We start from the raw sequence: 106,661 nt of genomic DNA on the forward strand, positions 1-106,661 counted from the left end.
GAGTACGGAGAGGTAATGGGTATCGTTACCCTGGAAGATCTGCTGGAGGAAATTGTCGGCGACTTTACCGCAAGTCCAGTACCCAGCGATGACGAGGAGATAGTCGCCATAGAAGATGGCTGGTACATGATCGAAGGCGGCACTTCTATTCGCGATATTAATCGCACCCTGGGCTGGGAGCTACCCACTGACGGACCGAAAACTTTTAACGGCCTGGCAATGGAACACCTGGAGAGCATCCCCGACGGCAATATCAGCCTGTACATCCTCAATTACCTGGTGGAAATTGAGGAGGTCTCAGACAAGATGATTACCCGGGCCAGAATCAAGCGAATCGATAAATAGCGCTACAGCCGTTAATCACTCAACCTCTTCTAGCAAGCGCCTTACCGGCGCAAAGCTGGTGCGGTGTATTGGAGTGGGCCCCTGCAACTGTAAAGCTTCCATATGCGCCTTGGTGGGATACCCTTTATGACCTGCAAGGCCATAACCGGGATATTCAGAGTCCAGTACCACCATTTCCCTATCACGGGTCACCTTAGCCAAAATAGACGCCGCCCCAATTGCAGCGACACGACCATCTCCCTTTACAACGGTATCGCAAGGGTAATCCCAGTTCGGTTTTTTATTGCCATCCACCAACACAAATTCAGGCTGCACGGATAGCTGCGCAACTGCACGATGCATCGCCAGTAAGCTTGCCTGCAAAATATTTAGCTGGTCAATTTCCTCAACTGTCGCACGAGCTATGGAGTAACTGAGCGCTCGCTCACAAATCTCATCAAACAACTGCTCGCGCTTTTTTTCAGTCAGCTTTTTGGAGTCGGCAAGCCCGGCAATTGGCTTGTTAGGATCAAGAATCACAGCTGCGGCAACTACATCACCAGCTAAGGGGCCGCGCCCAACCTCATCGACACCTGCAATCAAATCACCCTTGAAAGGGCAAACATAGGGGGGCAATTCTGTTTTACTACTCATAACTTACTACTCGGCAGATTCAGGCTTAGCTTCCAGTAGCCCCACCACGGCATCGGCAGCCCGCTCAGAAGCATTGCGTCTCAACTGTTGATGCATTTCGAAAAACTCGCGCTCTAAATGATCCCCAAGAAGCGGATCTTCAAAGTACTGCATCACCGCCGCAGCAAGATTCTCCGGAATAGCATCATTCTGCAAAATTTCCGGTACCAGTTCTTTTTGGGCAAGTAAATTTGGTAGCGAAACCCATGGGGTATGCAGCATCCGCGAGACGATCATAGACGTCAATCTGCCCAGCTTGTAGGTAACGACCATGGGCTTTTTAAGCAACATCGTTTCAAGGGTTGCTGTACCCGATGCAATAAGCACACAGTCTGCCGCTGAAACGGCCCGTCTCGATTGCCCCTCAAGTAAAGTAATAGGGAGCTCAGGGTAATCTTTTAGCTGCTCTTGAATCTCATCCATACGCTGCTTGTTAGCAGCGGGAATAACAAATTTAATATCCGAGTGACGCTGGTGGCACCATCGGGCCGTCTGCAAAAACAACGGCCCCAACATGCGAACCTCTCCTCCACGGCTGCCTGGCAAAAGGGCAATTACCCGGTCGTCTTTCTCAAAGCCCAATGCTTTGCGTTCGCCGGCGATATCCACTTGCAGGGGAATTTCATCAGCCAAAGGGTGGCCAACAAAGGTCACCGGTACTTGGTTATCTCGGTAGAAATTCGCTTCAAATGGAAGCAGGGTCAACATGTGGTCGACAGCCCGCGCAATCTTTTTAATTCGACCCTGCCGCCAGGCCCAAACCGAAGGACTGACATAATGGACGGTGGGGATACCCTCAGCCTTGAGTGCAGCCTCAAGAGTCAATGTAAAGTCCGGGGAATCTATACCAATAAATAGATCGGGAGGGTTATCAGTAAAGTGGCGACGGAGAGATCTGCGGATTTTCAACAGTTCCGGAAGGCGCTTCAAAGGCTCTACCAGCCCCATTACCGACAGCCGCTCCATAGGAAATAAACTTTTAGCACCCAGTTCCAGCATACGCGACCCGGCAATCCCCTCAAATTCTACATTGGGAAGCCGAGTTTTTAATGCGGCCATCAAACCAGAACCGAGGATATCTCCTGACGCCTCACCGACAACGATACCAATTCGTATCGGCTTATTTTTTTCTGACACGCCTAAATCCCTCCTCTTGGGGAGCTGTTTACGTTGGAATTAAATGGGAGTTGCATAAAGTGCAATCGGAGCCGCACGAAACAGCTCCAAAGAGAAGTGAATTAGCGAACAATGCCGCGGGTGGAAGACTGCAAAGACTCTATCCACGGCTGAATAACTGGAGATTGTTCGCGCAACTCCATCAAGGCCTGCAGCGCCTCTTGCATAGTAAGACCGCGACGATAAACGGTCTTGTAAGCTTTATTGATCAGGGCAATATCTTCTCTAGAAAAGCCCCGTCTGCGCAGCCCTTCTGAGTTAATGGTCTTTGCTTCAGCAGGGTTTCCGGCAACCATAACATAAGCAGGGACGTCTTTACCGATAGCAGCGCCCATTCCCAGGAAAGCATGCTCTCCCACAGTACAGTTCTGGTGAACCAAACTATAACCACTCAGAATCGCCCAGTCCTTAACAACAACATGACCGGCCAAACCACAGTTATTCACCATAATAGTGTGATTACCAACAACACTATCGTGGCCAATATGGGCATAGGCCATGATCAGGTTTTCGTCACCAATAGTGGTCTCACCTCGGTCCTGAACGGTACCACGGTGGATCGTAACCCCCTCGCGAATCACGTTATTGTCGCCAATAACGAGTGTCGTCTCTTCACCACGATACTTTTTGTCCGGGGTATCCTGCCCTACGGAAGCAAACTGGTAGATTCGGTTGTTCTTCCCCAGTTTGGTCGGCCCACTAAGCACCACATGAGAGGCAATATCACAGCCATCACCTATCTCTACGCCGGCTCCAACAATGGTGTAAGCACCAATACTCACCCCGGAACCAATTACTGCCGTAGAGTCGACAATAGCTGTAGGGTGGATACTTGTCTGCATTCTGGGATCTACTCCTCGGCATTAATCGTACTGGGTAACCTGTACCCTTAAAAACAAAGGCTACCCGGAAAATCCTGAATCTAACTCTCCAGCGAGCTTTACAGAATTACTGAACCTTTTTGACGGCACATAGGATATCAACAGAAGCTGCCAGCTCGCCATCAACACTGGCTTTACAAGCGAATTTCCAGATATTTCTGCGAACAGATACCGCTTCAGACTCGAGCTCAAGGCGATCACCTGGGATCACCTGACGCTTAAAGCGCGCCTTATCAACCCCACCGAACAGATACAGATATCCATCTTCCGGTTTTTTGCCAAACGTTTTAAAGCCGAGGATTCCCGAGACCTGAGCCAGGGCTTCAACAATCATCACTCCCGGGAAAATAGGCATTTCCGGAAAGTGGCCATTAAAAACTTCTTCATTTCCAGAAATGTTTTTATAGCCTTTTATATACTTCCCTTCTTCGAGTTCTACTACACGATCCACCAACAAAAAAGGATAACGGTGCGGCAGATACTCGCGAATTTCACGTACATCCATCATTCCAAATGCCCCCAGAAACCACTTCGGGGCGTAAAACGCCCCGAAAACAACAAAGCCAAATTAATTAATAACTAAAGTTCAATCGTCTGTCCCACTCTTTTGGGACAGTGCCTGAACCTGTTTTTCCAAATCTTTCAATCTGCGCGCCATTTGATCCAACTGACCAAAACGCACAGCATTACGACGCCAGGTAGAACTATCGGCAAAGGATAGCGCTCCAGAGTAGCTACCAGTATCCTTTATCGACTTAGTAACAAACGTGTTACCCGATACCTGACTGCCATCTGCAATCGTTATGTGCCCGTTAATACGGCTACAGCCACCGAGAAGACAATGCTTCCCTATCTCAGCACTACCGGCAATTACGGCACACCCGGCAATGGCCGTGTAGTCACCAATCTTCACATTGTGCGCGATTTGGACCAGATTGTCGATCTTGACTCCTCGCCCAATCACCGTATCACCCAAAGCTCCACGGTCTATACAGGTATTGGCTCCAATTTCCACATCTTCGCCAATTTGCACCCCACCAAGCTGGTGAATTTTTACCCAGCTGCCTTTATTAGGCGCAAACCCGAAGCCATCGGCTCCAATAACCGTCTGGCTGTGAATAATACCGTGTGCACCGATAGAGCAGTTATGATGAAAAACAACGCCGGCATACAGGCGTGTTCCTGCACCGACTAAACTGCCCTCGCCAACATAGCAGTTAGCACCAACAATCGCTCCAGGCTCCAATTTTGCGTAGGCCTCGACCACAGAGCCGGGCCCCACACTGACACCAGCACCAATCTCTGCCGTGGGGTGAACCACTGCAGAGGGGTGAATACCAATAGGTGCTTCAGGAGTTGTATCGAACAGGGCTGTTGCTCGAGCAAAGGCCAAGTAGGGGTCCGCAACACATAAAGCCGTTACCGGGCACTCTTCAACAAACTCTTCCGATACCAGCACTGCGGCAGCTTTGGTCGTTTTCAGAAAGCGTCGATAATTAGGGCTTGCGAGGAAAGCCAAGTGCTCTGCACCGGCATCCTGCAGTGTATTTAAACCCTGAACTTTTTGATTGGAATCTGAACCGGGCGCCAACCGCAAGTCGGCCCCCAGCTCTTGCGCCAACTGGGCAAGAGAAAAGCTATCTTTCATATAAGACTATCGACTTACTTGGCTGCGTTCATACGCTTAACAACAGCCTCTGTGAGGTCGACGCTAGGACTTACATAGTAGGCAGTATTGGAATCCAGCACTACGTCAAGCTTCTGCTCTTTAATCAGTGCGTCCAGGGCATCCCTGGCCTTTGGTCCCATAGAAGCCTGGATCTCTTGACCCACTTGAGCTTCCATTGCACGCAATTTTTTCACCGTTGTCTCAAAATCTGAGCGCTGGAAATTCATCTTGCGCTGGTACTCAGTCTTCTGCTCATCGGACCAGGTCACACTGTTTTTCTTGGCATCTTCAGCCATTTTTTGCAGCTCAGAACGAATTGACTCGGCACTGCTCTGCAGCTTCGAATATTCAGAGCTGGTCTTCAAGGAGTTAACCTTGGTTTTAGCTGCATCTGTGCTCATGATCGCAGCTTGTAGGTTAAGTACCGCAACCTTGGTTTGCGCCAGCGCTGCGCCGGACAAGGTCATACCTGCAAGTAATACTGCAACAATTTTTACATTCTTAAGCACGTCGGTCTCTCCAATAGATTTTATTTTAATTGCGCTGATATACGCCTAATTCATTTTATCTGACAAATTTAGAAGCTGTTACCCAGGGTGAACTGGAATACTTCCACATCGTCATCATCATTTTTCTTAAGAGCTTTCGCCAAGCTGAATGTCAGCGGGCCAAAACCGGTAATCCAGGTCAAGCCTATCCCCGCAGAGACATTCATCTTACCAAAGTCCACATCGTAACAGTTGATTTGGGTATCACCACAACTGGTATCGAATACATTACCGGCGTCAACAAAGAAAGCGGTTTGTAAGGAACGCTGATCTTTAACAAAGGGCAGCGGGAAAATGACTTCTGCACTACCCTCAACCAGAATGTTTCCACCAAATGGATCAGCATCTCCATTAGTAGATGTCACCAGGTTCCCATCATCATCAACCAAATAGCAACTCTGCGTTATTGTCTCTCCATCTGTTGCGCAAGGAGCGAGATTAGAAGGGAAGCCATCGGGGTCATAGTAAAGACCTAGTATTTCTGCAGGGGTTGAACGAGGCCCCAAAGTATTGCGCTCAAAGCCCCTCACAGAGCCAAAACCACCGGCATAGAAGTTCTTAAAGAACGGCAGCTCATCAAGATCCCCGAAACCGTCGCCATAACCCAAACGAGTACGTAAACGCAGAGTCAAACTCCTTGTTAATGGACGGAAATACTGCCCAGTGTAAACAAGCTTGTAGTACTCCAGGTCACTCCCAGGCACACTGAGTTCCAGAGAAAGATTTTGCGAAGCACCCCGAGTTGCCAAAACTCCCCTATTTAAAGTTGATCGCGCATAAGATGCCGTGAGGCTTAGACTGTTAAAGGCATCTCCATAGCGATCAATAAAACCATCTGGAGTGGGAAATAGGTCATCAGTTAATGACATTGCCAGGTCATTAGCTATACCATCTTGCCAATCGTTAAAAATTTCATCAGCGTCAGCATCGGTAATAACACCGGTCACACCATCAACAGGCTGAGGTGTTGTGGAAATCTCCTGCACAGAGCTACTTGAAGCGGTTAGTTCCAAGTGGTTGAAATTAATATTCAATCCGACACGGGAAATTTCCGACATCGGGTAACCAAAGCTAACGCCACCACCATAAGTCGTGGTGTTGTAGTCAGAAAGGTTAACTTCGGAGTAATCATTCTCTGTGTAGAAGACATTAAAACCACGGCTCACACCATCCGGTGTGAAGTAAGGGTCGAGGTAAGAGAAGTTCACAGAAGTCTGGTAGGTGGAGGCATTCATCCCAATACCTACAGATTTACCGGTGCCTAACCAGTTATTCTCCTGGATATTAGCTCCCAGTACCAAGCCACTGCTCTGGGCCCAACCAATTGTGCCGCCGATAGACCCTGAAGGCTGCTCTTCAACCGTGTATTCAACATCAATTTGATCGGATGTACCCGGTACCTCTGAAGTTTCCACCTCTACTTCCTTGAAGTAACCCAGGCGTTCAAGGCGGACTTTAGACTGCTCTATACGGGCAGAGGAAGCAGAAGCTGACTCCATCTGACGCATCTCGCGGCGCAAAACCTCATCTGTAGTGCGAGTATTACCTCGGAAATTAATTCGGCGAACATACGCCCGCTTGCCAGGATTGATAAAGAAGGTAATTTTTACCGTTTTCTCTTCTTTATTGGGCTCGGGAATGCCATTAACCTCAGCAAATGTATAGCCCTCATTCCCCAGGCGCTTGGTAATATAATCCGAGGTTGTTGTCATACGAACCTGGGAGAAGGTCTGCCCCTCCCGCACCAGCAGCAAGCGCTTAACTTCTTCCTCTGGAACTACAGGATCACCCGCCAGGTCCACTTCACTAATGGTGTAAACATCGCCTTCATATACATTGACGGTGATAAATACACTCTCTTTATCGGGACTCAGGGAAACCTGGGTAGAGTCAATTTTAAAATCCAGGTACCCACGATCCAGGTAATAGGATTCGAGACGCTCCAGGTCGCCGGTCAATTTCTCCCGGGAATACTTGTCATCACTGCGCAGCCACGACAACCAGCCGGTGGTTTGCAGCTCAAAAATCTCTCCAAGCTCTTCATCGGAGAACGCTTTATTGCCGACAATATTGATGTGCTTAATTGCGGCTACTGAGCCCTCATCAACAATTACACGAAGCTCAACCTGATTGCGCGGCAACTCTTTTACTTCAGTTTTAACACTGGCGTCATAGCGCCCCTGGCCAACATATTGACGCTGCAGCTCCTGGGCCAACCCCTCAAGGGTTGCGCGCTTGAAGATCTGCCCCTCTGAAAGGCCATTCTCTTGCATGCCTTTCAACAAGTCTTCTGTCGCAATCGCCTTGTTGCCCGTAATCTCGATCTTGGAAATTGCAGGTCGCTCGCGCACAGTAATGACCAGGACACCATTTTCCTGGCCGATTTGAATATCCTCAAAGTAACCGGTGCGAAACAGTGCCCGAGTGGCACTCTGGATTTCCAAAGTCTCCACCTCATCCCCTACTCGCACAGGGAGAGCTGAGAATACGGTACCGGCAGAGACGCGCTGCAGCCCTTCCACACGGATGTCATCAACTACAAATGACTGTGCTAAAGCACTGAGAGGCAGTGCCAGGCTAAGAGAAGCCGCTTTCAGGAAATGTTTCATCTACTAATTCCAGGTGTTTTTATTCGCAATCCAGGAGTTACAACGCAAACTAGCGCCCCGCTCCCCCAGAATCAGAGGGTTGCCCCTCTACCATGTAATCAACATCGGGCCGGTCTGAGGTGCCGGACACCTTAGTTGTTTCAACTTTCACTACCTTCAAGTATCCAAGGCGCTCAAGACGCACTTTGGATTGTTCTATGCGCGCAGAGGAAGCCAAAGCTGACTCCATCTGGCGCAGTTCACGCCGCAAGACTTCATCTGCGGTGCGAGTGTTCCCGCGAAAACTAATACGTCGCACATAAGTGCGCTTTCCCGGATCAATAAAGAAGGTAATTTTTACTGTACTCTCGTCTTCATTGGCCTCAGGAACACCATTCACTTCGGCAAATGCGTAACCTTTGTTGCCCAAGCGTTTAGCAATATAGTCTGAAGTGGTCGTCACCCTCGCTTGGGAAAACCGCTGACCTTCTCGCACCAATAGCAGGCGGTTGATTTCCTCCTCCGCTACTATCGGGTTTCCAGCAATTTCCACCTCACTAACCGTGTAAACACCACCCTCAACCACGTTAATGGTAATGAATACACTCTTCTTGTCCGGCCCTAGAGATACCTGAGCCGAATCAATCTGGAAACCAAGATATCCACGATCCAGGTAATAGGACTTTAAGCGCTCCAAATCACCAGTGAGTTTCTCACTAGAATACTTATCATCGCTGCGCAACCAAGAGAGCCAGCCAGTAGTTTTAAGCTCAAAAATCTCTTCCAGCTCTCTATCAGAAAAGGCTCGATTTCCTACGATATTAATATGTTTTATCGCAGCAACAGCCCCTTCATCGACAGCAACCCGTAGCTCAACCTGGTTGCGTGGCAGCTCCTTGAGCTCCGCTTTAACACTGGCGCCATATCGACCCTGCGCCACGTACTGGCGTTCAAACTCCTGGGTCAACCCCCTGAGGGTCGAACGCTTTAGGATCTGGCCTTCGGCGAGACCGTATTCCTTCATCGCCTTCAGTAGATCCTCAGTGGCAATCGCCTTGTTCCCGGATATATCTATCTTTGATATAGCCGGCCGTTCTCTCACGGTAATAACAAGAACGCTGTTTTCGTGGCCAATCTGAATATCTTCAAAAAAACCAGTGCGGAACAATACTCGGGTTGCATCCTGAATCTCGCCAGGCTCAACTTCGTCGCCTACCCGAATCGGAAGTGCTGAAAAAACTGTACCTGCAGAAACCCGCTGTAACCCGTCTACTCGGATATCGCTGAGAACGAACGACTGTGCCAAAGCGCTGAGAGGCAGCACCAGGCCCAGAAAGATCGCTTTCAGCAAATACTTCATACCGCTTCCGAGTCGCTTTTACTCACAACAAACTCGTGCCAAGACAAAACGTCTTACACGCATAAAAATCTCACTCACATTATCAGCCCGGAAAAAAGCCAATCCAGGGCACTACAAACGTAAAATATCGTTGTACAGAGCCAGCCCCATAATGCAGAGCACCAGGGCCATGCCCACCTGTAAACCAATCACCTGCACCCTCTCTGACACAGGGGACCCCTTGATCGCCTCAATACCGTAGTAAAGGAGGTGACCACCATCGAGTACCGGGATAGGCAACAGGTTGAGTACACCAAGGCTAATACTGAGCAACGCCAGCAATGACAGGAAAGACTGCCATCCCGCTTCCGCGGAAGTACCCGCCACTTTAGCAATGGTAATGGGGCCACTCAAGTTTTTGGTCGAAAGTTGACCAAATAATAGTTTCTTCAAACTATTCAGGGTAAAGACTGTTTTATCCCAGGTCTCCTGCAAGCCCTTTACTAAAGCGCCGCCCACCCCATAGTGGTAAATCCGTACTCGATCATCCGGCCAAGTCTCTGATACCGGCTGCACTCCGACCTGCCCTATGGTTTCACCGCTGTCCAGCTTGATCTCCGCCGGTGTTACGGACACCGTCAGCGGTTCGCCTCCACGCTCGACAGTGATATCCATTGGAACACCAGCGCGGGCTCTCACATAATCGGTCCAGCTTTGAAAAGATGAAAAGTCACGGCCATCGGTCGAGACAATCTTGTCTCCAGCCTTTAGTCCAGCTGAGGCTGCCGGGCTTCCCTCCACCACATTATGAAGAGTCATACTCACCGGTGGAGTCCAGAGCTGCAGTCCAATCTCCCCGAGCGGATCGGGAACTTCACGGCCGGCAAGCCAGCGATTGATATCCGCCACCATATGGTATTCGAGGTTGGAATCCGGATAGCGCACAGAGAATTCTATGGTGCCACTATCACCCAGGCGGTTTGCCAGGCGCCAATTGAGGGCCTGCCAAGTAGGGGTAGCCTCACCATCAACAGCAACAATTTCCTGCCCGGACTCAAGGCCTGCCGACGCAGCAATACTCCCGGGCTCAACGGATTTCACAATAGGAACCGGGCCCGCTGTTCCACCGAGGAACACAGCCCAGAAAAAGACTACCGCCAAAAGAAAGTTAGCGGCAGGGCCGGCAGCGGCAATCGCCATCCTCGCCCATACGCTCTTGCGGTTAAACGCCTGATCCAGCTCTTCAGCCGCTACAGGCCCCTCGCGCTCATCGAGCATTTTTACGTAACCACCGAGGGGGATAGCGGAAATAGTGAATTCGGTACCGTGGCGATCATAGCGGGAGATCAACCGGCGGCCGAACCCCACAGAAAAGCGTAGCACCTTAACACCACATAGACGTGCTACAAGAAAGTGCCCAAACTCGTGGAAAGATACCAGTACACCGAGAGCCACCAAGGCCCAGATTACCGTCTGAATTAGATCCATACTCAGCTACAACTTCTTGTCATACGCAATTTAGCGGCCATTATACGCCGGGCAATGTGTTTAGAGGGCGGCAAGCGCCTGCTTGGCCAGTTCTCGCGCATTGAAATCAATGGCTTCGACTGCCTCGAGCCCCGACAGTTCAACAACGGGAGCCCTATTCATCACTTTTTCTATCACCAATGCAATATCAGTAAATGCTAAACGCCCCTCCAAGAAGGCTTCTACTGCAATTTCATTCGCTGCATTTAAGACTGTTGGAGCACTTTTTCCCTCATTTACAGCCTCTCGCGCCAAACGCAGACAAGGAAAACGATTAAAATCCGGGGCCTCAAAATCCAGCCTGCCTTGCGCAATCAGGTCCAAAGCTGGCACCCCTGCATCAATGCGCTGGGGAAAAGCCAGGGCATGGGCAATAGGCGTGCGCATATCCGGATTACCCATCTGCGCCAGTAAAGAGCCATCCCGGTACTGTACCATCGAGTGAATAATACTCTGGGGGTGCACGACTATCTCAATCTGCTCAGGGCGCGCATTAAACAAATAGCACGCTTCTATAAACTCGAGCCCTTTATTCATCATTGTGGCGGAGTCAACAGAGATCTTCCGGCCCATCGACCAATTGGGGTGTGCACAAGCTTCATCCGGCGTCACCGCCCCCAACTCATTCGCAGCCCGTGTGCGAAATGGCCCGCCCGAACCCGTAAGCAGTATTTTTTCCACGCCCGCAGCTTCGAGATCCTCACAGGGGAATGGCAAACATTGAAAGATTGCATTGTGCTCACTATCAATCGGCAACAGTTGCGCGCCACTCTTATTCAAGGCCCTCTGAAATATTGGGCCCGCCATAACAAGCGCTTCCTTGTTCGCCAGTAACACTTTCTTGCCCGCATCTACTGCCGCCAAGGTTGGGCGCAATCCCGCAGCTCCTACGATCGCCGCCATGACTGTATCGACCAGAGTATCGGAGGCAACACGACACAAACCCTCCACCCCACTTAGGACTTCCGTATCCACTTCATCGCCAAGCAGTACTCGCAACTCTTCAGCTCGCGCCTCATCGACAACAACAGCATATTGAGGCTTAAACCGCCGACACTGCTGAGCAAGATCGGCAACCCTTTCACGGGCGGTAAGGGCAAAAACAGAATATTTTTCCGGGTGTCGCGCCAACACATCCAGAGTGCTCACGCCGATCGAACCAGTGGAGCCGAGAACGGTAATTTGTTGCGGGGGAATTACTTGCATAGGCCCTTTTCGTACCTCTGATAGCAATATTGCTGCCACCAAACAATTGCACGCCCAGCATTAAGCTGGGCGCTAGCGAATAAAACACAAAACTGGAGCGGAAACGCCCCTACAAGTATTTCGGCAGCTCGCTCGCTAGTGCGGCCATCGTAAACACTGGAAGAGCCGCGGAAAGGCTATCTATCCGATCGAGGATGCCACCGTGCCCCGGTAACATATGACTACTGTCCTTAATCCCTCTGTGCCTCTTAAACATGCTCTCCACCAGGTCCCCAATAACTGACGCCAGTGCAGTAACCAAGACACCAAAAGTGAACAAGACAGTATTTTTCAGTGGAAGCTCAAATAGGTAGGAAGTTACGAGAGCCAAAATCAAGCAAGCACCCAAGCCACCGAAAAAGCCCTCCCAGGACTTGCCCGGACTAACTTCTCTAGCCAACTTCCGCTTACCAAACTTGCGGCCTACAAAATAAGCACCGACATCCGCCGCTGCAACGATCGCCACCACATAAAGAACCAGCCAGGCTCCGTGATCCAAGCCTCGCAAAACTACCAGTGACAACCAGGTTGGAACTAACACAACAAGGCCTATCAGGCCTCGTACCCATCGGTTGCCCCACAGAGCAGCACTGGACGGGTAGCTTTGCACCCACAAGAAAGCGAGCGCCCACCAACCACAGGCCACGGCCAGAATCTGGCGGCCACGATCGATATCTGGATCATCAAAATTCATTGAAAAGACGTATTGAGCCGTGACCATTAGGGTTAACCCCAATGCGGCCAAAAAAACGAAGCGCAAGGCTCGATTCAAATTCGAGAGGTTGGCCCACTCCCAGCCCGCCAGCAAGATAACCGCCACAAATATCAGTGAAAACCACTGCATTGGAAGTAAAAACAATACCCCCATAAACAGTGCCAATAGCACCAAAGCAGTAATTATTCTTTGTTTTAGCACCGCAAACCCCTTTGTTAGTAACTTGACCACTCTGTCTGGATACTCTGTACAGATCAAGAGCGTGTCGGCAAAGATTTCCAACCAATTTGTATCGCAAGCCTGGCGCCGCAGACTTGCCCGGATCACGCCTGAGCGATCGCGTCATCCCCCTCGGCGCGACCGCCGAAGCGGCGATCACGTAACTCATATTCTGCGATAGCCTTATCCAGCTCGGCTTCGTCAAAGTCGGGCCAAAGCGTATCAGTAAAATAGAATTCACTGTAAGCGGCCTGCCAGAGGATAAAGTTGCTAATACGCTGCTCACCGCTGGAGCGGATCAAAAGGTCTACCGGCGGCAGGTCTTGAAGCTGTATGTATTTGCCAAGCCCATCCTCAGTAATCGACTCTGGGGAGCGCGTGCCATCGGCAACCTCTTGAGCCAATCTACGGGCCGCCTGGGCAATATCCCAGCGCCCGCCGTAATCAGCAGCAATTATCAGGTCGCCCTCAGTCCCTGCGCGGGTGATATCTTCCGCTTCGGCTATAGCGCGCTGCAAGCGCGGAGAGAATCGGTCCCGTCGACCAATAACTCTCAGGCGAACCCCCTCCTCCCGCATCCGCCGGGCCTCTTTGCGCAAATAGGAATTAAACAGGCTCATCAGCAGCTCGACCTCCTTCGGAGGGCGCTGCCAATTCTCGCTGGAGAAGGCGAACAGAGTAAGCGCTTTAACACCGCGAGTTTTACAAGCTGAAAGCAGGTCGCGGATACGCTCGACACCGGCCTTGTGGCCGGCTGAAGGGGAAAGGCCCTTGCGGGCAGCCCAGCGCCCATTGCCATCCATAATAATGGCGATGTGACGTGGGCCGGGAGCATGTAGCTCGGTACCACCGATGCTCATTAAATTTCCATCAGGTCTTTTTCTTTCGCTGCCAGTGCTTTGTCCACATCAGCGACAAACTGATCGGTAATTTTCTGAATGTCGTCACTTGCGCGGCGCTCATCGTCCTCAGAAATTTCCTTATCCTTGACCAGTGACTTCACGTCCGCTAGCGCATCGCGACGAATATTGCGAATGGAAACCCGCGCTGTCTCTGCCTCACTTTTTGCCTGGCGAGTGAAGTTCTTGCGGGTCTCTTCGGTAAGCATAGGCATTGGAATACGGATAACCGCACCAGCTGTGCTGGGATTGAGGCCCAAATCGGACTTCATAATGGCCTTTTCGATATCCGGGACCAGGTTTTTCTCCCAGGGAGTTACGGAGAGAGTGCGCGCATCCTCAACAGTAACATTGGCAACCTGAGATAACGGAGTATCAGAACCGTAATAGGAGACGTGGATGCCATCGAGAATACTCGGGTGTGCACGGCCGGTGCGAATCTTGTTGAAATTTCCAGCCAGGGCATCAAGTGCCTTACCCATACGAGCTTTCGCGTCTGTTTTTATATCTTCAATCACGATTTCACTTCCTCTTCAATTAAGGTGCCTTCCACGCCGCCAACCACAATATTTAACAGCGCCCCGCTTTTATCCATGCGGAATACACGTACAGGCATATTGTGCTCGCGACACAGGCAGATAGCGGTCAAATCCATCACGCCGAGCTTCTTGTCGAGAACCTCATCGTAAGTCAACTGGTCATAGCGAGTTGCTGTCGGGTCGAGTTTGGGATCAGCAGAGTAGACGCCATCGACCTTGGTCGCCTTCAAAACCAATTCGGCTTCAATTTCGATACCGCGCAGGCAAGCTGCAGAATCAGTGGTAAAGAAAGGGTTGCCGGTACCGGCAGCAAAAATCAGAACTTCGCCACGCTCCAGGTAGCGAATAGCCGCACGGCGATCGTAGTGATCGACAATACCGCTCATTTGAATTGAGGACATCACTCTCGAGGAGATGTCAGATCTTTCCAGGGCATCGCGTAGCGCCAGGGCATTCATCACCGTAGCGAGCATCCCCATGTGGTCACCAGTAACACGATCGAGGCCGGCCGCACTCAGCGCAGCGCCACGGAACAGGTTACCACCGCCAACAACCAGGCCCACCTGGACCCCGATACCAACCAGCTGCCCAATTTCCAGGGCCATTTTGTCCAGCACCTTGGGACTGATACCGAAACCCTGATCACCCATCAGCTCTTCGCCGCTGAGCTTTAACAAAATTCTCTTGTACTTGCGGTCTTTAATACCGGGCATTCGTTAGTCCCCCTCAATGTACCTGTTAGTGGCCAGGCCTTGCCGCTGAACATTACAACAATTTCAGTCATTTACACAGAGGGGTGCTCCACTGTGGGCAAGAAACCCCAGCGGAAGCACCCCACTGCGATTGAGTGCCCGAGGGCACCCAATAATATGCGATTAAGAAGAGGACTTAACCTGGGCCGCAACTTCCGCTGCGAAATCCACCTCTTCCTTCTCGATACCTTCACCCACTTCGTAGCGAACAAAGGAAACCACATCGGCACCGGCATCTTTAACCAGCTTGCCAATGCTTACGTCCGGGTTTTTAACAAAAGGCTGCTCTACCAAGCTGTTCTCTTTCAGGAACTTCTTGATACGACCGCCCATCATTTTCTCTACGATTTCAGCCGGCTTGCCTTCCATATCCGGCTGAGCCTTGATGATGTCCTTTTCTTTTTCCAGGACGTCAGCAGGCATATCTTCCGGCTTGTTTACCTGCGGGTTAACCGCAGTCACGTGCATGGCAACATCTTTAGCCAGCTCGATCTCTCCACCGCTCAGAGCTACCAGGGCAGCGATGCGGTTGTTGGAGTGAACGTAAGCACCTACAACTGGAGCTTCAACCAGCTCGATACGACGCACGCCGATGTTCTCACCGATTTTCTGAACCAGTGCTTCACGAGCAGTTTCCAGCTCGCCTTCCATCAGGGCAGCTACGTCTTGCTGGCGATCGGCAAATGCCTTCTCTACAACCTTGGCAACAAACGCCTGGAAGTTTTCATCGCGAGCAACGAAGTCAGTCTCGGAGTTCACTTCAACCAGTACGCCGTAGCTGCCATCTTCTGCAACTTTAGCGGCAACAACGCCGTCAGCAGCGGTGCGGCCAGCTTTCTTAGCGGCCTTCAGGCCGGAGGCTTTGCGCAGGTCTTCAATCGCCTTTTCGATGTCGCCATCAGCAGCCGTCAGAGCTTTCTTACACTCCATCATCGGCAGGCCGGTGCGCTCGCGCAGTTCTTTTACCATAGACGCGGTAATCGCCATGATTCAATCCTCGGGGTTCTGTCACTAAAAATTAGAAAAAAGGGGCCGTAATTCGGGCCCCTTTTTGAGTTCGCAGTGTAAAACGACTGTGTTACACCACTTAGCCCTGCAAATTACTCTGCAGCGGCTTCGTCATCGTTAGCTTCGACGTACTCGTCCTTCGCAACGGTGTTACCAGCTTCTGCAGCGCCAGCAAGTACTGCGTCGGCTACAGCTGTGGTGTACAGCTTGATTGCGCGGATAGCGTCGTCGTTACCGGGGATCACGTAATCAACACCAGCGGGATCGCTGTTGGTGTCGACAACACCGATTACGGGGATACCCAGCTTGTTAGCTTCCTGGATAGCGATGCGCTCGTGCTCAACGTCGATTACGAAGATCGCGTCAGGCAGGCCACCCATATCCTTGATACCACCGATGGAGCGCTCAAGCTTATCCATGGCACGGGTACGCATCAGAGCTTCTTTCTTGGTCAGCTTCTCGAAAGTACCGTCCTGAGACTGGGCTTCCAGCTCACGGAAACGCTTGATGGAAGCGCGGATGGTTTTGTAGTTGGTGAGCATACCACCCAGCCAGCGGTTGCTGACGTAAGGCTGGCCACAACGCTCTGCCTGCTCTTTGATAGACTTCTGTGCAGCACGCTTGGTGCCAACAAACATAATCTTTTTCTTTTGAGCAGTCATACCCTTGATGATCTGCAGGGCTTCGTTGAAAGCCGGTACAGTGTGCTCAAGGTTGATGATGTGAATCTTGTTGCGGGCACCAAAGATGAATTGACCCATCTTCGGGTTCCAGTAGCGGGTCTGGTGACCAAAGTGAACACCAGCCTGCAGCATATCGCGCATACTTACTTGCGGCATAATAAACCTCTATATATACGGGTTAGTCCTCCACGTATCCCATGCGTCAACCCCTTTCAGGGCACCCAGACACATGTGTCGATGCGTGTGCGGCTTTTACTCGCCCAGGGAGTATCCCCAGGCGGCGCGCTTTATACCACAAGTGCACCCCATAGTGAAGAATTGGCACCGATTTCGCGCAAATGATCACGCCTCAATGCTGTTGGCGGGACGCCTGAGCCATCCTTGCGCCAATAGCGGCAAAATGTGTCCTACAGCCAGCAATCCGCTACAATAGCCCGCCTCTTGGGCGCTACCCGCCCCAACCCAGAAACAAAGGATACGCATGACCTCAGCCATTAAGACCCCAGAACAAATCGCCAAGATGCGCACCGCAGGCCGCCTCGCCGCAGAGGTGCTGGAAATGATTGGCGAGTATGTCGTTCCAGGAGTCACTACCGAAGAACTGGATCGACGCTGCCACGAACACATCGTGAAGGTACAGAAAGCGATCCCGGCCTGCCTCGGTTATCGCGGCTTCCCAAAATCTATATGCACTTCCGTCAACGAAGTGGTGTGTCACGGTATCCCCTCCGAGAGCAAAATTCTCAAGAAGGGCGACATCATTAATATCGATGTTACCGTTATCAAAGATGGCTGGTACGGTGACACCAGCAAGATGTTCTTTGCCGGCAAGCCCGCCGCCCACGCTGAACGCCTGGTACAAATCACCCAGGAGTGCATGTACAAAGCCATCGAAATTGTCCGCCCCGGCACTACCCTCGGCGATATCGGCCACGTCATCCAGCAGCACGCTGAGAAAAACTATTACTCAGTGGTACGCGACTTCTGCGGACACGGCATCGGCGACGTTTTCCATGAAGACCCACAAATTCTTCACTACGGTCAGCCGGGAACTGGTGAAGTGCTCAAAGAGGGCATGACCTTCACCATTGAACCCATGATTAACGCAGGCAAAGCGGCCACGCGCGTGCTGGGAGATGGCTGGACTGCGGTAACCAAGGACCGCCGTCTCTCCGCACAATGGGAACACACCATGGCAGTCACTAGCGACGGCGTAGAAGTACTCACAGCGCGTAGCGAGGAGAACTTCTAAAGCCGTACCGACGGTGCCGCGAGGAATAAATGCATTACTCCCGGCACCACAGTGTGTTTCTCCGCAAACCGAACCCAAGCCGCCCCCACCTGCGGCAGCCCAAGAGCAAAACGGACTTCCCATGCAGCCGGTCAGCCCTCCCTACTTTGAACGCCCCCTGTTTTTCTTTGATCAGTCCCGTTTTCGCAGGGATTTAAGCTCCGGCGACAAACCCACTCTGGAGATATTTAAAGATGCTGTCGGCGCAGCCGAACGGCAAATGGCAGAGCGCTTTCGCGAGGGAGAGGACGTTGTCACACTGGTACACGAGCGCGCCCTGTTTGTGGACTGCCTTCTGCATTACGCCTGGCACCAGTTCGAGTGGAGAGACGGTATCGGGCTTCTCGCTGTGGGCGGCTACGGGCGCGGAGAGCTACACCCCCACTCCGATATCGATTTACTCATCCTCTCCAACGATCACCCAACCCCGGATACCATCGACAACATAGAGCGCCTGGTGGCCTTTTTATGGGACCTGGGCTTGGATGTCGGCCATTCTGTACGAAATATCGAGGAGTGCCTGGAGTTAGCCGCGAAGGACATCACCGTGGCCACCAACCTCACCGAATCCCGCACAGTTGTCGGCGACAGTACTGTTGGCGAGCAGCTAACTGCGCAAATGGAACACAAAAGGCACTGGCCCACCGAAGAATTCTTCAAGGCCAAGCTCGCCGAACAGAAAAAGCGGCACAGCAACCAGCAGGCTGCTGAATATATTCTCGAGCCCAATATTAAGAACTCTCCCGGGGGCCTGCGGGATATCCAGACAATTGCCTGGGTTGCCAAATATTTTTTCCAAGTGCGCACCCTGAAGCAACTGCAGGGCAAGGCATTTTTTACCGAGGAAGAGTTCGCCATATTACAGTCCGGAGAAACCTTCCTCTGGCGTGTGCGCTACGGCTTGCACCTGCTCGCCGGCCGCGCGGAAGAGCGACTGCTGTTTGACTACCAAAGAGAACTGGCGAAGCAATTCGGTTATGTGGATAGCGACACCCAGCTCGCCGTTGAGCAGTTTATGCACAACTACTACCGCATTGTGATGGCACTGCAGGAGTTGAACGATGTACTTCTCCAATATCTCGGCGAAGCCATCCTTCAGCGCAAAGGCAGCCAGCTGGTCATTCCGCTAAATGAGCGATTCCAGCTGCGCGACGGCAATATTGAGGTTACCCACCCGCAAGTATTTAACCAGGAGCCGTCGGCCCTGCTCGAGATCTTCGTGCTGATGGCCAACAACCCGGATATTAGCGGGGTACGGGCCTCCACCATCCGCCTGATTCGCGAGCACCGACACCTGATCGACGACCAATTCCGCGCAGATCCGAAAAATACCCAGTTGTTTATGCAGCTGCTTCGCTCACCCCGGGGCTTGTCGACCCAGCTATCCCGAATGACCCGCTACCGCATTCTCGGGCGATACCTACCAGAATTTGGGCAGGTAACCGGGCAAATGCAGCACGACTTATTCCATATCTACACCGTGGATGCCCACACCTTGCAAGTTGTGCGCAATATGCGCAGCTTCCGGAGCCCCGAGGCGCAGGAAAAATTCCCGATTGCAGCGGAAATTCTCGAGCGCATGCGCCAACCGGAACTGCTGTATATCGCCGGTCTCTACCACGATATCGCCAAAGGGCGCGGTGGCGACCACTCCAAGCTGGGAGTTGTGGATGCAGCGGAATTCTGCCAGCGCCACCACCTGCCCGCCCGCGACCGGCGTCTGGTTTGCTGGCTTGTAGAAAAGCATCTATTGATGAGCCAGGTTTCACAGAAGCAGGACATCAGTGATCCCGAAGTCGTGCACGCTTTCGCCCGTGAAATGGGTGACCGCGAACATCTGGACTGCCTGTACGCCCTCACAGTCGCAGATATCAATGCCACCAACCCGGAACTCTGGAACAGCTGGCGGGCCAGCTTGATGCGCCAGCTCTACCAGGCCACCCGGCACGCTCTGCGCCGAGGCCTGGAAAACCCCATCGACCGGGAAGAAATCAGCGAGGAAACCCGCTGCCAGGCAATGGAAAAACTGGACGCTATGGGACTTCCGCAAGCCTCGGTGGAAAATATCTGGGCACAAATGGGGGATGACTATTTTGTTCGCGAGACCGCTGACAATATCACCTGGCACACTTCAGCCATCCACGAACTGCACAGCAGCCCCGACGCCAGCCAAAAGGACACCCTGGTTTTAACGCGAAACTCAGGGCCTGGCGAGCACGACGGCGCTACCCAGGTTTTTGTCTACACGCCTGATAGAGCCAACGTATTTGCCGCAGCGGTTACCGGGCTGGATATGCTCAACCTGAACGTTCACGATGCGCGCCTGTACAGTTCTGCCTCCGGTTATACGCTGGATACTTTTTACGTGCTGGATGAAGCGGGCCAACCGCTACTGGACGAACCCCAGCGCCTAGCGCAGATTCGCGACACACTACAGCAGGAATTAGCCCTGGTTGAGGACTACTCAAAGATCATTCAGCGACGTACGCCCCGCCGCCTTAAAATGTTTGAATTGAAGAGCCAGGCTCATCTCTCAACCGAACCCGGCGATCATTACAGCACCCTGGAAATTACCAGTGCCGACAGACCCGGCTTGCTGGCCCGCATCGCGCGAATTTTTATTTCCCACGATCTGCGCCTGCACAATGCAAAAATTTCGACACTCGGCGAACGAGTCGAAGATATTTTTCACATTACCGATGCCGAGGGATCACCACTTACCGACATCGAGGCCAACGGCGCACTGGAAAAAGCCATTTGCCTGGAACTGAACAACCAAGACGCCTAACCGAAAAAACGCCCGAGGCCCGCTCACGACCATGAACCCAAATCTGGAACAGCTGCAGCCCTATCCATTTACCAAGCTGCAAGCCCTGAAAGAGGGCCTCCAAGCGGCGGACAAGCCCCATATTGCACTATCCATCGGTGAGCCCAAGCATGCGCCACCAGAATTTGTCTGTGCAGAGCTTGTTCGACACCTGGACAAGCTTGCCGCCTACCCACTGACCAAGGGAATAGAGCCCCTGCGGCAGGCGATCGCCGATTGGCTGAGCCAGCGCTTTCAGCTCTCCAATGTGAGCGCAGATAACCAGGTGCTGCCAGTGAACGGGACCCGGGAAGCACTTTTTGCATTCGCCCAGGCGACCGTTTCCGCAGGCAGCAAAGTCCTGATGCCCAATCCCTTCTACCAGATCTATGAGGGCGCGGCCCTTCTCGCCGGGGCGCAGCCGCACTTTATTAACTGTGTAGCAGAAAACCAATTCAAACCAGATTTCACCTCGGTGCCGGAATCGGTTTGGCAGCAATGCGAATTGCTTTACCTCTGCTCTCCCGGCAACCCCACCGGCGCTCTTCTCGAAGCTGAAGATTTCAAACAGCTGATAGAGAAGGCAGACCGCTACGATTTCACCATCACCTCCGATGAATGTTATTCGGAGCTGTATTTTGACGAGTCATCACCGCCGGTAGGACTATTACAGGCCTGCGAGGAAATGGGGCGAACAGACTTTCGCCGCTGTGTAGTATTCCACAGCCTATCAAAGCGCTCGAACTTACCCGGGCTTCGCTCGGGCTTCGTCGCCGGTGATGCCGATCTGCTGCAAAAGTTTTTGCTCTATCGAACTTACCACGGCTGCGCCATGCCGCTGCCCAATCAATATGCTTCGATCGCAGCCTGGCAGGATGAGGAACACGTCCGCCAGAATCGCGCGCTTTACAGTGAAAAGTTTTCTTCAGTTCTCGAAATTCTCGACGGCTGCCTAGAGGTACAACAGCCACAGGCAAGCTTTTACCTATGGCCCAAGGTCGGGGATGGTGAGCGTTTTGCCAGGGAACTCTATGAGGCGCAAAATATCACGGTACTTCCCGGTGCATTTCTCGCCCGCGATAGCATCGGCTTGAACCCCGGTCGCGAGTATGTGCGTCTGGCACTGGTAGCGACACTGCAAGAGTGCATCGACGCAGCGCACCGCATAAAGGCATTTTGCAGGTAAGGCCAACTCACTTTTCAAGAACAACTGACAACTCGAGCACATACAGGAACTCCACGCCCAGGCATATCTTAACAATGGCAGTAAAAAATCTACTCAAGCAAGAGCGCGTCACTTATATTTTGCAGCGCCTGGAGGAACTCTACCCGGAAACTCCCGTTCCTCTCGATCACAATGACTCCTACACCCTGTTGGTTGCGGTACTCCTATCCGCTCAATGCACCGATGAGCGGGTCAACCAGATAACCCCTGCGCTCTGGCAGCTGGCAGACAATCCCAGGGATATGGCGCAGGTCCCGGTAGAGGAGATCCAAAAAGTCATTCGCCCCTGTGGCCTCTCCCCGCAAAAATCCAAAGCCATCAGCAAGCTCTCGCAGATCCTGATCAGCGAATACCACGGCGAAGTGCCTGAGAATATGGCTGCGCTGGAGACCCTGCCCGGGGTCGGACACAAAACGGCGAGCGTGGTTATGTCACAGGCTTTTGGACACCCGGCGTTTCCTGTCGATACCCACATTCACAGGTTGGCCCAGCGCTGGGGCCTGACGAATGGCAAAAATGTTACCCAGACTGAAAAAGACCTGAAGCGGCTGTTCCCAAGAGACAAGTGGAATAAATTGCACCTGCAGATTATTTTCTACGGTCGCGAGTTCTGCTCTGCGCGGGGCTGCGATGGCACCGTCTGTGAAATTTGCACAACCTGCTACCCCAACCGTAAAAACCCCAAGAAAACCAAAAAGGCGTAACCGTGATTACTCTGTACGGCATTAAAAACTGTGACACCGTAAAAAAAGCCCGCAAATGGCTGGAGAAAAATGGAGTCGATTATCGCTTTCACGATTTTCGCGTAGACGGCATGGAAGATGTCCCCCTTCAAGCATGGCTGGATAAATTTGGCTGGCAAGAGGTCCTAAATCGCCGCTCAACGAGCTGGCGTGAACTGAGCGATGAACAGAAAAACGAAATGGACAATGCACTCGCCTTAGATCTGGCCAGTGCGACCCCTACCTTAATCAAACGCCCGGTCACCACCACCTCAAAGGAAACCCTTTTCGGTTTTAAAGAGGCGACCTTCGAACAACTGCAAAGCTAGTCGAATTAGGAGATAACCACCATGAGCAATATTTACAGCATCGGTTTTGGTGTCGGCACCTGTAACAGCAAGGGCGACTGGCTCGAAGTTTACTATCCCAAACCCCTGTTTAAACCCAGTGCAGAAATCGCTAACGCGGTTACTGAAACGCTCGGCGTGGCAGAGGGAAATCACAGCCTGCCTCTGGACTCCACCCAGCTACAGAAATTAGCCGATGCTCTCCACAGTGCAGGCGCCGCTGACCAGGCGGAAATCCTGCAGCAATTTGCCAATTCCCAAAGACCACTCGCAGTAGTTATTTTGGCTACTGACGAAGCCCCGCAGTCAGTGCCCGAGGCCTACCTGAAGCTACATCTTCTATCCCACCGCCTGGTAAAACCCCACGAGACCAAACTCGATGGTATTTTTGGCAAGCTGGTTAATGTCGCTTGGACCAACCAGGGGGCCATCGATCTCGAGGAATTACCGCAGCGACAACTGGATGCAAGGCTCAAAGGTGAGTACCTGGATGTCTCCTGCGTGGATAAATTCCCCAAAATGACCAACTACGTAGTACCGGCTGGGGTTCGTATCGCACACACCGCTCGAGTGCGCCTGGGCGCATACCTTGGGGAAGGCACCACAATCATGCACGAGGGCTTTGTTAACTTTAATGCTGGCACCGAAGGGCCCGGCATGATTGAAGGCCGTATTTCCGCCGGGGTATTTGTCGGCGCCGGTTCCGATCTCGGTGGCAGCAGCTCCACCATGGGCACGCTTTCCGGCGGCGGAAATATCGTTATCTCGGTAGGCGATAACTGCCTGCTCGGCGCTAATGCCGGCATCGGCATTCCCCTTGGCGACCGCTGCACAGTAGAGGCTGGGCTCTACATTACAGCTGGAACCAAAATCGCCCTGTTGGATGACAGCGGCAAGCTGGTAGAGCACATCAAGGCCAGAGACCTGGCCGGAAAATCCGATTTACTATTCCGCCGCAACTCCACTAATGGTGCAGTGGAATGTCTCACCAACAAGAGTGCTATCGAGCTCAATGAAGCTCTACACAGCAATTAAAATTGCACAGTGCGGAACTTCGGTTCCGCACTGCTGCATCCCACCCCTCTAGCCGCTTCTTTGCGACCCATCTCCCTATACAAGGAAAGCCCAAGTGACTCCCACCCTCCAACTCGCTTTCGACCTGATTCGCCGCCGCTCTGTCACCCCAGAAGATGCGGGGTGTATGGACCTTATGATCCAGCGCCTGGAAAAAATAGGATTCCAGGTAACAAAATTGCGCAGAGACGACACCGATAATTTTTGGGCTGTACGCGATGGCTCTAGTGAAGGCTCCCTACTCGCCTTTGCCGGACACACCGATGTCGTACCCACAGGCCCAGAAGAAAACTGGAGCTGCCCCCCCTTCGAGCCTGAAATTCGCGACGGTTTTCTATATGGCCGCGGTGCGGCGGACATGAAGGGTTCCCTGGCAGCCATGGTGGTTGCCTGTGAGGAGTTCATTGCGGCACACCCAGACCACAGTGGTCGCATAGCATTTCTGATCACCAGCGACGAAGAGGGCCCCGCAACAAACGGCACCGTTAAGGTTGTCGAGTGGCTCGAGGAACAGGGAGAAAAGATTGACTGCTGTATCGTCGGCGAGCCATCCAGTAGTGAACGGGTTGGCGATATTATTAAAAATGGGCGCAGGGGCTCACTCGGCCTGGAACTAAAAGTTCTCGGCACCCAAGGCCATGTAGCCTACCCTCACTTGGCCGAGAATCCGATTCATACCCTGGCCCCTGCTCTCGCTGAACTCGCTGCCGAAGAGTGGGACCAGGGGAACGAATTCTTCCCCGCAACCAGCTTCCAGGTTTCAAATATCAATGGAGGCACCGGCGCAACCAATGTTATTCCCGGCGAAGTGGATTTACTCTGCAACTGGCGTTTTTCCACTGAATTAACCGCCGAAGACCTTGAGACTCGGGCCCGCGCAATTATGGATAAACACAATCTCAAGTATGAGGCGAATTTTAAATTATCCGGATTGCCTTTTCTCACTGCCGCAGGCCCACTGGTTCGGGCAACTCAGCAGGCAATTCTCACCATCACAGGGGAAAAAACGGAGCTATCGACCGCCGGCGGCACTTCCGATGGCCGTTTTATTGCCCCTACCGGAGCCCAGGTCGTAGAACTGGGACCGGTAAATGCCACTATCCATAAAGTAGACGAAAGGGTTGAGGCCGACCACTTGGATATCCTTAAAGATATTTATCGGGAAGTCTTAAAAGAGTTACTCACTTAAATTAATCCGACTCAACCTAGAGGCTCATAAAGGCGAAAGCTCAAAGTATTCTTTTGAGAGGCCCCGGCTTTCATGGCTGGGGCAGTAAAACTCCAGCAGGTTTATCTTGCCAAAAACTGGCTACCTCTTGAATATTACTATTCAGCGTATTTGCCAACTCTGCCAATACAACACCTCATTGCTCCAGACCGTGCAGGGTGGCTCGGGCCGACACAATTTATCGAGAGCAACATCTATCGCCAAGTTGGATTAGACTACTAAATGAGTTGCGGCAGAGATACTTAGTGAATCGCGCCGACGACCACCAACCGCTCACTGATTCTCGAGTCGCGCGGCTCCTGCCACCAACTCGAGCCCTCGAGAAAGACGCCATGAAAAGCGTAATCAAGTTGGACCCGCACAACCCAAGTGGCGAAGGCCTTGAGTCCTGGGCTGTCATCCCTCCCTCTTTTCTTACCGGCCCGACACCTATCCAGCGAGGGTATAAAGCCTTTGAGCGCAACGGCCTCTGCACTGGGACCTGGGATTGCTCTGGCGGAAGCAGCACAGGGCTCAATCCCTATCCTCTCTTTGAGTTCATGCTTCTGATCGAGGGCCACGTCGGCATTATCGACGAAACAGGACACAAAGAAGTCATCTCTGCTGGAGAGCCGTTTTTCCTCCCACAAGGCCTTAATTGCGCATGGGACATGCCAATATATTACCGCAAGTACTTTATCAATCTTTTCCATGATGAATATCCAACAGAGACTGATCCGTCTAAGCTGAAAGTCGTGCGCCCGCTTCCAAACATTTCAGAAGACGACTGTAGAAAGACCAATCTCAGCGCTCTAGAACCACACCAAGCCCGGCACCTGGCATACGAGTCTGGCGATAGCAGGATCCAGGTCGGCACTTTGATGTCCGGCCCTTGTCATTGCAATATCACAGCTTTCAGCCGGAACGAACTGCTATGTATGCTGGAGGGGGCGGTGCGGGTCACAACATCAAACGGCGAGGAGACCTTCCACGCCGGTGACAGCTTCTTCATACCATTGGATGCCCCAGTAGGGTGGCACGCCGACAAACCTTTTCGCGCATTCTTTTGCGCAGTCTGGCCCTGAGCATCAGTGGATTACATCGATGACTGTCCTCATCTTTGGCGGCTCAGGAAATGTCGGCCGGGAACTCGTGCCGATCTTGCATGCGAGTGGCGCAAAGATCCGTGTCGCCACACGATCGACCGCCTATGCCGCGAGCCTCCCCGATGATATTGATACAGTCATTGCAGATATGGATGATCCTTTCAGCCTGAGGCCCGCATTTAAGGGGGTTGAGAGTGTCTTTTTGCTCATCGCGAATAGCCCCAAGGAGACCCAGCAAGGCCTCTCCACGCTGGCGATCGCCGCTGAATCCCCCCCCAGGCACATCGTTTACCTATCGAGCGATCTTGCAGTTCGCGCACCGATGATCCCCCATGCGGGCGGAAAATTTGCCATTGAAACAGCGCTGCGAGCTAGTGGGATCACGCACACGATACTACGGCCCACCTACTTCGCTCAGAATGATCTTGTTCAGAAGGATGTGATCACTGCAGGTGCTTATGCAACGCCGTTGGGCCCCCACCCGGTTGCACGCATCGATACCCGTGATGTTGCGCTCGCAGCAGCGTCAGCACTCTTAGACATAAGGGCTAAGAACGAAGTATTTCTTTTGTCGAGTTTGGATGCCCCTAACGGCAATGAAACCGCCGCACTCTGGTCCATAGCACTTGGTCACGCCGTCATCTACCCTGACCTAACGCCGGAAGAATTTGCCAACAGCATCGAAACCATGGTGCCTCCGTGGCTGAATTTCGATCTTCTGGTCATGCATCGCTGGTTCAAAACAAACGGCCACCCAGTAAATCAGGAAGATCTTGAGGCTCAGGCCGCACTTTTGCCCCAGGGGCCGCGAAGCTATCGGAGTTTCGTAGAAGAAACGGCCAACATATGGCAGAGTAAAACCCAAAGCCGCTAAGTACCGTAGCTCAATCCCTTTTTCAACACAGCCGCTATCGCCTTAGTGGTAGATCGCCCTTTGTGCCGTTAGCCCAATACACACCCTGGCCCCGGCTCTCATTGAAACTGCGCCTACCAGAATTATGATTGCCGAACCAGGACCTGAAAAACCTCTATTCACATAGTGGACGAAAGGATTGAGACCGACCACTTTGATACCCTCGAAGATATTTATCGGAAAGTATTAAAAGAGCTACCACTTCAATTAACCTGGCTTAGTTTGGAGACTCAAAAGGAGCGAAAGCATCAAGTTTATTTTTGAGCTGCCACAGTTCTCCTAGCTGGGAAAGTGAATCTTCAGGAAGTTTATCCACCAAATAAACTGACAACTCCTTCAAAATTGCAATTCAACGTATTTGGCCCCTCTGATACGTTCCCTTCAATATGCTCCGTCAAACAATAATAAGGAGCCCATTGACTATGAGCAGGTTTATAGAGTTTATTGCTGGGGCGATTCAGCCCATTCAAACACAAATAAACCCTTACCCAGTTTTAGTTACGAGGACATATTCGACCACGAGTATGCCAGCGGTCCACAGTTTGGCGCCAACGATAGAAATATTTATTACGTGCACAACTCCCTGGGGTCTGCCTACACTAATCATTCTATCTGTGAAAAGTAAAAAGCTAATAACGAATAGAGAAATTATATCTAGTTTATCAGGTCAAAAAAATCTTCGAAACCCTTTCAACCTTCATGGAGGGTGACATTAATTCAACAATCCAAATGATAAAGCTTTTCACACGGACACTTATAAGGTTGTTTCCGACCCTTCTACCCAGCAACTTATTGTTTTAAAAGGCCAAGCTGAACCATCAACAAATCACTTAACATAAACATCAACAAAATAATCATATCTTTACAAAAATTAAAATTAATATGTAAAACCAGCCTTCTAAAGAGTGCTGCAAACTGGAAAACTAAGCGATTTAAGTAACTGATACCCTCTTATCATTCCAAAACCCAATCTTCTGTAAAGTGAAAATTAAAATCCCAGCTATTGTTACCGTCCTCATAAACCGAGCGATCATTAAAGTTAAAGATATGTAAAGATAAAAACCCTTAATATGAGAGACTTTTTAGCACTCCACTTTCCATAGCATTTCGAGCCCTATATACTGGACCTAAGTAGCCAATACTGCCGTTTCAACTAAAAAACCATCATTGGTTACGTTTCGACATCTAAGAAATGATAGCTTATGAAAAATTTAAAAAACCCCCTTCAAACTATTATCAACTGGAGCTTTTGGTCAATACTCTTTTTATTATTCTCCTGGTGGCATGGAACATTCGAACGCCCTCTTTCCGCAGAAGAAAAACAGTACTACTCCGAAAAGCTGGCAGAATTAAATCCCGATGAATCGCCATCAGAATTTTTGAAGTTACTTGAACGGGATCGCGGTGAACCAATTTTTATTCTGAATGCTATCAAGTACTATGACGAACCTGTTATAACCAAAGATCACAGTAAACCAATGAGCTCAAAGGAGGTCGCGAAAAAATATAATAATTACGTGACAAACTTCTTAATTAAGCGCGGGAGCTATCCGATTTTTTTTGGGGACGCTTTAGGCGTAACTGCAGCAAAGTGGGGTGTTGATTATGAAGGTGACTGGTCTACTGCCGCAGTGGTAAGATATCGCAGCATGCGCACCCTTCTGGATTTAGCAATAGATCCAACCTTCAGGGAAAAACACCACTATAAAAAATCAGCATTAGAGCGCACTATTGCTTACCCTAATGAGGCACGCCTGGTAGCGGGAGGCCTCAACCTAGTGGTCTTTCTTATCCTTTTATGCGGAGCCCTAGTCTCCCAGCTGATCATCAACAGACGGAAGAAATGAAAATGTGTGGACCATCTGTCATTGGCTTTAGGTGGGATCCCTTGGAATTCAATGCTTACAGCAGATAAAACCGTGCCTGGCAATATAAAAAATAGCGTCAATAACTTATATAGTTGGTATCTTTACGCTCCCTCGCTACAAGGGCTAAAGATGTTCGATAGTTTTGAGTTGCACTTTTGACCGAACAAACGGCCATCCAGACAATTAGGAAAATCTCGAGACTCAGGCCGCTCTTTTGCAAGAGGACCTGCGAGGCTATCGGGGTTTTGTAGTAGAAACAACCAACCTATGAAGGAGTGGGGTCCATAGCCGCTAAGTACCGTTACTTAATCTCTTTTTCAATACAGTCTCAATCGTCGCAGTAATAGTTAATCCCCTGCTGCGTAAACCCAATACGCGCCCTGTCCCTGCAAACCAGGGCTGCTAAATACCACCATTCATAATAGTGACGAAAAGGTTAAGGCAAACTTTTGGGTATCCTCAAATATATTTATCAAGAAATATTAAAAGAGATACCTATATAAATTAACCCACCTCAGGCTGGAAGCTCGAAAAGGGCGAAAGCTCCAAGTGTACTTGCGAGGTGCCCCAGATTCCCTGGGTGGAAAGGAAAGATTTCAGTAGATTTATCCGCCAAACAAACTGACTATCCCCTCAATATTGCATTTCAGCGTATTTATCCCCTCTGATACCGCCCCTTCGGTATGCTCCACCCAACAATAAAAAGGAGCTCACTGACCATGGATAGGTTTATAAAGTTTATTGCTGCGGCGATTATTACAAGCCCCGCATTTTCCGCCCCTGAAAATACAAGTGGCCCTTCACCCAATTTTAGCTACGAGGACATCTTCGATCTGGAGTATGCCAGCGACCCACAGTTTGGCACTAACGATAAAAATATTTATTACGTGCGCAACTCCCTGAACAAAATGGCAGATACCACAAGGGCAAACCTTTGGTATATCAGCGATGATGGCAAAGATCACCGCCCCTTAACTTCGGGAGATTTTCACGACCACTCGCCACTTCTATCTCCAGATGGAAAAACTATTGCCTTTATCAGCGACAGGAGTGGAAAGCCCCAGATACATTTGTTGTGGCTGGACAATGGTAAAAGTGAGCAAATTTCCCATCTACCCAGAGCTCCATCAAATATCCAGTGGTCCCACGATGGTCAGCATCTAGCCTTCACCATGTTCGTGCCCGAGAACAAACCGCTGCCAGTGGAGCTTCCCACACCACCAGAAGGGGGCGAGTGGGAGGAAACACCTCAGTTTATCGACAAGAGCTTGTATCGCATTGAGGGCCAGGGATACTTAGAGCAGGGTAATTCACAGGTTTTCATGATTTCCCGTGAAGGAGGCACTCCCCGCCAGCTCACCAGTGGGGACTACGAGCACAACAGCCAACTCAGCTGGGGCAAAAATAATAAGGCCATTTACTTTTCAGCAAATCGCCACCCAAATCATGAAATTGAACTGCTGGATTCAGAAATTTACAAGGTAAATATCAACGATGGAAATATTGAGCAAGTAACCGAGAGATTTGGCCCCGATTTTCAACCTCAAATCTCACCCGACGGAAGAAAGCTGGCATATTTAGGCTATGAAGATCAGCGGTTTTCCTACCACCAAAACACTTTACGAGTGATCGACCTCGCTAATGGAAAAAACCAGCTAATAAAAACTGCCAGCGATCGTAGCGTTTCCGATTTTCAGTGGCTAGCTGACAGTAAGCGTATTGCTTACAGCTATGACGATCATGGCTCAACCAAAATTGCCATTAAGAAAATTGGCGGAAAGGAAACCTTGATAGCGGATGACGCCGGTGGACTGACACTAGGCGCGCCCTATAGTTTTTCAGATTTTGCTGTCTCCAAACGTGGAAACGTAGTTTATACACAAACCACACCTCAAATTCCCGCAGAACTTGCAATTTCTCGTGGCGGCAAGATAAAAACTCTCACGGCGATCAACAGTGATTTGATACCTCTACGCAATATGGCCCATGTGGAAGAGATCAACTATAAATCCAGCTTCGATGGTCGCAATATCCAGGGCTGGATAGTCTACCCCCCAAATTTCGACCCCCAAAATAAATACCCCCTGTTACTTGAGATTCACGGTGGCCCACTATCTAACTACGGCCCGCGCTTTTCTGCCGAAATGCAACTCTTTGCCGCCGCAGGCTATGTCGTGCTCTACACTAACCCTCGTGGCTCTACCAGCTACGGCAATGAGTTTGCCAACCTGATCCATCACAACTTCCCTAGCCAGGATTACGATGACCTAATGGCGGGTGTCGATGCAGTTATCGCCCAAGGCTATATCGATGAGGATCAATTATTTGTCACAGGTGGAAGTGCCGGCGGCACACTGACAGCCTGGATTATTGGTAAAACTGAACGATTCAGGGCTGCGGTAGTTGTCGCACCGGTAATCAATTGGGAGAGCTTTGTTCTAACTGCCGATTACTCCAAAATATTTACTCGCTACTGGTTTTCCGGGATGCCTTGGGAGGCCCCCGAGGAGTATCGACGCCGCTCTCCACTCACATATATTGGCAATGTCACTACACCCACCATGCTATTGACTGGCGAAAACGATTATCGCACCCCGATATCCGAGACCGAGCAGTTTTACCAAGCACTAAAGTTAAATGATGTAGAGGCGGCTATGGTGCGCCTTCCAAACACATCCCATAACTTTTCCGATAGACCCAGCAAGAGAATCTCTAAAGTAGCTTCAACCCTCTACTGGTTTGATCAACACAAACCCGATAGAGAAAATGAAAGCGAGGATTTGGCAACCAACTAATTCAAAATTTTACAGGTATATTCGGCCAAATAACGGAGTAGCAGGTCAGCCATCCTGCTGCTCCATCACGGATTATCCCATCGAGCACACCAGTCAACGGATCACTCCCTTTGTCCCCCCTTCCTCAGGTATCCTCTAGGAAACAAAAAGGAGGAGCCTCAAGATCATGAACCGGCTAATAAAAATTGTCGCAGCGATGTTTATCGCCAGCCCTGCGCTCGCTGATAACCAACTACCCAATTTTAGTTACGAGGATGTATTTGACCTCGAATACGCGAGCAGCCCTCAGTTCAGCAGTGACGGGAAAAGTATTTATTACGTCCGCAACTCAATGAACAAAATGAAAGACGGCAAGCGCGCGAACCTTTGGCGTATCGGTACCGATGGCAAAGATCACCGCCCTCTGACCTCTGGAGACTACTCCGATTACTCCCCACAGCTATCGCCAGACGGGAAGACCATCGCTTTTATCAGCACCCGCAGTGGCAGCCCGCAGATCCACCTGCTGTGGTTAGATAATGGCCAGAATCTGCAGATTACTCACCTGCCAAAATCCCCTTCCAATATCCAGTGGTCACGGGATGGTAAGCAAATAGCTTTCACTATGTTCGTACCGGAGAGCAAACCTCTGCCAGTAAAGCTCCCCAGTGCCCCGGAAGGCGCAGAGTGGGCTAAGCCACCACAGTTTATCGACAGCAGCATTTATCGTTCAGATGGCATGGGCTATTTAAAGCAGGGGCATGTACAGGTTTTTGTGATCCCTCGAGAGGGCGGTACCCCTCGCCAGCTTACCGAAGGCGAGTACGATCACCACAGCAGTCTCGCCTGGAGTAAAAATAACGATGCAATTTACTTCTCAGCCAATCGTCATCCCGATCACGAAATCGAGCTGATGAACTCGGAAATTTACAAGGTAAGCCTACAAAACGGCAGTATCGAGCAAATTACCGAACGTTATGGTCCCGACCATCACCCGCAGATGTCTCCAGATGGTACGAAGCTGGCCTATTTAGGCTTTGAGGATCAAAAGCTCGGATACCAACAACATACTCTGCGCGTCCTGGATCTCAATAGCGGGAAGTCCCGTAAAATAAAAACTGCCAAGGATCGCAGCATCTCCAACTTCCACTGGCTAGACGATAGCAAGCGAATTGCCTATAGCTACGACGATCACGGCTCCACCAAAATTGCCATCAAGAAAATTGGTTCCAGCGAAACCCTAATGGCCAGCGACGCTGGAGGCCTTTCGCTGGGACGCCCATACTCCGGTGCCAATTTTGCAGTCTCCAAACGCGGGGACATCGCCTACACACAAACAACCCCTCAAAATCCCGCCGAACTGGCTCTAGCGCGCAACGGCAAAACCCAGGCACTCACCGAGCTCAATGGCGACCTGATGCCACTGCGCGAGATGGCAAATATTGAGGAAATCAACTACAAATCGAGCTTTGACGGCCGAGATGTTCAGGGCTGGGTCGCTTACCCACCCAATTTCGACCCCGAGAAGAAGTATCCCCTTCTATTGGAAATTCACGGTGGTCCCTTCTCTAATTACGGCCCCAGATTTGCCGCCGAAGTCCAGTTATTTGCCGCTGCTGGTTATGTTGTTCTGTACACTAACCCCCGAGGCTCCACCAGCTACGGCCATGAATTTGCCAACTTAATTCACCATAACTACCCGAGCCAGGATTACGACGACCTGATCTCTGGCGTCGACGCTGTAATTTCTCAAGGTTATATTGATGAAGAGCAGTTGTTTGTTACTGGTGGCAGTGGCGGAGGCACATTGACAGCCTGGATCATTGGTAAAACTGACCGCTTCAGAGCTGCTGTTGTTGCCAAGCCTGTCATCAACTGGGAGAGCTTCGTTTTAACTGCTGATTATTCGAGGTTTTTTACCAGCTATTGGTTCTCAGGGATGCCCTGGGAGAAACCTGAGGAATACCGCCGTCGCTCACCGCTCACCTATGTCGGAAACGTTACCACTCCCACTATGCTCTTAACCGGGGAAGAGGATTACCGCACACCGATGTCAGAAACAGAACAGTTTTATCAAGCACTAAAACTTAATGACGTTGACGCTGCCATGGTTCGCATTCCAGGGGCATCCCACAGTATCGCTGCCAGGCCAAGTCAGTTAGTGGCAAAAGTTGCATCGATTCTATATTGGTTTGATCAGCACAAACCCGATAGGGAAAGTAAAGACTTAGCAAAAAACTAATCATTCGTACCAATTAATTTAACCCCCTCCTGGCGGGCTTTAAAGGCCCGCCCTAATTCACCACTATTTTCCACACTAAATCTAACGCATAATTATCCTTATAATTTACAAGGAGGAATTTATGCGCAGACTAATATTAGTTCTAATTCTCTGGCCTACATTTGTATTTTCCAGTACAGCACCCCTAGAAGATCTCATACGACATGCAAATATTGAAGATGTGAAAATATCTCCAGCGGGCTCCCACCTAGCAGTGAGAAAATTACACGAAGGTGAGCGTATATTGGTATTCATGTCTATTACCCCTCTAAAAATTACTGGTCTTTTACGTTTTAGAGGTAAGGAGGAGGTCGGTGATTTCTACTGGGCAAACAATGAAAGAGTAGTAGCTGAAGTAATGTCACGACAGTCAGCTCTGGAGACTCCTGTTTTTTACGGCTCACTTTATGCTATTAATTACGATGGCTCATTCGGGAAGAATATTTTTGGGCATCTTGCAGGCGAGAACCAAGTCGGATCCTTATTCAAAAAAGCTGAAACTACTCGTGCACATGCAAAAATTATCGATCCACTCCCTCAAAAAAAGAAAGAGATACTAATTTCCACGTACCCTTGGGCAAGGAACCAGGAATCCAGGGGTGAGGTTGCAAAACTCAATATATATACAGGGGTGAAAAAGCGTATTGCAAGGCTTCCACAAGTTGACGGGCGCGCTTACACTGACGGTGCAGGAAACCTTCTCTTCGCAGACGGCACTGACAAAAATAACAAATATCAATTATTTATCAGAGAAAAGAACGATTGGCACAGAATTAAAACTCCTCTGCTAAAATCTGGAACTCCAGTCGGTTTTGACACAAACACCGGCGAATCTTACTTAACCATCCCTCAAAAATCTCAAACCGAAGCCTTAGTAAAGTTAAAACCTGGATCTGAAGACTACTCTTTGGTTTTCCAGCATGAAAGATCAGATATACACGATATCATCTATTCCCCAGCCTCATATAAACCTTTAGGCGTTTATCTACAGCCAGACTACCCAACTGAACATTTTTTTGATGAGGATGACAGTTTTTCTTCACTATTTAGAGGATTGAAACAGGCGTTTCAGGGGTTTCATGTAACGTTTACAAGCTTCACCGCCGATGGTTCTTTAGGTGTAATGAAGGTATACGGTGATCGCTTGCCAGGCGACTATTACTTGGTAAACCTGAAATCAACATCCGTTAATTTTTTAATATCTTCTGCTGAATGGCTAAAACCCGACCAGCTCAATCCAATGCTCGCTGGCAGCTTCACTACAGAGGACAATTTAGAAGTAGGAGTTTACCTCACCTTTCCACAGGGCTCTGAAAAATTAAACCCTATGGTTGTATTACCTCACGGCGGCCCTCATTCACGTGATTATTGGGGGTATGATCGCAATGCACAAATTCTGTCTCAAAATGGATATCTTGTACTTCAAGTTAACTTTCGTGGCTCCACTGGTTATGGCCAGGGATTTTATTCAGCAGGACTCAGGGAGTGGGGAGGAAAAATTCAACAAGATATTGCCGACGCCGTTCATTGGGCCATAGGGAAAGGATATGCAGACCCTGATCGAATTTGCATCTATGGCGCTAGCTTTGGGGGTTATTCGGCTCTGATGAGTCCTATCCGCAACCCTGATTTATACCAATGTGCTGTAGGTTATGTAGGCGTATACGATTTGGAGATGATGTACACAAAAGGGGATATTAAGAGAAGAGATCGCGGCGTTGCTTACCTTAAAAAGACACTTAGTAAAGATAAGGACTTTCTAAAAGTCAACTCTCCTGTACACAATGCCGGCAAACTTAATTTGCCAGTTTTCTTGATTCATGGAGAGGAAGACGAGCGAGCCCCCATTGAGCATGCAGAAATGCTAGTAAAGGAATTTAGAAAAGAAAACAAACCGATTAAAACTCTATTTGTAAAAAATGAAGGACACGGCTTTTATACCGAAGAAAATAGAATGAAACTCTATACAGAACTATTAGAATTCCTGGATCAACATATTGGTGTTGGAGCTAGCGAAAAGCAATCTAGCGAAAGGTAAAGAGTTCAATTAAAATGTAGCCCCAGTTAATTTAGGGGCTACATATTTTCAATTGCTCAGTCACCTCAACCAGGCTACCCACTTAACCGTGATCGCGATACGCCTTCCACTTCTTCATATGACGATCCTTTTTTTCAGCCTTCAGGGTTTCCAGCTTGGCGAGCTGTTCATCTGTTAATACCGACTCAAATTGAGTACGCATCTGGTTGCGGCTCTGCATTTTAGCGACTTCCAGCTTGCCAATCTCCGCCCCCAGGCTTGCCAGTGTTTGCTGATCGGCACCGGAACGAATTGCTTCACGCAACTCTTCATACGCTTTGTGCATTTCTTCGCGCTTAGCTATTTTTCCTTCGCGGTTGGACTCGCGAAGCTCCTTCAGTTGATCCTTTTGAGCTTCCGTCAGCTCCAGCTCTTTAGCAATTTTTTCTGGTCCATGGCCGCGACCTTCCATTCGTCCTTTACCATCACATGCCATGCCAACGGCTGGTACTGCTACAACGCCAGCCAAAGCCAAACTACCTACTACAGTTTTCCAGTTTTTCATCGTTCAACCCTCTCGTTTGCATTCAGTAATTTCATAATAAGTGGGCCCCGTGTAAACGGGGGATAACTGTGGTAAACCTTTGTTAAGAACTCACAACAAGCGCTTTTTATAATAAATGCAGCTTAAAAAATGCACCGACTGTAAAAAAATTTTCAAATTAATGGTTGTGAAGGGAAATAAAAGAGAGGGATAGAATTTAAGTTAGAAATTTAATCCGGAAGTTATACAGGCCTGACTAGTATAACTTCCACAAGATCAAAATCTTTTTAATGGAGAGCGGCTGAGGAGGGATTTTGTTTCGTATCCACATCTTCCAGTGAGTGAGTCAGAACAAAGTAATAAACAACCTGTTCGCGCCCCTGGACTTCTGCTACCAGGTCAAAGTTGTACTCTCCCCGCTCCCCGGGAGAAATACGCACAGCGGCTATATGTTCAGGCTCAATAAACAGCTCGGCGACGGGTCGTTTACCGCGCATTACCTGAACCAACTTGGTACGGGCATCTTCAGCGGTGAAGCGCCAGTGGTAGTCATCATCATCGTATACTACCGAATCACTACTTCCGGCCCTGACGATGCAATTTGTATGCTCTGCCAGCCAGGGCCAAAACTCGCTGAACAACAGGGAGTTTTTCATAACGAATCAGTCATCCAGCTCAAGAACATCACTGTCAAGCGCAAGCTCTTCAGCTATTTGCTGACACCAGCGATTCAGCCGCTCTGTGGTCAGCTCTTCCTGCTGGTCTTCATCAATAGCCAGACCGACAAACTTTGCTCCACTTTCGACTTCAGCTTTTGAGGCTTCATACTCATAGCCTTCAGTGGACCAGTGACCGACTATAGTGGCTCCTTTTTCCACAATAACATCGTGGAGCATGCCCATCGCATCCAGGAAATAGTCGCCGTACCCAAATTGGTCTCCCAGGCCAAATAAAGCGACGGTCTTTCCACTAAAATCGATTTCCTGCACATCCTCCCAGAACTCTTCCCAGTCAGATTGAATCTGACCGAAGTCCCAGGTAGGGATTCCAAAGATCAGATACTGATAATTAGCAATATCCAACTGGGTGACATCGGCAATATCAAACAGGTCTACATTTTCTTCGCCAAGGCGGGCGCGGATGCGCAAAGCTACAGACTCGGTATTACCCTCATCACTGCCATAGAACAAGCCGATTTTACTCACAGTCAACCCTCTCCGCCCAGTCCGGGCCGCTACATACTAAATTACAAGGCGGCGTATTCTCCCAGCAATAACCTGGCTCAGCAAGTTACCTATCTGATCAGGTTTCGGCAGGTATAAAGAAAAATGCCCCCGGGGCAGCGGGGGCTAAGGGTTATGAACCTGCTGGGCCTTGGGGAAGGGTGCACCCAGCGGATCGCACAAGGAGTCTTTGGTTGGGGGGCCTAGGACTCTGAATCCTGGCTTGCAGAGCTTTCATCGCGCCGTTTCATTTGGCGCGCTTTGCGCTCACTCTTTAGCTGCTCTAGCTTGGCCTTCTGCTCATCAGTCAGAATGGCCTTAAACTGTTCTTTCATTTCGTTGCGGCTCTGCATCTCCAGAAGCTTTAGCTTGCCTAGCTCTTCACCCAATTGATCCAGTGTCGCCTGGTCAGCGCCCGACTCAATCGCCGCATTTAATTCCTTGCGCAGCTCGATCATTTGCTCGCGCTGTGCCATTCTCGCCTCACGGTTGCTCTCCCGGTTGGCCTTTAACTGTGCCTGCTGGCCTTCGGTCAACTCAAGCTGGCGGACCATATATTCAAATCCACGCCCCTGACCACCTTCACCACCGCCGAAAGCAAGTGCCGCAGGGGCAACCAGAACACCTACCAAGGCCAAGCTTCCCATTGCTTGTTTCCAGTGTTTCATTCCTACGTCCTCATGTTCGCGTTCAGTGACTACATAGTAAGCCCAGCTTGTGTAAACGGGGGAAAACACCGGTAAACATTTGTTAAGAACGGTAAAAAGCCCTATCGCCAGCGGTAACCAGCGCCAGCGCTTTGCATATAATGGCCACACAGAAACTGAGAGAACGCCATGAGCCGCATCCTTTTAATCGACGATGACACCGAACTCACCGACTTGCTAAGGGAGTACCTTACCGGAGAGGGTTTTCAAGTAACCGCAGCCAATGATGGTGGCCGGGGACTAGAGCTCGCTCAGAGCGAGAGCTTTGACGCTCTGGTTCTGGACGTCATGCTGCCCGTTCACAATGGCTTTGAAGTACTTCGCAAACTTAGGGAGGAGGCGTCAGCAGCAAGCCGCTCCCTACCAGTTTTGATGCTTACTGCAAAAGGGGACACTGTGGATCGTATCGTCGGCCTGGAAATGGGTGCCGACGACTACCTGCCCAAACCCTGTAATCCCAGGGAATTGGCGGCCCGACTGCGCGCAGTACTCCGCCGCGGCCGAGTCGAAGCTGAAGAGAGCGACGACACTCTTAGCAGCGGCCAGATTCGACTACTACCTGCAGAGCATCAGGGTTATTGGAACGACCAGGCTTTGGCTCTGACCGGCGCAGAGTTCGCCGTGCTCAAGGTACTGGTTCAGCATGCCGGCGAAGTGGTTGGCAAAGAGGTTCTCACTGAAAGTGCCCTTGGCCGTAAGCTGATGCCCTACGACCGCTCCATTGATGTCCATGTCAGTAACATTCGCAAGAAGCTCGCGGATAAAGGTGCCAGCCGCGACCTAATTATCAATATCCGAGGTGCCGGATACATGCTCACCCAGAGCAAGCAGTAGGTTTTCCACGATGCGCAGTCTCTTCTGGAAAATGTTCTTTGGGGCCTGGATCACCGCCATGGTGATGGTTGTAGCCGCCATTTACATTACCCACTTCGGTGAATTCGGCGATCCCCGACAAGAGGAACGCTGGGAGGGCCCCGCCCTTTTTCGCGAGGTCATGCGAAATATGCGAATCGCCCGCCGTCACGGTCCCGAACAGTTCCAGCACTGGCTCGAGAAAGCCCCCAAAAAAGTCAAACGGCGGGTTTATGCGGTTGACCAACAAGGCAACGACATCCTCGGTCGCGAAGTGCCATCAAATATGGGCTCGTTAATCGACAGTCTTGATTACCGCAATCGCGAAGCTCACAAACTGGTAAATAACAAGCCCACTGTAGGCTTCTTTCTACCACTGCGCACCGGAGACCCCCTGCGTATCGTCGTCGTTGCTGGGGATAGCAAGGAAGGCCTATTGCTGCGCTTCCTGTGGCGCAACTTTTGGCCGATGTTACTGCTTTCCATGATTGCCTCAGGTTTAGCCTGCTACTGGTTAGCCCGCTACCTGAGCCGCCCTCTTGAACAGTTGCGCGCAGCCACCAAGCGCGTGGCTGCCGGCGAACTGGACTACCGCGTGACTCCATCCCTGAAGTCTCGGAATGATGAACTGACTGACCTGGCCCTGGACTTCGACTCCATGACCGCCCAGCTTCAGGAGTCGATGTCCGAGCAGCGCCGCCTGATCAAGGATGTCTCTCACGAACTGCGCTCGCCACTAGCACGCCTGCAAGTGGCACTGGCCATCGCCCGCCAAAAGCAAATCAACGGGCTCGATACAGAACTGGATAAAATCGGCAAGGCTGCGGATTACCTGGAAGATATTATTGCCGACGTGCTATCACTTCCTATTAGCAGCCAGGAGCAGCGTCCCCTGGATGACGTAGTGGAAGTTAATGCCCTGATAAGCGCCCTGGCGGAAGACCTCCACAGCGAAGCTGCTGACAAAGACCTGTCCTTTGAAATTCGCTCCGAAGGGGAAGAGCTCCTTGTCGCAACCCGGGGCAGCTCCCTGACCGCTGCCCTGGAGAACATCCTGCGCAACGCGATCAAGTACAGTCCCGAGCACGGCCGGGTCAAGGTGTCGATTAAAGAATCCTCAGAATCCTGCACCATCTCAGTCATCGACTCAGGTTCCGGCGTGGCAGATGAGGAATTGGAGGCTATTTTCCGCCCCTTCTATCGCACAGATAGTGCACGCACCCGGGAAAGTGGTGGCTTTGGACTGGGACTCGCTATCGCCCAGCGCACCATCCTACATCACCAGGGAAGCATCAGCGCCAAAAACAGTCGGGATGCGGGCCTGTGTGTTGAGATTAAACTCCCCCTGCTACATATTGCCGACGATTAAGCATCGCAGCAGCTAATATAAGCATCTCTACCGCCAGAGTTTTCTGGCGGTTGCTTCCTTGCACCCGCAAATAGCAAAGGAACCCGCTATGCGCTGGATTATTTATATTCTTATTGCCTTGGTAATTCTCGTGCTCGCGGGATATTTATTCCCACGCGAAGTCACTGTTCATCGCAGCGTATTTATCAACAAACCGCCACAAGTGGTTTTCCCCTACGTTAATAATTTCCACAAATTCAACGAGTGGTCCCCATGGCGCCATATCGACCCCTCGGTACTCTATGAGTACAGCGGTCCCCAGGAAGGCGTCGGCGCCAAAATGAGTTGGCGTGGCGAAAACTCCAAAGCCGGAAGCGGTAGTCAAACTATCTTCGCCAGCAAGCGAGATTCTGTAGTCGCCACCAAGCTGGATTTTGGTGATGGCAGCCAGGCCACGGCAGAATTCCAGCTGGAACCAAAGGATGGCGGCACCCTTCTTACCTGGAACTTCCACAGCGATACCGGCGGTGGTCCCAGAGAACGCTGGATGGGCTTGGCAGTGAAAAAAATGGTGGGAGAGTCTTATGAACAAGGGTTGGAAAAACTTAAAAACCTGGTTGAAACAGCACCGGAAAATAGCACCTCCGACGGAACCTCCACCGATTCAGTTTCAGATATTCCATCCGATGTAGATGATGCAATGGGTGATGGCCCTCAGGGTGTCCCCAGTGAACTGCGAGACCAGAATGAAGAGGAAGCAGGAGAAACACCGGAAAACCAGCAGTAACACTCAGCAATTAAGAGTAGCGATTACTGAAATACAAAAAAGCCCGCAATTTGCGGGCTTTTTCTGTTTAAACCGACTTCGGTCGATTGCGTCGCGCGGCTGGCGCCGGTGACTTGCGCAACTTCCTGCGCTGGCGCTCCAGGTTTTGTTTCTCACCCTGGGTCAATGGGCGCTGGCCCAGTTTCGGCATTCCCGCCGTTACGCAGAGGTCATCGATCTCGCGGGGCTCCATCTCAATCCACTGCCCGACGCGCACATGGGAGGGAATAAAGACGCTGCCGTAGCGCACACGCTTCAAGCGGCTAACTCTAACTCCCTGGGACTCCCACAGACGACGCACCTCGCGGTTGCGGCCCTCCATCACTACGCAGTAGAACCAGCGGTTTTTACCTTCACCACCACTCTCTACGATGTCGGTAAAGCGCGCCGACCCATCATCCAACAACACGCCCTTGAGCAGACGCCGCCTCATTTCCTCATCCACATCACCTTGGATTCGAACCAAGTATTCGCGGTCGATTACCGAGGAGGGATGCATTAATTTATTGGCCAGCTCTCCGCTATTGGTAAACAGCAGCAAACCACTGGTATTGAAATCCAGGCGCCCAACAGAAATCCAGCGGCCGGTTTTCAGTCTCGGCAGGCGATCGTAGACCGTCGGGCGGCCTTCCGGGTCGTGGCGGGAGCATATTTCTCCAACCGGTTTGTTGTAGAGTATTACCCGGCAGCGATTCTGCTCTGCCGAAGGCAGCCGGCTACCATCAAACTCGATATGATCCGCGTCAGTTACGCGCTCGCCAAGCTCCGCCACTTTTCCATTTACGGTTACGCGGCCCGCATCAATTGCGCGCTCCATTTCACGGCGCGAACCGAGGCCGGTGCGCGCTAATACTTTCTGTAATTTCTCGCCTGCTGGCGGGGTACCATCACTCATGGGGTGGTGCTTTCCACTTGTACTACTTCTTTGGAATCTTCATCGACATCAGCATTTGCCTCCACCGACTCCTCGGCGACCTCTTCAACTGTGTCGTCTTCGGCAAACATACTGCTGGGTGGTAACGTTGCCGTTAGAGAGTTCTCGCTCTCTTCTTCTACTTGCAGCGATTCAACGCTGCTTCCCTCATCACTGTGAAGTTCACTCTCTTCACTTAGATCAACATTTACATCCAACTCCGAATTACCTTCAGAGTCTTCCTGCTCCATTTCCCACTGGATCTCTGCTGCCGCAGTTTCCACTGGATCTTCCTGTGCATCCGTCTCGGCGGGCACTGCATCGGCATCTACTCCGGGCTCAGACTCGGTCTCGGTCTCGGTCTCGGTCTCGGCGCCTGATGCTTCAGCAGCAACTTCCTCAGCCAAAGCCTCTACCAGGGCATCGTCTATATCTTCGTGTTCAGCCGCAGGGCCTTCAGTAGAGGATTCTGCCTCGGTGTCTTGCTCTGACTCAGAATCTTCCAAAGCACCATTGTCCACCTCGGACTCTCCCTCCTCGGGAACCGGCTCTGGAGGCAAACCTTCCTGCTCCAGAATCTGGTTCAGACTCTCGATATCGCGGATCTCCGCCAGAGTCGGCAAATCATCCAGGGTGCTCAAATTAAAATAATCGAGAAACTCCCGGGTTGTTGCGTAGAGAGACGGCTTACCGGGCACGTCCCGCTGCCCCACAACTTTAATCCAACCGCGCTCCAGCAGGGTTTTAACAATATGCGAACTCACCGCAACGCCGCGGATATCCTCGATATCACCACGGGTTACCGGCTGTCGATAAGCGATAATGGCGAGGGTCTCCAAGGTTGCACGGGAATACCGTTGCGCTTTTTCCTCCCACAGCCGATTCACCCATGGAGCCAGGTCTTCCGGCACTTGAAAACGCCAACCACTCGCGACTTTCTTCAGTTCAAACCCTCGGTCAGCACAACTCTGGGCGATTTCTTCAAGCACATCTCTCAGGGTAGTCTTGGAGGGTTGCTCTTCCTCGTCCAGCAAAGACAACAGCTTTTCTTCACTGAGAGGCTGGCCCGCGGCCAACAGGGCGCCTTCGACGATTTTGCGCAGTAATTCGGGGGCGATTGTCATCTTCTATTTTCTAACTCGAATACATTTCCGACGCTTTATCCGAGGCCTCTACAGCGTCCTCTGGATCTTCAACCTCTTCGAGAATCTGGTCCTCAGGCTCGCTGTCAGCACCGTCTTCGCTTTCACTGCTGTGGGTAGCAGCGCGAGCGCGCACGTGGATCGGGCCAAAAGCTTCATTCTGCACCAGCTCCACCAGTGACTCTTTTACCAGCTCCATCACTGCCAGGAAGGTCACTACGACACCGAGGCGACCCTCCTCAACGGTAAACAGGCTTACAAAGGGCACAAACTGGCCGTGGCGGATCTTATCCAGCACCTGGGTCATACGCTCGCGGGTGGACAACTTCTCCCGCTCAACCTGGTGGCTCTCAAACATATCCGCACGCCGCAGCACATCAGCCAGGGCGACCAGGACTTCTTTCAAGTCAATTTCAGGGTCGGGGCGTGTGATACTGCGATCGGGAGCCTCTGCATTGGCCTGATGGACATCCCGGCCAACACGGGGGATTTCATCGAGATCCTCAGCCGCAGTTTTGAAACGCTCATACTCCTGCAAACGGCGAATCAGAGCCGCGCGGGGGTCCTCGCCTTCTTCCTCCTCCGCTTCAGGCGGTCGCGGCAACAGCATCCGCGACTTTATTTCCGCCAACATAGCGGCCATTACCAGATACTCGGCGGCCAAGTCAAAGCGAATTGCCGTCATCATCTCCACATACGCCATATATTGATGGGTAATGTCGGAGACGTTGATCTCGAGAATATCCAGGTTTTGGCGGCGAATCAGGTATAGCAGGAGATCCAGAGGCCCCTCGAAAGCCTCCAGAACAACTTCCAAAGCATCTGGTGGAATAAAGAGATCCTGCGGGAGGTCGTTAAAGATTTCGCCCTGCACCAAAGCCAGGGGGGAATCCTCATCCGAGTCCTGGCCCTGCGATTCCGCATCGCCAGCCTGGGCAGGAGCTTCATCATCGCTTGCCGCAACCTCGGCCAGCACTTGCTCCTCGACCTCTGCTAGTAACTCATCACTGGACACCCTGCCCCACCCTCAATCGTGCAAACGCGCGATTATACACGGCGCCGCAGCTTTCAGCCGAGTATTTCGTCAGTTGCCCCACATCCCTGACGAATCAGTTGGGGCTCATCACCCGTCAGGTCGATCACGGTGGTGGGCTCCAACCCGCAGAAACCGCCATCGATAACCAATTCCACCTGGTGCTCCAGGGTATCGCGGATATCGTAAGGTTCGGTTAGGGGCTGTTCTTCGCCGGGCATAATCAGGCTACAGCTCATCAACGGCTCGCCCAATTCTTCAATCAGGGCCAGGGCGATGGGATTATCCGGCACGCGAATACCGATGGTCTTGCGCTTCGGATGAATTAACCTGCGCGGCACCTCGGCGGTCGCCGGCATAATAAAGGTATAGGAACCCGGCGTATGATTCTTTAACAACCTAAACATCTGGTTGTCGACCTTGGCATAGGTCGCCAGCTCCGATAGGTCTCGGCACATCAATGTGAAGTTGTGCTGCTTGTCCAGCTGGCGCACTCCTCGAATGCGCTCAACCGCCAGCTTCTCTCCCAGTCGACAGCCTATGGCGTAAGCTGAATCGGTGGGAAAAACAATAACGCCCCCTTGGGCGACGATCTCTGCTGCCTGAGTGATCAGGCGGCCTTGAGGATTATCCGGATGAATCTGAAAAAACTGCGCCACAAAGCCCCCCAAAAGCCTTACCGATTGAAAATACCTCACTGCCATCCACCAGGCTTAAAGCCGGACGATGGCCCCCAATTCACAAGCCGGAATCAGGGCAGCGAAACGTGACCCCGCTGTTCCCGGTGCAGAGTGTGCCACAGATTCCACACCGGCTCGACGTCTGCGGGCAACCTGACACAACCCAATTCACGCCAGGGCTGCTCCGGCTGGTGAAAATCGCTGCCAAGAGAGCAATATGGCATTGATTTGCCCGCCGCTTCCGCGGCCGAGAGTAACAATTTCTTTAACTCTCGGGTCTGTGTCGGGTTTTGCCGACCGCACAGCAACTCTATCGCATCCCCATTTTTTTCAAGAAAAGCTCCCAGCAGTCGCAATAACTGGGTGCGGGTCAATCCGTACTTAAGCGGGTGGGCCAATACCGCACAACCGCCGGCACTGTGAATAGTAGCGATGGTCTCACCCAACTGGGGCCACTCAACTTTCACATCTCCTACTTTGCCAGCCCCCAGGTAACGCTTAAACGCCTTACCGGTATCATCTATATGCCCAGCTTCCACCAGCCATCGTGCAAAATGGGGTCTACCCAGTACCGAGTCGCCCGCCAGGGCACGCCCACCCTCCAAGGCACCGCTAAAGCCACGCTTTTCCAACTTTTCCGCGATACGCTCTGCCCGCTCCTCGCGCAACTGCTCACGAAGTTGAATGGCTTCTTGCAGAGGCCCCGATTCGGGATTGATGTTCAGACCTACAATATGTACGGGTCTACGCCCCCAAAGACTGGAGAACTCAATCCCCGCCACCACATCTACGCCCAAACAGTCACCTTCCTGTTGAGCCTCAAGCACACCATCCACCGTATCGTGGTCGGTCAGGGCGAGCATCGTCACACCTTGGGATTTCGCTCTCGACACCAGCTGCGCAGGACTTAAAATACCGTCAGACGCGGTACTGTGGCAGTGCAGATCTACCAGGTCTGTATTCAAATCGGCTGAAAGGGTCTTCAACAACAGGCTCTCACTCAGTTCGACGATGAAAAAGATCGCCATATCCGTCTTTTCAGGAACAATCGCCCTATTGCGCTGTCTATGCGGCACTCGGCGTTTTCAGGGATAAGGCCCGGACTAGCAGTCACTCACAGGTGACTCGCCAGGGCCGAAGTCTGACAGTAGTTTTGTCAGCGGGGAAATTGAACGGGCTATCAGCCCCATCAGTTTCCAGCGGGCATTATCACCGGAATTGAGTATGACCGAAACGAATTCGACCACGACATCTCCCGAGAAGCCTAAAAAGGAAGGGTTTCTCAGCAATATCGCCTTCAATGTCATTATTCCGACATTGATACTGACCAAACTTTCCGGGGATGACTGGTTGGGCCCAACCTGGGCATTGATAGTGGCCCTGGCCTTCCCACTGGGTTATGGCCTTCGCGACCTGCTGCGCCTGGGCAAGGTCAATTTCTTCTCAGCCCTCGGGTTTATTGGCATCCTGCTCACTGGCGGCATCAGCTTGCTCAAGCTGGACCCGCAGTATATTGCGATTAAGGAAGCTGCAATCCCTGGCCTACTGGGTGTTGCAACGGCACTATCCGTTTATACCCGCTGGCCGCTGGTCAAAACCCTGCTTTACAACGATCAAATCCTGAATACGACAAAGATCGCCGAGTCATTACAGGCCAATGGTAACCAGCCAGCCTTCGACCGCACCTTGCGCCAGACTTCATGGATCGTTGCCGGGTCATTCTTTTTCTCCTCGGCGCTGAATTACATTCTCGCCAAAATGATCGTCACCAGCCCGCCGGGCACAGAGGCCTATAACACCGAACTTGGCGAAATGACCGCCTATGGATATCTGGTTATTGCGATCCCATCAACCCTGATTCTGATGGGTGCACTCTTTTTCCTGTTCTCCCGTATCGGCAAGCTGACCGGGTTGAAGCTGGAAGAAGTGATGGTCGCGCAATAACACCTTAAAAAAACTAACAAGAGCATTCAAAACAATGTGGTACGCAATCATCAGTGAAGATGTTAGCGATAGTCTCCCTTTACGCAAAAAAGCCCGCGCCGGTCATTTGGCCCGACTCAACCTTCTCAAAGATGAAGGTCGTCTCCTGGCTGCCGGCCCAAACCCCAGCATCGACAGCGAAGAGCCCGGTGAAGCCGGCTTTACCGGCAGCCTGGTAATTGCTGAGTTCCCCTCTTTGGAAGAGGCCAAAGCCTGGGCTGACAGTGACCCCTATATCGAAGCTGGCGTCTATGCATCGGTTACAGTCAAGCCCTACAAGCTTGTACTGCCCTGATAAAAACTCTAACTAACAAGCTGCATCACAATGAAGAAATTACTGTCCGGTGTGCTCGCTGTAGCGCTGCTGAACTCAGCACCAGCGGCACTTGCAGCGGAGACCCGCTATATTACCGACCAACTTCACGTGCCCATGCGCTCTGGCAAAGGCAATGAATTCCGGATTCTGCACCGCGGCCTGGCCAGTGGTACCGAGCTGGCTCTGCTCGAAGATGCCGCCTCGGACGGCTGGGCAAAAGTGCGTACCCCCAACGGCACTGAGGGCTGGATCAGACGCCAATACCTTGTCAGTGAGCCCGTGGCAAAACTAAAGCTGGCAACCGCAGAAGCCAACCTGGCCCGCTTTGAAAAAATGGAAGGTAATCTGGGGGGAGAAGTTCGCCGGTTGGAGACAGAAAACGGCGAACTGAATAGCGCCCTGACCTCTGCCCAGCAGCAGAGCCAGGAATTGGCCGCCGAACTCAAAAGCCTGAAGTCCCTTTCTGCCGACGCAATTTCGCTCAACGATCGCCATCAAAAGCTCCTGCATCAGTACGAGTTGCTGAAACAGGAAAAAAGCATGGCGGAAGCGGAAATTCAGCGCCTATCCGGTAGCGATGCCCGCAAATGGCAATTGTATGGTGCCCTATCCGTTGCATTAGGCGCTATTCTGGCGATGATTGCCCCCCATGTGCGCCCGCGCAAGCGCAATTCCGAGTGGGCCAACTGATCTCCCTCGCTACAACCAAAATCGCTTACTATACGACTGCGGGAGTGCTGAGAAGCACCCCGCAGGCAGCGATATTCAAATACTTTCTCTCTACCTATAACCATTCGCTGGCACAGAGGTAAACCGATTACCCCCGGACACTCAAAGGACACGGATGATGCGTAAATTAGTTATTTTTCTTTTCTGTACTCTATTCTGCCTTCCGCTATTTGCCCAAAACCCTCAGGTGAAACTAGAAACTGATCTTGGGGTTATTCGTATCGAGCTATATGCCAAGCAAGCACCAGTCACCGTAGAGAACTTCCTCGCCTATACCGATAGCGGCTTCTACGATGGAATTATCTTTCACCGTGTTGTGCCTGGATTTGTCGTCCAAGCCGGTGGTTTCACTTTTGATTTCCAAAGAAAAGAAACTCGCGAGGCTATCGCCAACGAGTCAGCTAACGGGCTCCAAAACCTGCGTGGCACCCTTTCCATGGCGCGCACAAACGATCCCGATAGTGCCACGTCCCAGTTTTTTATTAACCTGGTAGATAACACCCGTCTGGATGCCAGCGAGGATAAGCCTGGCTACGCAGTTTTTGGCAAGGTTATCGAGGGAATGGATATCGTAGAAAAAATTGAGCGGGAACCCCGCGGCCTTTATCGCAGGCACCCAGAGGCTCCCAATACTCCGATTCGGATTCTTTCCGCAAAACGAATTACAACCAGCGACAACACAGTCGCTGAACATAGCAAGGGAGAATAAGCATTGATCGCTCTCAGCGTAAATCTCAATAAAATTGCCTTAATCCGCAACTCCCGCGAGGGCAATTTTCCCGACGTAATCGCCCACGGACGCACTTGCCTCGATGCCGGGGCCCAGGGGCTGACCGTACACCCCCGTCCAGACCAACGACATATTCGTCCGGGCGACGTGCGCGACCTGGCAAAACTCTGCGCCAGCCGCAAGAACATAGAGTTCAACGTTGAAGGCAACCCCTTCGCCGCTCCCCTGGGGGACTACCCCGGCCTAATACCACTGGTTTTGGAAACCAAACCGGACCAGTGCACTTTGGTTCCCGACACCAATGATCAGCTCACGTCTGATCACGGATTTGACCTCAAGCAAGATGGCGATCGATTAGTTCCGATAATTGATCAACTTAAAAATGCCGGAATACGTGTCAGCCTGTTTATGGATCCAGACCTGGACCAGATCAGCCTGGCCAAACAGGTCGGCGCTGACCGTATTGAGCTCTACACAGGCCCCTACGCCGAAGCCGTAACCAAACAGAGCCCAGAGCTGGAAACAATTTTCTCTGCCCACTGTGCCGCCGCCGAGCACGCACATCAGCTGGGGCTGGGAATTAATGCCGGCCATGACCTCAACCTGGTTAACCTACCGCGCTATCGCACATTACCGGGCTTGCAGGAAGTCTCCATTGGCCACGCCTTTACTGTCGATGCTATTGGCATGGGCCTGGAAAATGCCGTTAACGCCTACGTCGACTGCCTCGCTGGAAGCTGATGCAAAGCCTCAATATTATTGGCGCAGGCCGCCTTGGCAAAACCCTGGGGCGGCTGTGGCAGGAGAGCGGTGTATTCGGGGTACAGTCAATTTATAACCGCAGTCTCGAAAGTGGACAAAGTGCCTGTCGATTTATCGGTGCAGGCAATGCTGTCGATTCCCTCTCAGCAATGACGTCAGCAGACCTATGGCTGATTGGTTGTATCGATAGTGAAATCGCTATATTTGCGCAGAGACTTGCCGACAGCGGTCTGGTCGACGAGCGCACTATTATATTCCACTGCAGTGGCGCTCTTAGCTCTAAAGAACTAGCCCCCCTGAGACCCGCCCTGGTTGCCAGCGCTCACCCGGTTCACAGTTTTGCCGAACCGGAAACCTCGCTGCAAACATTTGCCAAAACCAGCGTCGCTGTCGAAGGGGATAGCCATGCAGTAGAGGTTATCTCTGCGGCTTTTGCAGCCATTGGCTGTGAAACACTGGCTATTGATCCCCTTAACAAGTCTCTGTACCACGCTGGATCAGTGATCGCCTCCAACTACCTCACCACCCTAATGGACCTGAGCTTACAAAGCTTTGCAGCCGCCGGCATAGAGCGGGACAGTGCTCTTCGTCTGTTGGCGCCGATTGTTTCACAGACTCTGCAAAACAATTTGGCGCTGGGACCAGAAAGGTCGCTGACAGGCCCCATTGCCAGGGGGGATGTGGAAACCGTTGGCGCCCAGGTGGAAAGCCTTGCTTCAGTAGATAGCCAACTGGCACTTTGCTATCGCCATCTGGGCCTCGCCTGTGTAGAGTTGGCGCGGCGCGGCTCGCTCTCACCTGAGAGCGCAGCCAGATTGATCGAACTGCTGAGTGAGCCAACGCGGTGAAAGACTCCTCCGAATACCTGGAAAAGAAAGCCTTCTTCGATAGCCTCCTGACAATTTATGGGCGCAAGCCTGTGCTCGAGGCTCTCGAGGATTTATCTGTACCCGTCCATAAATTACATCTGGCCAGCAGCAACCGGCGCGACCAGCTAATCCAGCGAATGGAAACCCTGGCGGAAGAGCGCCAGATTGAAATTGCTTACTGGGATCGCAAGGGCCTGTCCCGGATTTCGAAGAATTCCCGTCAGGACCAAGGTGTAGCCCTCGACCTGGCCCTGCCTCACTACGGCAGAGCGGAGGACTTTTTACAGAAGGTTGCAGTCCCAGAGCACAAAAACACCTATGAACTTCTGGCCCTGGATGGCATAACCAACCCTCAAAACCTGGGCATGATTATTCGCTCAGCCTGTGCCGGCGGCATTGATGGAATCATCCTGCCAAAGAAAGGCTGTGCACAGATAGACCCCCTGGTTATCAAAGCCAGCACAGGCACACTGTTTAAAACCCGGATTTTGCGCTGTGACAAATTGGCAGCCACCCTGGGGGAGTTCCGCGAAGCGGGGGCTCAGGTTTGCGGGCTGTCATCCCACGCCCAGACGACCTTAAAAGAGGTCTCCAGTAAAGTCTCCACAATTTTTGTGCTGGGCAATGAAACCCACGGCGTTAGCGATGCCGTTGCAGCTCAGTGCAATGAACTGGTACGTATCCCCATGCAAAACGATGTGGAAAGCCTGAATGTGGCGGTCACGGCCGCGCTAATTAGCTTCCGCCGAGAAATTTAGCTCTGCCCCTGTGGGAGGTACCCGCCTCCCACTCCCTCAACTTATCCCACGAGCTCAATCCCAATCTAGCCAGGATTATCCACTACCCACAGATTCTGTGGATATCTCTGTGACTAACTTAGAGTAGTAGGCCGCAAAGGCCCGCCATTTGGTCTTTGTGACAATATGAAGAAAAAATAAACAACCCGGGAAACGCTCAAAAAATCAACGAGTTAGAGAAAACTTAGCTAAGCGTTTAGCGACAATCCGTACCAATTAAAGATCGAATAGAGAGAAGGGGCTGCTGTGGAAAATGAGACGCGAAGCCCAAAACAAAAAAAGAAAGGGGTGCTAAGCACCCCCTCTCGATTCTGCAGTTTACTCCCACTCAATTGTCGCGGGAGGCTTGCTGGAAACGTCGTAGACCACACGAGAGATCTGCTCTATCTCATTGATAATACGGTTGGAGACCTTCTCAATCAGCTCATAGGGGAGATGCGCCCAGCGCGCTGTCATAAAGTCCACGGTCTCTACCGCGCGAAGAGCAACCACGTATTCATATCGACGGCCATCACCGACAACACCCACAGATTTTACCGGAAGGAATACGGCAAAGGCCTGGCTGGTCTTGTGATACCAATCGGCATTGTGCAGTTCCTCGATAAAGATCGCATCTGCCTCTCGCAGAATATCGGCATACTCCCGCTTTACCTCACCGAGAATCCGTACGCCCAGACCCGGTCCCGGGAAGGGGTGACGGTAAACCATGTCGTAAGGCAGGCCCAGCTCCAGGCCGATCTTACGAACCTCGTCTTTGAACAGTTCACGCAGGGGCTCTACCAGCTCAAACTGCATATCCTCTGGTAAACCGCCCACATTGTGGTGAGACTTAATCACATGGGCCTTGCCGGTTTTTGCGGCGGCAGACTCAATAACGTCTGGGTAAATAGTGCCCTGAGCCAGGAATTTCACGTCCTGTAACTTGGAAGCTTCACGATCAAAAATCTCAATAAAGGTATTACCAATGATTTTGCGCTTGGCCTCAGGGTCTTTTTCACCTTGGAGGCGCCCAAGGAAATCCTCTTCCGCATCAGAACGGATAACGCGGACGCCCATATTGTCGGCGAACATCTGCATTACCTGGTCGCCTTCGTTTTTACGCAGAAGGCCATTATCTACAAATACGCAGGTCAGCTGATCGCCAATAGCCTTGTGCAGCAAAGCGGCTACCACAGAGCTGTCGACACCACCGGATAAACCGAGCAGCACCTTGCCCTCGCCCACCTGATCGCGGACTTTAGCAATAGAGTCTTCAATAATGTTCGCGGGAGTCCAGAGTTTCTCACACCCGCAAATATCAATCACAAAGTGCTCATAAATACGCATGCCTTGCAGGGTATGAGTCACTTCCGGGTGGAACTGTACACCGAAGAAATTCTTCTCAGCGTGGTACATACCGGCAATTGGGCAGGAATCGGTGGAAGCCAGCAGCTCAAAGCCCTCTGGCATCGCCACTACCTTGTCGCCGTGACTCATCCAAACATCCAGTAGGGAACTGCCATCATCAGCGATATGATCTTTGATATCGCTCAACAGGTTGGATTGGCCTTCAACTTTTACCTGGGCGTAGCCAAATTCGCGAATATCGCTGCCCTGTACGGTGCCTCCAAGCTGATGAGCCATGGTCTGCATGCCATAGCAAATGCCCAGTACCGGCACGCCCAGGTTATAAACCGCTTCCGGCGCGCGCGGGGAGCCCTCTTCCGGTACCGACTCGGGGCCACCGGCGAGAATAATGCCCTTGGGCTGATACTCACGAATTTCCTCTTCGGTCATATCGAAAGCTCGAATTTCAGAAAATACGCCCAGCTCGCGAACACGGCGGGCAATCAATTGTGTGTACTGGGACCCGAAGTCGAGAATGAGTATTCGGCTGGAATGGATATCTTGGCTCATGACTTACTCGATAACTGGATTAAATAACGGCAAACGGACCTTAAAGGTCCGTTTGCTGCTTGTTCCGTCTAAATTTTTTCACCTGGAGAAGGTCGAAGGCTTAGCGTCGGCCCACCGGGTAGTTGGGGGCTTCTTTGGTAATTTGAACGTCGTGGACATGGGACTCACCCATACCGGCTGCCGTGACCCGCACAAACTCAGGACGAGTACGCATGGTCTCGATATCGACGCTGCCGGTGTAACCCATGGCTGAACGCAAACCACCCATCATCTGATGAACAATGGCTGACAGCGGGCCTTTATAAGGCACTCGACCTTCGATACCTTCCGGTACCAGTTTTTCAGCGCCCTTGCTCGCATCCTGGAAATAGCGATCGGAAGAACCCTGGGTGCGAGACATAGCACCGAGAGAACCCATCCCACGATAGGACTTGTAAGTGCGGCCCTGATAGAGCTCAACTTCGCCCGGCGCCTCTTCGGTACCGGCGAACATGGAACCCATCATGACTGATGAGGCGCCGGCAACAATTGCCTTGGAGATATCGCCGGAGTAACGGATACCACCGTCGGCGATCATGGGCACACCAAATTCTTTAAGGGCTGTGGCAACCTCTGCAATTGCCGTCACCTGGGGTACGCCGATACCCGTTACGATGCGGGTGGTACAGATAGAACCGGGGCCGATACCCACTTTAACCGCATCCGCACCGGCCTCAACCAGTGCACGCGCTGCGTCAGCCGTAGCGATGTTGCCACCGATCACATCCACCTGGGGGTGCATTTCCTTAATGCGGCGCACGCGCTCAATCACGTTGCGGGAGTGGCCGTGGGCGGTATCTACTACCAGCACATCAACGCCGGCTTCTACCAATGCAGCTACGCGATCATCGGTATCCGGGCTGGTACCCACAGACGCGCCCACGCGCAGGCGACCGTCGGAATCCTTACAGGAGTTCGGGTACTGCTCTGCTTTGTTAAAGTCTTTAACCGTGATCAGGCCGCGCAACTCAAAGTTGTCGTTAACCACCAGTACCTTTTCGATACGGTGCTTATGCAGCAGTTCGCGGACTTCGTCGGGGCTCGCATCTTCGTGGGCCGTCACCAGACGCTCTTTCGGCGTCATGATGCTGGCGACACTGACGTCGAGATCAGTTAAGAAGCGAACGTCGCGGCTGGTAACGATACCTACCAAGTCGCCACGATCCATTACCGGTACACCGGAAATATTGTGGTGACTGGTCAGCGCGATCAACTCGCGCACAGTGGCATCGGACTCAATAGTAATAGGGTCTTTTACAACACCGGCTTCAAACTTCTTCACCGCGCGAACGGCAAGAGCTTGCTCTTCTATCGACATACTCTTGTGAATAATGCCGATACCCCCCTCCTGGGCCAACGCAATGGCCAGGCGAGCTTCCGTCACTGTATCCATAGCAGCGGACACAATGGGGATGTTCAGGGTAATGTTGCGGGAGAGTTGGGTTTTTAAACTCACATCCTTGGCCGTGACCTCGGAATATCCGGGCACAAGTAGGACGTCGTCAAAAGTGAGGGCTTCGCGCGCGATGCGCAGATTGGATTCAGACATTGTTGACACTCAAACCTCGAATAGGCGGGATTGGGTATCGGCGCGATTATACCTCTACGCGCCCAAAGCGCAAACATCAATTTGCAGAAAAACGGATTTGTACAGTAAAGCTCTTTACCTATAAGGGCGATACTGCAATATTGCTCCGCCCAATACGCCCGACGAGATTCACCGATGCAGACAATTCCCCCTAGTCAAAATGCCAAGCGCAGCGTGCTGTCGGTCAGTGACCTGAATCGGGAAGTTAAACATCTTCTGGAAAACAGTGTGCCCCTTCTATGGATCAGTGGGGAGATTTCCAATTTTTCCATGCCCAGTTCCGGGCACTGGTATTTTAGCCTTAAAGATGCGCGAGCCCAGGTGCGCTGCGCCATGTTTCGCGGTCGCAATCGCAGTGTCGCCTTTCGGCCGCAAAATGGTCGTGAGGTTTTAATTCGGGCCAGGGTGAGCCTGTACGAAGGGCGCGGAGAATTTCAGCTAATCGTTGAGCATATGGAGGAGGCCGGCTTTGGCGCCCTGATGCGCCAGCTGGAACAGCTCAAAGCAAAACTGAATGCTGAGGGCCTGTTCGAAACAAGCAGAAAACGCTCTCTTCCGTTTTTGCCAACCAATATCGGCATTGTCACTTCGCCGACAGGCGCGGCAATACGGGATATGATTCACGTATTGGGCAGGAGACACCCTTCTGCACAAATTGAAATCTGGCCCGTAGCCGTTCAAGGCCAGGGGGCCGCTCAGCAAATCGCGGCAGCGATTGAAAAAGCGGGCCGCAGTGGTCGCCACGATTTATTAATTGTCGGTCGCGGCGGAGGCTCCCTGGAGGACCTGTGGTCTTTTAATGAAGAAATTGTCGCCCGCGCACTGGCCGCAAGCCCTATTCCCACTATTTCTGCAGTCGGCCACGAAACCGATACGACTATTGCAGATTTAGCCGCAGACCTGCGCGCCCCCACCCCCTCTGCCGCAGCGGAAATAGCCAGCGCCAATGCTGCAGAAATTTTACAGCGGCTTGACCAGGTCCAGCGCAGATTACACCGCGCCATGGACAACCAACTGAAGCATTTATCTCAACAGGTTCAATTGCGACGCAACCGTTTGCGCCATCCCAAGGAGCAGCTCCTCAACCAAGCCCAACGGCTGGATCATTTGGAGATGCGCCTGGTAGCAGCTTGCCAACAACAAATCCAAAGTCGCAAATCCCAATTGGATTCCGCCTCCAGAGCTTTTGCCCACAACCTGCCGACACGCCGACTCGACAATAGTCGAAAGCAGTTAATTCAACTCAAGGGAAACCTGGAGCGTGCGATGCAACTGATATTACAGCGCGGCAGTGACAAACTCTCCCACGGGGCCCAATTACTACAAAACATCAGTCCTCTGGCAGTATTGCAGCGAGGCTACGCCATTGTTCTGGATTCAGAAAATCGCGCAATTCGCGATAGTTCAGAATTGGATACCGACCAGCAAGTCCATATTAAGCTGGCCAAAGGGAACTTCACTGCAGAAGTTAAAACCATCGAAAACTGATTTCTTTAACAATTAAAGGGCGCAAATCAAGCGACACTATAATGGTTGAGGTAGAGTGCCTTCGGAGCAATATATGGATAGTGAATCTACTGCTATCCACCTCAACCAGTGGACCTTGATACTACTTTCAGTACTACTGCTTGCCCTTGCAGCCTGCACGGAACCAGAGCGTGATTCTGGAGTAGCCGAATCAGTCACCATGTCAGCTGCCGAAGCGCAGGATGCCGACAAGCGATCAGGGCAACTGCCTGAAGTAACCCCCGCTAAAGAACAGCAAGTCAACTACATCGAAACCGGTGACCTTAGGGACATAAGAAAACACGGCACAATTCGGTTCGTTAATCTAACCGGTGCTTCCGAGGACCTGTTACCTCGTGACGATGTGGTGAGTCTCCGTCACTTCGAACTGGCCAACAAACTGGCCAAACAGTTAAAGCTGGAACCCAAGTGGATAAAAGCTGAAACGCCCGATGACGCGGTGCAAATGCTGATCGATGGCCAGGCAGATGTAATTGCCTATAACCTGACTGTCACTGACGCCCGTGAAGAAATTATTGACTTCACGGTTCCTCTCCGCCATTCGCGGTTAGTACTCGTCACTGGTCCTGAGGGTCCAGATATTTCAGATGCGAACAAATTAAAGGATCTGGAATTTATTATCCCCGCCGGCTCCTCTATTAAAGAAACTGCAGAGCAACTTGTTGCCGAAAATCCAAACTCAAACCTAACTATTCGAGAAATTGATATTAATGGTAACCGAGATACCTTGCTGGATATCATTAATGGCCAAAAGAACCGTGTTGCTATTTTGGAAGATTTTTCAGCCCAGGATTTGCGCAATTACCGCGATGACATGCGGATTGGTGCAGATGTATCTGAAGTACAAAATATTGCCTGGGGCGTACGCAAAGACTCCAAACGCCTGCATACCACTCTCGATAATTTTTTGACCCGCAACCTGGTTAAATCCCAGGAAGAACGCATTACCGATTGGAAGGGTATTAAAAAATCTGGAGTAATCAGGCTACTCACTTATAACGGGCCGACAACCTATTTCTTATGGAAAGGGGTATTAATGGGGTTTGACTACGACCTGGCCCAGGCTTTTGCCAATAAGCACAAACTCCAACTCCAGGTTATTGTTGTCCCCTACGAAGAAGACCTTGCCGACTGGCTGAGGGCGGGTCGCGGTGACTTTGCCGGGGCCGAACTCAATATTACCAGTGCCCGTGAAGACCAGGGCATGGTATTCACCAAGCCCTATGTCGAATCCACAGACCAGATCGTCAGTGGTAAAGGCAGCCCCCCTATTACCCAGATTCAGGATCTTAATGGCCGCAAATTAACCCTGCGCGCCTATTCATCATTTATTGAAACCGCTGAAACACTGAAAGAAGCAGGTATTGATGTCGATATCCGTGTGGCGCCGCCAGATATTTCCCAGTCACAAATCTTCTCATTAATCGCCGACGGGCTGGTAGATGCGACTATATCCCACTCCGGTCGAGCCAAGATTGAGGCATCCGTTCAGCCACAACTGGTACTCGGAACTCTTATCGGTGACCCGCGTCCACAGGGCTGGATGGTATTAAGACAAAATTGGCACCTGCTACAGAACTTGAATAAGTTTTTGAAAAATTACAGAAAAACGAGCCAATATCAAAAACAATACCAGGCTTATTTTGAGCCGAACAAACGATTTACCCAGCGAGTAAGTTCCCGGGTAATACCGGGAGAAAACCTCTCTCCTTACGATGAGTTGGTGAAGGAATCCGCCTTTAAATACGATTTTGATTGGCGCATGATCGTCGCGCAGATGTGGCAGGAAAGCAATTTCAACCCTAAAGCCGTATCTCCAGTTGGCGCGCAGGGATTGATGCAGGTAATGCCTGCCACAGCCGAGGAAATGGGATTTCCTCCGCCGCTGTTCGAACCTGAAAGAGGTATTAAAGCGGGGGTAAAATATATGGATTGGGTGCGCGATCGCTTTAATCCCGCTTTGCCAACCGTAAATAAACTCTGGTTTACTCTCGCTTCCTACAATGCAGGATACGGCCACTTACTCGATGCCCAGCGGCTGGCTAAAGAACTGGGACTGGATCCCAATGTGTGGTTCGACAATGTGGAAGTCGCCATGCTGAAACTGGCCCAGCCCCAGTACTTTAAGCGGGCTAGATACGGCTATGTGAGAGGCTCCGAGCCCGTGCAGTATGTGCGCAATATCAGCAATCTCTACAAAGCCTATGTGGAAATGATGAGCGATGATGTGACAGTCCGCCCACCTCTACAGCGCCTGCCCGGCAAAATCTATTGTGAACCCGGGGATGTGCCTGAGGGCGTTATTCAGCGGATGCCCACTTACTCCTCGCCCTAGGCAGCCACAAGCCCTCACAAGGTTAAAACGATTTTTCCGGTGATAGTGCCGGACTCCAGTAATTTATGGGCCTCAACCGCCTGCTGCAGCGGAAATTCAGCGGCTAGTTGCGGCCGCACTTTACCCGCTTCAATCAGCGGCCAAACCTTCTGTTCCAGCGATTTCGCAATACCGGCTTTCGCTTCTGGCGAGCGTGCCCTCAGAGTTGAGCCGGTCAATGTAAGTCGTTTCAACATCACCGGCATCATATTTACTTCTACTTTAGCGCCAGCCAGGTAGGCAATATTTACGATTCTGCCGTCGTTTGCGGCCACACGAATATTGCTATTGATATAGCTACCGCCCACCATATCCAAGATAACATCAGCTCCGTGATCATCAGTCATCTCGCGCACAACGGAGACAAAATCTTCATCCCGATAGTTAATCGCCTTCTCCGCTCCCAAAGCCACACAGGCTGCGCATTTATCTTCTGTTCCCGCAGTAGTGAAAACCCGGGCTCCCAATTGATGGGCCAGCTGGATCGCCGTGGTACCAATGCCAGAGGAACCACCATGGATTAAAATCACCTCGCCCGGTTTTAAACCGGCGCGGTCAAATACATTAGTCCATACGGTGAAAAAAGTTTCCGGCAATGCAGCTGCCTCAATAAGACTAAGGCCTTCGGGGACCGGGAGGCATTGCCCCTCTGGAGCTATTGCAAACTCTGCGTAACCTCCACCATTGGTCAGGGCGCAAACTTTATCTCCCACCTGCCAGCGCACAACTTTTTCCCCAACTTCAACAACCTCACCAGCCACTTCCAACCCCAATACCGGCGATGCTCCGGGAGGTGCCGGATAATGCCCTTGGCGCTGCACAATATCAGGGCGATTAACCCCAGCTGCGGCTACACGGATAAGGACTTCGTCTGCGCCGGGAGCAGGCTTATCCATCTCCTGCAATTGCATGACTTCAGGCCCACCAAATGTAGGCAGATCAATAAACCGCATATTTTTCCCCTTTATAGGTTCACTTTTATTGCCACACTATCGACACAAGAGTACCAAAAATCATCAAGCAATTTTTACTCAACACGCAACCCAATAAAAAACGGCCAGCCCCATCACAACATTTAATTGCGAAAAGGAACTGGCCGTTTCGAAGTCTGCTGACTTAAAAAATATTTTCTCTAAGCAGCAAGTTCTCAGCCGAGATTAGAGCTCGTAAATAAACTCAACCCCCATAACACGACCTTTATTCAGCGGAGTAAAGCTGGCACCGATACCACCAAGGGTAACTGGTAGCTGCGTGTCATTACCTTCAGTAACTTCATCAAGCATATTTTTGCCGAATACAGAAACTGTATATTGGCCGCTATCCGCAGTATAACCAATGCTAAAGTCCACCATTTCCACTTCAGACAGCATGCCTCTGTTGTCATCCGTATACGGTGCTTCATCGCGATGATTGTAGTTAATGCGGGAGGTGATTGTTCCGTAGGAACCCAGAGACAAATCGTGCACTAACCCTATACCATAAGTCCATGGCGCCAGGCGTGGGATCTCGAGACCCAGGTCTTCATCATCCACAAGACCGTCACCATTCAGGTCACCGAGTACCTTATCGTAATCGCCATCTACATAGCCCACGTTGAAGGTAAGCAGCAGGTTTTCACTGAGCGCAGCCATGGTCTCCAGTTCAGCACCACGAATTGTCGCATCTGCGGTGTTTCGAATGATTTGCGCCACACCGGTCACTGCGTCAGCGAGATTCTCCTCCCGCTGCATATCATCAATAGTGTTGTGGAATACCGCCATATTGGTACGAACACGGCCATCGAGCCAGTCTACCTTAGCCCCAATTTCGAAGCTGCTTTGCTCTTCCTGGTCCGTTGCCTGCGGGGTATAAGGCATTCCTGTGGTCGGATCTATACCTGCGTTGCGGAAGTTGTACCCTCCACTGCGGAAACCCTTGGTCCAGAATGTGTAGAGCTGCGTCTCGTCTGAAACAGTCCACTGCAAGCCAACTTTGGGAGTGAAGGCATTCCAGCTTTCGCTATCTTCAAAGTCGTAGGCAGCACAGCCGTCCAGCGTACAGAGGTTCAGGGGAATAGAGGCAATCTTCGCGTCTTTCTCCTCACTCGAGTAGCGTCCACCCAGGGTCAACACCCAGGCCTCGTTCAGATCGATATCAGCCTGGGTAAAGAATCCATAAGTGCTGTGATCCTGCACACCACCACCGGTCCAATCGATAATGCCGCCCTCACCGTCGGCCAGCAAACGATTTTCCAGGTAGGTTACATCCTGAGAGAACCAATAGGCACCGGCAGTGATGGCCGTGCGACCGAAACGGCCGGCATAGCGCAACTCGTTACTCAACTGGCTCTGATCCACGCTTGAGTCCGCATGGAAACCGACAAAAGGCAGGGAATCAATATCCCCCAAGCCCCGCGCCTCATATTCACGCCAAGCCAGGATATTTGTGATGGTGCCATCACCGAATTCAACATCTTTATTGAACTCAGTAATGATCTGGGACCACTCGTCTTTTTGATAACCCTCTTCGTCCTGGGCCACCTCAAAAGAATCTTCACTGTTGTCCCAATCAGGAATACCGAAAGCCTCAGCAATCTGGGTTGCACTCGGGTAGGCAACAAAACCGTCATCAGTGGTAACTATGTAAGGTTCATTACCACGGTTTTGCGCAACCACTCCATCGGAGTCCATGCGGCCGTGCTCCATCCGCACAAGCAGCTCTGCCGTTTCATTGAGTTGAACACTAAAGCTTGGGCGAATAAACCAGCTGTCAGAGGCACCGGCATTATCATTGCCGGTGGCAACATTTTCGAACCAGCCACGGTCATCGTTGTAGTAAACGGTCAGACGGCCGTTAACATCGTCAGAGATGGCACCATTAATTGAACCCGCAGTCACCACATCCAGATTATCCGTTGTGGACACCTTGACGCGAGCAGAGAATTCATCAGTTGGGCGCGCTGTTTTAACTACGACAGCACCACCGGTAACATTACGACCAAATAGCAGGCCCTGCGGACCACGGAGAACTTCGATACCCTCCAGGTCAAACACATCGGTAACAACACCCGCATTCACACCGAGGTACATACCATCGACAAAGACCCCTACTGTGGGATCAATTGATGGAATAGAGCTATTCACTCCAAGACCGCGCACAGTGAAGTTTGCCGTATTTTTTACGGTACCCACATCCTCCAGCTGGACGTTGGGCATTTTGAAAGAAAGGCTTTGTAAATCCCTGGTTTGCAGAGCCTCCAGTTGGTCACCGGAATAGGCGGTTGCCGCTACCGGAACATCCTGAAGTAATTCTGCGTCTGCACGCTTACGGGCTGTTACCTGCACTTCTTCCATAAGGGTGCCGACTGCTCCCTCTGCGGCATAACTGGGGCTAATACCACTGGCTAACCAAAGAGTTGCTACGGAACAGGCGGAAAGCAGAGCAGAGTGCTGCTTGGGTTTTGACGGACTTCCCATGTTTTCTCTCCATTGTTTTATTTTTTTTATGTACAACAACGGACTTATCGCAATCGGTACTGCCTGGCTCCACCGCTCTACCTCTATAAAGAGGCTCCGACTAAGTGAAGCTCCGATTCAAGACCGCGCTGATAAAGAGGCACAGATTTCGTAGTGAATCTGTGACATGGACAGGTTACAGGCTCACAACCGTGTGTGGAAGTCTATTTAACGTAAATGTCTGTAAAAATAACTCAATTAGTCTGGAAAGTTCTTTCAACTTGAAGAAAAAAATTAAAGGGAATGGAAAAAATAAAATTATGCACTGTTTAAGGGCGATACCCTAAGTTGCCCTTTTACATAGAAAATTGATTATTTTCAAAAAAGCCAATGACAATATGTATCTAAACCACCCCAAAAACACAAAACTTTTTGTCTATTTTAAATTGATGCGCTCTCAGCTCTTTTAGATCAGGCTGAAAGTGCCCTTCGATATTTCAGGTTATCGGCAATTCAAAACTAATAAACTCAATTAACCTGGTACTTTTAAATACATTAAATTTGACCAGTGGGTCCGCCTGAAAAATAAATTTCCATTAAAGCCAGGAGCTATTTCGGCGCAATAGGTGTGTCATCACCACCCGCAGCCACATGGGAAAGTATTTCATTTATTTCCGCTGCATCGAGGGTTTCTTTTTCCAAAAGAGCCCCAGCCAATGCATCCAATTTCTTGCGATTTTTTGTCAGCAACTGATCTACTTTCATCTCAATACCGCTGATCAAAGCAATAATTTCGTCATCAATAATCTCTGAGGTGTGTTCGCTGAAGTCCTTCTGCTGGGCCATCTCGCGCCCCAGGAATATATGCTCCTCTCCCCGGCGGAAAGCAACGGGGCCTAATTTTTCACTCATCCCCCAGTGCGTCACCATGTGGCGGGCCAGTCGCGTCGCCTGCTTTAAATCTGCCTCTGCACCAGTGCTCACCTCCTTGAATACCACCCGCTCAGCGACCCTCCCTCCAAGCATTACGCCGATACGATCGCGGAGATAACTGACCTGCATACTGTGATGCTCTTCGGTGGGAATCTGCTCGGTAGCGCCGAGACTGTGCCCCCTGGGGATAATAGTCGCCTTCTCCAAGGGGTCTGCATTGGGCAATAGCGTTGCTACCAGCGCATGTCCCGCTTCGTGGTAGGCGATAATCCGCTTGTCCTCTTCACTGATAACCATTTCGCGCTCGCCACCGAGAACCACTTTATCCCTCGCCCTCAATAAACAATCCATATCCACTGCGGACTTATCTTCTCGCCCCGCCAACAGTGCGGCCTCATTAATCAGGTTTTCCAGATCCGCGCCGGCAAAACCTGCAGTCAGGGCCGCGAGCCGCTCCAGATCCACCTTGCCGTGCAATGGAACATCGCGGGAATGAATCTCAAGAATTTCCTTGCGCGCGGCCTTGTCTGGAAGGTCCAGAGTAATTTTTCGGTCAAAGCGCCCCGGTCTTAGCAGCGCCGCATCGAGAACGTCGGGCCTGTTGGTTGCCGCAACCACCACCACCGCTTCCTGGGGATCAAAGCCATCCATCTCCCCAAGGATCTGATTGAGCGTCTGCTCCCGCTCATCGTGTCCGCCACCAACGCCCGTCCCCCTCGCCCGACCGACGGAGTCAATCTCATCGATAAAAATAATTGAAGGGGCATCTTTCTTGGCTTCTGCAAACATATCCCGCACACGGGAAGCACCCACCCCTACAAACATCTCAATAAACTCAGAGCCACTAATACTGAAAAATGGCGCTTCACTCTCACCAGCCAGCGCTTTCGCCATCAGGGTTTTGCCCGTACCGGGAGGCCCCATTAGCAAAATGCCCCGGGGTATCTTCGCTCCGAGCTTGCGATAGTGCTCCGGGTTCTTGAGGTACCCCGCCACTTCTTGCAGGTCCTTCTTCGCATTTGCCAACCCGGCCACATCATCGAAAGTCACTTGAGACTCACTGCGCTCAAACCGCTTTGCTGGTGATCGAGCAAAACCGAAGGGACTGCCGGGAGCTCCACTGGCCATCTTTTCCTGCATTCGCCGCCCCATCCAAACCAGGAGCCCAATAATCAGTATCCAGGGCAGAAGCAGTATCAACATCCGCTGCATAAAGCCCCCTCCCGGGGACTCTGCCAGGATTTCCACCTTCTCCTTTTCCAGAAGGGGGAGCAGTTCGGGGTCTTGAACGGAAGGTAAAATGGTTGTGAAGTGTTCCGGCGGTGGAGCCTTTTTTTCTTTCTCGCCAGTGTTTGACGCCGGCAGCTTGCCCGCCTCCGGCTTAAAAGTGCCGCTGACTCTATCCCCCTCGATAACCACGCTGGCAACTTTGCCTTCGGCGACCTCTTTCTTAAAGTCACTGTAAGCTAACTCAGTCCGCTTGCCAGAAAGCTGTCCGTTAGTGCAGTACTGTACAGTCAGTATTAAAAGGAAAATCCACAGGAAGTACTGAAGCCAATTCAGCGGCCCTTGCGGAACCGGCTTTCCCGATGGCGGTGAAGGAGACTCCCCCTGCGGCAGCTTTCGCTCTTGGTCCTGCTCGTCCGCCATATATTCTCACTATATCTCTGGAGAAGCCTGCCGCCGGAAGATAGGCCGGACCTGGCAATGGGCAATGGAAAAGGTGCGAATCATCGGAATCCCGGTAGAGTAATGAGTATAGTTCGCCGCCAATCACACCGAAGAATTTAATGCCTCGCCCCTGGATCACTGGCGCAATCGGTACTCAAGGCATATTTTTCAAAGTAAGACTTGCAAATTGAGGAAAGGCACGGCAGAATTCGCGCCCTGTCGAGACTGGTCGACCGCTCCCAGAGGGCCCCAGAAACTCGGTAAGTTGCGGATTTTTAAGGATTTTTTCCAAAAAGAGGTTGACGGCAACGAATCAACTCTCTATAGTTCGCACCCATAACGACGCGCTCGTAGCTCAGCTGGATAGAGTACCTGGCTACGAACCAGGCGGTCGGAGGTTCGAATCCTCCCGAGCGCGCCATACAAAGAAAAGGGCTTACGTTTCACGACGTAAGCCCTTTTTTGTTGTAGAACAGCTAGTGCCAAATTGCTCTTTGCACAATTTATTCTTCGCGGCCTCGCCCCACCCCAGCAACCCCCATTCACTTTAAGCAATCACAAACAGCTTCAATGATCCAACGGGGTTAGAAACAATCTCTTTCATTCGTTCCATACAGCAGATAGATATACGCACATCAGTCAGCGGGGGCAATTACACCAACTGTGCAACCTCCAGATACGTTAATCCATTTTCATCTCGCTAGGGTCCTGTGCTCGACTAGAGATTTCGACACACAAAAGAAAGTTAGGAGTTATTACTCCTCACTTGGGCTCGATCGCACTTGGAAAAGGATTGAAGCCCCCTTCCACTTTTGCAGCTGCGCCTACGCCAAGATAGCAATCGATATACTGCAATTCATTCATACCTCAGAGAAGAAAACTCCCACCCACGCAGAGCAACAGCAGGGCAAACAAACGCTTAAGCAATCGCGGAGATAACTTGTGGGCCAGTCGCGCTCCAAAACGGGCGAAGAACATGCTGGTGATAGCGATGCCGACCATGGCTGGCAGGTAGATAAAACCAAAACTCCACTGCGGCAGTTCAGGTTGCTGCCAACCAATAGCCATAAAACTCAGAGCGCCGACGGCAGCAATCGGCAGACCACAGGCTGAGGAAGTTGCCACTGCTTGCTGCATCGGCACGCTGCGCCAAGTCAGAAAGGGAACCGTCAGTGTGCCACCGCCGATGCCAAAGATGGCAGAGGCCCAGCCTGTTACCCCGCCGGCCGCTGTCAGCCCCAGCCTGCCGGGGACAGCGTGGCTGGCCCTGGGCTTAAGCTCCAACCCCATTTGAATGGCAATGGTGATAGCAAATACACCAATAATCTTTTGCAGCATCGACCCCTGGATAGCTGCCGCAGTGAACGAGCCGAGACTTGCACCGAGAAGAATACCCAGACTCATCCAGGCAAAAGTTGGCCATAGCACCGCGCCTTTGCGCTGATGCTCCAGAACCGAGTTAATCGAAGTAAAGACAATAGTCGCTAGCGAAGTACCCACAGCCAGGTGAGTCAGTACATGCGGATCGATACCCTGGGCTGTAAAACTGAACACCAGCACAGGTACAATGATGATGCCACCACCGACGCCAAACAAACCGGCCAACACCCCGGCCACAGCCCCTAGCAGCAGGTAGAGTAGAAATTCCATAAATTCCTCGAATTGATTGATGCGGGTTTCTTCCGGAAGCAGGCGATGGGGCCGCATGTCCGCAACCCGTTGCTCACATGTATTACCCGGCTGGGGACACCGCAGTAAGGTTGCGATATTGACCTTTGAAATACAGAAGTGGCTGCCTTGCAGCAGCTTTTTGTAGGTTTAACGCCTTCACCTCACCAATCACAATCAGGTGATCTCCCGCAGCGTGTTCAGCATGAATTTCACAGTCAAGCCAATGCAGGCTGCCGGCGATAATGGGATTCCCCAGCGGCGATTCCTGCCATTCGACTTCACTCCATTTGTCCGCGCCTTGACGAGCAAACTGGTTGGAAATCGTAACCTGATCATCCGACAGAATATTGACCGAAAATCGGCCTGCCTGGCGAATTTTGGGGTAGCTGTACGAACTCGACATAACGCTGAATGACACTAATGGCGGGCTCGTCGATACGCTATAAAACGACTGGCAGGTGAAGCCTATCGGCTCACCCTCACAGTGCGATGCGATCACCGTAATACCGGAGGCGTAATGCCCCAGCGCTTCGCGAAAACGCAATGGCTCTATAGCCGTACTGGAAAGTGACATGGGAGCACCTGAATATTGGGGACAGCTAAACCGAGAGCTCTCTTCGGACAATTTCTGCACCTGCACTTAATGCATTGAGCTTACCGTTCGCAACTTGACGGGATAGCGGCGCCATACCACAGTTCGTACAGGGAAAGAGATCCTTAGCATCCACATACTTGAGTGCTTTTCGCAAGGTATCGGCGACTTCCTCCGGTGTTTCAATCGTGTTGCTTGCCACATCAATAGCGCCCACCATCACTTTTTTACCACGAATCAGCTCAAGGAGATCCATTGGAACATGGGAGTTGTGGCATTCGAGGGAAATTAGATCGATATTGGATTTTTGCAGTTTTGGAAATGCTTCTTCATATTGCCTCCACTCTGAACCCAGAGTTTTCTTCCAGTCTGTATTGGCTTTGATACCGTAGCCATAGCAGATATGTACGGCAGTTTGGCACTTCAGCCCCTCGATGGCTTTTTCTAAAGTGGCAATCCCCCAGTCATTCACCTCATCAAAAAACACATTAAATGCGGGCTCATCAAATTGAATAATATCAACACCCGCAGCCTCTAACTCACGCGCTTCCTGATTGAGAATTTTGGCAAATTCCCAGGCGAGCTTTTCACGGCTTTTATAGTGGCTATCGTAGAGAGTATCAATCATTGTCATGGGGCCAGGTAATGCCCACTTGATAGCTTGACTGGTTTGCTGGCGTAAGAACCTGGCATCTTGAACAAATACTGGTTGTTGCCTAGATACTTCGCCAACAACTGTCGGCACGCTCGCATCATAGCGATTGCGGATTTTAACGGTTTCCCGCTTCTCGAAGTCAACGCCGTTGAGGTGCTCAATAAATGTAGTTACAAAATGTTGGCGGGTCTGCTCCCCGTCACTAACGATATCGATACCGGCTTGTTGTTGCTCTTGTAATGTCAGGCGCAAGGCATCCTGCTTACCTTCTTGTAATTGATCGCCCTGTAATTTCCAGGGAGACCAAAGTTTTTCGGACTCTGCGAGCCAGGATGGTTTAGGCAAGCTTCCAGCGCTTGAAGTTGGCAATAGGCGATTCATGAAAAATAATCTTATCTATATTTGTTAATTAAAGCGCGTAATTAGCGGCCCACTGATCAAGGATACTTCTGTATGGCTTGATAAATTGTTCTTCAGTAAATTTCCCTTGCTTTATAGCCAGCTGGCTACGCTCTTCCCGGTCATAAACAATTTTAGTCAGTGAATAATCCTGGTGCTTCAAGCTGGGCTGATAGCAGGTCCCCGCTACAGAATTTGCATTGTATATTTCAGGCCGATATATCTTTTGGAAGGTCTCCATCGTGCTGATAGTGCCGATAAGCTCAAGATTCGTATAATCACCAAGCAAATCACCTTGAAAGTAAAAAGCCAAAGGGGCAACACTATCCGGCGGCATAAAATAGCGAACCTGCAAACCCATTTTCTCGAAATACTCATCAGTTAAAGAGTATTCGTCCTGCCGATACTCAACACCCAGCACGGGGTGCCGGTTTTCAGTTCGATGATAAGTCTTACTGCTCGATACACTCAGACAAATAACAGGGGGCTTGCTGAAGTTATCCTTGTAGGCACTTGAATTCAGGAACGATTGAAAAATTTTCCCGTGAAGATCACCATAACCTTCAGGAAGGCTAAACTTGTCTTGCTTCTCGTTATGCTCCAACAACAACACGCTGAAATCATAATCCCGCACATATGAAGAAAAGTTGTTTCCTACTATGCCCTCAATCCGTTGATTGTTTTTATGATCAACAATATTCGTCTTCAATACTTCAATGGTAGGAAAGGCTTCTCCGTTGCCTTCAATATCAATATCAACGGAAATAATATCCAGCTCTACAGAGTAACGATCTGCACTAGGGTTGTCCCAATGCGCCAAGGCATTGAAACGACGATCAATCATTCTCAAGGTGTTGAGCAAGTTATCCCGACGGCTCTCCCCTCTCGCCAAGTTCGCAAAATTGGTGGTGATCCGCGTGCTATCCGCTGGATGATAGTTTTCATCAAAACGTAAGCTCTTGATGGTGAATGCAAACTCTTTATTCATTGCGGCCTGGTATCCTGATTCCTAAGGCAAAAACTGAGTTCTTTGCTTGGTGATTGACATTGCCAGGCAGGATAAGCCTCTTTATAAATGAAAAAAAATGGTATATTTTCAACCATCCATTAATTTTACTCATGGTTTGCTCGGGTAAAGCTATGCTAGAGCGCACGCACTTAACAATAATCCAGGCCGTAGACCATCACGGTTCGCTAACCGCTGCGGCCAAGCACCTTTGCCTAACCCAGTCGGCGCTGAGTCACACGGTACGCAAGCTGGAACAGAACCTCGGGGCCCCTATCTGGTTGCGTGAGGGCCGCAGCTTGCGCTTGACCCAGGCTGGTGAATATCTGCTTGGATTGGCCAATCGAGTCCTGCCACAACTGGAACACGCTGAGAGCAAGCTCAAGCAAATGGCCCAGGGTGAACGCGGTACCCTGCGTATCGGTATGGAATGCCACCCCTGCTATCAGTGGTTACTGAAAGTAGTGTCGCCATTTCTGGAAGATTGGCCGGACGTGGATGTGGATGTTAAGCAGAAATTCCAGTTTGGAGGTCTCGGCGCTTTACTGGGTTACGAAATCGACCTGCTAGTTACCCCTGACCCTTTCTATAAAGCCGGACTGCGCTTCGATCCCGTATTTGACTACGAGCAGGTGCTGGTAGTCCCTCGCGATCACCCAATGGCAAAGCGAAAGTACCTGACAGCAGAAGACCTACGGGATCAGGTGTTGTTAACTTACCCCGTGCCGCCGGACCGCCTGGATATCTATACCCAGTTTCTCAACCCTGCGGGCGTGGTGCCACTGCGCCACAAGACCAGTGAAACTACCGATATCATGCTACAGATGGTGGCCAGCGGCCGCGGGGTCGCGGCCCTGCCACGCTGGCTTGCAGAGGAGTACTCTACCAAGCTGGCACTATCGGTGGTGCGCCTCGGGCGAGAAGGTATTGCCAAACAGATTTTCTTAGGAACTCGTGAAGACGACTGCGAAGTTGAATACCTGAGCGCTTTTATCAAACTGGCCAGAGGTTATGAGCACTCAGAAACTAAAGCCTAATGCTGGTGAGATTTACCGTTTACTCAGGTAGCAGTTTGAACAGTCACCATAGAGTGAAAAATATTTACGAAGTACGGACCTTTCCACTACCCGCAAACACGCCCGCACAGAAAAACTTGCCAACCCTAAGTAATCCATTTGCGTTTTTCACTGCTAAACGGCACGCCCTGGCAGTGACAAATACAGCGAGCTACGCCACTGAAATTTACTAAACAATAAATTTGAATTTGCTGGCAACGGGCCAGGCAATTGGAGGTTCGAACTTTCCCGGGCAATCCACATAAGAAGGCCTTATATCACAGGAAATAGTCTCTTCTATTTTTCTGGAGCCCTATCCAAGCCCGAATGGAGCCAGTTCAAAACTGGTTTAAGATTGAACTGGAAAGGGGTTTTCAAATAAAGCTCGCTTTTCTTCCAATCTTTCCCGCAGGAATTCTTTTAACTTATTTGCTCTCACTATATGCCGTGAGTCAGTGCGACTTAATAACCACAAAGCCCAAGAGGAGGGAGTTTGACGTAGGGGAAGCTGAATCACCGAAGGGTGCCCTATCGCATTGACAAACCAGCAGGGCATTCGAGCCACCCCAAATCCATTTTTTACCGCTAGAAACATGGCATGCAGGTCATCCACTCTTAATCCCGCACTGCACTTGGGAAGATCATCACACCACCTTGGCAACTGCTCTTCCGCCGACCAAAGTACTGCTTTAACTTTGTTGCTGATGACCAGTGAACGATGAGCGTAAACTCCCATTTCCAGCTGGGCAAACTGAATACCAGTAAGAAGGTCAGGTGGCTCAGGCGTAAATCTTAGAGCGACGTCTGCCTCGATATTTGCCAGGTCCTTCAAGCTACTGGAAGCCAAAACCCTCAGGGATATGTCTGGATGATCAGCCTGGAACTGGCACAGATCCTCTAACAGTAACTGGTTGAGTAAATCATGGGGTAACGTAAGAACAAGGGGACCTGCCATGCGGCTATCCGCCCCACTGATTCGCTCTTCCAGCATTAAGTTTTGAACCTCCAATTTCTCGGCTATCGGCAAAATTGCCTCTGCCGCCTCTGTAAGGGCATAGCCCCTCGGCGTGCGATGAAATAAAAGCACACCATGAGACTGCTCCAGAGATTGAATACGCCGGGAAACCGTAGCGTGATTAACATCTAGCACCTTGGCAGCCGCAGACACCGTGCCATTGCGCGCAAGTGCAAGGAAGTAGCGGATGTCATCCCAATTAGTCATTTTGCCTCTTCTCTCGTCCACTCTTTCTTATTTCTGTGCATATTTGCACAAAGGCTGTTAAGAATCGATTATTTATTATCAGGCTTGAGCTGGATAACCTCTGCGCTGTACCAAATACAACACGGCGAGGAGACTCCCATGCCCGACCTGTTTACCCCTTTATCCTTGGGTGATTACACCCTTAAAAACCGAGTAGTCATGGCTCCACTGAGCCGCAGCCGCGCCAACAGTAATGGCGTCCCCCAACCCATATCTGCTCAGTATTATCGGCAGAGAGCGAGTGCGGGGCTGATCATCGCTGAGGCTACAGCAACATCCCCAACTGGACGCGGCTGGATCAACGGGCCCGGTATCTACACTCGAGAACAAATAGCAGGCTGGCAGCAAATCAGTGAAGAAGTCCACAGAGATGAAGGAGTTATCTTTGTACAGCTATGGCATATGGGTGCCGCTGTGCACCCAGATTTTCTTGGCGGGAACAAACCGGTTTCAGCCTCACAGATTACCCTTGAAGGCACACTTCCGACCCCCATTGGGCGCGACCGCCCTTTCAAGCAAGCACGTTCCCTCAGCAAAACAGAAATTCGAAAAATAATTGCTGAATTTGCCCAGGCAGCAAAGAACGCCATTGCTGCAGGGCTCGACGGCATCGAACTACATGCCGCAAACAGCTTCCTGATCGATCAATTCACGCGAGATGGCAGCAATCTGCGTACCGATGAATACGGTGGATCTATCGACAAACGCCTACGGTTTCTTAGCGAAGTTACTGACGCTGTTTGCGATGCTATCGGAAGTGGCAAGGTCGGTATTCGGCTATCTCCGAGCAATGAGATCTGGCAAGTGAAAGACAGCCAGTACCGGGACACCTACGCGCGAGCAGTAGAGCTACTTAATCCTCTCGACCTAGCCTATCTGCACTTACTCGAACCTCGTCCTGACTCAGGTCATGATATTCAAACTATCGATTACCAAACCCCAAATCTACGTCAGATATATAACGGCATTCTAATTTCAAACGGCGGTCACAGTGCCGCCTCAGCCAAGCAAATGATTCTCAATGATGGCTCTGATGCTGTTTCTTTCGGAAAACCCTTTATCGCCAACCCGGATCTGGTTGAGCGATTTCGCCATGGCTGGCCAATCAACACCGGGAACAGATCCACTTACTACACCAATGGCCCTGAAGGCTATATCGACTATCCCACATTCACTGCGGAAGCCTCCTCACCAGTATAAACCGCAAGAAAAAAGAAATTCACATTAGGAGTTTTACTATGTTCCAGAAAAAAAATGCCCTTATAGTTACCGGTGCAAGTCGTGGGCTGGGAGTGGATATCGCTGCAGAGGCTTACCGACAAGGCTTCCCCGTTGCCCTATTGGCCCGCAATTCACAGGACCTTCAGAAAGTTTCCGAGCAATTTGACGATCCCTCAAGAGTGCTAGCTTTGCAAGTTGATATCACTAACCCCAAAGCCACAAAGGAAGCAGTCGCAGCTATTCGCAGCAAATTCGGTGGCATCTCTGCACTGGTAAATAATGCCGGAACCTGGACAGGTGGAGATACAGTAACCAATATCAGCGAGCAGGACTTCGACCGATCGATTACCCTAAATTTTAAAACCGCTTTCCATATCACCCAAGAAGTTCTCTCGGTATGGAAGCTGGATGGACAGCCACCCTTAGCCATTATGAATATTGGCGCTTCAGCCTCGGTAGATAGCTTTGCTCATGTTTTCTCCTTCGCTGCTGCCAAGGGAGCTCTGCGAATGATGTCCCAGTCCCTGGCTGCAGAACTTGGGGCAAAGGGAGTACATGTATCTCACTTATTAATTGAAGGTATCCTTGATAATACTCGAAGTCGTAATTTTCCGGGGAATGAAGACCTGGGAAATGAGTACTTTATCGATCAAGCGGCCTTATCCAGACAAATCCTTCATGTACTTCAGCAGGAGAAAACCTGCTGGACCTTTGAGTGGAATGTAAAGCCAAGCGTGGCAACCTGACACTGAACTCTTCAAGTAAAAAAGAGCCGAGGGAAACTCGGCTCTCCTAATGCAGTACAGTCTTATCGATAATCAGTAACAAGGGGTCATTTACAAATATCCTGCTTCTGCACCACATCGTATTTCTGCAATAGAGCTTTGTAGCGGCCACTGCTGCACAGCTCTGCCAGCCCGCGATTAAAGTCATCTCGCACTTTTTCATCGCGGAAACCGACTCGAAAATCTGTCATCATCGGGAATATCTGGAATAGGTCAACCTGAGCCATGGTATGACCCATTTTATTGCTGTAGTACTTAAATAGCTCCATATCCACCACGGCGACCGCATCTGGCATTTTCCAGAATTGGGCAACCAAGTCACGAGCTGTTGGCGCCTGCATAACATTCTGTTTCTGGGTGCCATTGGGCCCAAACATTTTTTCAAATTCGGGCCCAAGATCCATGGGAGCTCCCTGCCAAGTGATCACTTTCTTACCCGCGAGATCTGCAATACTGCCAATCTTCATTTCTGCACTGGCTTTGGCAATGGCATAGTTGGCAAAGCTGATCATATTGTTCGAGTAAAATAGGCCATCATTCTTCTTGAGTACATTCACCGCTGCCTGAACCATACCCTGCTCAAGTGCTGGGGCCGTCTCCGCAAACCCCATCTGTACGAACTCCAACTTATAGCCAGGGAGAGCTTGCCGAACGATATCTATTTCCAAACCAGTGGTCGCACCATCAATCACATAGGGCGGTGCATCCCCGGCGATCGCCACTTTTAACGGAGTTTCACCGGACTGGGCCAGCACCTGGGTACAGACTCCAAACATCAAGATAAGAAGGGCCAATAGCGAACGCATAAGCTTCTCCACAGTGACAGGAAAATCACCCAGACGCTCTAAGTGTTGGCAGACATCCCCCATTTATCAAGCTTCGCTTCCGGATAACTCTATCCATCCGCAACCTTGAATTCGGCAGTAAACTCCCCATTCTAAAATCAGGCAAATAGTAATTTGTCGCAACTGGGGCATACCGGGTAAAACAGTGATACATGAGATTGCCGATATTCTGATTGAGAATGAAACAAAGCTGCATCAGTTCGAGATACGCAAAGACCCTGAAGTCATTAGCAAGCTACTAAGCCCTGATTTTATAGAGGTAGGGAAATCCGGGCGGACCTTTGATTTCAAGGCAATAGTGCGATCAATGCAACAGGAGGAAAATACGGGCTGGGAAATTCACAGCCAAAACTATGAATGCATTCCTCTCTCTGACACAGTCATTATGCTGTTGTATAAATCTGCACGGCGAGGCCAGCAAGGGGAGTACAAGGGGTTTTGTAAGCGATCATCTATTTGGATTAGAAGTAAAGGGCAGTGGCAAATGAAATTTCACCAGGGGACTCCCTGCCAAGAATTTAAGCTGGAAGACAATATCTCACGCAAACAACCGGCGTTTAAGCTGTGAGTGCTTTTATCGCAATTATCCTGCTGGCCCTGGCGATATGGCTGGTTCCCCACTTCTACCGACAGTGGCGCATTTTTTACCTGCGCTCACAACCCTTAACACGGGAACAGCTACAACTCATTAGGGAAAATCTTCCTCTCTATCACTACCTTAACTCCAATCAACAGCAAGAGTTATGCAGTAATATCGCCCTATTTCTCCACGGCAAAGAGTTTGTCGGTTGCGAGGGGCTTCAGGTCAATGAACGCATGAAGGTGGCCATCGCTGCCCATGCCTGCCTACTCCTATTGGGCCGCAAGAATGAATGCTACCCCAACCTTTACAGCCTGTTGCTCTACCCGGACACCTATGTCGCTCACGAAACCCGTCGGGAAGGCTATATAGAAACAGCCAGGCACAGTGCCCGTGAAGGGGAGGCACATTATCGTGGACCCGTAGTCCTCTCCTGGGGTGACCTGGAGAAAGATTTACAATCGCCTGAACGGGGCCACAATGTCGCCCTGCACGAGTTCGCCCACAAAGTCGATGAAGAGGATGGTTACTTTGATGGCCGCCCTCTATTTGAAAGCAGTGATGAAGGGGCCACCTGGGCTGAGGTTATGAGCCGGGAATTCCACCGCTTGAGACAAAGAGCTGAATTCGGTGAGTTTCCTGGTGATACACCCTCTGTGCTCGATTTATACGGCGCCCAGTCTCCCGCTGAGTTCTTTGCTGTAGCAACAGAAAGTTTCTATACGATCCCAACGGCTATGCACGCCTTACACCCAGAGCTCTATAAGGAGTTAAGTCATTTCTATCGAATTGATCCCGCCGAACTAATACGCGGAAAAAGTACCGTGGCCTGACAAATACACTACCAGCCCGGTTTCTGTCCTCCTGCTATGCTTATTTCGTGCACCAGCGGAGTTGGAATAGTGGCCAATACGCATTGTTTAAGATTCGCTCTTGTGGGACTGGTTGTTCTTTTGGCCATGACTCAACCGGCCACAGCAGATATCGCCACAAACCAACAGGATGCAAAGGCTCTGATAGAGCGCCTTGAAAAACTGTATCTCAAGGGCCCTACTCCTGTCTTTGTTCTACAGCTGGAAAAAAATACTCTACCGGACGCTAAGTTACAGGCTTTTGCAATGGAGCAACGCCTTATTAACTTATCGGACTTGAGAAGTAATGCACTATCTCTGCATCGTTTTGGTGGCTTACCGGGACATAGTACGAGAGCATTTTTTACTCGAATTACGACAGCAGAAATTCAAGCTAATACCCTGTTACCTAACCTAATTCAAGCATTGGGTATCTCACCCGAGCAGATCGCACAATACCAACCACTCGCAGGTGCCCAAGCCTACCCAGCCTACACTACCTGGCTAGCCAACTACGCTACACCCGCCGAAATTGCCGCTGCCCTGTTAATCAACTTTCAGAGTTTTGGCAAAAATGCTGAGCGCGTTGCAAAAGCTCTCAAACAAAATAAACGCTTTACCAATGAACAGCTCAGTTTCTTAATGACTTTTAGCCAACTTCCAGAAGGGTTTAGGGAACAGGCTATCGATATAATTGCAAGAGGACTAGCTTCAGGTGTTCGAGAAAATGATATTGCCATTCGCGTGCGGTTAATCCAAGCCTATGAACGGGAGTTTTGGCGGGCATTTGAAACAAGCAACATTCGCAATTAGTACGATAACTCAAATTCTCTAACTTATCGGCATTACTTAACCGCCAAAGATATACCTAAAATTCTTGATTGACCTAGTAAAAACTACTTTTATTCTCTCAAGCCGAAAGAACTTCCCCTATTACGAAATATATTGTAGACAATGAAAAAAATGGATCTCACAATACTTATATGAAAAGTAAAGGTAGACTTAAAAATGAGTGAATATGCGGAATTCAAGGATGAAAACTTCAGGTTATTAGTCCTAGATAAGTTAATGTACCATTATAAGGTAATACAGCCTGAATTCGATATTTTTCAGTTTGCCGATAGTTACACCAAAAGAAATATAGATATAGAAGAAGAAGGGTACGAGCCTATCCCCGAAGCTCTCGACCACTTCCGGTCCATTCCAATTAAGAAAGAATGGCTAAACGATATAACTGACCTTCATCAGGATGGGGGTGGCCATATCTGGTTACAAATCATTCCCTTCTGGTGTGGAACTACTGACGACTTTGATATCCATTCCACCGAAGACACAAACCTCCTACCAAACCTGAAAAAGCTCATACTTTTCTACAATGAAGAAAATCCAGAAATTTTAGAAGATTTCAAAAGAAAAGGCATAGAGGCCAAATGGGTATAACTCTAAAAAATTACTATCAGGCAAAAAATATTTAAATTCTAACCAATATCGTATATCAGTCCGCCCTTTACTTGAAACTAATGTTCTGAGTTTGAGATACCGCCAAGCAGCGACAAAGTAAACCTCAGATATGAAAATTTTGACTTTCCTCACTTCCAATTGAGTACAGATATTACTTATAGTACACGCAAAATCTGGAACTAATTTAGAAAACACTACTCTATAGCCCCGCAAAAGATCACATCAGCAAGGATTAGTTTGTGAAACGTATTATTTCTTTAGTATCAGCCTCTCTAGTTTGTGTATCATGTGCCACAGTGAAGACAGTTAACCCTAAGAATAATCAGGTAGATATCACTCATAGAGGCCACAAAAGCTATTGCGAAAGTATTCCAAGAGTTTATAGCGGAACCTCTTACTCCTTTTGCTTGCTAAATAGCGAACCCAGTCAGACTGTAAATACTGGATCAACTATCAACCGTGTTCCACTGGTAGCTATAGATGCTGTTTTTTCTGTAGCCGCTGATACCGTTGTTTTGCCGTATACCGTAGTGACTCAGGCGAAGCATGGTAATATCGAAGTAAACTGATATGCTCCACCTGTAGATTAACAATTTTAAAGTAGTTATTAATAAGCCCAACTGAAAAGTCTCTCTTTTAACCACAGAAAAATATTTTTATTGGGAACAGGCCGCGATCACTGATTTTGTCTTACTTTCAAATCCATGATCCGGCCTCTAGCTGCCCCTAGGCTAAAAGCAAAACTAAACAAATTAAATAATATTGATTATTGGATGGGCAAAATTTCTTGGACTTGCCAGAACCAAAATGCCTGCACTATCGTCCCTCCACCTACATATCACACAATTAAAAAGCAATTGGTTGCTTGAAGAATATATGTACAATATGAAAGGCAGACAGCTCCCACCTGCCCCTAAACAATAATAAACAAAGACCGAGAGACATCATTTATAGCTCTCTTTAACCGCCTCTACATTCCAACCTCAGGGTAACAAGAACCCTTAGAGAGAAAACGCTATAAAACCCACTAACTTTGGAGATAACAAATTGCGATATCCAGCAATAGACATCACTAGAGGTATATTAGTAATTATTATGGCCCTCGATCATACTCGAGATTATTGGACTTCGACCCAGTTTGACCCATTGGATCTATCCCAATCGTCCATCGCTTTGTTTTTAACTCGTTGGATCACGCATATATGTGCCCCTGGATTTATATTTCTTACAGGATTGAGTGCCTACTTTCACGGTAAAAAACTTAACTCCAAGCCGGAGTTGGCAAAATTCTTAATACTTCGAGGGTTAGTACTAGTTATCCTCGAACTAACTTTGGTAAACCTCTCTTGGCAGTTTGCTTATAATTACGCTTTTGTACAGGTAATCTGGGCCCTGGGCGTATCCATGATCATACTGGCGGGCTTAATCTATTTGCCAATGATATGGACCACTATCGTTTGCCTGGCCGTAATATCCTTACATGGATACCTGAATGATGACTTCATGCGCCAGCTATTAGGTGGCTATGAATGGCTTTGGATTCTTGCGCATGTACGCACTAGTTTTAGACTTTTCGAGTTCAACACCGGGATTTTTGCTGCTTACAATATTATTCCCCTCTTTGCTCTTATGTACCTTGGTTATGTATTTGGGCCTCTTTACGAGATGGCAAACAAGCAACGAGTGCGTCTACTAATAACAACAGCAACTGCGCTATCGATTATATTTATTGCGGTTAGACTAATAGGCTTTGGCGACCCCAATGATTGGAATTCACAACAGGGGCTTCTGGGCTTTATCAACACCGCCAAATACCCAATGTCGTTCAGCTATATCCTTATGACAATGAGTATAGTTTTCTTGATCATGGCTATCGTAGAAAATCGGCAAAACCGAATACTGGATGTATTGCTCCTCTTTGGGCAGGCCTCATTATTCTTCTATTTACTCCATGTTCCAGTGATCAATCTGTCCGCACATCTATGGAGCTACTTAGAGTTTGGAGTAGCAACCAATTTCTTCAACGGCTCCAAAGTATGGCCTGAGGGCTACACACCTAACTTACTGAGAACCTATGCTTACTGGATTGCTCTGATTGCGATACTTTACTATCCCTGCAAGAAATATCTTCAAAAGAAAAAAGAAAGTGGATCGGTGATATACTCCTACGTATAACTCTCGGCACAACTTTATTTCGTATATTGAAAATTCTGTTCTGGGGTGAGCAAAGCCCCAGAGTTGCCTCCCAATCAGGACGATATAGATGTTGCAAAAAATAGACCATTGGATTGATCAAACACTGATAGACTTCAAAGAAGAGAGACAATCTTGCGCAAGGTTCACAGAGAAGTTTTCAGGGTATTATACGGAAGAATTTCTTAGCAAAAGCTACTTTGTAGTGGTTGATAATATTCCAAAACCGAGGTTTCCCGAGCTCTACCAGGCTGGTCTGGGTGACTTTGTCGACATGGAAGTAGCCGGTATCACTTACAAAGATACCTACTTTGTCAAAACACCTTTTGCTGCGGACATTTCCCTCCATTTCCATGAGTTAGTCCATGTCCACCAATGGTCTCTCTTGGGAGCAGAGTCATTTATCAAACGTTATATCAGTGAAATTCAGACCTACGGCTACAACGGTGCACCTCTGGAAAAAATGGCCTACAGCCTGCAAGATAGATTTATGGACAATTGCACTCCAACAGATGTTTTAAGTTACGTTCAGAATCATTTGTAAGCACTCAATGATCATTGGACTTCATCTATAAAAAGGTTACCTTCTGGATAAGTGAAAGTGACCTTTGTGCTACCAGCCAAAATTGATCTTATTGACAGGCTAAACATTTCTACTAAAGTCTGATCATCAAGACACAAACTATAATTTATTGAGTTTTATAGTTTGCAAGCTCCACACCATGCTACAAGCAACCCGACTCTTCCTGATCTTTGCTGCCCTATCCACCTTAAATCTGGCATCAGCAACAACATGTAAGCCCATATTCAATCATCAAGATGACAAAGTGGCCAAGAACAATCGCTGCACTAAAATCAGCTTTCAATCAAACAATACGGAAGGATCTGCTGTTATTATTATGGATGGCGATATCAAAGGCTCCTGCGCTTATACATCTGCGGTTCAGTGCGGGAATACCGAGATTAGAATGAAAGATATTTCTGCAATTGACTTTAAGGTTGACGTGCCCCCAGGTAAGTGCGGTGCTAAAGAGTGGATTGCCGTTTATATGTTTCCCTGGTGTGGACAACCCGGTGGATGTTGGGCCGGGGGGCAGCGGGAAGTCGATTTTGTAGAAACAACGGGCTCCAATGGTCCGGGAGGTTTCGCTTCCAATTGGGGAGGGCTTCCCAAACAGGCGGCGTGGACAAGCCAAACAGGTCCCCTACAGGTGAAGAGTGGTGCCCAACAGCATATAACTTTTACATCCAGGAAAATCATATCGGGTGAAGCTAGTGGAACCTATCGATGGGATATAAGAGTGTGTGAAGCATCTGCGTCTAAGTGCGATGATTCAAATCAGCTTTGGCATGCCTACCGGGAAAAGGGGCCTGCAATTTTTGATGAATCCATGATGATCGTGATCGACAACTGGGGCGTCAACAATCCACCCCAGCCAGGTTGCACGTTAAAAATAACGGATATGCTAATCACCAAATATTAACGATGCTTCTTACAACGATAGGGGGTTAGTGGCGAAAACCCTAATAATCTTTTTTCCACTGTAACTCTACACTACCGGAACCGCTGTCACCGTCATCGGCACTTTTAAACTCCAGGTTGAGGTTATCCCTAAGTTCTATTTGCATCTCCGCCTGCCATGGACTGAGAGGATCGGTACTTCTCTGTAATTCCACATAAATTCGATTGGTAATATATTTGCCCAAGCTCAATGCGTACTCATCACCTTCGTCTCCCTCCTCCTGCTCAATATTGAGTGTATCCAGGTGCAACAGCTCGCGTGTCTTGGCGATAGGGTCCAATACCGCTCGACCCGACTGCAAACTGCGTACGACACTAACCAAACGAACAGCTTGTAAAGGTGAAATATCTGATAATGACTTCCCAAAAAGCAACTGCGCCAAAATTTCATCCTGAGAGGCCGAGGGGTCAGAGGTAAATGTAATATCCAAGTCCGCAGCAGTGCCTGATATCTGCGCGGTTATTTCTCCATCGCTATATTCATAGACACCTTCAACCAGGATAGCGACCTCATTATTCTCGAAGCGAATTTCGCCATCTTCCAGATCAAATTTCTTACCGAATAAATCAAAGCTGCCGCGAACAATTGTTAATTCGCCGGAGGCTTTTGGCTTATCTGCGGTGCCTCGAATATCCACCACGCCGCGCAATTGAGAATTTAAGCCAAGTCCGCGCACATAGGATTGTTGGTCCAAAACAATCTCTACATCCAATCCAATTTTGCTAAACAGGGGAGAAGATCGCTGCACCTGTGGGCCATCGACCTGAACTTCCACCACCTGGATTTCCGGAACACTGCTGCCAATCCATTGCTCAATCTGTACGGCCAGCGGCTTCAAAGTGAATCGCCCGGTAATTTCTGCATCCTGGGTTGAGCCCGACAAACGGGCATCACCGGATATTGCACCGCGTACTCCAGGTGAGTTCAGCAAGTGGGCCCGACTGAGGCTTAATACGATATCAAAACTGGGCGAGCTATCCGGAGGTAAAAAGACCGCCCCTCCCAGGTTTATCCGCCCACCATCACCATCGGTAGCGCTTCCTCGTACAATCCGCCACTCCTCAGGAGACAGCTGCGCGTAGAAGTTAATATCCGCAATGCGAGTATGGCTCGGTCGGTGCTCATAACGACCATTACTCAATTCGATATCACCGGTTAATAGAGGACGCTGCCAATTTCCGGTACCGTCAACATTGAAACTGAGCAAGCCGCGCATACGGTGGACACGGGGATCAATATATTCCGCAATCACTGACAAATCGGCCGTACCGCGCCCCTGCAATTGGAAGGGCACATTTCGCAGGCCACCAGTTTGATTATTCTCAGCAAATAATTGTTCGAAGATCGGCGCAATCAAGACACTTACTTGGCTATTTACTGCGTTGCTACCGCCGTGTTGGGCAATCAGGGATGCATCCAGCTCTCCATTCTCTGTCTGCCAATCCAACACTATCGAAAGCGGTTGAACCTGAATTCCGCGCTGCCCTAGCCCCAGGGCTTCTCCTGTAGCGCGCAACTCCCCTTGGAATTCAGGCTGTTTGGGACTTCCACCAATACTGGCATAAAGGCTGACATCACCATTACCCGCCCTACCGCTGGAAAAACTATTCGCCAAATCCGATAGATCACCCTGGCCGCGCAACTCTAAATCCAGTCGCTCTGCATTCAAGCTACCCAGTATCGATAATTGGTTGCGACCCGCCCAGAGCAGCTCGATACCATCAGTTACCAGACTCCTGTCTGCATAGTCCAAAGTACCCTGTAAATGCCAGGGCTCCAGATGAAACTCTCCCTGGGCGATCAGGTTGGTTTTAATCTGCGGGTTTGAAATAGCCCCATCAACCCTGCCATCCAAGCTCAACTCCCCTTCAAGGGAGTTAGGGAGAGAGAGACCGACGAGATCTACCAGGAACAGCGGTAGATTGCGCGCGCCCATATCAATTTGTAATCGGTCTTGCCTAGGTTCGATAGAGCCATCGGCCTGCAACAATGCCACCCCCACCCGACCCAACTGCTGGGCATCTTCAGCGAGGGCTGTCAGGCGGCTTTGGCTCTGTAGGGGCTCCGGCTCCCCTTTATCAAAACCTGAGGCAATCACGGGGGACTGAGGGCCTCTGCTTGAGGATGAACCAAACTGGTTGCCATTGCCGTTGGTAAATAACTCCAATCGCAGGTCACTGACCTCTATCAGGTCCATATCGCCACTGGCTTCCCCTTTTAAGTTAAAGGGGTAATCCTGCGCGACGCCATTGGAATCCAGTAAAATACTTACCTGGGGATTACTCCACTCTCCCCGGACTGTTACTTCGGAAGTCCCCCCTAGACTTACCCCCCCTGCCTCGGTAACTCCAAGGTCATCGCGCAAGCTGATATTTTTGCCGTCGATCTGCCCGTGTAAATCCAGCTGCTTCTGTTCAATATCAAGCTGACCGATTACTTCCAGATTTAGCTTCTCACCAGTAAACACCAATTCATCAATGGTCAGCGCGTGCAGGTTTCCACTTATCGCCGCCGACAACTCACCCTGTAAGTCGTGGTAAGCACTCACTGCACTCAGAGACAAATTGAGGTTTGGGTTTTTCCATGAGCCGATTGCCTCCACACGCAACTGGTGCAAGGTGCCGGATAAAGCAGTGGGAATAACTACCCTATCAGCCTGGGGTAGCGAAGCTGCAAGCAGGCGAATTTCTTCAACACCCAACTCATCAATCTCTCCCACCAAATCCAGTGCTTTCAAATTCGTATCTACAGTACCGAGCACTTCGATCCGTGCACCGGCAAAGTGCAAAGACAAGGCTTGCAAGTCAATCACACCTGCCTGGGTATCGACCCGGCCTTCCAATTGCAGGGGCTGCTGCCGATAGCTGCTTTCCACTTGTAAGCTGCCATTAATATTCGGCTGTTGCAGGGAGCCCTGCACCGAAAAATCTGCGCTGAGCCAACCACTGTCCAGGATATCCTGCCAAGGGCGGGAAAGTGTTAGCGGGATTTGATTGAGGTTAACTGTCCCATTGACACCGTCCGCGCTAATGTTGCCTTTAATCGTACTGCGCCGCTCATCCACTCGCAGCCAAATCCCCGTTGAAGATAAGCGCCAGGGATTGATATCGGCTTCGATTCTTCCTGTCAGATCCAGTTGATGTTCTGCTAGAGGAGCTGCGATCGAATTAATATCCAGCAGCAGTTTTTCACCCTGCTTACGTAGGGATAATTCACCGCGAGCATCCAATACCTGATTTTCCGGCAGATGCAGCTGTCGACTGACAAACCCCTGGCCCACCTCACTGGTAGAGAAATCGATTACAAAGCGCTCGCCCTGCATCCGGCCATTTACAGTGAGATTAAACTCGGAACCATTCAGCTCACTCACTTCGATAAATAGCTGCGCCGGTTTACCCTGCCAGCGGTATTGGGCGTTAGCCTGAATAGCAACAGGGGGAATCCCCTTCAACCGGCTGTCCACCAATTGCAGGCGAGCTATATCCAGCTGCGCCAAGCGAAACCCGGGAACTAGCAACTCCCAAGTAGTCGATGGCTGCTCCTCACTGACAACTTCAACCTCCTCTTCGCCGGAATCTGCCAGCGCAGAGAGAAGTTCATTGAGGATATTCAGGTTGAGCAGTAAATCTTTGGCCCCCACTCGCTCGATATCGATGGGATTTCGGGACAAGCTGTTGAGATTAACTTCCAGGTCCTGGGCTTCGGCAAGCGTATTAGCTCGATAGTCAATTCTCAGTCGCTCGAAAAACCAAAATCCTAATTTTTCACTGCGAATTCCCTCTGCCTCAATTTCGAGGTCGTCCACCAGTTGCTCGGCAGCGTAAAAAGCCCCACGAGTAAGGCCGACGCGCCCCGGTTCCGTGCTGAGGAAATAGATAGCGGACATCAGGAGGAACAGACAAATGCCTGTTACCAGGGAACCCCCAGCACCCAGAGAGCGCCAGAGCCCACGCAGGAAAGCACCCACCCAGTGGGCAACGCCCAGCGCAAACAGGCCCAACCAGCGCATCAGAATGCCTGCCCCAAGCTCACATACACCTGATAGCGATCATCGATGCCCTCACGGCGATCGAGAGGAAAGGCGATGTCCATGCGGATAGGGGCAAAGGAGGTGATATAGCGCACGCCAAAACCCGTTCCCCAAAACAGGTCGGAAAACTTGGGCGCTGCGTCCTCATAGGCATTGCCGCCATCGAGAAAAATCACACCTCCCCAGGTATCCGTAAAACGAAAACGGCCCTCAAAAGAAATCTCGCTAAGTCCCCGACCACCGATAGCATCGGAGAGGGTTTCCTCACCCTCATCATTAATCTCAATAAGTCGCGGACCCAACTCCTGGTAACCATAACCCCGCACGGAGCCACCGCCACCGGCATAAAAGCGCTCATCCGCAGGCAGCTCAAGATTCGACTCTCCTGTAATTGCCCCGGCTTTCAACCTTATTGCCAAGGTGGGCTTATAACGCCAGTCATCGGCTGTTTTATACGCAGTGAGCTGTAGGGTATTTTTAATAAAGGTGGTGTTGGTATTTCTAAGATCGATATAGGGTTTTACTTCCAACGCAGAAGTGGCGCCACGGCGGGCATCCAGGGGTTTGTCTGTCGTGTTTAATTTAAAGCCCAAGGGGAAAGCTAACAGCGTGTAGTTTTCATCGGGATCATCTGCTTCAACTGCCCCTTCCACCTTCTCGTCCACTTCACTGAATTTCAGCTCAGCGCCACCACTCAGCGTGCGATGCTTACTGATTTTTCTCGATACCAGTGCACTGAATGTCAGGGACTCTGAACGGTAGGAATCAACATCCTCTCCTTCCAAAGCAATACTGGCGGTCAAGCGTTGCTTGTCATGGAAGAAACGGGGAATAGTTAGCTTGCCTTCCAGGGTTTGCTTTACCTCGTTCAGCTTACTTTCGACTTCAATTTTTTCCCCACGATGGAAAACATTGCGATGTTCCCAGGCTGCTGAAATACCGGCTCCCTCATCAGAGGTGTACCCCACCCCCAAGGTTATGGTGCGGTGATTGCGCTCCTGAATAACAAAAGTAACATCCACCAACCCATCGTAGGGTTCAGAAACTTCAGTATTTACATTGGCAATTAAGTTGGTGCGCAGCAGGCGCAACTGCGCAGCATCCAGTTTACTGCGGCTGAAGCAATCCCCGGATTTAATCTTGACCTTATCCAACAGGTAGTCCTCTTCGATAGAGGTGACTCCTTCAATGCGGACTTGGCCAACATGGACTTCGGGGCTGGGGGCCACCCGATATTCCAGTCTCGCAGCAGCTTCCCGGTGAATCACCGTTGCCTGGTAGCTGACATCCACATTCAACAGACAGGCATTTTCATTGAGGTACTTGGTAATTTTTTCTACGCCCTCAAGTACCTTGCTGGCAATCAGGGGATCTCCAACATGGATAGGCAAACCGCTAAAGCCTGCCCGCAAACCGGCCGGCATAATAATATCCAGGCTCTTGATATGGTACTGGGGGCCGGGAGTGACACTATAGAAAATTTGGTTGCCAGAAACAGACTCATACACAGTGGCATCATAATATCCCTGCGCACGCAGTAATTTTTCCAGGTTACCCCGCTCATAGTGCGCAATATCCGCCGGATCATCGTAGTTTTCCAGCGCACTACTGTTCTTGCGCAACTCGTTGAGTTCGGAGGTCAATTTTTCCTGCAGCTGGGGATCGCCCTGCACCAGCAGGGTAAAACCCGGCAAGCGATCAAAAAATGGGATGGCTGCTGCCAGCTGCATTGGCAGCGCTAGAAGGGCAACAAGTAGGGAGACAAAGAGAATTCGCAAGATCTTTATCCAATGTCAGTAGCGGCTACTCCGCAAAAAATCCGGGTATCCGTTCCCTCCGTAGGCTGGAATATCCAGCTGATGACAACAGCTGGGATAATTAAATCGACTTATTGAGCAGCCAATAAGCCGATTCGGCGTTTGGGACTTCTATGGCTGTGTGCCTTGGCTGGGCATTAAGGGATTACAATCCTGGATAATCACCCGCCCTTCCAGAATATTTCCTTTGGAATACTCCGTGAAAATACACTGGTTAGTCTTGGGGTTATAATTCTCGATCCACAAATTATCTTCTTTCCAGGTGGCGCCGATATGGCGGTACCCATCGGGCACAGAGATACGCATGACCCCGCCAAAACGCTTCACGAAAACCTGCTCATAGTGAAAGTAGTAGGCAAGCCAGCCGCCAACAAAGAAAACCGCAGCCACGATTGCGCCGATCTTAAGGCTGCCCAGGCGACTGCCGATAAAAAGAGAAGCAATAACCAGGGCAATCACCGCTGCCCAGTACAAATAAGTAACCATGACTGTTTTTCTACCGTAAATTATTGGTGTTTATAAAGTGAAGGGTAGCGCAGAACCGCAGCAAACTAAATGGCGCCGGGTTACGCTCCCTTACTCCTAAGGAGCCTCTGAATAACTCCGTAATGCCTCTGCGGGCCTTGAAGGTTGCAGATGTTAGGCGCAGCTCGCCGCGAATAGCCGTAGCCCTTTGCAAGAGCTGCAACGCAGCAGCTGTGGCCTTCAAGGCCCGCCCTTCGGGGCATGCAGAGGTATCACGGAGTTGTTCAGAGGCTCCCTAACTTACTCCTCTGCCAACTCCGGCAGCTTTTCAAATAGCGATAAGGCTTCAGGGTTGGCCAGGGCCTCCTTATTTTTAACCGGTTTACCCTCCACCACATTGCGCACAGCCAGTTCCACAATCTTACCGCTGATAGTTTTAGGAATATCCGCCACCTGGATCACCTTGGCCGGCACATGGCGAGGCGTGGTATTGGCGCGAATCGTGGAGCGGATTTTCTGGGTCAGATCCTCGTCCAGTACAACACCCTCTCGCAAAACCACAAACAGCACTACCCGTACATCGTCGTGCCAGGGCTGGCCGATACAGATACTATCGAGCACCTCCTCGACTTTCTCCACCTGGCGGTAAATCTCTGCGGTTCCGATACGCACACCGCCGGGATTAAGTACTGCATCGGAGCGGCCATAGATCACAACACCACCGTGTGCCGTAATCTCGGCATAGTCCCCATGCGCCCACACACCAGGCCAATTTTCAAAGTAAGCACCGCGGTACTTGGCTCCATCTTGATCGTTCCAGAAGCCAATCGGCATACAGGGGAAGGACTTAGCACATACTAACTCACCCTTCTCTGCAACTACGGATTTACCCTGGTCATCCCAGACTTCCACATCCATAGCAAGGCCTCGACACTGCAACTCACCGGCATAGACCGGTAGGGTTGGGTTGCCAAGGGCAAAGCAAGACACAATATCGGTGCCGCCGGAAATAGAGGATAAGCAGAGATCTGCTTTTATATCTCTGTAGACATAGCGGAAGCCTTCGTGGGCCAGCGGAGAGCCTGTGGAGAGCACCGCACGCAAGTTCACCAGTTTGTGGGTCTCCCGGGGTTTGCAGCCACTCTTCTCCAGCGCAGCAATATATTTGGCACTGGTGCCAAACACACTGATTCCCTCTTCATCGGTCATATCCCATAGACTTTGGGATGAAGGGTAGAAAGGTGAGCCATCAAACAGCACTAGAGTCGCCCCACAAGCCAGGCCACTCACCAGCCAGTTCCACATCATCCAGCCACAGGTGGTGAAGTAGAAAAGTGTATCCTCACGGCGCAGATCGCCATGCAAGCGATGCTCCTTCAGGTGCTGGAGCAAAGTGCCCCCCACTCCGTGGACGATGCACTTGGGTACACCAGTAGTACCTGAGGAGTACATGATGTACAGGGGGTGATTAAATTCTGTTTGTACAAAGGAGAGTTCGCGAGCGGGCGCCGCAGCTTCAAAAGCTTGCAGTAGTACCGCCTTACCCAGCGGCTCTGCCGCTAGTACCTGAGCAGTTTCCTCTTCTGAGCGCGCAACCGGTACCACTACCAAAGTTTCTATGGATTCGATTCGCTGCATGATCTCGCGCAGACGCGGCAATGAATCAATAACCTTACCGTTATAGAAGTATCCTTCACAGGCAAATAGCACTTTCGGCTGCACCTGGCCAAAGCGGTCAAATACTCCATTGATACCAAAGTCTGGTGAGCAGGAGGTCCAGATAGCACCGAGGCTCGTGGTGGCCAACATGGCTACTACGGTATCGATCACATTGGGCATAAAGCCCGCTACCCGATCTCCCTCAACAACGCCTTGGGCAACGAGGGCCGCTGACAGGCGCTCCACCCGATCGTACAGCTCCTTGTAGCTCAGCTCGCGGCGGCTACCGTTCTCCAGGCGCTCGACCAGGGCAGCCTTGTCATCGCGATATCGCAGCAGGTTCTCAGCAAAGTTCAGGCGTGCCTGTGGAAACCACTGCGCACCGGGCATGGAATCGTTACCGAGTGTCTCATCACCCTTATCTGCAGCAATAACTCCGGTGTAATCCCACAACTCCCGCCAGAAAGCTTCGCGATTATCTACTGACCACTGGTATAAAGCCGCATAATCATTGAGATCCAGCTGGTATTGCTGGTTGACCCTGCGACGAAATTCATCCATCTGAGTGGCGGCAATAGCCTCTGCGCTGGGTTGCCAGAGCGGTTGGGAGTTGTCCTTCATTTCAACAGACCTTGTGGCTCATTATTGTGTTTTCAAATCGCCCTCTCGGGCACAAGGGGAGCAATCATGCCCTGCCCCACCACTTAAAACTATTTTAATCTTTTTTAGATTTGTTAAATAAAAGTTAACATAGCCAAATCTATCAATTCCCCAGGAACCTGCCGCTGTGAGCGCCACGATCAAACAACTACGCGCCTTTGTCACAGTGGCCCGCAGCCGCAGCCTGGCCCAGGCCAGCGCTCAGTTGCACACTTCCCAGCCAGCCCTGTCCATTGCCATCCGCAACCTGGAGGATGCGACTGGCGGCCCGCTTTTCAGTCGAGAAGCCCGCCAACTCACTCTCACCCCGGAGGGCGAAGAATTTCTCTCCCGCGCCGAACAACTACTGCACAACTGGGATCAATCCCTGGATGCGGTACAGCAGGCCTTTCGCCTGGAGCGTGGGCAGTTGCGCCTGGCAGTAATTCCCGCCTATGCACTAAACCAACTCCCCCAATTATTAGCCAATTTTCACCGCCAACACCCACAAATCAATATCCTGTTGGAAGATGTGGTGATGGAACGAGTAACCCAAGCGGTGCAGGATGGCCGGGCGGAGCTGGGCATCAGTTTTCGCCCCGAGGATTTAGGCGGGCTTGAGTTTGTGCCCCTACACAGGGATCGTTTTATCGCAGTCATACCATCCCAGCACCCCCTCAGCGAAAAAGGAAAAGTGCGCTGGAGTGACCTGGCCAGTTTTCCTTTTATTGCTATGAACCGCGGCTCAGCGGTGAGGCGCTGGACCGATGAGGCCTTCGGGCAAAGTGGCAAAGGCGTTCACTATATCTGCGAAGCTAATCAATTAAGCACAATCGGCCAGTTAGTACGTGCGGGAATGGGGATTAGTGCAGTGCCGAGCTTGTGCGAAACACAGGTTCGGGAATATGGGCTGGAATGCCTGCCGCTATCGGCACCAGTAGTGAGTCAGGAGGTGGGGATATTACTAAAGAGCCGAGGCACCTTGTCGGCACCAGCAACCGCGTTTTTATCCGCGATTACTGGTTGAGGTCTATAAAAGTGCCTCTACTTATTTGAGCGACTAGTGACTGCTGGTTGCGCGCAGCATCCAAGCCGTTTTCTCGTGAACTCTCATACGATCAGATACCAGGGCAACTGTGGATTCATCTTCTCCCGCCTGGGCATCTTTTAAAACTTCACGACAGGTTTTGATCACTTGCTCATGCCCTTTAGTGAGAATTTTTACCATTTCTTCCGCCGGTGGTACCTCAACAACTTCTTTGATGGAGCTGAGTTGAGCAAAGGCCTGGTAAGTACCGGGAGCGGAAACCCCGAGGGTACGAATGCGTTCGGCAATATCATCCACTGCAGTGGCCAGCTCGGTGTAATGCTCTTCAAACATCAGGTGTAATTCGCGGAACAGAGGCCCAGTAACATTCCAGTGGAAGTTGTGGGTTTGCAGGTAAAGGGTGTAGCTATCTGCCAACAAATGTTTCAAACCGGCAGCAATCTTTTCCCGATCCTTTTCACTGATACCAATATCGATTTTTTTCATAATACAAATCCCTATTCCAAAAACTGTTGTCACCGAAATGGTTATAAGGCCATTTTGGTACCTTTATTCACTTCTCACAAGCTATCGAGCCAATAGCTTATTTATATAGACAAGTAAGATTTATAAGGTACAAAAATGGCGTGAATTTTAACCCGGCTATTGGAAGAAAATTTTGCGACAAGACATTGCCAATAAGGGACTCTCCAGATAAAACTATTTATCGAGCCCCCTGCTGGCAACACAAGAAATCAGGCACTACAAACCGGGCAATTACTATGGCTCGGCAGCTGCAAAGTTTGCAGGGCTAAGGTTTCCGTCTCGATTAAGTGCAATTTATTCAAGCTCGATACCGGCAAATCCATCAGGTATTTCATGGCCTCCAGAGCCTGCATGCTGCCAACCACACCCAGCGCCGGACCGATCACACCTGCTGTAGAGCAGTTCTGGACTTCAGCCTGCTCCTGGGGCGGAAACAGGCAGGCATAACAGGGACCTTTTCCTTCAGAAAAATCAAAACTAATCAGCTGGCCGGAAAACCCCTGCACCGATGCCATTACCACCGGACACCCTGCCTGATAACAAGCCCGGTTGATCGTATGGCGGATTTCCAGGTTATCGGTGCAGTCCAACACCAGATCCACCTGTTTTACCTGCTCAAGCAGCCACGATTCATTCGCCATTTGGCTGTGGGGGTGAATGCGAATAGTTGGATTGGCTGCAGCCAATTGTTGTGCAGCCACCATGGCTTTGGATTTTCCCTGGTGATTGGTTTTGTACAAAACCTGGCGCTGTAAATTGGAGAGATCGATATGATCACCATCCACCAGGTGCAACTCTCCAATACCGGCTGCGGCCAGATACATCGCTGCCGGGCTGCCGAGCCCACCTAAGCCAACAATCAGAATTCGCGCAGAAGACAGTTTTTTCTGCCCCTCTTCACCCACTTGGGGCAACATTATCTGGCGACTGTAACGCTGTAATTCCTTACTACTTAACATGGCTCTACTTCCGCATGCTTACCTTTCAACAGGACATTAAAATCGGCAACCGCCTGCTTGTAATCTTTTGCTTTAGTAATAGCGCTGACCACGGCGATACTGCCAACGCCGCTAGCGATAACCTCACTGGCTCGCTGCATATTAATACCACCAATTGCCACGAGTGGATAATCGGGCAATAGTGCTGCCATTCGCGCAAGTTTCTGCACACCCTGCAACTGATCCGACATATCCTTGGTGTTGGTCGCATAAATTGCACCAATGGCCAGGTAACTGGGGCGATAACGGTAGGCCAACAGTAATTCATAGAAGCCGTGGGTACTGATACCCAGCTTCAATCCTGCCGCTTGAATTGCCCTCAGATCAGCAGACTGCAAATCCTCCTGGCCCAAATGCACGCCGTAGGCGCCGCACTCAATCGCCAACTGCCAGTAATCATTGATAAACAGGCGCAGGTTATATGTCCTGCCAATAGCCACTGCCCTCTCAATCTGTGCGCGCAGGTCCCCACCCGGATTCTTTATTCGCAGCTGTAAAGTACGCACCCCCAGCTCAGCCAGGCGCTGCAACCACTCCACTGTATCCACTACCGGATATAAACCCAATGCTTGAGAGTCTGTTTGGGCAAACCCTTGAACAAGAGGCTGGGCCGCACCAAAACCATAATCCAGCGCACGCTCTTCTCCCCGCACCAAAATCTCCGGGAAGTCGATGAAATCCAGGGGCCAGCCACAGTGACCTACAGGTCCAGCACCAGCGCCGATATGTGCATTATTTCCCCGACGCAAGCCCCGCTGAACATAGGCTTTACCCACAACGCAGGCATCTCGCAATGGGTAGCCCAAAGCGCGGCAAGCGGCAATAGCGGAGGACAGGGTGCAGCCAGTGCCATGTGTGCCTGTACTGGATACTTCCCGGCCAATAAACCAATCGGCTTTTTCACCATCCCACAGTAAGTCGGCAACTTCTCCCGCACGCAATTGCGTATGGCCGCCGGTAACTAAAATTGCGGTACCGCCGTAGGCGTGCAACTGATGCGCAGCTTGCACAATAGATTCCGAACCCGTGACACTGGCTCCGGTAAGCCATTCCAATTCATGTAAATTGGGAGTAGCCAGATCACATTGTGGCATCAACTGAGCCAACACCGTTGCGGTAATATTCCCTTCGGTGAGCCCGGCTCCGTTGGTAGCAACAGCAACCGGGTCGTAAATAACCGGAACCGGCTGCACCGCTTGCAGCTGGCGCAGGAAATCTGCCACCGCAACAACTTGTTCAGCATTCGCTAGCAGACCGATTTTAATTGCGGCAGGAAATAGATCCCGCTGTAAAGCCTGTAACTGAGAACCCAAGACCTCTAGGGAAACTGCATTAATTGCAGTAACTTCCACCGTATTCTGTGCAGTATTGGCCGTGATAGCACTGCAACCATGGCAGCCGAGGTCTGCAATAGTCAGCAGGTCCGCCTGAATACCGGCGCCACCGCCGGAGTCACTGCCGGCAATGGTCCAGACAATTGGCTTTTTCAATTGGAGTTGATCGCGCATAAAAATACTAATCCTGCAATATGCTCTCTGCCTGCTGCCAGAAAGGCATATCCAGGGTGGGGGTGCTGGGGCTGGCAGTTTGACGCCTGAGCATCAAGCCGGCATTAAAGGCGGCGCGCCCGGATTCCACAGCCAGTTTAAAAGCACTAGCCATCAGTACCGGATCCTGGGCTTTTGCAATCGCGGAATTCAATAACACCGCATCAAAGCCCATCTCCAGTGCTTCTGCCGCCTGTGATGGCGCACCGATTCCGGCGTCAATAATAAGCGGTACATCACTCAGGCGCTCGCGCAGTGTTTGCAGGTTATATTTATTGAGCAGGCCCTGCCCGGTACCGATGGGAGCCCCCCAGGGCATTAATACCTCGCAACCCACATCCAAAAGTTTTCGACACAGAACCAGGTCATCTGTGCAATAAGGCAAAACCTTGAAGCCTAACTGAATTAATTCCCGTGCAGCTTCTACCAGACCAAAGGGGTCTGGCTGCAAATTGTAATCATCGCCAATCACTTCCAGCTTGAGCCAATCGGTCTGGAAAATTTCCTGGGACATTTTTGCCAGCTCCACCGCTTCTCGCGGCGATTTACAACCGGCGGTATTAGGCAACAACTGACAACCGGACTCGCGAATATAATCCCAAAATCGATTGTCCTGCTGCTGTGCCGGATTTTGCCGGCGAAGAGACAAAGTAATAATTTCCGAAGCTGAGGCTTGCACGGATTCGCGCATAATCGCTGGGGAGGGATACAGGGCGGTGCCCACCAAGAGCCGGCTGTTAAATGTTTTTCCGTAAAGTGTTAATAGATCGCTCACCTTTACCCCCCCACTACCGGAGCAACAATATCCAGGCTATCGCCGTTATTTATCTGTGTATTGCTATATTCCGTACGGGGAATAAATCCACCGTTGATCGCAACGGCAAATGTTTCTCCGCGATAGCCGAGCTTCTGTAAAAGCGCAGAGAGTTTTAGCGGGGATTCAAGGCTCTGTGTTTCCCCATTAATTAGTACCTGCATCAAACCACCTGTAACAGTTGTTGTGCCACTTGATTCTCCACTTGCTCCACTACTGCCGGCGCTAAAAGATAACCGTGACGGTAAAGGCCATTCACCCTAATCAGCCCATCCTCGCTGTGGATATAAGGCATATTATCCATAGTGGCGGGGCGACAATTTACGCGGGCCTCAACAATACGAGCCTCGGCAAAAGCCGGGTTGAGGGAGTAAAGCGCGGAAGACAATTCCATACTGGAGCGCACGGAAATGGGCGACTGGTCTTCGCTCTCAATTTCCGTAGCACCAATTACTGTACGCCCATCGCTGCGTGGTACAGCGTAGAGCTTATAGCGCGGGTGGAGCAGTCGCACTGGACGCTGCAAAACCACTTCCCGGGATTCCACCACCATCACCTCACCACGGACACCGCGTAAGCCTTCAATCTGCCCCTTGGCACCGAGACCACGGCAGTCGATCACGCAATCAAATTGTTCGCACTCCGAGTTCACAGAGATATACCCGGCTTTGCAATTTACCTTGCTGTGCTCTCGCAGAGTGACTGCACTTCGGCGCAATACGCTGAGTAACGCAGGCAATAAGCGGTGATTATTGATATCCGCCTCACCCCGCAGGTAAAGCCCCTGTTCAAAGCCGTGTAAGGCGGGCTCTAATTTCGCTAAAGTATTACAATCGAGGGGCTGCACCTGCTCCCTGGCAGACTCGCCCAACTTGCCCTGTAGCTCCCGCAGGAATTGCAGCAGCTCACTTTTATCCTTGCCATGAGCAACCAGCACTGAGCCCGCCCTGCGGTACTCCACGTCTTGCCCGCTCTGCTCCTCCAGCTGCCGGGCCCACTCAGACCAAATCTCAAGGCTTTTCAGCCCCAGGTTGTAAACCTGTTTATCGCTGTGCACCAATTCCGATAGTGGTGAAATCATTCCCGCTGCCGTCCAGCAAGCTCCCCCGACTGGTGCCGACAGATCACCCGCTTCAAACAGGGTAATATCCAGTTCCCGTTGGCAGAGCCGCCAGGCGAGCAAGCGACCTAACAGGCCGCCACCGGCAATAGCTACTTTGGCTTTGGTTTCGCTTGTCACAGACCACCTATCTTCGCAAATCCAAATCGACACCCAGCGATATGCGCTATGCGCTCGCCGTACTTTTGCTATCCGATTCTTGGGGGAGAGGACTCTCCCCCAAAATACTCATCAGCCCTTGTGATAAATCTCGCTACCCATGTCCTTAAATTTAATCGACATTTCCTCCATGCCCTGTGCCGCTTCCTGCTTGGCCGCATAATCGCGCACATCCTGGGTGATTTTCATGGAGCAGAATTTCGGGCCGCACATGGAGCAGAAGTGAGCCACCTTGCCGGATTCCTTTGGTAAGGTTTCATCGTGATAGGTGCGTGCCCGCTCCGGGTCCAAGCCGAGGTTGAACTGGTCTTCCCAACGGAATTCAAAGCGGGCTTTTGACAGGGCGTCATCGCGCTTCTGTGCCCGCGGATGCCCTTTGGCCAAGTCTGCGGCATGAGCCGCAATCTTATAGGCCATAAGGCCCTCTTTAACATCCTCTTTATTGGGTAGACCCAGGTGTTCTTTGGGGGTCACATAGCAGAGCATGGCGCAACCGTAGGTGCCGATAAGTGCAGCGCCGATGCCGGAAGTAATGTGGTCGTAGCCGGGAGCAATATCCGTGGTCAATGGACCCAGAGTGTAGAAAGGTGCGCCGTGGCAGTGCTTCAGCTGCTCATCCATATTTTCTTTGATCTTATGGATAGCCACATGACCGGGGCCTTCGATCATCGTCTGAACATCGTGCTTCCAGGCAATTTCAGTCAGCTCGCCAAGCGTGTGCAGCTCGCCAAACTGGGCTTCATCGTTAGCATCCGCAATGGAGCCCGGGCGCAGGCCATCACCGAGACTAAAGCTCACATCGTAAGCCTTCATAATCTCGCAGATTTCCTCGAAGTGGGTATAGAGGAAATTCTCTTGGTGATGGGCGAGACACCATTTGGCCATAATGGAACCACCGCGAGAGACAATCCCGGTCATACGTTTGGCAGTGAGCGGCACATAGCGCAAAAGCACGCCAGCATGAATAGTGAAGTAATCCACCCCCTGCTCCGCCTGCTCAATCAAGGTGTCGCGGAACACATCCCAGTTAAGATCTTCAGCAATTCCGTTTACTTTCTCCAGCGCCTGGTAAATCGGCACAGTACCGATGGGCACTGGCGAGTTGCGCAGAATCCACTCGCGGGTTTCGTGGATATTGGCACCGGTAGACAGATCCATCACCGTGTCCGCGCCCCACTTGGTAGACCAAACCAGTTTCTCCACTTCCTCTTCAATGGAAGAAGTCACAGCCGAGTTACCAATATTTGCATTCACCTTGCACAGGAAGTTGCGCCCGATAATCATCGGCTCCACTTCCGGGTGATTAATATTCGCCGGGATAATTGCCCGCCCCTCTGCAACTTCCCGGCGCACAAATTCCGGCGTGATTTGCTCGGGGATGTAAATACCATCACGTGCCTTCTGGTATTCACTTTCACTCATTTCCGCTGCCAATTTGGCTCGCCCCATATTTTCGCGCACTGCGATAAATTCCATTTCTGGGGTAATAATGCCGCGGCGGGCATAGTGCATCTGAGATACATTCTGTCCCGGTTTGGCTCGGCGAGGGCTGGGAAGGTTTTCAAAGCGGATATGATCCAGCCCCTGGTCCGCCATACGCTTCTGGCTGTAGGCCGCTTGGCGAGAGTCCAGCAGTTCAGTATCTCTGCGGGCCTCTATCCAGCCCTGGCGCAATTTGGGCAACCCTTCCCGTACGTCCACTTTAAAATTGGGCTCGGAATAGGGGCCCGAAGTGTCGTAAATGGTTAGGGGCTCATTGGGTTCAAACACCGGATTCTCTGCATCCCCCCCTACCAAACTATCTCCCAAACAGATCTGACGAGCACCAACCTGAATGTCGGGAGTTTCACCGGGCAAATACACCTTGCTCGAGCTGGGGAAAGATTGAACCGTGAGATTTTCAAGAAATTCTTTAGCGGAATCGCGACTGGCAGCGCGGGAGGACTTTCCGGCTTTACCGGATTGTTCAATGATCTCAGACATGCGTAACCTTAAAACTTGGAAATTTAAAGGTCGCAGCATCCAGGGCACATACAAAGAGAAAAGACGCCAAACTGTAACAAAACAGGCGACTTCAGATCTTGTTCCCTACGCGGGGGTTACCCCGATCAGGTTCAACGGATCTCGCAACAGCGATCTCAGCCCACAGGCACTCCGACAAGTAGAGCGCAGTATAGTGGAAGCGCCCGAAGAAAAACAGATGGCATAAAACTGTGCCAGAAAAACTAAAGCTTTGAAACGCCAATAAAGTAATCAATGCTCTCGGCGACAAAACTCCAACAGACTTCAATTTATTGATAACTGACCAAAGGGTCTCAAGCATTCACCACTCACAATATCTGAGTGCGTCCTACACTCCTTCTCGTTTACCGGAGCAGTGAATAAAACGATAACAACTTACGGCGAAAGTCGGTGTGGGAGAAAATACAATGTTGAATAAATATGGAGTTCTAGTAACGCTCTGTTTGAGCATCTTATCGATACAGCCAGCAATGGCAGCCCCCTCCAAGTCTGTTGCTGCGGGTGACAGTATTACCATGGCATTCGGTGCAGACTGTACCCGCAATAAGTATTTCTGGGACCTGTTTTGTCTTCTCGGCGGGGACCAACCCGAGCATTCCTGGTTTGACGGCGACGACAATTCAGTGGAGAGTGTTCACGATAAATATAAAGTTAACTACCCCAATATGGCTGCCAATAAAAGTGCAGCGGAATCCGGTGCTGAGATGCGTAGTGGAGGCGACAATTTCTCCACTCAAGCCGATCGGATTCTATCCCAAAGTAATTTACCTGATCATGTCGAGGTAGTATTGGGCGGTAATGACATCTGTAACCGGGATTGCGTCGATCCAGCCAACTGTAACGATCCACTTTACACCGATAGCGAGTGGCGCTCGGCAGTTCAAGCTGGACTGGACAAATTAGTCGATGGTCTCCCTAACGGCTCAACGATAGTACTCGGCTCAGTACCACGAGTACACGATCTCCGGGCAGCAGGTCTGGATAAGCAAAGCGGTAATTCCCGCGTAGATTGCGAGAGTGTCTGGTCGACTTTCGGAATCTGCCGAATTGCAACGAATGGCGGCTCGATGAATGGAGAGAGCTTTGCTACTCGTTATAACGGAATAGCCGCAGCCCAACAACGTTATAACGAAATCCTTGTTGAGGAAGCAGAAAGTTACAACGGTATGAATGGGGTAGAAGTTGTTGCTGAATATACCGGTGAGGATCAGTTAAATGCCGGGACTTTTCAGTTTAATAAAGATGATATTGATGGTGGAGACTGTTTCCACCCAAGCATTCAAGGACAAAATATTGTCGCTGACCTACTGTGGCAAGGAAATCCGGATAAATAAGTAACTTTTACTGCTCGGTAAATTCAGGGCCCGCAATAAAGTACCGCGGGCCCTAATCAATTCACTTACCTAAATCCTCATCAAAGTAACCACTCTCTTCAACCACATACTGCAATCTATGCGGCAAACCCTTTCTCATAAAGGCAACATCAATTACTTTTCCACTGGTAAGAGCACTCCACAGCTCATTCTGGCCACTGTGGACCCAACTGTCATTGACTCTCAACAGCACATCGTTTTCCTCGAACCCAAGTGCAGTAAAAAACTCATTGTTAGCCACACCCTCCAAGCGCATCAAATGGTGGCCCTCAACTTCCAGCTCCGCCTCAATAAATTTAGCCTCCAAGAATTCTCGTTGTTCGAGTTGCTTCGCCAACCACTCTTGCCCAAGAGTCAAGACACCAGCCGGCTCGATTAGTTTTTTACCCTTTTCTCCCTGAGGCTGTTCAATACGTTTGCGCAGCTCCTCATCGTGCTGATGGGACAAAGTTAAAGGGATAATATTACCCTCTTCACCTTGCAATAGCAGACGCTCCAGGGATCCCTGATTATCAATAACGGCATAGTGCCCTTTCAAACTCTTCAGAACGACATCTTTAAGAACAGACTGCCCCAGTGAAAAACTCTGTGCTCTCTGCCCATTTACTTCTATTAAAGCTTTGGACTTACTTTCTATACTCGATTCACTAACTCCTACCAGGGCAAGAGGTAGATCCGTAACAGGTAAATGATTCTCAGTATCTTTTTGTTGTTTCCATGTATATTTTTTCTGAGGATCTATATCAAGCCTGATTAGTTCCTTTTCTATCCAGTAAGAATATTGCTCAAATGATCGCGCGCCCTTTAGATACAAACCGTTTATAAAAACAACCGGCACATTTGTAAGGCCAAGCTCTAAAGCAATTTCCTGATCCCCCAGAACAACTTCTTTATAATTCATATCTCCAATACAGGCTTTAAATTGCTTGTCATCGATCAGTAAACTACTTGCGGTCTGGGAGTAAGACTTCTCACCAAGGTTTGGAGTTTTTGCGTATAAGGCGTCGTGATATTCCCAAAAAATATTGTGCTCACCAGCGCACTTAGCCGAAACAGCAGCTTTGATACCCTCCCGATGAAACTTAAGGGGAAAATCAAAATTTACCTGGCGAACCCAACCAGAATAGTCACTCAACAAACGCCTCAAGGTTGGCTGAAAGGATTTACAGTGGGGAGATTGAAAGGAGCAGAACACAGCAATTGTTATAGGCGCTTCGGGATTTCCTCGAGCGGCGCGCCCGCCATAATCAAGATCTATCCGTGGTGGCTCTGGAACGGGAAGCATAACCTCTATTTCTTGACCATCTTTTGCTGTTTTGGCAATCATTTCATGCAGCTTGTTGAGACGTAATTTATGCTCCATTTCAGCAATATCATACAACACAAGCTGGAGCTCCTTATCCAAGGCCTTCACGCTGACCTCCTGGCCATCAATCCGTGCAGCTATATGTTGCTGATCAAGTACTTTAGTTCCTACTGTTATTTCCGCATCCTTTGAACACCCCCCCATTAGGGTCAAAATACCCAACGCCATTAACTTTACTATAACATTCCTTAGTCGCTTCACTGGTAATTCTCCTTTTACCGGTTTTGACCAATCTTACTCGCCAATTCTCATTTCAACCGCTTACAGCGAGCTTTATTCAGAACGTGTTCAAAAAATGAGAACCAGGCAAGCTTTTTGGCATCTAAGCTAACGTCTCTCCAGGAGAGAAAATATCCAACAAACTAACCCTGAGTAATTTCGCGAGCCTATTCGATCCTTAGATCACTGTCCCCCATATGAAATCACTTTTAAAACTACATGGGAAAATCTTGAAACCAAAACAAGCAATAGATCATATCGAAGTATCCAATAAGAGCTATAGCCAAAAGTATCGATTGCAGGAAACTCCAAATCGTCTATAAGAAGACGCTTTAGCGGAAGAATAAATTCAAGTCTCCTACAATGATGCCAGATCCGTTTATGACGGGGACAGTAAAAATAAAGGATCTACAGTCAATCTACGGCCAAATACTCGGATGTACTACAATTACTCAATGGTACTTTACTGAAAATCCATAGCTCGAGTTATTGGTACAACTTTCGCAATGGATGACATCATCATGATACGACTACCACTTATTACCATCGTTTGATTTCACAACGAGCCTATAGACTTTGTTAAATAGATGGATAGCTTAGTTGTGTTAATCATAAGCACCCTCAAGATACACCCAACACCAGACCAAATTTTTATATTCCACAGTAAAAAAGTAAAAGTGACTCTCAAGGAGAATAATGCTTTTGGGCTAAAGAAACACACATCTAATTCACCACTATGACTGGTTCGTATGGATCAATGAAAGAAAACCAGCATACCTTTAAAAAATTATCAGAAATACAAGACCTGAAAAGAATACAACTGGTTGTTGGTGGTCTTGGCTTTATAGGCCAGTACTTAACATGGGGACTATTACGAAAAGGTTTTAATGTAGTTTTAATTGCGCGAAATGATATTCATGATCGATTCGAGCAACTAAAACAAAGAAATAGTTTTGTCAATCCTATTTACAAACTTTCGAAAAATGATTTCGACCGACTTATAATCATTTCAGGAGACTTGAACAGGCCAAAGCTCAGCTTAAGTTCTACGTCTTACAGACAACTACGCTCTCTACACATTGGTTCAATTTGGAATTGTGCAGCTGACATGCGCTATAGCTATAGCAACCTGCAACAAAGCATTAATACAAATGTTAACGGTGTGGAACGATTAATAGAGGTTGCTGTAGCAGCAAAATGTCGGTTCAACCAAATATCGACCAGTTTTATTGCCGGTAAAGATCATGCCAGCGGAGTGACCGTAAAGGAAAAACTCTATCAACCTAAAGAATTTTTTAATGCCTATGATTACACCAAAAATGCAGCAGAGAATTTAATCGCAGAGTCCAAAAACCTGGAATACACCATCTATAGGCCAACTATTGTCCTAGGAGACTCGGTGACTGGCTACACAAACTCTCAGTCCGGTTACTATGAATATGTAAAACTGCTAAATAGACTAAAAGAACAGAATGTACAGATCCCCATTCACCTAAAATATCTTCCAAACTGCCTTATCAATGTCATTCCAGTTGACACTTGCTGTGATGCAATATTAAAGATTTCAAACAACCATAAACTCACAAAAAACCAATACTTTAATATTGCCGACTCTAACCCAATGACAATCGACGAATTCGTTATGTTTAACCGCGATTACTTTGAGCTAGATTTAAGGCAAATTCAAGACAGCCGCGTATTGTTAAGCAGCCTACCAGAAAAAGAAAAGCGGATACTTAAGATCATTAATAGAATGCAAAATGGACCATTTTTAAACAGTGACTTCAGGTTTTGTAGCGCAAATAGCCAAAGAGTCTTAGGTCACCCTGTTCAGGATCAATGGCGTAATAGCAAGAGTTATCTGACCAAAGTGGTGGACTATTTTTTAAACCAAACGTAACTAAATTCAGCCCAATCAGGTATGCCATGAACAAACCTAGTGACATATCACTTTCCCATTATGCAAATAGAATCAGTTACTCAGGGCCAAACGAAGATTCAAGATCAGAGCTTAAGGCTCTAAATATCAATGAAAATGATAGTATTTTATGTGTTACTGGCGGTGGAGATCGCGTCTTAAGCCTTCTACTGAGCAATCCCAAAAAAATAACCGCCATTGACTTGAACCCCAGCCAAAACTATCTCTTGGAACTAAAAAAAATTGCCATCCAGAAATTAAATTATGAGGAGTTTTTAAGGTTCTCAGGAATACTCTCATGCAAAAAGAGATTAAACACCTATGACAACATGAAATCCTCTTTATCAAAAAAGGCGGAGTTATTTTGGTCAAACAACATAAATATCATTGAAAAAGGGTTTATTTATGAAGGCGCTTTCGAAAAGCATTTCAAGTTAATCAGTATGATCATTAAAGTTATTCGACCCAGAAAAATAAAAACTCTAACCCACCTAAAAAGCATTGAAGAACAGCGTAAGTTTGTTAAAAACAAATGGAACACCCCAGCCTGGAAAAAATTTTTGCATTTCCTTACCAACAAATATTTCTTCAGAACTTTCCTTAAAGATCCTGGGTTCTATGAACACATCCCACAAGAAGTGTCAATTTCTGAGTATTTATTAGGCAGAATGGACCACTCTCTAATGAACCACCTGGTTCTTGATAATTTCTTTATGACATTCCTGCTAACTGGAAAATACAACCCAGAATATGGAATGCCTTTATATTTGGAAAAAAATAATTACCCAGTAATTAAGGGAGCACTAGATAAAACAGTCATAGAAATAGTAACCTCACCGATAGAACAATATTTATACAACTGTAAAAATAAAATTGATAAATTCTCCATTTCTGACGTTTCAGCTTATCTTGATGAGGAGAGCTTTGTTTCCCTACTAAACGCAATATACTCAGCAGCTAGCGAAAACAGCATCCTCTGCATGCGCCATTTTATTACCAAAAGAATAATTCCTGACTCTATAAAAAATAAATTTTCTTTTAACCCAGCTCTTGAGGAAGAGCTCAATAATAGCGATATATCGTTTGTTTATAGCTTTAATGTTGGAGTGAAAAGAGGACACTAAATTACCTCACCAATGTATAGCTGTTACAGTAATTTAAATGACAGCTGCCTTTAGGAATTCCCAATAGAAGACTTACAACGCTGCTCGCCAGATAAGCTAGAGTACAGCGCAGGCACTAAAAAGGGCCGCCCTATTAGACTGCCCTTTTTCGAATTAGAAGTCTGATAAACCACTATACCGGTTTAGACCACCACAGGCGCGGTTCACCTCCAATCCAACGGGTAGGGCTGTCTCACACTACCCTATGGGCGCCCCCGGCGTTCCAAGCTGGCACGGCTCCGGGATCGCGCACGACTCACATGGCAGCGTAGGTGCTGCCCGGTAGTAAAAGTATTTCACCCTATCCAAAAAACAAAGCCCCAACAGGGAAACTTGCAGGGGTTTTGTTTTGCGCGGATTTCCACAGCCAGAGGTTACTAACAGAAAGTCTGGATAGAGTTGTGCATAACTTTAATAAACGGGCTACAGGCCCCGTGGTTACAGGGGATTACTGCAGAGACTAAAAAATCACCGGTATTTTTACCGGCTAAATTTAATTTTTGGCGGAAGTGGTATGGGTACTTTTCTGGTTTTTACGAGGGTTATTTTTGTTGGATGATTTTTTGTGTGAGTGCAAAGGCGTTTGCTACGGAGGTAGGTAAAGGCCTATTTTTATAGGCTTTTTAAGGTGCTCAGGTAGTTTTAGCTTTTTCTTTTTTATTTACTGACTGACTTTTAAATAGAAAGTTAGGTATTAAAGTTTTTCAGAATTACTTTTATTTTTTCTATTTAATTTTTACTAAGTATTTTCTGCTTTCTCTCTCTTATTTTTTTAGCTTTTGTTTTTTGCTTCTTTGAAATATTTTTTAGCCATAAAAAAAGGGCCACCCTATTGGGTGGCCCTTTCGGATTAGAAGCCTGACGATGACCTACTCTCACATGGGGAAGCCCCACACTACCATCGGCGATGTTGCGTTTCACTTCTGAGTTCGGCAAGGGATCAGGTGGTTCCACAACTCTATTGTCGTCAGGCAAACTGGCTTGGGTTGGCGTTGGTCTTATAAGCAAAGTGCTTGGCCTACCGTGTTATCGCTGTTTGCCTCGGTCATGTTGGTGACCGGCGATAACCCCAAATAAGTCGGTAAAACAATCTGTAGTAATACACCGCAAGCGATCGTATGTCTCTAACTCACAATCCGCTAGCTTAGCTAGTCGTTAGTAACCATCTCTGTTGTATGGTCAAGCCGCACGGGCAATTAGTACTGGTTAGCTCAACGCCTCACAACGCTTCCACACCCAGCCTATCAACGTGGTAGTCTTCCACGGCCCTTCAGGAGGCTCAAGGCCTCAGGGAGATCTTATCTTGAAGGAGGCTTCCCGCTTAGATGCTTTCAGCGGTTATCCCGTCCGAACATAGCTACCCGGCAATGCCACTGGCGTGACAACCGGAACACCAGAGGTTCGTTCACTCCGGTCCTCTCGTACTAGGAGCAACTCTTCTCAAATCTCCAACGCCCACGGCAGATAGGGACCGAACTGTCTCACGACGTTCTAAACCCAGCTCGCGTACCACTTTAAATGGCGAACAGCCATACCCTTGGGACCGGCTTCAGCCCCAGGATGTGATGAGCCGACATCGAGGTGCCAAACACCGCCGTCGATGTGAACTCTTGGGCGGTATCAGCCTGTTATCCCCGGAGTACCTTTTATCCGTTGAGCGATGGCCCTTCCATACAGAACCACCGGATCACTATGACCTACTTTCGTACCTGCTCGACATGTCTGTCTCGCAGTCAAGCGCACTTATACCATTATGCTCATTGCATGATTTCCGACCATGCTGAGTGCACCTTCGTACTCCTCCGTTACTCTTTGGGAGGAGACCGCCCCAGTCAAACTACCCACCATACACTGTCCTCGATCCGGATAACGGACCAGAGTTAGAACCTCAAACATACCAGGGTGGTATTTCAAGGACGGCTCCACAACAACTAGCGTCGCTGCTTCAAAGCCTCCCACCTATCCTACACAAATAGGCTCAAAGTTCAGTGCAAAGCTGTAGTAAAGGTTCACGGGGTCTTTCCGTCTAGCCGCGGGTACACTGCATCTTAACAGCGATTTCAATTTCACTGAGTCTCTGGTGGAGACAGCGTGGCCATCGTTACGCCATTCGTGCAGGTCGGAACTTACCCGACAAGGAATTTCGCTACCTTAGGACCGTTATAGTTACGGCCGCCGTTTACCGGGGCTTCGATCAAGAGCTTCGCCGAAGCTAACCCCATCAATTAACCTTCCGGCACCGGGCAGGCGTCACACCCTATACGTCCTCTTACGAGTTTGCAGAGTGCTATGTTTTTAATAAACAGTCGCAGCCACCTGGTCACTTCGA

88 protein-coding genes, 1 tRNA gene, 2 rRNA genes, 1 pseudogene and 1 riboswitch (2 of these 93 cut by a window edge) are annotated in these 106,661 nt (G+C 50.2%); of the genes and pseudogenes, 42 read left to right on the plus strand and 50 right to left on the minus strand.

Features of this window, described 5'->3' with window-relative positions; all coding sequences use genetic code 11:
• Nucleotides 1–345 carry the end of an HlyC/CorC family transporter gene (locus ACJJI1_RS01355; protein WP_413662809.1) on the plus strand. It extends 918 nt beyond the left edge of the window, so 345 of the gene's 1,263 nt are visible here — the last part of the coding sequence; the start codon falls outside the window, past its left edge; its stop codon occupies nucleotides 343–345.
• 15 nt (nucleotides 346–360) lie between these two features.
• Here the strand turns inward: ACJJI1_RS01355 and rnhB are convergent, their stop codons facing one another.
• The 16 genes and pseudogenes from rnhB to rpsB form a co-directional block, all read right to left on the minus strand.
• Nucleotides 361–978, minus strand: a complete 618-nt coding sequence (gene rnhB / locus ACJJI1_RS01360; RefSeq protein WP_282933664.1) for a ribonuclease HII — start codon at nucleotides 976–978, stop codon at nucleotides 361–363.
• 6 nt (nucleotides 979–984) lie between these two features.
• On the minus strand, nucleotides 985–2,154 hold the full coding sequence (gene lpxB, locus ACJJI1_RS01365; RefSeq protein WP_444958332.1) for a lipid-A-disaccharide synthase: 1,170 nt from the start codon (nucleotides 2,152–2,154) through the stop codon (nucleotides 985–987).
• A 101-nt stretch (nucleotides 2,155–2,255) separates the two neighbouring features.
• Complete coding sequence (lpxA, locus tag ACJJI1_RS01370) at nucleotides 2,256–3,035, minus strand: acyl-ACP--UDP-N-acetylglucosamine O-acyltransferase (protein WP_444896539.1); 780 nt, start codon at nucleotides 3,033–3,035, stop codon at nucleotides 2,256–2,258.
• 106 nt (nucleotides 3,036–3,141) lie between these two features.
• Nucleotides 3,142–3,582 carry a 3-hydroxyacyl-ACP dehydratase FabZ gene (gene fabZ / locus ACJJI1_RS01375; protein ID WP_108734005.1) on the minus strand — a complete coding sequence of 147 codons (441 nt, stop codon included), beginning with the start codon at nucleotides 3,580–3,582 and terminating at the stop codon, nucleotides 3,142–3,144.
• Between the two features lie 78 nt (nucleotides 3,583–3,660).
• A complete protein-coding gene (gene lpxD, locus ACJJI1_RS01380; protein WP_444907648.1) occupies nucleotides 3,661–4,722 on the minus strand; it encodes a UDP-3-O-(3-hydroxymyristoyl)glucosamine N-acyltransferase in 1,062 nt (353 codons plus the stop codon).
• 14 nt (nucleotides 4,723–4,736) lie between these two features.
• Nucleotides 4,737–5,252: an OmpH/Skp family outer membrane protein gene (locus ACJJI1_RS01385; RefSeq protein ID WP_413662813.1), complete on the minus strand. Its 516-nt coding sequence runs from the start codon at nucleotides 5,250–5,252 to the stop codon at nucleotides 4,737–4,739.
• 68 nt (nucleotides 5,253–5,320) lie between these two features.
• Complete coding sequence (gene bamA, locus ACJJI1_RS01390) at nucleotides 5,321–7,900, minus strand: outer membrane protein assembly factor BamA (protein WP_444958333.1); 2,580 nt, start codon at nucleotides 7,898–7,900, stop codon at nucleotides 5,321–5,323.
• Nucleotides 7,901–7,961: 61 nt separating this feature from the next.
• Nucleotides 7,962–9,239, minus strand: a pseudogene (gene bamA, locus ACJJI1_RS01395) (outer membrane protein assembly factor BamA); the annotation flags it as partial.
• Between the two features lie 111 nt (nucleotides 9,240–9,350).
• Nucleotides 9,351–10,706 (minus strand): RIP metalloprotease RseP, encoded by a 1,356-nt coding sequence (gene rseP, locus ACJJI1_RS01400; protein WP_282933671.1) that lies wholly within the window; start codon nucleotides 10,704–10,706, stop codon nucleotides 9,351–9,353.
• 60 nt (nucleotides 10,707–10,766) lie between these two features.
• On the minus strand, nucleotides 10,767–11,951 hold the full coding sequence (ispC, locus tag ACJJI1_RS01405; protein WP_444958334.1) for a 1-deoxy-D-xylulose-5-phosphate reductoisomerase: 1,185 nt from the start codon (nucleotides 11,949–11,951) through the stop codon (nucleotides 10,767–10,769).
• Between the two features lie 109 nt (nucleotides 11,952–12,060).
• Nucleotides 12,061–12,906 carry a phosphatidate cytidylyltransferase gene (locus ACJJI1_RS01410; protein WP_413662816.1) on the minus strand — a complete coding sequence of 282 codons (846 nt, stop codon included), beginning with the start codon at nucleotides 12,904–12,906 and terminating at the stop codon, nucleotides 12,061–12,063.
• 122 nt (nucleotides 12,907–13,028) lie between these two features.
• Entirely contained in the window at nucleotides 13,029–13,784 is a 756-nt protein-coding gene (uppS, locus tag ACJJI1_RS01415) for a polyprenyl diphosphate synthase (RefSeq protein ID WP_413662817.1), read from the minus strand.
• Entirely contained in the window at nucleotides 13,784–14,341 is a 558-nt protein-coding gene (gene frr / locus ACJJI1_RS01420) for a ribosome recycling factor (RefSeq protein ID WP_282933674.1), read from the minus strand. The genes uppS and frr overlap by 1 nt, the downstream gene beginning before the upstream one ends.
• On the minus strand, nucleotides 14,338–15,075 hold the full coding sequence (pyrH, locus tag ACJJI1_RS01425; protein ID WP_282933675.1) for a UMP kinase: 738 nt from the start codon (nucleotides 15,073–15,075) through the stop codon (nucleotides 14,338–14,340). Before pyrH ends, frr begins: the two co-directional genes overlap by 4 nt.
• 162 nt (nucleotides 15,076–15,237) lie before the next feature.
• The gene (gene tsf, locus ACJJI1_RS01430; RefSeq protein WP_282933676.1) at nucleotides 15,238–16,101 is read right to left on the minus strand and encodes a translation elongation factor Ts; all 864 of its coding nucleotides are present in this window, start codon (nucleotides 16,099–16,101) and stop codon (nucleotides 15,238–15,240) included.
• 113 nt (nucleotides 16,102–16,214) lie between these two features.
• The gene (gene rpsB, locus ACJJI1_RS01435) at nucleotides 16,215–16,961 is read right to left on the minus strand and encodes a 30S ribosomal protein S2 (RefSeq protein ID WP_282933677.1); all 747 of its coding nucleotides are present in this window, start codon (nucleotides 16,959–16,961) and stop codon (nucleotides 16,215–16,217) included.
• A 325-nt stretch (nucleotides 16,962–17,286) separates the two neighbouring features.
• On the opposite strand from rpsB, the gene map reads away from it, so the two are divergent.
• The 13 genes from map (at nucleotide 17,287) to ACJJI1_RS01500 (ending at nucleotide 36,457) form a co-directional block, all read left to right on the plus strand.
• The gene (gene map, locus ACJJI1_RS01440) at nucleotides 17,287–18,057 is read left to right on the plus strand and encodes a type I methionyl aminopeptidase (protein WP_282933678.1); all 771 of its coding nucleotides are present in this window, start codon (nucleotides 17,287–17,289) and stop codon (nucleotides 18,055–18,057) included.
• A gap of 121 nt (nucleotides 18,058–18,178) precedes the next feature.
• Complete coding sequence (locus tag ACJJI1_RS01445; protein ID WP_444958335.1) at nucleotides 18,179–20,884, plus strand: [protein-PII] uridylyltransferase; 2,706 nt, start codon at nucleotides 18,179–18,181, stop codon at nucleotides 20,882–20,884.
• Between the two features lie 31 nt (nucleotides 20,885–20,915).
• Entirely contained in the window at nucleotides 20,916–22,088 is a 1,173-nt protein-coding gene (gene dapC, locus ACJJI1_RS01450) for a succinyldiaminopimelate transaminase (RefSeq protein ID WP_444958336.1), read from the plus strand.
• 74 nt (nucleotides 22,089–22,162) lie between these two features.
• A complete protein-coding gene (gene nth, locus ACJJI1_RS01455; protein ID WP_444893180.1) occupies nucleotides 22,163–22,831 on the plus strand; it encodes an endonuclease III in 669 nt (222 codons plus the stop codon).
• Nucleotides 22,832–22,833: 2 nt separating this feature from the next.
• Complete coding sequence (locus tag ACJJI1_RS01460) at nucleotides 22,834–23,178, plus strand: ArsC family reductase (RefSeq protein WP_108734022.1); 345 nt, start codon at nucleotides 22,834–22,836, stop codon at nucleotides 23,176–23,178.
• A gap of 21 nt (nucleotides 23,179–23,199) precedes the next feature.
• Nucleotides 23,200–24,231 (plus strand): 2,3,4,5-tetrahydropyridine-2,6-dicarboxylate N-succinyltransferase, encoded by a 1,032-nt coding sequence (dapD, locus tag ACJJI1_RS01465; RefSeq protein ID WP_444893179.1) that lies wholly within the window; start codon nucleotides 23,200–23,202, stop codon nucleotides 24,229–24,231.
• A 94-nt stretch (nucleotides 24,232–24,325) separates the two neighbouring features.
• The gene (gene dapE / locus ACJJI1_RS01470) at nucleotides 24,326–25,459 is read left to right on the plus strand and encodes a succinyl-diaminopimelate desuccinylase (RefSeq protein ID WP_444893178.1); all 1,134 of its coding nucleotides are present in this window, start codon (nucleotides 24,326–24,328) and stop codon (nucleotides 25,457–25,459) included.
• 371 nt (nucleotides 25,460–25,830) lie between these two features.
• Entirely contained in the window at nucleotides 25,831–26,562 is a 732-nt protein-coding gene (locus ACJJI1_RS01475; RefSeq protein ID WP_444893177.1) for a cupin domain-containing protein, read from the plus strand.
• Between the two features lie 19 nt (nucleotides 26,563–26,581).
• Nucleotides 26,582–27,457, plus strand: a complete 876-nt coding sequence (locus ACJJI1_RS01480; protein WP_444893176.1) for an SDR family oxidoreductase — start codon at nucleotides 26,582–26,584, stop codon at nucleotides 27,455–27,457.
• A 1,241-nt stretch (nucleotides 27,458–28,698) separates the two neighbouring features.
• On the plus strand, nucleotides 28,699–29,343 hold the full coding sequence (locus tag ACJJI1_RS01485; RefSeq protein ID WP_444958337.1) for a hypothetical protein: 645 nt from the start codon (nucleotides 28,699–28,701) through the stop codon (nucleotides 29,341–29,343).
• A 740-nt stretch (nucleotides 29,344–30,083) separates the two neighbouring features.
• Nucleotides 30,084–32,159: a S9 family peptidase gene (locus ACJJI1_RS01490; protein ID WP_444958338.1), complete on the plus strand. Its 2,076-nt coding sequence runs from the start codon at nucleotides 30,084–30,086 to the stop codon at nucleotides 32,157–32,159.
• Between the two features lie 166 nt (nucleotides 32,160–32,325).
• Nucleotides 32,326–34,380, plus strand: a complete 2,055-nt coding sequence (locus ACJJI1_RS01495; RefSeq protein ID WP_444958339.1) for a S9 family peptidase — start codon at nucleotides 32,326–32,328, stop codon at nucleotides 34,378–34,380.
• Between the two features lie 121 nt (nucleotides 34,381–34,501).
• A complete protein-coding gene (locus ACJJI1_RS01500) occupies nucleotides 34,502–36,457 on the plus strand; it encodes an alpha/beta hydrolase family protein (RefSeq protein ID WP_444958340.1) in 1,956 nt (651 codons plus the stop codon).
• Between the two features lie 82 nt (nucleotides 36,458–36,539).
• Here the strand turns inward: ACJJI1_RS01500 and ACJJI1_RS01505 are convergent, their stop codons facing one another.
• From ACJJI1_RS01505 to ACJJI1_RS01520, 4 genes are all read right to left on the minus strand, one after another.
• Nucleotides 36,540–37,001: a Spy/CpxP family protein refolding chaperone gene (locus ACJJI1_RS01505; RefSeq protein WP_444958341.1), complete on the minus strand. Its 462-nt coding sequence runs from the start codon at nucleotides 36,999–37,001 to the stop codon at nucleotides 36,540–36,542.
• A gap of 266 nt (nucleotides 37,002–37,267) precedes the next feature.
• Nucleotides 37,268–37,636: a hypothetical protein gene (locus ACJJI1_RS01510; protein ID WP_444925558.1), complete on the minus strand. Its 369-nt coding sequence runs from the start codon at nucleotides 37,634–37,636 to the stop codon at nucleotides 37,268–37,270.
• Nucleotides 37,637–37,642: 6 nt separating this feature from the next.
• Complete coding sequence (locus ACJJI1_RS01515; protein ID WP_444958342.1) at nucleotides 37,643–38,185, minus strand: flavodoxin; 543 nt, start codon at nucleotides 38,183–38,185, stop codon at nucleotides 37,643–37,645.
• A 221-nt stretch (nucleotides 38,186–38,406) separates the two neighbouring features.
• Nucleotides 38,407–38,871: a Spy/CpxP family protein refolding chaperone gene (locus ACJJI1_RS01520; protein WP_444958343.1), complete on the minus strand. Its 465-nt coding sequence runs from the start codon at nucleotides 38,869–38,871 to the stop codon at nucleotides 38,407–38,409.
• A 168-nt stretch (nucleotides 38,872–39,039) separates the two neighbouring features.
• Here ACJJI1_RS01520 and ACJJI1_RS01525 point away from each other — a divergent pair, with 168 nt between their 5' ends.
• From ACJJI1_RS01525 to ACJJI1_RS01535, 3 genes are all read left to right on the plus strand, one after another.
• The gene (locus ACJJI1_RS01525; protein ID WP_413662835.1) at nucleotides 39,040–39,744 is read left to right on the plus strand and encodes a response regulator; all 705 of its coding nucleotides are present in this window, start codon (nucleotides 39,040–39,042) and stop codon (nucleotides 39,742–39,744) included.
• Between the two features lie 10 nt (nucleotides 39,745–39,754).
• Entirely contained in the window at nucleotides 39,755–41,131 is a 1,377-nt protein-coding gene (locus ACJJI1_RS01530) for an ATP-binding protein (protein WP_413662836.1), read from the plus strand.
• A gap of 88 nt (nucleotides 41,132–41,219) precedes the next feature.
• A complete protein-coding gene (locus ACJJI1_RS01535) occupies nucleotides 41,220–41,897 on the plus strand; it encodes an SRPBCC family protein (RefSeq protein ID WP_444925562.1) in 678 nt (225 codons plus the stop codon).
• Between the two features lie 67 nt (nucleotides 41,898–41,964).
• Here the strand turns inward: ACJJI1_RS01535 and rluB are convergent, their stop codons facing one another.
• From rluB to ACJJI1_RS01560, 5 genes are all read right to left on the minus strand, one after another.
• Complete coding sequence (rluB, locus tag ACJJI1_RS01540) at nucleotides 41,965–42,831, minus strand: 23S rRNA pseudouridine(2605) synthase RluB (protein ID WP_444907630.1); 867 nt, start codon at nucleotides 42,829–42,831, stop codon at nucleotides 41,965–41,967.
• Complete coding sequence (gene scpB / locus ACJJI1_RS01545) at nucleotides 42,828–43,973, minus strand: SMC-Scp complex subunit ScpB (RefSeq protein WP_444958344.1); 1,146 nt, start codon at nucleotides 43,971–43,973, stop codon at nucleotides 42,828–42,830. The genes rluB and scpB overlap by 4 nt, the downstream gene beginning before the upstream one ends.
• A 10-nt stretch (nucleotides 43,974–43,983) precedes the next feature.
• Nucleotides 43,984–45,006 (minus strand): segregation and condensation protein A, encoded by a 1,023-nt coding sequence (locus ACJJI1_RS01550; protein ID WP_444933846.1) that lies wholly within the window; start codon nucleotides 45,004–45,006, stop codon nucleotides 43,984–43,986.
• A gap of 53 nt (nucleotides 45,007–45,059) precedes the next feature.
• Complete coding sequence (locus ACJJI1_RS01555; RefSeq protein WP_282933701.1) at nucleotides 45,060–45,683, minus strand: L-threonylcarbamoyladenylate synthase; 624 nt, start codon at nucleotides 45,681–45,683, stop codon at nucleotides 45,060–45,062.
• Nucleotides 45,684–45,775: 92 nt separating this feature from the next.
• Nucleotides 45,776–46,780 carry a PHP domain-containing protein gene (locus ACJJI1_RS01560; RefSeq protein WP_444958345.1) on the minus strand — a complete coding sequence of 335 codons (1,005 nt, stop codon included), beginning with the start codon at nucleotides 46,778–46,780 and terminating at the stop codon, nucleotides 45,776–45,778.
• 148 nt (nucleotides 46,781–46,928) lie between these two features.
• On the opposite strand from ACJJI1_RS01560, the gene ACJJI1_RS01565 reads away from it, so the two are divergent.
• From ACJJI1_RS01565 to rlmB, 7 genes are all read left to right on the plus strand, one after another.
• Nucleotides 46,929–47,648, plus strand: coding sequence for a VC0807 family protein (locus ACJJI1_RS01565; protein WP_282933704.1), 720 nt, complete (start codon nucleotides 46,929–46,931; stop codon nucleotides 47,646–47,648).
• Nucleotides 47,649–47,682: 34 nt separating this feature from the next.
• Nucleotides 47,683–47,982: a YciI family protein gene (locus tag ACJJI1_RS01570; RefSeq protein ID WP_108734042.1), complete on the plus strand. Its 300-nt coding sequence runs from the start codon at nucleotides 47,683–47,685 to the stop codon at nucleotides 47,980–47,982.
• 30 nt (nucleotides 47,983–48,012) lie between these two features.
• Nucleotides 48,013–48,693 carry a TIGR04211 family SH3 domain-containing protein gene (locus ACJJI1_RS01575; protein WP_444896521.1) on the plus strand — a complete coding sequence of 227 codons (681 nt, stop codon included), beginning with the start codon at nucleotides 48,013–48,015 and terminating at the stop codon, nucleotides 48,691–48,693.
• 157 nt (nucleotides 48,694–48,850) lie between these two features.
• Nucleotides 48,851–49,441, plus strand: coding sequence for a peptidylprolyl isomerase (locus ACJJI1_RS01580; RefSeq protein WP_444958346.1), 591 nt, complete (start codon nucleotides 48,851–48,853; stop codon nucleotides 49,439–49,441).
• A 3-nt stretch (nucleotides 49,442–49,444) separates the two neighbouring features.
• Complete coding sequence (locus ACJJI1_RS01585) at nucleotides 49,445–50,203, plus strand: pyridoxine 5'-phosphate synthase (RefSeq protein WP_444958347.1); 759 nt, start codon at nucleotides 49,445–49,447, stop codon at nucleotides 50,201–50,203.
• A complete protein-coding gene (locus tag ACJJI1_RS01590; RefSeq protein ID WP_444958348.1) occupies nucleotides 50,203–51,072 on the plus strand; it encodes a Rossmann-like and DUF2520 domain-containing protein in 870 nt (289 codons plus the stop codon). The genes ACJJI1_RS01585 and ACJJI1_RS01590 overlap by 1 nt, the downstream gene beginning before the upstream one ends.
• Nucleotides 51,069–51,851, plus strand: a complete 783-nt coding sequence (gene rlmB, locus ACJJI1_RS01595) for a 23S rRNA (guanosine(2251)-2'-O)-methyltransferase RlmB (RefSeq protein ID WP_444958349.1) — start codon at nucleotides 51,069–51,071, stop codon at nucleotides 51,849–51,851. Before ACJJI1_RS01590 ends, rlmB begins: the two co-directional genes overlap by 4 nt.
• A gap of 357 nt (nucleotides 51,852–52,208) precedes the next feature.
• Here rlmB and guaA read toward each other — a convergent pair whose 3' ends face one another.
• Both guaA and guaB read right to left on the minus strand, forming a co-directional pair.
• Nucleotides 52,209–53,786, minus strand: a complete 1,578-nt coding sequence (gene guaA / locus ACJJI1_RS01600; protein WP_444958350.1) for a glutamine-hydrolyzing GMP synthase — start codon at nucleotides 53,784–53,786, stop codon at nucleotides 52,209–52,211.
• Nucleotides 53,787–53,886: 100 nt separating this feature from the next.
• Nucleotides 53,887–55,374: an IMP dehydrogenase gene (gene guaB / locus ACJJI1_RS01605; protein WP_282933710.1), complete on the minus strand. Its 1,488-nt coding sequence runs from the start codon at nucleotides 55,372–55,374 to the stop codon at nucleotides 53,887–53,889.
• A gap of 174 nt (nucleotides 55,375–55,548) precedes the next feature.
• On the opposite strand from guaB, the gene xseA reads away from it, so the two are divergent.
• Nucleotides 55,549–56,901: an exodeoxyribonuclease VII large subunit gene (gene xseA, locus ACJJI1_RS01610; protein ID WP_444958351.1), complete on the plus strand. Its 1,353-nt coding sequence runs from the start codon at nucleotides 55,549–55,551 to the stop codon at nucleotides 56,899–56,901.
• 73 nt (nucleotides 56,902–56,974) lie between these two features.
• Nucleotides 56,975–59,275 carry a transporter substrate-binding domain-containing protein gene (locus ACJJI1_RS01615; protein ID WP_444914395.1) on the plus strand — a complete coding sequence of 767 codons (2,301 nt, stop codon included), beginning with the start codon at nucleotides 56,975–56,977 and terminating at the stop codon, nucleotides 59,273–59,275.
• 14 nt (nucleotides 59,276–59,289) lie between these two features.
• On the opposite strand, the gene ACJJI1_RS01620 is transcribed toward ACJJI1_RS01615, so the two are convergent.
• The 3 genes from ACJJI1_RS01620 to ftsH all read right to left on the minus strand — a co-directional run bounded on the left by ACJJI1_RS01620 (nucleotide 59,290) and on the right by ftsH (nucleotide 65,331).
• A complete protein-coding gene (locus ACJJI1_RS01620; protein WP_444914396.1) occupies nucleotides 59,290–60,267 on the minus strand; it encodes an NAD(P)H-quinone oxidoreductase in 978 nt (325 codons plus the stop codon).
• A 204-nt stretch (nucleotides 60,268–60,471) separates the two neighbouring features.
• Nucleotides 60,472–62,769, minus strand: a complete 2,298-nt coding sequence (locus ACJJI1_RS01625) for a TonB-dependent receptor (RefSeq protein WP_444958352.1) — start codon at nucleotides 62,767–62,769, stop codon at nucleotides 60,472–60,474.
• 588 nt (nucleotides 62,770–63,357) lie between these two features.
• Nucleotides 63,358–65,331 carry an ATP-dependent zinc metalloprotease FtsH gene (gene ftsH / locus ACJJI1_RS01630; protein WP_444958353.1) on the minus strand — a complete coding sequence of 658 codons (1,974 nt, stop codon included), beginning with the start codon at nucleotides 65,329–65,331 and terminating at the stop codon, nucleotides 63,358–63,360.
• 365 nt (nucleotides 65,332–65,696) lie between these two features.
• Here ftsH and ACJJI1_RS01635 point away from each other — a divergent pair.
• Nucleotides 65,697–65,773: transfer RNA gene (locus tag ACJJI1_RS01635), tRNA-Arg, on the plus strand.
• A gap of 446 nt (nucleotides 65,774–66,219) precedes the next feature.
• Here the strand turns inward: ACJJI1_RS01635 and ACJJI1_RS01640 are convergent.
• From ACJJI1_RS01640 to ACJJI1_RS01655, 4 genes are read right to left on the minus strand one after another with little or no spacing between them, the layout of a single operon-like run.
• Nucleotides 66,220–67,059, minus strand: a complete 840-nt coding sequence (locus tag ACJJI1_RS01640; RefSeq protein WP_444958354.1) for a sulfite exporter TauE/SafE family protein — start codon at nucleotides 67,057–67,059, stop codon at nucleotides 66,220–66,222.
• A gap of 25 nt (nucleotides 67,060–67,084) precedes the next feature.
• Nucleotides 67,085–67,597 carry a flavin reductase family protein gene (locus tag ACJJI1_RS01645; RefSeq protein WP_444958355.1) on the minus strand — a complete coding sequence of 171 codons (513 nt, stop codon included), beginning with the start codon at nucleotides 67,595–67,597 and terminating at the stop codon, nucleotides 67,085–67,087.
• A 25-nt stretch (nucleotides 67,598–67,622) separates the two neighbouring features.
• Complete coding sequence (locus tag ACJJI1_RS01650; protein ID WP_444958356.1) at nucleotides 67,623–68,651, minus strand: methionine synthase; 1,029 nt, start codon at nucleotides 68,649–68,651, stop codon at nucleotides 67,623–67,625.
• 28 nt (nucleotides 68,652–68,679) lie between these two features.
• Nucleotides 68,680–69,657: a DUF1852 domain-containing protein gene (locus tag ACJJI1_RS01655; RefSeq protein WP_444958357.1), complete on the minus strand. Its 978-nt coding sequence runs from the start codon at nucleotides 69,655–69,657 to the stop codon at nucleotides 68,680–68,682.
• A gap of 152 nt (nucleotides 69,658–69,809) precedes the next feature.
• Between ACJJI1_RS01655 and ACJJI1_RS01660 the strand changes: the two genes are divergently transcribed.
• Nucleotides 69,810–70,712, plus strand: coding sequence for a LysR family transcriptional regulator (locus ACJJI1_RS01660; RefSeq protein ID WP_444958358.1), 903 nt, complete (start codon nucleotides 69,810–69,812; stop codon nucleotides 70,710–70,712).
• Between the two features lie 367 nt (nucleotides 70,713–71,079).
• Here ACJJI1_RS01660 and ACJJI1_RS01665 read toward each other — a convergent pair whose 3' ends face one another.
• On the minus strand, nucleotides 71,080–71,952 hold the full coding sequence (locus ACJJI1_RS01665) for a LysR family transcriptional regulator (RefSeq protein ID WP_282933721.1): 873 nt from the start codon (nucleotides 71,950–71,952) through the stop codon (nucleotides 71,080–71,082).
• 138 nt (nucleotides 71,953–72,090) lie between these two features.
• Here ACJJI1_RS01665 and ACJJI1_RS01670 point away from each other — a divergent pair, with 138 nt between their 5' ends.
• Both ACJJI1_RS01670 and ACJJI1_RS01675 read left to right on the plus strand, forming a co-directional pair.
• Entirely contained in the window at nucleotides 72,091–73,191 is a 1,101-nt protein-coding gene (locus ACJJI1_RS01670) for an alkene reductase (RefSeq protein ID WP_444917846.1), read from the plus strand.
• Between the two features lie 38 nt (nucleotides 73,192–73,229).
• The gene (locus ACJJI1_RS01675; RefSeq protein WP_444958359.1) at nucleotides 73,230–73,958 is read left to right on the plus strand and encodes an SDR family oxidoreductase; all 729 of its coding nucleotides are present in this window, start codon (nucleotides 73,230–73,232) and stop codon (nucleotides 73,956–73,958) included.
• 86 nt (nucleotides 73,959–74,044) lie between these two features.
• Here ACJJI1_RS01675 and ACJJI1_RS01680 read toward each other — a convergent pair whose 3' ends face one another.
• Complete coding sequence (locus tag ACJJI1_RS01680) at nucleotides 74,045–74,803, minus strand: substrate-binding periplasmic protein (protein WP_444958360.1); 759 nt, start codon at nucleotides 74,801–74,803, stop codon at nucleotides 74,045–74,047.
• A gap of 184 nt (nucleotides 74,804–74,987) precedes the next feature.
• Here ACJJI1_RS01680 and ACJJI1_RS01685 point away from each other — a divergent pair, with 184 nt between their 5' ends.
• The 8 genes from ACJJI1_RS01685 to ACJJI1_RS01720 all read left to right on the plus strand — a co-directional run bounded on the left by ACJJI1_RS01685 (nucleotide 74,988) and on the right by ACJJI1_RS01720 (nucleotide 81,411).
• The gene (locus tag ACJJI1_RS01685) at nucleotides 74,988–75,410 is read left to right on the plus strand and encodes a nuclear transport factor 2 family protein (RefSeq protein ID WP_444958361.1); all 423 of its coding nucleotides are present in this window, start codon (nucleotides 74,988–74,990) and stop codon (nucleotides 75,408–75,410) included.
• A complete protein-coding gene (locus ACJJI1_RS01690) occupies nucleotides 75,407–76,255 on the plus strand; it encodes a M90 family metallopeptidase (RefSeq protein ID WP_413662861.1) in 849 nt (282 codons plus the stop codon). Before ACJJI1_RS01685 ends, ACJJI1_RS01690 begins: the two co-directional genes overlap by 4 nt.
• Before the next feature lie 102 nt (nucleotides 76,256–76,357).
• Nucleotides 76,358–77,086: a thiaminase II/PqqC family protein gene (locus tag ACJJI1_RS01695; protein WP_413662862.1), complete on the plus strand. Its 729-nt coding sequence runs from the start codon at nucleotides 76,358–76,360 to the stop codon at nucleotides 77,084–77,086.
• 195 nt (nucleotides 77,087–77,281) lie between these two features.
• Nucleotides 77,282–77,713 carry a DUF6892 domain-containing protein gene (locus ACJJI1_RS01700; protein ID WP_444958362.1) on the plus strand — a complete coding sequence of 144 codons (432 nt, stop codon included), beginning with the start codon at nucleotides 77,282–77,284 and terminating at the stop codon, nucleotides 77,711–77,713.
• 260 nt (nucleotides 77,714–77,973) lie between these two features.
• Nucleotides 77,974–78,303, plus strand: coding sequence for a YceK/YidQ family lipoprotein (locus tag ACJJI1_RS01705; RefSeq protein WP_413662864.1), 330 nt, complete (start codon nucleotides 77,974–77,976; stop codon nucleotides 78,301–78,303).
• 526 nt (nucleotides 78,304–78,829) lie between these two features.
• Nucleotides 78,830–79,909 (plus strand): acetyltransferase domain-containing protein, encoded by a 1,080-nt coding sequence (locus ACJJI1_RS01710; RefSeq protein WP_444958363.1) that lies wholly within the window; start codon nucleotides 78,830–78,832, stop codon nucleotides 79,907–79,909.
• Between the two features lie 88 nt (nucleotides 79,910–79,997).
• The gene (locus tag ACJJI1_RS01715) at nucleotides 79,998–80,471 is read left to right on the plus strand and encodes a hypothetical protein (protein ID WP_444958364.1); all 474 of its coding nucleotides are present in this window, start codon (nucleotides 79,998–80,000) and stop codon (nucleotides 80,469–80,471) included.
• 178 nt (nucleotides 80,472–80,649) lie between these two features.
• Entirely contained in the window at nucleotides 80,650–81,411 is a 762-nt protein-coding gene (locus tag ACJJI1_RS01720) for a hypothetical protein (RefSeq protein WP_444958365.1), read from the plus strand.
• Nucleotides 81,412–81,451: 40 nt separating this feature from the next.
• Here ACJJI1_RS01720 and ACJJI1_RS01725 read toward each other — a convergent pair whose 3' ends face one another.
• The 4 genes from ACJJI1_RS01725 to ACJJI1_RS01740 form a co-directional block, all read right to left on the minus strand.
• A complete protein-coding gene (locus tag ACJJI1_RS01725; protein ID WP_444958366.1) occupies nucleotides 81,452–85,459 on the minus strand; it encodes a translocation/assembly module TamB domain-containing protein in 4,008 nt (1,335 codons plus the stop codon).
• Nucleotides 85,459–87,258: an autotransporter assembly complex protein TamA gene (locus ACJJI1_RS01730; protein ID WP_444958367.1), complete on the minus strand. Its 1,800-nt coding sequence runs from the start codon at nucleotides 87,256–87,258 to the stop codon at nucleotides 85,459–85,461. The genes ACJJI1_RS01725 and ACJJI1_RS01730 overlap by 1 nt, the downstream gene beginning before the upstream one ends.
• 150 nt (nucleotides 87,259–87,408) lie before the next feature.
• A complete protein-coding gene (locus ACJJI1_RS01735; protein WP_108734070.1) occupies nucleotides 87,409–87,783 on the minus strand; it encodes a hypothetical protein in 375 nt (124 codons plus the stop codon).
• A 279-nt stretch (nucleotides 87,784–88,062) separates the two neighbouring features.
• Nucleotides 88,063–90,042 carry an acetoacetate--CoA ligase gene (locus ACJJI1_RS01740; RefSeq protein WP_444958368.1) on the minus strand — a complete coding sequence of 660 codons (1,980 nt, stop codon included), beginning with the start codon at nucleotides 90,040–90,042 and terminating at the stop codon, nucleotides 88,063–88,065.
• A 166-nt stretch (nucleotides 90,043–90,208) separates the two neighbouring features.
• On the opposite strand from ACJJI1_RS01740, the gene ACJJI1_RS01745 reads away from it, so the two are divergent.
• The gene (locus tag ACJJI1_RS01745; protein WP_444925584.1) at nucleotides 90,209–91,087 is read left to right on the plus strand and encodes a LysR family transcriptional regulator; all 879 of its coding nucleotides are present in this window, start codon (nucleotides 90,209–90,211) and stop codon (nucleotides 91,085–91,087) included.
• A gap of 33 nt (nucleotides 91,088–91,120) precedes the next feature.
• Here ACJJI1_RS01745 and ACJJI1_RS01750 read toward each other — a convergent pair whose 3' ends face one another.
• The 7 genes from ACJJI1_RS01750 to thiC all read right to left on the minus strand — a co-directional run bounded on the left by ACJJI1_RS01750 (nucleotide 91,121) and on the right by thiC (nucleotide 98,254).
• A complete protein-coding gene (locus ACJJI1_RS01750; protein WP_108734073.1) occupies nucleotides 91,121–91,594 on the minus strand; it encodes a Dps family protein in 474 nt (157 codons plus the stop codon).
• Between the two features lie 248 nt (nucleotides 91,595–91,842).
• Nucleotides 91,843–92,592: a HesA/MoeB/ThiF family protein gene (locus ACJJI1_RS01755; RefSeq protein ID WP_444958369.1), complete on the minus strand. Its 750-nt coding sequence runs from the start codon at nucleotides 92,590–92,592 to the stop codon at nucleotides 91,843–91,845.
• Nucleotides 92,586–94,139, minus strand: a complete 1,554-nt coding sequence (gene thiE, locus ACJJI1_RS01760; RefSeq protein WP_444914414.1) for a thiamine phosphate synthase — start codon at nucleotides 94,137–94,139, stop codon at nucleotides 92,586–92,588. The genes ACJJI1_RS01755 and thiE overlap by 7 nt, the downstream gene beginning before the upstream one ends.
• Before the next feature lie 7 nt (nucleotides 94,140–94,146).
• Nucleotides 94,147–94,953: a thiazole synthase gene (locus tag ACJJI1_RS01765; RefSeq protein ID WP_444917861.1), complete on the minus strand. Its 807-nt coding sequence runs from the start codon at nucleotides 94,951–94,953 to the stop codon at nucleotides 94,147–94,149.
• A 2-nt stretch (nucleotides 94,954–94,955) separates the two neighbouring features.
• Complete coding sequence (gene thiS / locus ACJJI1_RS01770; RefSeq protein WP_444917862.1) at nucleotides 94,956–95,156, minus strand: sulfur carrier protein ThiS; 201 nt, start codon at nucleotides 95,154–95,156, stop codon at nucleotides 94,956–94,958.
• Nucleotides 95,156–96,232 (minus strand): glycine oxidase ThiO, encoded by a 1,077-nt coding sequence (thiO, locus tag ACJJI1_RS01775; RefSeq protein ID WP_444917863.1) that lies wholly within the window; start codon nucleotides 96,230–96,232, stop codon nucleotides 95,156–95,158. The genes thiS and thiO overlap by 1 nt, the downstream gene beginning before the upstream one ends.
• 111 nt (nucleotides 96,233–96,343) lie before the next feature.
• Nucleotides 96,344–98,254 (minus strand): phosphomethylpyrimidine synthase ThiC, encoded by a 1,911-nt coding sequence (thiC, locus tag ACJJI1_RS01780; protein WP_444911299.1) that lies wholly within the window; start codon nucleotides 98,252–98,254, stop codon nucleotides 96,344–96,346.
• A gap of 85 nt (nucleotides 98,255–98,339) precedes the next feature.
• Nucleotides 98,340–98,438: riboswitch (TPP riboswitch) on the minus strand.
• Between the two features lie 262 nt (nucleotides 98,439–98,700).
• On the opposite strand from thiC, the gene ACJJI1_RS01785 reads away from it, so the two are divergent.
• Nucleotides 98,701–99,627, plus strand: coding sequence for an SGNH/GDSL hydrolase family protein (locus ACJJI1_RS01785; protein WP_444941057.1), 927 nt, complete (start codon nucleotides 98,701–98,703; stop codon nucleotides 99,625–99,627).
• A 61-nt stretch (nucleotides 99,628–99,688) separates the two neighbouring features.
• Here ACJJI1_RS01785 and ACJJI1_RS01790 read toward each other — a convergent pair whose 3' ends face one another.
• On the minus strand, nucleotides 99,689–101,233 hold the full coding sequence (locus ACJJI1_RS01790; protein ID WP_444958370.1) for a thioredoxin domain-containing protein: 1,545 nt from the start codon (nucleotides 101,231–101,233) through the stop codon (nucleotides 99,689–99,691).
• 775 nt (nucleotides 101,234–102,008) lie between these two features.
• On the opposite strand from ACJJI1_RS01790, the gene ACJJI1_RS01795 reads away from it, so the two are divergent.
• Both ACJJI1_RS01795 and ACJJI1_RS01800 read left to right on the plus strand, forming a co-directional pair.
• Nucleotides 102,009–103,151: an SDR family oxidoreductase gene (locus ACJJI1_RS01795; protein ID WP_444958371.1), complete on the plus strand. Its 1,143-nt coding sequence runs from the start codon at nucleotides 102,009–102,011 to the stop codon at nucleotides 103,149–103,151.
• A 26-nt stretch (nucleotides 103,152–103,177) separates the two neighbouring features.
• Nucleotides 103,178–104,293, plus strand: a complete 1,116-nt coding sequence (locus ACJJI1_RS01800; protein ID WP_444958372.1) for a DUF3419 family protein — start codon at nucleotides 103,178–103,180, stop codon at nucleotides 104,291–104,293.
• 895 nt (nucleotides 104,294–105,188) lie between these two features.
• On the opposite strand, the gene rrf is transcribed toward ACJJI1_RS01800, so the two are convergent.
• Together rrf and ACJJI1_RS01810 are read right to left on the minus strand one after the other, a co-directional pair.
• Nucleotides 105,189–105,304, minus strand: a 5S ribosomal RNA gene (gene rrf / locus ACJJI1_RS01805).
• A gap of 203 nt (nucleotides 105,305–105,507) precedes the next feature.
• Nucleotides 105,508–106,661 (minus strand): 23S ribosomal RNA (locus tag ACJJI1_RS01810); it runs 1,728 nt beyond the window's last position.

This window comes from Microbulbifer maximicatervae (SeqCode) (genome assembly GCF_052467065.1).

Excerpts from the sequence above, each read along its gene's own strand:
- ACJJI1_RS01580 (WP_444958346.1), top strand. The coding sequence starts at position 48,851 with ATGCGTAAATTAGTTATTTTTCTTTTCTGTACTCTATTCTGCCTTCCG.
- ftsH (WP_444958353.1), bottom strand. The coding sequence starts at position 65,331 with ATGGCGGACGAGCAGGACCAAGAGCGAAAGCTGCCGCAGGGGGAGTCT.
- ispC (WP_444958334.1), bottom strand. The coding sequence starts at position 11,951 with ATGCAAGTAATTCCCCCGCAACAAATTACCGTTCTCGGCTCCACTGGT.
- ACJJI1_RS01505 (WP_444958341.1), bottom strand. The coding sequence starts at position 37,001 with ATGAAAAACTGGAAAACTGTAGTAGGTAGTTTGGCTTTGGCTGGCGTT.
- ACJJI1_RS01800 (WP_444958372.1), top strand. The coding sequence starts at position 103,178 with ATGAACAAACCTAGTGACATATCACTTTCCCATTATGCAAATAGAATC.
- ACJJI1_RS01650 (WP_444958356.1), bottom strand. The coding sequence starts at position 68,651 with ATGAATCGCCTATTGCCAACTTCAAGCGCTGGAAGCTTGCCTAAACCA.
- scpB (WP_444958344.1), bottom strand. The coding sequence starts at position 43,973 with ATGACAATCGCCCCCGAATTACTGCGCAAAATCGTCGAAGGCGCCCTG.
- ACJJI1_RS01725 (WP_444958366.1), bottom strand. The coding sequence starts at position 85,459 with ATGCGCTGGTTGGGCCTGTTTGCGCTGGGCGTTGCCCACTGGGTGGGT.
- thiC (WP_444911299.1), bottom strand. The coding sequence starts at position 98,254 with ATGTCTGAGATCATTGAACAATCCGGTAAAGCCGGAAAGTCCTCCCGC.
- nth (WP_444893180.1), top strand. The coding sequence starts at position 22,163 with ATGGCAGTAAAAAATCTACTCAAGCAAGAGCGCGTCACTTATATTTTG.
- ACJJI1_RS01520 (WP_444958343.1), bottom strand. The coding sequence starts at position 38,871 with ATGAAACACTGGAAACAAGCAATGGGAAGCTTGGCCTTGGTAGGTGTT.
- ACJJI1_RS01655 (WP_444958357.1), bottom strand. The coding sequence starts at position 69,657 with ATGAATAAAGAGTTTGCATTCACCATCAAGAGCTTACGTTTTGATGAA.
- ACJJI1_RS01490 (WP_444958338.1), top strand. The coding sequence starts at position 30,084 with ATGGATAGGTTTATAAAGTTTATTGCTGCGGCGATTATTACAAGCCCC.
- ACJJI1_RS01710 (WP_444958363.1), top strand. The coding sequence starts at position 78,830 with ATGGCCCTCGATCATACTCGAGATTATTGGACTTCGACCCAGTTTGAC.
- rseP (WP_282933671.1), bottom strand. The coding sequence starts at position 10,706 with ATGGATCTAATTCAGACGGTAATCTGGGCCTTGGTGGCTCTCGGTGTA.
- ACJJI1_RS01535 (WP_444925562.1), top strand. The coding sequence starts at position 41,220 with ATGCGCTGGATTATTTATATTCTTATTGCCTTGGTAATTCTCGTGCTC.
- ACJJI1_RS01590 (WP_444958348.1), top strand. The coding sequence starts at position 50,203 with ATGCAAAGCCTCAATATTATTGGCGCAGGCCGCCTTGGCAAAACCCTG.
- dapD (WP_444893179.1), top strand. The coding sequence starts at position 23,200 with ATGAGCAATATTTACAGCATCGGTTTTGGTGTCGGCACCTGTAACAGC.
- ACJJI1_RS01495 (WP_444958339.1), top strand. The coding sequence starts at position 32,326 with ATGAACCGGCTAATAAAAATTGTCGCAGCGATGTTTATCGCCAGCCCT.
- ACJJI1_RS01665 (WP_282933721.1), bottom strand. The coding sequence starts at position 71,952 with ATGACTAATTGGGATGACATCCGCTACTTCCTTGCACTTGCGCGCAAT.
- pyrH (WP_282933675.1), bottom strand. The coding sequence starts at position 15,075 with ATGCCCGGTATTAAAGACCGCAAGTACAAGAGAATTTTGTTAAAGCTC.
- ACJJI1_RS01565 (WP_282933704.1), top strand. The coding sequence starts at position 46,929 with ATGACCGAAACGAATTCGACCACGACATCTCCCGAGAAGCCTAAAAAG.
- ACJJI1_RS01475 (WP_444893177.1), top strand. The coding sequence starts at position 25,831 with ATGAAAAGCGTAATCAAGTTGGACCCGCACAACCCAAGTGGCGAAGGC.
- ACJJI1_RS01795 (WP_444958371.1), top strand. The coding sequence starts at position 102,009 with ATGAAAGAAAACCAGCATACCTTTAAAAAATTATCAGAAATACAAGAC.
- ACJJI1_RS01675 (WP_444958359.1), top strand. The coding sequence starts at position 73,230 with ATGTTCCAGAAAAAAAATGCCCTTATAGTTACCGGTGCAAGTCGTGGG.
- ACJJI1_RS01525 (WP_413662835.1), top strand. The coding sequence starts at position 39,040 with ATGAGCCGCATCCTTTTAATCGACGATGACACCGAACTCACCGACTTG.
- ACJJI1_RS01700 (WP_444958362.1), top strand. The coding sequence starts at position 77,282 with ATGAGTGAATATGCGGAATTCAAGGATGAAAACTTCAGGTTATTAGTC.
- tsf (WP_282933676.1), bottom strand. The coding sequence starts at position 16,101 with ATGGCGATTACCGCGTCTATGGTAAAAGAACTGCGCGAGCGCACCGGC.
- ACJJI1_RS01615 (WP_444914395.1), top strand. The coding sequence starts at position 56,975 with ATGGATAGTGAATCTACTGCTATCCACCTCAACCAGTGGACCTTGATA.
- ACJJI1_RS01740 (WP_444958368.1), bottom strand. The coding sequence starts at position 90,042 with ATGAAGGACAACTCCCAACCGCTCTGGCAACCCAGCGCAGAGGCTATT.
- thiS (WP_444917862.1), bottom strand. The coding sequence starts at position 95,156 with ATGCAGGTACTAATTAATGGGGAAACACAGAGCCTTGAATCCCCGCTA.
- thiE (WP_444914414.1), bottom strand. The coding sequence starts at position 94,139 with ATGCGCGATCAACTCCAATTGAAAAAGCCAATTGTCTGGACCATTGCC.
- lpxD (WP_444907648.1), bottom strand. The coding sequence starts at position 4,722 with ATGAAAGATAGCTTTTCTCTTGCCCAGTTGGCGCAAGAGCTGGGGGCC.
- ACJJI1_RS01530 (WP_413662836.1), top strand. The coding sequence starts at position 39,755 with ATGCGCAGTCTCTTCTGGAAAATGTTCTTTGGGGCCTGGATCACCGCC.
- ACJJI1_RS01510 (WP_444925558.1), bottom strand. The coding sequence starts at position 37,636 with ATGAAAAACTCCCTGTTGTTCAGCGAGTTTTGGCCCTGGCTGGCAGAG.
- ACJJI1_RS01575 (WP_444896521.1), top strand. The coding sequence starts at position 48,013 with ATGAAGAAATTACTGTCCGGTGTGCTCGCTGTAGCGCTGCTGAACTCA.
- uppS (WP_413662817.1), bottom strand. The coding sequence starts at position 13,784 with ATGAGCATCGGTGGTACCGAGCTACATGCTCCCGGCCCACGTCACATC.
- ACJJI1_RS01785 (WP_444941057.1), top strand. The coding sequence starts at position 98,701 with ATGTTGAATAAATATGGAGTTCTAGTAACGCTCTGTTTGAGCATCTTA.
- map (WP_282933678.1), top strand. The coding sequence starts at position 17,287 with ATGACCTCAGCCATTAAGACCCCAGAACAAATCGCCAAGATGCGCACC.
- ACJJI1_RS01445 (WP_444958335.1), top strand. The coding sequence starts at position 18,179 with ATGCAGCCGGTCAGCCCTCCCTACTTTGAACGCCCCCTGTTTTTCTTT.
- ACJJI1_RS01480 (WP_444893176.1), top strand. The coding sequence starts at position 26,582 with ATGACTGTCCTCATCTTTGGCGGCTCAGGAAATGTCGGCCGGGAACTC.
- ACJJI1_RS01755 (WP_444958369.1), bottom strand. The coding sequence starts at position 92,592 with ATGTTAAGTAGTAAGGAATTACAGCGTTACAGTCGCCAGATAATGTTG.
- ACJJI1_RS01680 (WP_444958360.1), bottom strand. The coding sequence starts at position 74,803 with ATGCGTTCGCTATTGGCCCTTCTTATCTTGATGTTTGGAGTCTGTACC.
- xseA (WP_444958351.1), top strand. The coding sequence starts at position 55,549 with ATGCAGACAATTCCCCCTAGTCAAAATGCCAAGCGCAGCGTGCTGTCG.
- ACJJI1_RS01715 (WP_444958364.1), top strand. The coding sequence starts at position 79,998 with ATGTTGCAAAAAATAGACCATTGGATTGATCAAACACTGATAGACTTC.
- guaB (WP_282933710.1), bottom strand. The coding sequence starts at position 55,374 with ATGTCTGAATCCAATCTGCGCATCGCGCGCGAAGCCCTCACTTTTGAC.
- rpsB (WP_282933677.1), bottom strand. The coding sequence starts at position 16,961 with ATGCCGCAAGTAAGTATGCGCGATATGCTGCAGGCTGGTGTTCACTTT.
- ACJJI1_RS01720 (WP_444958365.1), top strand. The coding sequence starts at position 80,650 with ATGCTACAAGCAACCCGACTCTTCCTGATCTTTGCTGCCCTATCCACC.
- rnhB (WP_282933664.1), bottom strand. The coding sequence starts at position 978 with ATGAGTAGTAAAACAGAATTGCCCCCCTATGTTTGCCCTTTCAAGGGT.
- ACJJI1_RS01625 (WP_444958352.1), bottom strand. The coding sequence starts at position 62,769 with ATGGGAAGTCCGTCAAAACCCAAGCAGCACTCTGCTCTGCTTTCCGCC.
- ACJJI1_RS01750 (WP_108734073.1), bottom strand. The coding sequence starts at position 91,594 with ATGAAAAAAATCGATATTGGTATCAGTGAAAAGGATCGGGAAAAGATT.
- guaA (WP_444958350.1), bottom strand. The coding sequence starts at position 53,786 with ATGAGCCAAGATATCCATTCCAGCCGAATACTCATTCTCGACTTCGGG.
- lpxA (WP_444896539.1), bottom strand. The coding sequence starts at position 3,035 with ATGCAGACAAGTATCCACCCTACAGCTATTGTCGACTCTACGGCAGTA.
- ACJJI1_RS01670 (WP_444917846.1), top strand. The coding sequence starts at position 72,091 with ATGCCCGACCTGTTTACCCCTTTATCCTTGGGTGATTACACCCTTAAA.
- rluB (WP_444907630.1), bottom strand. The coding sequence starts at position 42,831 with ATGAGTGATGGTACCCCGCCAGCAGGCGAGAAATTACAGAAAGTATTA.
- ACJJI1_RS01640 (WP_444958354.1), bottom strand. The coding sequence starts at position 67,059 with ATGCGGCCCCATCGCCTGCTTCCGGAAGAAACCCGCATCAATCAATTC.
- ACJJI1_RS01735 (WP_108734070.1), bottom strand. The coding sequence starts at position 87,783 with ATGGTTACTTATTTGTACTGGGCAGCGGTGATTGCCCTGGTTATTGCT.
- dapC (WP_444958336.1), top strand. The coding sequence starts at position 20,916 with ATGAACCCAAATCTGGAACAGCTGCAGCCCTATCCATTTACCAAGCTG.
- ACJJI1_RS01660 (WP_444958358.1), top strand. The coding sequence starts at position 69,810 with ATGCTAGAGCGCACGCACTTAACAATAATCCAGGCCGTAGACCATCAC.
- bamA (WP_444958333.1), bottom strand. The coding sequence starts at position 7,900 with ATGAAACATTTCCTGAAAGCGGCTTCTCTTAGCCTGGCACTGCCTCTC.
- ACJJI1_RS01500 (WP_444958340.1), top strand. The coding sequence starts at position 34,502 with ATGCGCAGACTAATATTAGTTCTAATTCTCTGGCCTACATTTGTATTT.
- ACJJI1_RS01645 (WP_444958355.1), bottom strand. The coding sequence starts at position 67,597 with ATGTCACTTTCCAGTACGGCTATAGAGCCATTGCGTTTTCGCGAAGCG.
- ACJJI1_RS01620 (WP_444914396.1), bottom strand. The coding sequence starts at position 60,267 with ATGCGGTTTATTGATCTGCCTACATTTGGTGGGCCTGAAGTCATGCAA.
- fabZ (WP_108734005.1), bottom strand. The coding sequence starts at position 3,582 with ATGATGGATGTACGTGAAATTCGCGAGTATCTGCCGCACCGTTATCCT.
- ACJJI1_RS01485 (WP_444958337.1), top strand. The coding sequence starts at position 28,699 with ATGAAAAATTTAAAAAACCCCCTTCAAACTATTATCAACTGGAGCTTT.
- ACJJI1_RS01570 (WP_108734042.1), top strand. The coding sequence starts at position 47,683 with ATGTGGTACGCAATCATCAGTGAAGATGTTAGCGATAGTCTCCCTTTA.